The organism is Nocardiopsis eucommiae (genome assembly GCF_965344335.1).
GTDB lineage: Bacteria > Actinomycetota > Actinomycetes > Streptosporangiales > Streptosporangiaceae > Nocardiopsis > Nocardiopsis eucommiae.
In genome coordinates, this window is record NZ_CBDRIY010000011.1 from 57,672 (window position 1) to 162,203 (window position 104,532).

General features: G+C 71.9%; 88 protein-coding genes and 2 pseudogenes. 42 read left to right on the plus strand and 48 right to left on the minus strand.

Features of this window, described 5'->3' with window-relative positions; genetic code table 11:
• Position 1 precedes the first annotated feature (1 nt).
• Entirely contained in the window at positions 2-538 is a 537-nt protein-coding gene (locus tag ACRWK8_RS09070; RefSeq protein WP_378736464.1) for an NUDIX hydrolase family protein, read from the minus strand.
• Between the two features lie 461 nt (positions 539-999).
• On the opposite strand from ACRWK8_RS09070, the gene ACRWK8_RS09075 reads away from it, so the two are divergent.
• Positions 1,000-1,353, plus strand: a complete 354-nt coding sequence (locus ACRWK8_RS09075) for an STAS domain-containing protein (RefSeq protein ID WP_378736935.1) — start codon at positions 1,000-1,002, stop codon at positions 1,351-1,353.
• Between the two features lie 133 nt (positions 1,354-1,486).
• Here ACRWK8_RS09075 and ACRWK8_RS09080 read toward each other — a convergent pair whose 3' ends face one another.
• Entirely contained in the window at positions 1,487-3,301 is a 1,815-nt protein-coding gene (locus tag ACRWK8_RS09080) for a PH domain-containing protein (RefSeq protein WP_431869559.1), read from the minus strand.
• Entirely contained in the window at positions 3,298-3,795 is a 498-nt protein-coding gene (locus tag ACRWK8_RS09085) for a PH domain-containing protein (RefSeq protein ID WP_378736459.1), read from the minus strand. The genes ACRWK8_RS09080 and ACRWK8_RS09085 overlap by 4 nt, the downstream gene beginning before the upstream one ends.
• A gap of 121 nt (positions 3,796-3,916) precedes the next feature.
• On the opposite strand from ACRWK8_RS09085, the gene ACRWK8_RS09090 reads away from it, so the two are divergent.
• Both ACRWK8_RS09090 and ACRWK8_RS09095 read left to right on the plus strand, forming a co-directional pair.
• The gene (locus ACRWK8_RS09090; RefSeq protein ID WP_378736457.1) at positions 3,917-4,825 is read left to right on the plus strand and encodes an SPFH domain-containing protein; all 909 of its coding nucleotides are present in this window, start codon (positions 3,917-3,919) and stop codon (positions 4,823-4,825) included.
• A 16-nt stretch (positions 4,826-4,841) separates the two neighbouring features.
• On the plus strand, positions 4,842-5,096 hold the full coding sequence (locus tag ACRWK8_RS09095; RefSeq protein WP_378736455.1) for a type II toxin-antitoxin system antitoxin: 255 nt from the start codon (positions 4,842-4,844) through the stop codon (positions 5,094-5,096).
• A gap of 54 nt (positions 5,097-5,150) precedes the next feature.
• On the opposite strand, the gene ACRWK8_RS09100 is transcribed toward ACRWK8_RS09095, so the two are convergent.
• Positions 5,151-5,810, minus strand: coding sequence for a Uma2 family endonuclease (locus ACRWK8_RS09100; protein WP_378736453.1), 660 nt, complete (start codon positions 5,808-5,810; stop codon positions 5,151-5,153).
• Positions 5,811-5,978: 168 nt separating this feature from the next.
• Complete coding sequence (locus ACRWK8_RS09105) at positions 5,979-7,643, minus strand: FAD-binding dehydrogenase (RefSeq protein WP_431869562.1); 1,665 nt, start codon at positions 7,641-7,643, stop codon at positions 5,979-5,981.
• A 247-nt stretch (positions 7,644-7,890) separates the two neighbouring features.
• Here ACRWK8_RS09105 and ACRWK8_RS09110 point away from each other — a divergent pair, with 247 nt between their 5' ends.
• Positions 7,891-8,757 carry a hypothetical protein gene (locus ACRWK8_RS09110; protein ID WP_431869564.1) on the plus strand — a complete coding sequence of 289 codons (867 nt, stop codon included), beginning with the start codon at positions 7,891-7,893 and terminating at the stop codon, positions 8,755-8,757.
• A 42-nt stretch (positions 8,758-8,799) separates the two neighbouring features.
• On the opposite strand, the gene ACRWK8_RS09115 is transcribed toward ACRWK8_RS09110, so the two are convergent.
• Positions 8,800-9,894 (minus strand): zinc-binding dehydrogenase, encoded by a 1,095-nt coding sequence (locus tag ACRWK8_RS09115; protein ID WP_378736447.1) that lies wholly within the window; start codon positions 9,892-9,894, stop codon positions 8,800-8,802.
• 247 nt (positions 9,895-10,141) lie between these two features.
• Between ACRWK8_RS09115 and ddaH the strand changes: the two genes are divergently transcribed.
• A complete protein-coding gene (gene ddaH, locus ACRWK8_RS09120) occupies positions 10,142-10,981 on the plus strand; it encodes a dimethylargininase (RefSeq protein ID WP_378736445.1) in 840 nt (279 codons plus the stop codon).
• Between the two features lie 224 nt (positions 10,982-11,205).
• Positions 11,206-11,829, plus strand: a complete 624-nt coding sequence (locus ACRWK8_RS09125; protein WP_378736443.1) for a TetR/AcrR family transcriptional regulator — start codon at positions 11,206-11,208, stop codon at positions 11,827-11,829.
• A 43-nt stretch (positions 11,830-11,872) separates the two neighbouring features.
• On the opposite strand, the gene speB is transcribed toward ACRWK8_RS09125, so the two are convergent.
• Positions 11,873-12,832 carry an agmatinase gene (speB, locus tag ACRWK8_RS09130; RefSeq protein WP_431869567.1) on the minus strand — a complete coding sequence of 320 codons (960 nt, stop codon included), beginning with the start codon at positions 12,830-12,832 and terminating at the stop codon, positions 11,873-11,875.
• A gap of 139 nt (positions 12,833-12,971) precedes the next feature.
• Between speB and ACRWK8_RS09135 the strand changes: the two genes are divergently transcribed.
• Together ACRWK8_RS09135 and ACRWK8_RS09140 are read left to right on the plus strand one after the other, a co-directional pair.
• Complete coding sequence (locus ACRWK8_RS09135; RefSeq protein WP_431869569.1) at positions 12,972-14,555, plus strand: PucR family transcriptional regulator; 1,584 nt, start codon at positions 12,972-12,974, stop codon at positions 14,553-14,555.
• Positions 14,556-15,021: 466 nt separating this feature from the next.
• A complete protein-coding gene (locus ACRWK8_RS09140; protein ID WP_378736437.1) occupies positions 15,022-16,317 on the plus strand; it encodes a GAF domain-containing protein in 1,296 nt (431 codons plus the stop codon).
• A gap of 304 nt (positions 16,318-16,621) precedes the next feature.
• On the opposite strand, the gene ACRWK8_RS09145 is transcribed toward ACRWK8_RS09140, so the two are convergent.
• Positions 16,622-17,227, minus strand: coding sequence for a hypothetical protein (locus ACRWK8_RS09145; RefSeq protein WP_431869572.1), 606 nt, complete (start codon positions 17,225-17,227; stop codon positions 16,622-16,624).
• A gap of 558 nt (positions 17,228-17,785) precedes the next feature.
• On the opposite strand from ACRWK8_RS09145, the gene ACRWK8_RS09150 reads away from it, so the two are divergent.
• Both ACRWK8_RS09150 and ACRWK8_RS09155 read left to right on the plus strand, forming a co-directional pair.
• On the plus strand, positions 17,786-19,018 hold the full coding sequence (locus ACRWK8_RS09150) for an aminotransferase-like domain-containing protein (RefSeq protein WP_378736933.1): 1,233 nt from the start codon (positions 17,786-17,788) through the stop codon (positions 19,016-19,018).
• A 25-nt stretch (positions 19,019-19,043) separates the two neighbouring features.
• Positions 19,044-20,024 (plus strand): D-alanine--D-alanine ligase family protein, encoded by a 981-nt coding sequence (locus ACRWK8_RS09155; protein WP_378736433.1) that lies wholly within the window; start codon positions 19,044-19,046, stop codon positions 20,022-20,024.
• Positions 20,025-20,137: 113 nt separating this feature from the next.
• Here the strand turns inward: ACRWK8_RS09155 and ACRWK8_RS09160 are convergent, their stop codons facing one another.
• Positions 20,138-20,881, minus strand: a complete 744-nt coding sequence (locus ACRWK8_RS09160; RefSeq protein ID WP_431869574.1) for an SDR family oxidoreductase — start codon at positions 20,879-20,881, stop codon at positions 20,138-20,140.
• Positions 20,882-20,937: 56 nt separating this feature from the next.
• On the opposite strand from ACRWK8_RS09160, the gene ACRWK8_RS09165 reads away from it, so the two are divergent.
• The gene (locus tag ACRWK8_RS09165; RefSeq protein WP_378736429.1) at positions 20,938-21,285 is read left to right on the plus strand and encodes a MerR family transcriptional regulator; all 348 of its coding nucleotides are present in this window, start codon (positions 20,938-20,940) and stop codon (positions 21,283-21,285) included.
• Positions 21,286-21,360: 75 nt separating this feature from the next.
• On the opposite strand, the gene ACRWK8_RS09170 is transcribed toward ACRWK8_RS09165, so the two are convergent.
• Complete coding sequence (locus ACRWK8_RS09170; protein ID WP_431869576.1) at positions 21,361-22,377, minus strand: FAD binding domain-containing protein; 1,017 nt, start codon at positions 22,375-22,377, stop codon at positions 21,361-21,363.
• The gene (locus ACRWK8_RS09175; RefSeq protein WP_431869578.1) at positions 22,374-24,983 is read right to left on the minus strand and encodes a molybdopterin-dependent oxidoreductase; all 2,610 of its coding nucleotides are present in this window, start codon (positions 24,981-24,983) and stop codon (positions 22,374-22,376) included. The genes ACRWK8_RS09170 and ACRWK8_RS09175 overlap by 4 nt, the downstream gene beginning before the upstream one ends.
• A 218-nt stretch (positions 24,984-25,201) precedes the next feature.
• Between ACRWK8_RS09175 and dctA the strand changes: the two genes are divergently transcribed.
• Positions 25,202-26,620, plus strand: a complete 1,419-nt coding sequence (gene dctA / locus ACRWK8_RS09180) for a C4-dicarboxylate transporter DctA (protein WP_378736423.1) — start codon at positions 25,202-25,204, stop codon at positions 26,618-26,620.
• 91 nt (positions 26,621-26,711) lie between these two features.
• Here the strand turns inward: dctA and ACRWK8_RS09185 are convergent, their stop codons facing one another.
• From ACRWK8_RS09185 to ACRWK8_RS09205, 5 genes are all read right to left on the minus strand, one after another.
• Entirely contained in the window at positions 26,712-28,154 is a 1,443-nt protein-coding gene (locus ACRWK8_RS09185) for an NCS2 family permease (protein ID WP_378736421.1), read from the minus strand.
• Positions 28,155-28,371: 217 nt separating this feature from the next.
• Positions 28,372-30,807, minus strand: a complete 2,436-nt coding sequence (gene pucD, locus ACRWK8_RS09190) for a xanthine dehydrogenase subunit D (protein ID WP_431869580.1) — start codon at positions 30,805-30,807, stop codon at positions 28,372-28,374.
• Positions 30,807-32,165: an 8-oxoguanine deaminase gene (locus tag ACRWK8_RS09195; RefSeq protein WP_431869582.1), complete on the minus strand. Its 1,359-nt coding sequence runs from the start codon at positions 32,163-32,165 to the stop codon at positions 30,807-30,809. The genes pucD and ACRWK8_RS09195 overlap by 1 nt, the downstream gene beginning before the upstream one ends.
• Complete coding sequence (locus ACRWK8_RS09200; protein WP_378736414.1) at positions 32,162-32,680, minus strand: (2Fe-2S)-binding protein; 519 nt, start codon at positions 32,678-32,680, stop codon at positions 32,162-32,164. Before ACRWK8_RS09200 ends, ACRWK8_RS09195 begins: the two co-directional genes overlap by 4 nt.
• Positions 32,671-33,540: an FAD binding domain-containing protein gene (locus tag ACRWK8_RS09205; protein ID WP_378736413.1), complete on the minus strand. Its 870-nt coding sequence runs from the start codon at positions 33,538-33,540 to the stop codon at positions 32,671-32,673. Before ACRWK8_RS09205 ends, ACRWK8_RS09200 begins: the two co-directional genes overlap by 10 nt.
• A 293-nt stretch (positions 33,541-33,833) precedes the next feature.
• Between ACRWK8_RS09205 and ACRWK8_RS09210 the strand changes: the two genes are divergently transcribed.
• Together ACRWK8_RS09210 and ACRWK8_RS09215 are read left to right on the plus strand one after the other, a co-directional pair.
• Complete coding sequence (locus tag ACRWK8_RS09210; protein WP_378736411.1) at positions 33,834-35,417, plus strand: PucR family transcriptional regulator; 1,584 nt, start codon at positions 33,834-33,836, stop codon at positions 35,415-35,417.
• Positions 35,418-35,454: 37 nt separating this feature from the next.
• Positions 35,455-36,159 carry a pentapeptide repeat-containing protein gene (locus ACRWK8_RS09215; protein WP_378736409.1) on the plus strand — a complete coding sequence of 235 codons (705 nt, stop codon included), beginning with the start codon at positions 35,455-35,457 and terminating at the stop codon, positions 36,157-36,159.
• Positions 36,160-36,356: 197 nt separating this feature from the next.
• Here the strand turns inward: ACRWK8_RS09215 and ACRWK8_RS09220 are convergent, their stop codons facing one another.
• Positions 36,357-37,238 (minus strand): helix-turn-helix domain-containing protein, encoded by an 882-nt coding sequence (locus tag ACRWK8_RS09220; protein WP_431869585.1) that lies wholly within the window; start codon positions 37,236-37,238, stop codon positions 36,357-36,359.
• 186 nt (positions 37,239-37,424) lie between these two features.
• Here ACRWK8_RS09220 and ACRWK8_RS09225 point away from each other — a divergent pair, with 186 nt between their 5' ends.
• From ACRWK8_RS09225 to ACRWK8_RS09235, 3 genes are all read left to right on the plus strand, one after another.
• Complete coding sequence (locus tag ACRWK8_RS09225; RefSeq protein ID WP_378736405.1) at positions 37,425-38,339, plus strand: alpha/beta hydrolase; 915 nt, start codon at positions 37,425-37,427, stop codon at positions 38,337-38,339.
• A gap of 76 nt (positions 38,340-38,415) precedes the next feature.
• Entirely contained in the window at positions 38,416-38,796 is a 381-nt protein-coding gene (locus ACRWK8_RS09230) for a DUF2255 family protein (RefSeq protein ID WP_378736403.1), read from the plus strand.
• Positions 38,796-39,791: an alpha/beta hydrolase gene (locus ACRWK8_RS09235; protein ID WP_488186452.1), complete on the plus strand. Its 996-nt coding sequence runs from the start codon at positions 38,796-38,798 to the stop codon at positions 39,789-39,791. Before ACRWK8_RS09230 ends, ACRWK8_RS09235 begins: the two co-directional genes overlap by 1 nt.
• A gap of 459 nt (positions 39,792-40,250) precedes the next feature.
• Here the strand turns inward: ACRWK8_RS09235 and ACRWK8_RS09240 are convergent, their stop codons facing one another.
• Positions 40,251-41,114, minus strand: coding sequence for an NAD(P)H-binding protein (locus ACRWK8_RS09240; protein ID WP_431869588.1), 864 nt, complete (start codon positions 41,112-41,114; stop codon positions 40,251-40,253).
• 81 nt (positions 41,115-41,195) lie between these two features.
• On the opposite strand from ACRWK8_RS09240, the gene ACRWK8_RS09245 reads away from it, so the two are divergent.
• Positions 41,196-42,203: an AraC family transcriptional regulator gene (locus ACRWK8_RS09245; RefSeq protein WP_431869590.1), complete on the plus strand. Its 1,008-nt coding sequence runs from the start codon at positions 41,196-41,198 to the stop codon at positions 42,201-42,203.
• A 69-nt stretch (positions 42,204-42,272) separates the two neighbouring features.
• Here the strand turns inward: ACRWK8_RS09245 and ACRWK8_RS09250 are convergent, their stop codons facing one another.
• From ACRWK8_RS09250 to ACRWK8_RS09260, 3 genes are all read right to left on the minus strand, one after another.
• Entirely contained in the window at positions 42,273-43,199 is a 927-nt protein-coding gene (locus ACRWK8_RS09250) for an aminoglycoside phosphotransferase family protein (protein ID WP_431869592.1), read from the minus strand.
• Positions 43,200-43,257: 58 nt separating this feature from the next.
• Positions 43,258-44,349, minus strand: coding sequence for an endo-1,4-beta-xylanase (locus tag ACRWK8_RS09255; protein WP_431869656.1), 1,092 nt, complete (start codon positions 44,347-44,349; stop codon positions 43,258-43,260).
• Between the two features lie 72 nt (positions 44,350-44,421).
• Positions 44,422-45,675, minus strand: a complete 1,254-nt coding sequence (locus tag ACRWK8_RS09260) for a cytochrome P450 (RefSeq protein ID WP_378736393.1) — start codon at positions 45,673-45,675, stop codon at positions 44,422-44,424.
• A 307-nt stretch (positions 45,676-45,982) separates the two neighbouring features.
• Here ACRWK8_RS09260 and ACRWK8_RS09265 point away from each other — a divergent pair, with 307 nt between their 5' ends.
• The gene (locus ACRWK8_RS09265) at positions 45,983-47,785 is read left to right on the plus strand and encodes a serine/threonine protein kinase (RefSeq protein ID WP_431869594.1); all 1,803 of its coding nucleotides are present in this window, start codon (positions 45,983-45,985) and stop codon (positions 47,783-47,785) included.
• Positions 47,786-47,862: 77 nt separating this feature from the next.
• Here the strand turns inward: ACRWK8_RS09265 and ACRWK8_RS09270 are convergent, their stop codons facing one another.
• The 5 genes from ACRWK8_RS09270 to ACRWK8_RS09290 all read right to left on the minus strand — a co-directional run bounded on the left by ACRWK8_RS09270 (position 47,863) and on the right by ACRWK8_RS09290 (position 54,868).
• Positions 47,863-49,194 (minus strand): transporter, encoded by a 1,332-nt coding sequence (locus ACRWK8_RS09270; protein ID WP_431869596.1) that lies wholly within the window; start codon positions 49,192-49,194, stop codon positions 47,863-47,865.
• On the minus strand, positions 49,191-49,874 hold the full coding sequence (locus ACRWK8_RS09275) for a hypothetical protein (protein ID WP_431869598.1): 684 nt from the start codon (positions 49,872-49,874) through the stop codon (positions 49,191-49,193). The genes ACRWK8_RS09270 and ACRWK8_RS09275 overlap by 4 nt, the downstream gene beginning before the upstream one ends.
• Positions 49,871-52,051, minus strand: coding sequence for a hydantoinase/oxoprolinase family protein (locus ACRWK8_RS09280; protein WP_431869600.1), 2,181 nt, complete (start codon positions 52,049-52,051; stop codon positions 49,871-49,873). The genes ACRWK8_RS09275 and ACRWK8_RS09280 overlap by 4 nt, the downstream gene beginning before the upstream one ends.
• Positions 52,052-52,155: 104 nt before the next feature.
• Positions 52,156-53,778, minus strand: coding sequence for an FAD-dependent oxidoreductase (locus ACRWK8_RS09285; protein ID WP_431869602.1), 1,623 nt, complete (start codon positions 53,776-53,778; stop codon positions 52,156-52,158).
• A 1-nt stretch (position 53,779) separates the two neighbouring features.
• Positions 53,780-54,868, minus strand: coding sequence for a LacI family DNA-binding transcriptional regulator (locus ACRWK8_RS09290; protein ID WP_378736381.1), 1,089 nt, complete (start codon positions 54,866-54,868; stop codon positions 53,780-53,782).
• Between the two features lie 210 nt (positions 54,869-55,078).
• On the opposite strand from ACRWK8_RS09290, the gene ACRWK8_RS09295 reads away from it, so the two are divergent.
• Positions 55,079-56,125, plus strand: a complete 1,047-nt coding sequence (locus ACRWK8_RS09295; RefSeq protein ID WP_378736379.1) for a glycoside hydrolase family protein — start codon at positions 55,079-55,081, stop codon at positions 56,123-56,125.
• 76 nt (positions 56,126-56,201) lie between these two features.
• On the opposite strand, the gene ACRWK8_RS09300 is transcribed toward ACRWK8_RS09295, so the two are convergent.
• Complete coding sequence (locus ACRWK8_RS09300; protein ID WP_431869605.1) at positions 56,202-57,143, minus strand: ferredoxin family protein; 942 nt, start codon at positions 57,141-57,143, stop codon at positions 56,202-56,204.
• Between the two features lie 697 nt (positions 57,144-57,840).
• Between ACRWK8_RS09300 and ACRWK8_RS09305 the strand changes: the two genes are divergently transcribed.
• A complete protein-coding gene (locus ACRWK8_RS09305; RefSeq protein ID WP_431869607.1) occupies positions 57,841-59,301 on the plus strand; it encodes an aldehyde dehydrogenase family protein in 1,461 nt (486 codons plus the stop codon).
• On the opposite strand, the gene ACRWK8_RS09310 is transcribed toward ACRWK8_RS09305, so the two are convergent.
• Positions 59,298-60,083, minus strand: a complete 786-nt coding sequence (locus tag ACRWK8_RS09310) for an SDR family oxidoreductase (protein WP_431869609.1) — start codon at positions 60,081-60,083, stop codon at positions 59,298-59,300. The genes ACRWK8_RS09305 and ACRWK8_RS09310 overlap by 4 nt on opposite strands.
• Before the next feature lie 200 nt (positions 60,084-60,283).
• Between ACRWK8_RS09310 and ACRWK8_RS09315 the strand changes: the two genes are divergently transcribed.
• Positions 60,284-61,426, plus strand: coding sequence for a hypothetical protein (locus tag ACRWK8_RS09315; RefSeq protein WP_431869611.1), 1,143 nt, complete (start codon positions 60,284-60,286; stop codon positions 61,424-61,426).
• 15 nt (positions 61,427-61,441) lie between these two features.
• Here ACRWK8_RS09315 and ACRWK8_RS09320 read toward each other — a convergent pair whose 3' ends face one another.
• Entirely contained in the window at positions 61,442-62,374 is a 933-nt protein-coding gene (locus tag ACRWK8_RS09320) for a LysR family transcriptional regulator (RefSeq protein WP_431869613.1), read from the minus strand.
• Positions 62,375-62,443: 69 nt separating this feature from the next.
• Between ACRWK8_RS09320 and ACRWK8_RS09325 the strand changes: the two genes are divergently transcribed.
• Entirely contained in the window at positions 62,444-63,676 is a 1,233-nt protein-coding gene (locus ACRWK8_RS09325; RefSeq protein ID WP_431869615.1) for an MFS transporter, read from the plus strand.
• 8 nt (positions 63,677-63,684) lie between these two features.
• Here the strand turns inward: ACRWK8_RS09325 and ACRWK8_RS09330 are convergent, their stop codons facing one another.
• Positions 63,685-64,461, minus strand: a complete 777-nt coding sequence (locus tag ACRWK8_RS09330) for a thioesterase family protein (protein WP_431869617.1) — start codon at positions 64,459-64,461, stop codon at positions 63,685-63,687.
• 203 nt (positions 64,462-64,664) lie between these two features.
• Here ACRWK8_RS09330 and ACRWK8_RS09335 point away from each other — a divergent pair, with 203 nt between their 5' ends.
• The 4 genes from ACRWK8_RS09335 (at position 64,665) to ACRWK8_RS09350 (ending at position 68,404) form a co-directional block, all read left to right on the plus strand.
• Positions 64,665-65,162, plus strand: a complete 498-nt coding sequence (locus ACRWK8_RS09335; protein WP_431869619.1) for a hypothetical protein — start codon at positions 64,665-64,667, stop codon at positions 65,160-65,162.
• A 642-nt stretch (positions 65,163-65,804) separates the two neighbouring features.
• A complete protein-coding gene (locus ACRWK8_RS09340) occupies positions 65,805-66,755 on the plus strand; it encodes a ring-cleaving dioxygenase (RefSeq protein ID WP_378736359.1) in 951 nt (316 codons plus the stop codon).
• Positions 66,752-67,396, plus strand: coding sequence for an alpha/beta hydrolase (locus ACRWK8_RS09345; RefSeq protein WP_378736357.1), 645 nt, complete (start codon positions 66,752-66,754; stop codon positions 67,394-67,396). Before ACRWK8_RS09340 ends, ACRWK8_RS09345 begins: the two co-directional genes overlap by 4 nt.
• Positions 67,397-67,636: 240 nt before the next feature.
• Entirely contained in the window at positions 67,637-68,404 is a 768-nt protein-coding gene (locus ACRWK8_RS09350; RefSeq protein WP_378736355.1) for a sulfite exporter TauE/SafE family protein, read from the plus strand.
• A gap of 24 nt (positions 68,405-68,428) precedes the next feature.
• On the opposite strand, the pseudogene ACRWK8_RS09355 reads toward ACRWK8_RS09350, so the two are convergent.
• Positions 68,429-69,655, minus strand: a pseudogene (locus ACRWK8_RS09355) (tetratricopeptide repeat protein); the annotation flags it as partial.
• Between ACRWK8_RS09355 and ACRWK8_RS09360 the strand changes: the two are divergent.
• Complete coding sequence (locus ACRWK8_RS09360; protein ID WP_431869660.1) at positions 69,593-69,754, plus strand: hypothetical protein; 162 nt, start codon at positions 69,593-69,595, stop codon at positions 69,752-69,754. The pseudogene ACRWK8_RS09355 and the gene ACRWK8_RS09360 sit on opposite strands and share 63 nt — an antisense overlap.
• Before the next feature lie 282 nt (positions 69,755-70,036).
• Positions 70,037-70,306: a hypothetical protein gene (locus ACRWK8_RS26580; RefSeq protein WP_488186454.1), complete on the plus strand. Its 270-nt coding sequence runs from the start codon at positions 70,037-70,039 to the stop codon at positions 70,304-70,306.
• A gap of 418 nt (positions 70,307-70,724) precedes the next feature.
• Here the strand turns inward: ACRWK8_RS26580 and ACRWK8_RS09370 are convergent, their stop codons facing one another.
• Positions 70,725-71,726: an ABC transporter substrate-binding protein gene (locus ACRWK8_RS09370; protein ID WP_431869622.1), complete on the minus strand. Its 1,002-nt coding sequence runs from the start codon at positions 71,724-71,726 to the stop codon at positions 70,725-70,727.
• Positions 71,727-71,886: 160 nt separating this feature from the next.
• Here ACRWK8_RS09370 and ACRWK8_RS09375 point away from each other — a divergent pair, with 160 nt between their 5' ends.
• The 3 genes from ACRWK8_RS09375 to ACRWK8_RS09385 all read left to right on the plus strand — a co-directional run bounded on the left by ACRWK8_RS09375 (position 71,887) and on the right by ACRWK8_RS09385 (position 74,892).
• On the plus strand, positions 71,887-72,921 hold the full coding sequence (locus ACRWK8_RS09375; protein ID WP_431869624.1) for a FecCD family ABC transporter permease: 1,035 nt from the start codon (positions 71,887-71,889) through the stop codon (positions 72,919-72,921).
• Positions 72,918-74,012, plus strand: coding sequence for a FecCD family ABC transporter permease (locus tag ACRWK8_RS09380; protein WP_378736349.1), 1,095 nt, complete (start codon positions 72,918-72,920; stop codon positions 74,010-74,012). The genes ACRWK8_RS09375 and ACRWK8_RS09380 overlap by 4 nt, the downstream gene beginning before the upstream one ends.
• Before the next feature lie 61 nt (positions 74,013-74,073).
• The gene (locus ACRWK8_RS09385; protein ID WP_431869627.1) at positions 74,074-74,892 is read left to right on the plus strand and encodes an ABC transporter ATP-binding protein; all 819 of its coding nucleotides are present in this window, start codon (positions 74,074-74,076) and stop codon (positions 74,890-74,892) included.
• 81 nt (positions 74,893-74,973) lie between these two features.
• On the opposite strand, the gene ACRWK8_RS09390 is transcribed toward ACRWK8_RS09385, so the two are convergent.
• Positions 74,974-75,852, minus strand: a complete 879-nt coding sequence (locus ACRWK8_RS09390; RefSeq protein ID WP_378736345.1) for an alpha/beta fold hydrolase — start codon at positions 75,850-75,852, stop codon at positions 74,974-74,976.
• A gap of 236 nt (positions 75,853-76,088) precedes the next feature.
• Between ACRWK8_RS09390 and ACRWK8_RS09395 the strand changes: the two genes are divergently transcribed.
• The gene (locus ACRWK8_RS09395) at positions 76,089-78,077 is read left to right on the plus strand and encodes an AfsR/SARP family transcriptional regulator (protein WP_431869658.1); all 1,989 of its coding nucleotides are present in this window, start codon (positions 76,089-76,091) and stop codon (positions 78,075-78,077) included.
• A gap of 153 nt (positions 78,078-78,230) precedes the next feature.
• On the opposite strand, the gene ACRWK8_RS09400 is transcribed toward ACRWK8_RS09395, so the two are convergent.
• Genes ACRWK8_RS09400 through ACRWK8_RS09415 form a run of 4 tightly spaced genes read right to left on the minus strand, consistent with a single transcriptional unit; the run spans position 78,231 to position 82,048 of the window.
• Positions 78,231-78,812, minus strand: a complete 582-nt coding sequence (locus ACRWK8_RS09400) for a GTP-binding protein (protein WP_378736926.1) — start codon at positions 78,810-78,812, stop codon at positions 78,231-78,233.
• Positions 78,813-78,819: 7 nt separating this feature from the next.
• Positions 78,820-79,185, minus strand: coding sequence for a DUF742 domain-containing protein (locus ACRWK8_RS09405; RefSeq protein WP_378736343.1), 366 nt, complete (start codon positions 79,183-79,185; stop codon positions 78,820-78,822).
• Positions 79,182-79,634, minus strand: coding sequence for a roadblock/LC7 domain-containing protein (locus ACRWK8_RS09410; RefSeq protein ID WP_431869630.1), 453 nt, complete (start codon positions 79,632-79,634; stop codon positions 79,182-79,184). Before ACRWK8_RS09410 ends, ACRWK8_RS09405 begins: the two co-directional genes overlap by 4 nt.
• Positions 79,634-82,048 (minus strand): sensor histidine kinase, encoded by a 2,415-nt coding sequence (locus ACRWK8_RS09415; RefSeq protein WP_431869632.1) that lies wholly within the window; start codon positions 82,046-82,048, stop codon positions 79,634-79,636. Before ACRWK8_RS09415 ends, ACRWK8_RS09410 begins: the two co-directional genes overlap by 1 nt.
• 611 nt (positions 82,049-82,659) lie before the next feature.
• Between ACRWK8_RS09415 and ACRWK8_RS09420 the strand changes: the two genes are divergently transcribed.
• Positions 82,660-82,968, plus strand: a complete 309-nt coding sequence (locus ACRWK8_RS09420; RefSeq protein ID WP_431869634.1) for a 4a-hydroxytetrahydrobiopterin dehydratase — start codon at positions 82,660-82,662, stop codon at positions 82,966-82,968.
• A 229-nt stretch (positions 82,969-83,197) separates the two neighbouring features.
• Here ACRWK8_RS09420 and ACRWK8_RS09425 read toward each other — a convergent pair whose 3' ends face one another.
• Complete coding sequence (locus ACRWK8_RS09425) at positions 83,198-84,814, minus strand: AMP-binding protein (protein ID WP_378736336.1); 1,617 nt, start codon at positions 84,812-84,814, stop codon at positions 83,198-83,200.
• Between the two features lie 191 nt (positions 84,815-85,005).
• Between ACRWK8_RS09425 and ACRWK8_RS09430 the strand changes: the two genes are divergently transcribed.
• Positions 85,006-86,031 carry an acyltransferase domain-containing protein gene (locus tag ACRWK8_RS09430; protein WP_431869636.1) on the plus strand — a complete coding sequence of 342 codons (1,026 nt, stop codon included), beginning with the start codon at positions 85,006-85,008 and terminating at the stop codon, positions 86,029-86,031.
• 264 nt (positions 86,032-86,295) lie between these two features.
• Here the strand turns inward: ACRWK8_RS09430 and ACRWK8_RS09435 are convergent, their stop codons facing one another.
• From ACRWK8_RS09435 to ACRWK8_RS09460, 6 genes are all read right to left on the minus strand, one after another.
• Positions 86,296-87,006, minus strand: coding sequence for an ATP-binding cassette domain-containing protein (locus ACRWK8_RS09435; protein WP_378736330.1), 711 nt, complete (start codon positions 87,004-87,006; stop codon positions 86,296-86,298).
• Positions 87,003-87,749, minus strand: a complete 747-nt coding sequence (gene urtD, locus ACRWK8_RS09440; RefSeq protein WP_378736328.1) for an urea ABC transporter ATP-binding protein UrtD — start codon at positions 87,747-87,749, stop codon at positions 87,003-87,005. The genes ACRWK8_RS09435 and urtD overlap by 4 nt, the downstream gene beginning before the upstream one ends.
• On the minus strand, positions 87,746-88,915 hold the full coding sequence (gene urtC, locus ACRWK8_RS09445) for an urea ABC transporter permease subunit UrtC (RefSeq protein WP_378736326.1): 1,170 nt from the start codon (positions 88,913-88,915) through the stop codon (positions 87,746-87,748). Before urtC ends, urtD begins: the two co-directional genes overlap by 4 nt.
• Positions 88,912-89,802 (minus strand): urea ABC transporter permease subunit UrtB, encoded by an 891-nt coding sequence (urtB, locus tag ACRWK8_RS09450; RefSeq protein ID WP_378736324.1) that lies wholly within the window; start codon positions 89,800-89,802, stop codon positions 88,912-88,914. Before urtB ends, urtC begins: the two co-directional genes overlap by 4 nt.
• Positions 89,803-89,861: 59 nt before the next feature.
• The gene (gene urtA / locus ACRWK8_RS09455) at positions 89,862-91,082 is read right to left on the minus strand and encodes an urea ABC transporter substrate-binding protein (RefSeq protein ID WP_378736322.1); all 1,221 of its coding nucleotides are present in this window, start codon (positions 91,080-91,082) and stop codon (positions 89,862-89,864) included.
• A gap of 313 nt (positions 91,083-91,395) precedes the next feature.
• Positions 91,396-91,923 (minus strand): hypothetical protein, encoded by a 528-nt coding sequence (locus ACRWK8_RS09460; RefSeq protein WP_431869640.1) that lies wholly within the window; start codon positions 91,921-91,923, stop codon positions 91,396-91,398.
• A 300-nt stretch (positions 91,924-92,223) separates the two neighbouring features.
• Between ACRWK8_RS09460 and ACRWK8_RS09465 the strand changes: the two genes are divergently transcribed.
• Both ACRWK8_RS09465 and ACRWK8_RS09470 read left to right on the plus strand, forming a co-directional pair.
• The gene (locus tag ACRWK8_RS09465; RefSeq protein WP_431869642.1) at positions 92,224-93,135 is read left to right on the plus strand and encodes a hypothetical protein; all 912 of its coding nucleotides are present in this window, start codon (positions 92,224-92,226) and stop codon (positions 93,133-93,135) included.
• Positions 93,136-94,743: 1,608 nt separating this feature from the next.
• Entirely contained in the window at positions 94,744-95,223 is a 480-nt protein-coding gene (locus ACRWK8_RS09470; protein ID WP_431869644.1) for a hypothetical protein, read from the plus strand.
• Positions 95,224-95,570: 347 nt separating this feature from the next.
• Here ACRWK8_RS09470 and ACRWK8_RS09475 read toward each other — a convergent pair whose 3' ends face one another.
• Positions 95,571-96,386, minus strand: a complete 816-nt coding sequence (locus ACRWK8_RS09475) for an SDR family oxidoreductase (protein WP_431869646.1) — start codon at positions 96,384-96,386, stop codon at positions 95,571-95,573.
• 104 nt (positions 96,387-96,490) lie between these two features.
• Between ACRWK8_RS09475 and ACRWK8_RS09480 the strand changes: the two genes are divergently transcribed.
• The 3 genes from ACRWK8_RS09480 to ACRWK8_RS09490 are packed head-to-tail and all read left to right on the plus strand — an operon-like array spanning position 96,491 to position 99,150.
• Positions 96,491-97,489: a tyrosine-type recombinase/integrase gene (locus tag ACRWK8_RS09480; protein ID WP_378736924.1), complete on the plus strand. Its 999-nt coding sequence runs from the start codon at positions 96,491-96,493 to the stop codon at positions 97,487-97,489.
• 9 nt (positions 97,490-97,498) lie between these two features.
• Positions 97,499-98,350 carry an exodeoxyribonuclease III gene (locus ACRWK8_RS09485; protein WP_431869648.1) on the plus strand — a complete coding sequence of 284 codons (852 nt, stop codon included), beginning with the start codon at positions 97,499-97,501 and terminating at the stop codon, positions 98,348-98,350.
• Between the two features lie 8 nt (positions 98,351-98,358).
• Positions 98,359-99,150: an alpha/beta fold hydrolase gene (locus ACRWK8_RS09490; RefSeq protein WP_378736309.1), complete on the plus strand. Its 792-nt coding sequence runs from the start codon at positions 98,359-98,361 to the stop codon at positions 99,148-99,150.
• A gap of 75 nt (positions 99,151-99,225) precedes the next feature.
• Here ACRWK8_RS09490 and ACRWK8_RS09495 read toward each other — a convergent pair whose 3' ends face one another.
• From ACRWK8_RS09495 to ACRWK8_RS09505, 3 genes and pseudogenes are all read right to left on the minus strand, one after another.
• Positions 99,226-100,020 (minus strand): class I SAM-dependent methyltransferase, encoded by a 795-nt coding sequence (locus tag ACRWK8_RS09495; RefSeq protein ID WP_378736307.1) that lies wholly within the window; start codon positions 100,018-100,020, stop codon positions 99,226-99,228.
• 113 nt (positions 100,021-100,133) lie between these two features.
• Positions 100,134-100,778: pseudogene (locus ACRWK8_RS09500) on the minus strand (response regulator); the annotation flags it as partial.
• The gene (locus ACRWK8_RS09505; protein WP_431869651.1) at positions 100,775-102,028 is read right to left on the minus strand and encodes a sensor histidine kinase; all 1,254 of its coding nucleotides are present in this window, start codon (positions 102,026-102,028) and stop codon (positions 100,775-100,777) included. The pseudogene ACRWK8_RS09500 and the gene ACRWK8_RS09505, both read right to left, overlap by 4 nt.
• 246 nt (positions 102,029-102,274) lie before the next feature.
• Between ACRWK8_RS09505 and ACRWK8_RS09510 the strand changes: the two genes are divergently transcribed.
• Together ACRWK8_RS09510 and ACRWK8_RS09515 are read left to right on the plus strand one after the other, a co-directional pair.
• Positions 102,275-103,750 carry an amino acid permease gene (locus ACRWK8_RS09510; RefSeq protein WP_378736301.1) on the plus strand — a complete coding sequence of 492 codons (1,476 nt, stop codon included), beginning with the start codon at positions 102,275-102,277 and terminating at the stop codon, positions 103,748-103,750.
• A gap of 209 nt (positions 103,751-103,959) precedes the next feature.
• On the plus strand, positions 103,960-104,502 hold the full coding sequence (locus tag ACRWK8_RS09515) for a hypothetical protein (protein WP_378736299.1): 543 nt from the start codon (positions 103,960-103,962) through the stop codon (positions 104,500-104,502).
• Positions 104,503-104,532: the final 30 nt, after the last annotated feature.

Here is a 104,532-nt window from a genome sequence, read left to right on the forward strand (position 1 = left end):
GTCACGGCGCGTGCCCGACGTGGGCGAGTGCCTGGCGTACCAGGACGCCCTGGCCGCCCGGCATCTCCTCCCGCACCTGCGGGCTGGTGGCCTCCTCGGGGGTGAACCACACCAGGTCGAGGGCGTCCTGGCGGGGCTGGCAGTCACCGCTCACCGGTACCACGTAGGCCATGGCCACCGCGTGCTGGCGGGGGTCGTGGAACGGAGTGACACCGGGCGTGGGGAAGTACTCCGCGACGGTGAACGGCTGCGGTGAACTGGGGATGCGCGGCAGGGCGACCGGCCCCAGATCCTTCTCCAGATGGCGCAGGAGCGCGTCCCGCACCCGCTCGTGGTAGAGAACCCGCCCGGAGACCACCGAACGGTTGAAGCTGCCGTCGGGGTCGGCGCGCATCAGTAGTCCCACGTGGGTCACCGACCCGGACTCGTCCACCCGAACGGGCACCGCCTGGACGTAGAGCACGGGCATGCTGGCGCGGACGCTCTCCAGCTCCTCGGAGGAGAACCATCCGGGCTGGGTGTCAGCGGTTTCGGTCATCGGGGTCGCGGTCGCCGCACTGCCCGGGGGCAGCCGCGTGCCGCTCCCTCCCTTCGCTCTCTTCGTGTCCATGAGGGCGGTCGGGGGCCCGTTCCCCAGGGGGAACGGAGCCACCGGCCGACACACGGGTGTCCAAGTACCGCTTTTACCGCACGAAGGCGAGGAAAGCACGGTGCGGGGGTCGGATCGGGAGTGTCCGAGAGAAAGGAATGGGGGTCCTGTGGAACCGGGGCCCGCGCGACGACGCGGTCAAACCCGGGAGTCGGTGACACCGGGGTGACGGTGGGGTCATATCAGCGAGATTCCGGTGGATTTTCTCATGGAAACCCTCCCAGAAGATCCCTGAAGAGGTTACGATCTCGTACGCGGTTGCGTAGTGGAAAGGTTACGTCCGGTGAGAGGTGGCCCGAGTGGCGAAGGATGGCCCGTTCTCGGCCCAGGAACGTTTTCCCTGCACGGGAGTGACGGTGGTGCGCGTCCACGGTGAGGTGGACCTGGCCACCGCCGAACACCTTCGGGAGCGGCTGCTCCAGGCCGCGGAGGCCTCACGGTGCGACTGTCTGGTCGTGGACATGTCCGGCCTCGGCTTCTTCGACGCCAGTGGAGTGCGCGCCCTGGTCGCCGTCTACCAGGTCCTGACCGGGCAGGGCAGACACGTGGTCCTGGCCGAACCCGCGCCCATCGCCGAACGGGTGCTGGCGGCCCTCGGGATGCGGCGGCTCTTCGAGGTCTACCCCATGGTGGAGATGGCGCTCACCCACACCAGCGGCCTGCGCGTCGACGGCGAACCCATCTTCGACAACCCCGTGCCCTGAACCGCCGAGCACCGGGCGCGACCGTGCCCGGAATCCGGCACGTGAGCGGAGACGACCGTGTCCCGGCGCCCCGGGGAAGTGGGGCACCGGGCCACGGTCCCGTACGGTGGCGGCGGATCCGCGCCGCGTGCCGCTAGGGCAGCACGGAGGTCGCGGCCCCGTGCTCCCCGCCGTCGCCCTCCGTGCGCACCAGGAAGGGCGCCAGAAGATCGGGAACGGCCTCGTCGGCCCAGCCCAGGCCCTGGCCCAGACCCACGTCCAGGGCCGCGTACATCCCCTCGCCGGAGGCAGTGGTCGCCGCCACGTCGGCCAGACCGAGACGACGCTGGAACGGCGACCGCGTGACCCGCCAGCCGATCACCGCGTCCCGCTCCAACGTGACGGTGTCACGGGAGGCCATCCCCTTGCGCACCACCAGGTACTCCGGGTGCAGGCCGTGGCCGAGGCCCCGGTACGAACCGACCGCGTACCAGAACGCCACCGCCGCGAACAGTAGCGCCACCGCGAACCAGCCCCAGCCGGGGGTGGCCTCCACGGCCGGGGTCGCCAGCGAGAACGGCAGGAACTGTTCCTCCGCCGTCCGCAGGACGTCCCACCACGCCTCGGTGGCCACCTGGTGGAGCCAGGCGAGTCCGCCGGCCAGGGCCAGCGCCACCAGTGAACACACCGTCGCCCGAGTGAACCGGCGGCGCAGGGCAGCCCTCGGGTGGCGGGCCAGCGGCACGTCCAACGCCGAGGAAGGCCCCTTCATCAGGGCGGCGCCCAGCTCACGCGCCCGTTTCCTTGGCATGGCCGGGGACAGGCGGCTCTTGGCCTCCGACTTCTCCGCGTCACCGGCGGCCAGCCCCGTGGCCACCGCGCGCACGGAGGCACCCCCCACGGTCCTCAGGACGAACGGCTCGTGCAGCACCACGCCGTTGAGGCGTCGGCCCTCCACTGACAGCGAGACACTGGTCAGCAGGCCCCTCCGCAGCCGCACCGTACCGTCGGACTCGCGGACGAGCCGGTAGTCCCACCAGGTCTCCACGGCGATCAGGAGCAGGACCGCCACCCCCGACACCAGCAGCGCCAGCAGCACGCCGGGGACGACCAGCAGCAGTCGCGCCATCACGAAGCTGGACATCGCCTCCGCGCTGGGCAGGTCGGCCCGTTCCGAGATCCACCTCCACCCGTGGCCTCCGCTCTGGGCGTTGATGCCGACCAGCGCGGCGATCACACCGAGACCGATGCCGAAGGTGGCCGAGGTGGCGGGGGCGTAGGCGAACCAGCGCGGGTTCAGCCGGGCCAGTTCCGTCTCCTCCCCGTCCGGAGCCTCCTCCGAGCCGCTCCCGGAGCCCTCGGGGACGCCCGCCGAGCCCGCGCCGGGCGCGGTGCGGCGCAGCAGTTCCCGGCGGAGCCGTTCCCCCTGGTCCGCGGTCACGTACTCCAGCTTGAGCTGGTCGCCGCCGCCGGAACCGGCGGACTCGCCCGTGCCGACGGTCACCGAGCACAGGCCGAAGATCCGGGTGTAGAGGGGAGCGGCCACGTCCACGGTGCGCACGCGCTCACGCGGGATGGAACGGTAGGCCTTGGCGATGACGCCCGAACGCATCTCCATACGCTCGGCGGTGACCCGGTAGCGCACGGCGCGCAGCCGCAGCATCTCCAGGTAGGTCAACAGGGCCACGAAGGCCAGGGTGGCCGGGACCGGTACCAGCGCCCACCACGGCAGTCCCACGACGAGCAGGACGACGGTGCCCACGACGGCCGCGGGGACCAGGAACACGGAGACGATGACCGCCGAGGCCCACACGCTGAGCGGGCTCAGGCCCTCCCAGCCGTCCTCGGCGCCCTCCGTGACGGGTGTGGCGCCCTCCACGGGCGGTTGGGCGGGCGCCGGTCCCGGTCCGTCGTGGGCGTGCTCCACGGGAGGGGTCTCCTCGGGGCGGTGGTCGTCATGGGAGGTCATGTCGCGTCCCCCGGAATCGCCTGGGTGCTGTCGGTGAGCTGGTCGGCCACCCGGGTCGCCAGTTCGTGGTCCAGGCCGCTGATCTCGATCGGCCCGGCGGCCGAGGCGGTCGTGACGGTCACGCTCGACAGCCCGAAGGCCCTCTGGAGCGGGCCGCGTGCGGTGTCCACGGTCTGGACGCGGGACATCGGGGCCACCCGCCACTCCTGCCAGATCCACCCGCTGGAGGTGTAGACGGCGGTGTCGGTGACCTCCCAGCGGTGCACCCGGAACCGCCACTGCGGCATGACGATCGTGACCAGCAGCCCGATCCCGCCGACGACCCCGGCGGCGACCAGGAACCAGAAGCGCACCGGCTCCCAGATCAGCGCCGGAACGACCGCGATGACGGTGAGCGTCACCGTCACCGCGAGGGAGCGGGTCGTCCACCACCAGACGGCGCGCCGGTCCACGCGGTGGTGCGGCGGTCGCAGGCGCAGAGCGTCGGTGCTCATCGCGTCCACGTCTCCTCTCAGTCAGGGCCCCGGGGGAGGCCGTCCATTAAAAGTGATATCACAATGCTATGCTCGAGTCATCACACGAGGAACGCACCACGAAGGAAGGGAAGGTCGACGGATGAGCGAGACGTCCAGTGTCGTCAGGCCAGCACCGCAGTACCGGGAACGTGAGGCCTTCGGGTCCGGCGGCATCCCCATGTTCGTCGTCTCGGTCGTGCTGTTCCTCGGCGGAGCCGGGATCGCCGCCCTGCCCCTCCTCGGCCTGCACGGGTCACTGATCGCCGTCGGCGTCGTGATCGCCGCCGTGGGCGTCGTCCTGGCCATCGGCCTGACGATGGTCGCGCCCAACGAGGCCCAGGTCGTCCAGTTCTTCGGCCGTTACGTCGGGACCATCCGCACCGACGGCCTGCGCTGGGTCAACCCGCTGACGGTGCGCAACGCGATCTCCACGCGCATCCGCAACCACGAGACCTCCGTCATGAAGGTCAACGACGCCTCGGGCAGCCCCATCGAGATCGCCGCCGTCGTCGTCTGGCAGGTGGAGGACACCGCGCGCGCCTCCTTCGAGGTGGACGACTTCATCCAGTTCGTCTCCACCCAGACCGAGGCCGCGGTCCGGCACATCGCGGGCAAGTACCCCTACGACTCCTACGGCGAGGACGCCGTCCCCTCACTGCGTGACAGCGCCGACGCCATCACCGAGCAGCTGTCCAAGGAGGTCGCCGAACGGGTCGACGCGGCGGGCGTGAAGATCGTGGAGTCCCGGTTCACCCACCTGGCCTACGCCCCGGAGATCGCCCAGGCCATGCTCCAGCGCCAGCAGGCCAGCGCCATGATCGCCGCCCGCGCCGAGATCGTGGAGGGCGCCGTCACCCTGGTCGACCGCGCTCTGGAACGCCTGTCGGACGAGGACGTCGTGGACCTGGACGAGGAGCGCAAGGCGGCCATGGTCAGCAACCTGCTCGTGGTCCTCTGCTCGGACCGCCCCGCCAGCCCCGTCGTGAACACCGGGACCCTCTACCAGTAGATCCGGGTGAGGTGCCGTGCCCGAGCGCAAGAAGGTGCTGCTGCGGCTCGACCCCGCCGTCCACGACGCGCTCGCGCGCTGGGCCGGGAACGAGCTCCGCAGCACCAACGCCCAGATCGAGTTCCTCCTGCGCCGCGCCCTGGACGAGGCGGGCCGGATGCCCAGGGAGGCCAAGGACATCCCCCGCAGGGGGCGCCCGCGCAAGGGTGCCTCCGACCCCGAGGTCCCCGAGGGTCCGAAGGATCCGGAAACGGGGACGGAGCGGACATGACGGAGCCGGGTGCCCGACGGGCACCCGGCTCCTCTGTTGTCGTGGGGCGGGCGTCTAGGCGTCGTTCTCCGGCTTCTCCGTCTCCTGCTCCGCGCGCGTCTCATCCGCCTCCTTCGGTCCTCCCACGTGTTCCCGCCAGTCTCCGTCCAGGCGCAGCAGCCACTGCGGTGCGATGCGCACGGGGAACGGCAGGTCGGTGTCGAGCACGTCCTTCCCGAAGGCCGCCGCCACCTCCGTGTACTCACCGTCCTTGAGCTGCAACTCGATGATGCTCGGGTCGTCCGGGTCGGGGGTGATCAGCCAGTACGAGGGGATCCCGAAGGCGGCGTACTCGTGCTTCTTGGTGTGGTGGTCCCGCAGGACGCTCTCCGGGGACACCACCTCCACCGCGAGGAGCGGAGGCCGGGTCGTGTACGGCATCTGGAAATCCTCGTTGCGGATCACGGCGACGTCGGGGATGCGGTGCCGTGTCCGCTGTGCGTTGAGGGTGATGCCGGGGCCGTCCATGATCATGAGACCCGTGGGAGCGCAGTTGCTGAGGTGCGCCGTCAGGCGGCCGGTGACCAGTGTGTGAAAGCTGGCGGGGGCGGGGGACACGTCAAGCCTCCCGTCGACCAGCTCGTACCGCCGTCCATCGTCCGGCGTGCGTTGCAGGTCGTCCACAGTGAGCCGTGTCGGTTCCAGGTCCGTGTCGCCGGTAGTCATGACACTCATGATGCCTCCTTGGTCGCATGGAGACCAGCGTGTCGGAACCCTCGGTCACTCAGGGCGGGAATCGCCAGATTCGCGAGTAAGTGACCACATCATTCGCTTCTCCGGTGTGCCCGGAAAGGAACGGAGGGGGTGGGTACGGCTCGCCGCGCCCACCCCCTCCGTTCCGACCTAGCCCAGGGCGGCTGCGGCGGCTCTGCCCGCCGTGCGGCCGGAGAAGAGGCAGCCCCCCAGGAAGGTGCCCTCCAGGGACCGGTAGCCGTGCACGCCGCCGCCGCCGAACCCCGCCACCTCACCGGCCGCGTACACCCCCGGCAGCGGCGTGCCGTCTCCCCGGAGCACGCGGGCGTCCAGGTCGGTGTGCAGGCCGCCGAGGGTCTTGCGGGTGAGGACGTGCAGGCGCACCGCGATCAGCGGTCCGGCCTTGGGATCGAGGATCTGGTGCGGTCTGGCCACGCGGGCGAGCCGGTCCCCGCGGTAGTTGCGGGCGCCGTGGATCGCCATGACCTGGAGGTCCTTGGTGAAGGTGTTGACCATCTCCCGGTCGCGGGCCACCACCTCGCGGGTCACCGTCGCAGCGTCGAGGACGTCGTCGCCCGCGACCTCCCGCATCTTCCGGATCAGCTCGGGCAGCCGGTCCGCGACCACGAAGTCGGCCCCGTTCTGCTTGAAGGCCTCCACCGGGCCCGGGGCTCCGGGGAGCACCCGCTGGAGGACCAGCTTGACGTCCCTGCCGGTCAGGTCGGGGTTCTGCTCGGAGCCCGAGAGCCCGAACTCCTTCTCGATGATCTTCTGCGACAGCACGAACCACGTGTACTCGTGGCCGCTCCGCATGATGTGGTCCAGCGTGCCCAGCGTGTCGAACCCGGGGAAGTACGGGGCGGGCAGCCGTCGGCCGGTCGCGTCCAGCCACAGCGACGACGGTCCGGGCAGGATGCGGATGCCGTGACCCGCCCAGACCGGGTCCCAGTTCTGGATGCCCTCCGTGTAGTGCCACATCCGGTCCCGGTTGATGATCTCGCCGCCCGCCTCCTCGGTGATGCCGAGCATGCGCCCGTCCACGTGGGCGGGCACCCCCGACAGCATGTGCCGGGGCGCGGTGCCCAGCCGCTCCGGCCAGTTCCGGCGCACGAGGTCGTGGTTGGCGCCGATCCCCCCGGCGGTCACGATGACGGCCTGTGCGCCGATCTCGAACTCGCCGACGGAGTCGCGGCTGCTGGCCCGTCCCCGCGCGACGTCGCTGGGGGCCAGCACCGCGCCGCGCACTCCGGTGACGGTTCCGTCGGTCACGACCAGTTCGTCCACCCGGTGACGGAAGCGCAGGGAGACCAGGCCGCGCTCGGCGGCGGCGCGGACCCGGCGCTCGAAGGGCTCGACCACGCCCGGTCCGGTGCCCCAGGTGATGTGGAAACGCGGTACCGAGTTGCCGTGCCCGTCCGCGAGGTAGCCGCCGCGCTCAGCCCAGCCCACCAGCGGGAACACCTTGAGACCCTGCTGGCGCAGCCACGAGTACTTCTCCCCGGCGGCGAAGTCCACGTAGGCCTCGGCCCATCTGCGGGGCCACGCGTCCTCGGGGCGGTCGAAGGCGGCGGTCCCCATCCAGTCCTGGAGGGCCAGCTCCTTGGAGTCCCGGATGCCCATGCGCCGCTGTTCGGGGGAGTCGACGAAGAACAGTCCGCCGAACGACCAGTGGGCCTGTCCGCCGAGCGACTGCTCGGGCTCCTGGTCGAGCAGGATCACCCGCTTCCCGGCGTCGGCCAGTTCCGCCGTGGCGGCCAGTCCGGCCAGTCCCGCCCCCACGACGACGACGTCGGCCTGGTCGACTCCGGTACTCATACGGTTCTCCTTGGGGGGTCGTCCGTGCCCCCGGGGGGCACGGAGTGCGTGATGGTGTCGACTGTGCACCGGCGGGGGTCGTGCGACAAGATGGGTGTGTGTCCGCCGCCACATCCTTTGTCAGGCGGTGACAAACCCAGGTGTGACAAAAGGGGATTGTTCGGACAGAATCTCGCTGTCGCGCACCCGTGGTTCGCTCCCTCGGACCGTCGCGGTTCACCGCGCGACCTCCCGAGAAGGTGCCCCCGTGTACTTCCAGCCCCCGACCCTCGACCCCGGCCCGGTGGCCACCGTCGTGGCCCTCGTGCTGCTCGCCCACTGCGTGGTCTCGCCCCCGCTGGCCCGTTCCCGGGCCGCCGCGCGGTGTCGACGCGGCACGGGGCCGCACACCACCCATCACGCCGAGAGCCTCCGTACCGGGGCCTGGTTCCTCCTCTTCGAACTCCTCCTGGTGATGGCCTTCGTGGGCACCGCCGACGGGGTGTCCGTCGCGGACCTCGGCTGGTCGGCTCCGGCCCCCGGGGACCTCCCCGAACCGGTCCTCGCCCTGGCGGGAACGGTGCTCGTGGGCGGTTTCCTGGCCCACCTCCTGACCCTGGCCCGGTCGAACGGCGCGCTGCTGCGCCGCGTCCGCTCCGGGAGGCCCCTGCCCGAGGAGGACTGGTACCGCGTCCTCCGACTCCCCGGCGACCGGCGCGGGTTCAGGGCCCTGGCGGTCGGCCGCGCCCTGGTGGTGCTGTCCGACGTCCTCGTGGTCTACACGGTGCTCCTGCCGATGATGACGCTGGCCTTCGACTCCGTGCCGTTCGTCGTGACGGTCCTGACCCTGCTCCTCGGCTGGCGGCACGTGGGCGGCGGCGGTGAGACGCTCTGGACGCAGACACTGCTGGCCCTGCTCGGCCTGCTCCTCTACACACTGGTCCTGCCCGGGTCCGTGTGGGGGCCCGTGCTGGTCGGGGCGGCCCACTGGGCGGTCGTTCTGGCCACCCAGCGGGCCCTGGTCGGGCTACCGGTGCCCGGCCGGGCCCGCCCCCTGCCCGAGGTCCGGGTGACCATGCTGGACGCCGACGGGAAGCCGGTCGAGCGCCCCGGAGGACGAGCGCCCGGCCGCTGACCCCGAGGGCACCCGCCCCCTCCGGGGCCGGAGTCCCCCCGGTCAGGAGCCGAAGCGGATCAGGGACCGCCCGCCCCGCCCCCGGCGCATGCGCTCGAAGGCCTCGGGGACGCCCTCCAGCGGGATCTCGTCGGTGACCATGGCGGCCAGACGCAGGTCACCGGAGCGCACCGGCTCCGCGAGCAGCGGGATGTCCCGGGCCGGGTCGGAGGACCCGTACACGCAGCCCTGGAGCGTGCGCGCCTGGTGGAACAGCTCCAGGGCGCTGAAGGCCACCTCGTCCTGGTGGGAACCCACACCCACCACCGTCACGGTCCCGCCCCGGCGGGTCGAGTTCCACGCGGTGCGCACCACCTCGGACCGGCCCACCACCTCGAAGGCGTGGTCGACCCCGCGCCCGGAGGTGAGCGCCCGGACGGCGCGGTGGGTGTCCGAGCCGGAGACCAGGTAGTCGGTGGCGCCCAGCGAGCGGGCCAACTCCTCCTTCTCCGGGGAGACGTCCACCGCGATCAGGGGGTCCGCCCCGGCGATCCGGGCCGCCTGGAGGAGTGACAGGCCCACGCCGCCCATGCCCAGGACCAGCGCGGACTGGCCCGGCCGCACCTTCGCGGCGTTGTTCACCGCGCCCCAGCCGGTGAGCACGGCGCAGCCCAGCACCGCGGCGACCGCCGGGTCCACGCCCTCCGGCAGCGGCACCAGGGCGCTGACCGGCACCACCGTGGCCTCGGCGAAGGCCCCCGTGTTGAGTCCGGGGTAGACGGGTGTGCCGTCGGTGAGCGCGGCGTAGGGGGAGAGCGTCCCGTCCAGGGCGCGCTCGCACAGGTGGGGTTCGCCCTGCTCGCAGAACCAGCAGACCCGGCAGGCCGGTGCCCAGTTCAGGATCACCTGCTGGCCCGGCACGACCCCGGTCACCCCGGGGCCGACCGCCTCGACGGTGCCCGCGCCCTCGTGGCCGAGCACGGCGGGCCAGGTCTGCGGCAGCGTTCCGTCGGACAGCGAGAGGTCGGAGTGGCACACGCCCGCCGCGACCATCCGGACCCGCGCCTGGCCGGGGCCCGGGTCGGGCAGGACGACGTCGCGGATCTCGGGGGAGGCGTCGGTGGCGAGGAAGACGGCGGCCCTGACGGTCGTACTCATGGTGAGCTCTCCAATCGCGGAAGTCCCGTGACCCTAGCAATACCGGCCGGTCGGTCTCCTGCGCGGGTGTGCTCACCGAGGGCCGTGTCGCCCCTCGGGAGAAGGGCCCGCCCGCTTTGTGGAAAGCCTGTGTTGGCGGGGCTTCGGGGCGGGTATCTCCCTTCTGTCAGCCGGAGAGCACGGTGTGGTCGGGGCTCGGAGCAGCGCGCGCCACCCCACCTCCGGTACGCCTCGACGGGGAGGTTCCATGGCTCGACCCGACGGCCCCGTGGCCGCGCTCCCACGACGGCACTACCTGATGTGCCGCCCCACCTACTTCGCGGTGGAGTACGCGATCAACCCCTGGATGGATCCGGCCGCCGGGGTGGACCGCCCCCGCGCCATCCGCCAGTGGGAGGGCCTGCGGGACCTCTACCGCTCCCTCGGCCACCGGGTCAGCGAGATCGCGCCGATCGAGGGTCTGCCCGACATGGTCTTCGCCGCCAACGGCGCCCTGGTCGTGAACGGACGCGTCTACGGCGCCCGGTTCGCCAGCGCCGAGCGCACCCCCGAGGGACCGGCCTACCTGGACTGGTTCCGCCAGGAGGGTTACACCGAGACCCTGGAGCCCAAGCACGTGAACGAGGGCGAGGGCGACTTCATCACCCTCGACGACGTCATCCTCGCCGCCACCGGGTTCCGCACCGAGGCCGCCGCGCACCAGGAGGCCGAGCGCCTGCTGGGCCGCCCGGTCGTCACGCTGCAGCTGGTCGACCCGCGCTTCTACCACCTGGACACCGCGCTGTTCGCCCTGTCGGGCGACCGGATCGCCTACTACCCCGGCGCCTTCTCCGAGGGCAGTCTCCGAGTGCTGCGCTCGCTCTTCCCGAACGCCCTCATCGCCACGGAGGAGGACGCCTCGGTCCTCGGGCTCAACGCCGTCTGCGACGGCCGTGACGTCGTCATCGCCGCCGAGGCCGTCGGGCTCGCGGACCGCCTGCGGGCGGAGGGCCTCACGGTCCACCCGGTGGAGCTCGACGAGCTGCGCAAGGCCGGGGGAGGGGCCAAGTGCTGCACCCTCGAACTGAGGGACGCGCCCACGCCCTGACCTCGCCCGGGGACAGGCACCGGGCGGGCGCACCGCTCCCGCGCGGCGCCCGCCCCCGGCCGCACCGCTGTGGGATGCGCCACGTGCCCGCCCCGGCGGGCCCGGGGCCGTGCGGGTGCCGCACAGGTCACGACCACGTCGTACCTCCCTGCCGAGGGCGGGCCGGGCGACCCCGGACCAACGACCCACGGTCGTGACCACCGACCCCCTTAGGCTCGGTTCACGTGACGACCAAACAACGCAGACTTCCGCGCGGTGTCCGGGAACAGCAGCTGATCGACGCCGCCGTCTCCGTGTTCTCACGCGGTGACTACCGCACGGTCAGCGTGGACGAGATCGCGGCGGCCGCCGGGACCTCCAAACCGACGGTGTACCACCACCTGGGCTCCAAGGAACGCATCTTCGTCGCCTGCGTACGCCGGGAGATGGAGCGGTTGGTCGAGGCGGTCCGGTCCGCCGTCCACGACCCCCACGCGCCCAGGGACGAGGATCCGCTGCGCCGGGGGATCCAGGCCTTCTTCACCTTCGTCGTGGACCACCGTGAGAGCTGGACGGTCCTCTACCGACGCGCGGCCGTCCAGGGAGAGCCCTTCGCGGGTGAGACCGCCCGGATGCGCGACCGCGTCACCGCCGAGGTGGCCGAGCTCATCACCTCCTGCACCCAGAGCGACTACGGCACGCTCGAACCCCGCGACGCCCAGCTGCTCGCCCGCGTCGCGGTGAGCACGGCCGACGCCTTCGCCGACTGGCTGCTGGACCACCCCGACGAGACGCCCGACACCATGGCCGGGCACGTCACCGCGCTCACCTGGTCGCACCTGAGCGCACGCCGCCCCGCCAGCTCCTGAACGGGGAGGCCACCGCCGCCGGGCGGCGACGGCCGGGCCCGTCCTAGCTCTCGGACCTGCGCTGGTGGTTCAGGGCCAGCAGGCCGACCAGGTCGTAGGCCACGTGCGAGGCGGCCGTCGAGGTGATCTGGGCGTGGTCGTAGGCCGGGGCCACCTCGACCACGTCGGCGCCGACCAGGTTCAGGTCGGCCAGCCCGCGCAGGATCTCCAGGAGCTCACGGCTGGTCAGACCGCCGGCCTCGGGGGTCCCGGTGCCGGGGGCGTGCGCGGGGTCCAGGACGTCGATGTCCACGGACACGTACAGCGGGCGGTTCCCGATCCGCTGGCGCAGGGCGTCGGAGACCTCGTCCACGCCCTTGCGCATGACGTCGGCCGCGGTGACGATCCCGAACCCGAACCGGCGGTCCTCCTCCAGGTCGCGCTTGCCGTACAGCGGCCCCCGCGTGCCCACGTGCGCGATCGCCTCCGTGTCGAGGACGCCCTCCTCCACGGCACGGCGGAACGGGGTGCCGTGGGTGTAGGGCTCACCGAAGTAGGTGTCCCAGGTGTCCAGGTGGGCGTCGAAGTGCAGCAGGGCGATCGGACCGTGCTTCCGGTACAGCGAACGCAGCAGCGGCAGCGCGATGGTGTGGTCGCCGCCCAGCGTGACCAGCCGGGTCCCGGCGTCGACGAACGCGGAGGCGCCCTGGTCCAGGGTCTCCACCGCGTCTCCGATGGAGAACGGGTTCACGGCGATGTCCCCGCCGTCCACCACCTGGAGGCGCTCGAAGGGGGCCACGTCCAGGCCCGGGTTGTACGGACGCAGCAGGCGGCTGGCCTCGCGGATCGCGGACGGCCCGAAGCGAGCGCCGGGCCGGTACGACACACCGGTGTCGAAGGGGACCCCCACGACGGCCACGTCGGCGTGGTCGACCTGGTCGAGACGGGGCAGCCGGGCGAAGGTCGCCGGGCCCGCGAAGCGGGGGACGAGGCTGGAGTCGGTGGGTCCGATCGGGCTGTTCATCTGGTCCGTTCCTGTCGTGGGCTCGGTCACGGCCAGCGTAGGGAGCGACTAGGCTCCGCTCCAGTAGCCGAACCGTACGAGTCGGATCCGTTCCTTGGATGGATCATCCAAGGAACCCGGTGCGGCGGGAGGGGAACAGATGAGCGGAGTGACGGACGCCGTGGACAGCCACCACGTGCCCCTGAGCGTGGTCACGGGCCGCCGCGACCTCGCCCTGGAGACCGTGGTCGCGGCGGGTGACCCGGCCATCACCTGGGCGGTGGCCAGCGAGATGGTCGAACCCGCGGCCTACCTGCGCGGCGGGGAGCTCCTGCTCACCGCCGGGGTCAACCTGCCCGGCACCCCGGAGGGGGCGCACGCGTACGTGGGCTCCCTGGTGCGCGCCGGGGTCGGGGCCGTCGGCTTCGGAGTCGCCCCGATCCACACGACCGTGCCCGAGCTCCTGGTCGAGGAGTGCCGTGCCCAGGGACTGCCGCTGTTGGAGGTCCCCGGATCCACCCCCTTCGCGGCGGTCAGCCGCGCGGTCGGGGAGGAACTGGCCGAACGCCACCTGCGCGACGTACGCCGACTCGGTGAGGCCCACCAGGCGCTGGCCCGCGCGGTCACCGCGGCCTCTCCCGTGGAGCGCGTCCTCGCAGTGCTGGCCGACGCCCTCGGCGGCTGGGCGGCCCTGGAACCCTCCGATCCGGCCGCGCCCGCCCACCGCACTCCCGGCGCGCCCCGCGCCGTCGACCCCGCCCTGCGCCCGCTGCTGGCCCGGCTCACCGCGCCGTCGGGACCGCGCGGGGCCAAGGCCCCCAGCGGCGACGACGAGGTGTTCCTCCACACCGTCGGTTCCCCGCCGGAGGAGTACGGCGTGGTCCTGGTGGGCCGTCCCGAGCCCCTGGGCATCACCGACCGCGCCGTCCTGCGCACCGCCACCGCACTGATCGACCTGCTCTCCCGCACGGTCGACGACTCCGCCACGCTCCTTGGCGGGCTGCTCACCGGCCTCCTCCTGGACGGCGAGCTGGACGAGGCGGCACGGCCCCTGCTCACCGAGCTCACCGCGCTCGGCGGACGGCCGGACACGACCGGACTCCACCGCGTGCTGCGCGCCCGGCCTCCGGGCGCGCGAGGCCGTGCCGGGGAACCCGACCCGCCGCTGGGCACGCACCTGGTCGACCGGGTACGAAGGTCGTCCGACGACGGCCCGGCCTCCGAGGACACCGTGCGCGCGGTGCTCGCGGACCGGGGGAACGAGGCCCACAGGGCGCACCTGCACCTGCTCGGGTCCCACGGGTGGACCGTGGCCCTCAGCCCGCCCGTACCCCCGAGCGAGCTGCCCCGAGCCGACCGCCAGGCGGCCGCACTGCTCGTGCGCGCACGAGCGTCGGGGGCCGCGCTGCTCTGGGCGGACGGCACCGACCCCTTCGACACCCTCCTCGACCCCGCCGGGGCCGACGACCTCAGCCGCGCGCTCCTGGGACCGCTGGCCCGGGACACCGGGGCCGCCCGCAGCCTGAGGGAGACCCTGCGCGCCTGGTTGGCCCGCCACGGCAACTGGGACCGCGCCGCCGCCGACCTGGGCGTGCACCGCAACACCGTCCGCTACCGGATCGGCCGGATCGAACGCGACCTGGGCGTGGACCTGGCCGACGCCGAACAGCGCATGCGCCTGTGGTTCGCGCTCACCCGCCACACCGGTTCCGAGTCCGCCGAGCCCGACGGGGCGCGCCGATAGCAGACGAACCCCGCCCCGTGGCCTGGGTGGCCGCTTCCGGCCACGGCCGCGCCCGGGCCGAGGGTCCCCAGGACCCTGGTGGTGCGGCGTCCTCCCGCGGGGGAACCAGGGTGAACAGCGAGACTCGGGCACAGCCGATCGCCGCAGGAATCGGAAGGTGCTGACCGAAAGGCCCTCCGAATAGAACGCTTCTCCCGGTTCCGTTGGCCCCGCCCGACCGGAACCAGGAAACTGGGGATCTCCTTGACGAACCTGAGGACCTGGGGGCCCACATGATCGCTCGTGACCAGCTGAGTGGGTTCCGGTTGGTGGGCGGGCGCGGGGTGGTCGGACACGAGGCCCCACCCGACTGGTGGCACCGTGTCGCCGGGGACCGCCTCCGTGGCGCCACCGCGCTCCGCCGGAGTCCGCTGTGAGTGGGCGGGGCCAGCCCCCGGGCCGTGAACGGGGAGTACGCTTCCCCCCGTTGGACACCGCGCTGCCCTCGGGGGCCAACGCCCGCGAGCACGCCGTCCTGCTCCGCCGTGTCCACGACGCGCTGCTCACCGGAAGGCCGCAACCCGCGCCCCTGCGCCCGGTGATCGAGGACTCCTGGGGGCGTATGCGCCAGTTCGGCATCGACCCGGACAGCGCGCCGCCGCCCAGGATGGCCCGGTTGGACGAACTCCAGCGCTACCGGGACGCCTCACCGATCTCCGAGGTGCTCCCGTTGATCCGCCGCTCCCTGGTGTCGGTGGCCGACGAGGCCGAACACATCATGCTGGTGACGGACGCCTCCGGGCAGGTGCTGTGGCGGGAGGGGTCGCGCCGGATGCGCGCGGTCGGGGACCGGGTCGGGCTGGTGGAGGGCGCCTACTGGAACGAGGGCAGCGTCGGCACCAACGCCATCGGCACGGCTCTCGTGGTGGGGCGTCCGCTCCAGGTCTACTCCGCCGAGCACTACGTGCGCAGTCTGCACGCCCTCACCTGCGCCTGCGCCCCCGTGCACGATCCCCGGGACGGGCGCCTGCTCGGCGCCATCGACGTCACCGGCCCCGTCTCCACCGTCCACCCCACCACCCTCGCCCTGGTGAACGCGGTCGCCCAGCTGGCCGAGGCCCACCTCCAGGGCCTGCACCACGCCCACCTGGAGCGGTTGCGTTCCGTGGCCGCGCCGCTGCTGGCCGGGCTCTCCCGGCCCGCGCTGGTCGTGGACGACGCCGGATGGACCGCGGCCGCCGTCCACATGGAGCCGGTCCGGAGGGTACTCCTGCCCAAGAACTGCGAGAGCGGGAACGTCTGGCTCCCCGCGCTGGGGGAGTGCGCCCTGGAACCGCTGCCCGGCGGGTGGCTGATCCGCCCGGGGCCGGAGGACCGGGCCGTGCCCTCCACCGTCACCCTGGACCTCACCAGACCGGGCTCCGCCACCGTGTCGGTGGCCGGGGACAGCGGCGCGTGGTCGCAGCGCCTGTCGCCGCGCCACACCGAACTCCTCCTGCTGTTGGCGGTGCACCGCGACGGCCGCTCCGGGACCCAGCTCTCCCACGACGTGTTCGGCTCCGACCAGCACGTGGTGACCGTGCGGGCCGAGCTCTCCCGGGTGCGCCGCAACCTGGGCGGGGTGATCGAGAGCCGCCCCTACCGCTTCTCCGACGACGTGCGGGTCCGGGTGCTCTCCCCGGAGTCGCCGCTGGACCTGCTGCCCGGCTCGTCGGCGCCGGGCGTGCGCGAACTACGGCGGCGCGTGAGCTCGGAGGACCTGTTCGATCGCTCTGGGCGATGACGTCGCAACCTGTTGCAACCGTTGCTGACGGCGCGTGAATGGGATCAACTGTTCCTGCGCGGCCCGCCACCGGTGGGCGGCCTCCGGGCAAGAGAGGGCACGGCGGGCCGTTCACCGGTGCGGGACGCGTCCGCGTCCTTCGCACCTTGAGGGGGGTGACGGGGGCTCACAGCGGACGCGCCGACGGGCTGGTGCCCCGGAAGTGTCGGGGGAGACTCCGGGGCCACCGCGCACACGACGGTACGGCCCGGGGATGTGTGCATCCCCGGGCCGTACCATCACGCGTCGGAGCCGGTCGTGGCGGCTACTCGGCGTCCGCGCGCGGTTCGGGGGCCTCGGGTGACTCGGACGCCGCCGCGTCCTTCCCGGGCGGCTCCGCGTTCGAGGGCGAGCACTGGAAGCAGTCCATCGTGAAGACCTCCTCCTCACCCACCAGACCGGTGAAGTCGCCGCGCAGGCTGTCGTCACCGGCCTCGCGTTCGGCCAGCGCCTCGCGCAGCAGGCGGCCCTCGAACCGGACCTGCTCACCGTCCCGGCTCTGTCCGGTGCACAGGACCTCCAGTCGTCCCCCGCGCGTCTGCTCGCCCCCCGCTCCCTCCTGCTCCCGGGCTCCGGCCTCCTCCTGGTCGCCACCCGCGGTGACGGCGTCCTCGGCCGGGTCCTCGCCGGGTCCGCCCTCGGGCACGGCGGCGCAGGCGAGCGGTGCGGCCACGGGGTGGCCCTTGCGGGCGAAGGCGCGCTCGGCCCCGGGGCGCAGGACCGACACGGTCAGGGCGTCCGCGGCTCGTTCCAGCTCCAGCAGCGCGGCGTCGGCGTTCTGCTCCGGTGCCTCGTCGGCGGTGCACGAGGTGAGCGGCGCGCACAGCAGCAGCGCCAGTGACGCGGTGACGGTGGTCGAGCGGACTCCCATGACTTCCCCCCGGGGTCGGTGGCGCCGCGTGTGCGGCGCGCTGGCCCACGGAACCAATGTCTCTGATGTGGAGTTCGTGCCCTATGTCCGACTCAGGTGAAAAGGGTGAAAAGTGCGTCATGTTCGAGCCATGCCGGTGTGAGTCGGGACACGCGTGTGGGTACCGTGCCCGGTGAGACGACGCGACCGCCCGGCGGGACCGACGGAGGGAAAGGGGAGGCCACACGGGGCGCGAACCCGCAGACACCGCCGCTGGGCTAGACTCGGGACATTTCCCGAACCGTGTTCCACCACGGTGCACTCCAGCCGAACTCCGCACCGCCGGGTTCCCCGTGGCTTCGACGCCACAGGAGGCCCACGGTGAACCAACGGGCCGTGACCGGCGTCGAACCAGGGGATCAACGACGATCCCCGGATCGTCCCGCGCCGACGGCCGCCCACAGACCGTCCTTCCTTCGGAGGTGGATCGTGTCCGCTGACCACCGAGAGCAGCAGCCCAGCCAACAGGGTTCCCGTATCGACCCGCACGTCGGCCGTTACGCACTCCGAGCACAGGGCATGGTCGCATCGGAGGTCCGGGCACTCTTCGCGGTCGCCTCGCGGCCGGAGATCGTCTCCCTGGCGGGCGGCATGCCCAACGTGGCCGCCCTGCCCCTCGAACAGCTCGGTGACCTCGTCAAGGACGTCGTCTCCGAGGAGGGCGCCACTGCGCTCCAGTACGGCTCCGCCCAGGGCGACCCCGTCCTGCGCGAGCAGATCTGCGAGTACATGACCCTGGAGGGCGTACGGGCCAGCCCCGACGACCTCATCGTCACCGTCGGCTCCCAGCAGGCCCTCGACCTGGTCACCCGGGTCTTCGTCGACCCCGGCGACGTCGTCCTCACCGAGGCCCCCACCTACGTCACCGCGATCAACACCTTCGCCGCCTTCCAGGCCGACATCCGCCACGTGGGCATGGACGACGAGGGCGTGGTGCCCGAGGAGCTGGAGGAGGCCCTGGTCCGTGCCGAGCTCGACGGGCGGCCGGTCAAGTTCTTCTACACGATCCCCAACTTCCAGAACCCCGCCGGGATCACCATGAGCGCCGAGCGCCGCGCCCGGGTCATGGAGGCCTGCGAGCGCCACGACGTGCTCGTGGTCGAGGACAACCCCTACGGCCTGCTCCGCTACGACGGCGAACCCGAACCCACCCTGTACTCCCAGGGCAGCGGCAACGTCATCTACCTCGGTTCCCTCTCCAAGACCCTCTCCCCGGGCCTGCGCATCGGCTGGGCCCTGGCACCGGCCGCCGTGCGCGCCAAACTGGTCCTGGCCGCCGAGTCCGCGATGCTCAGCCACTCCACGTTCAACCAGCTCGTGGTGCGGCGCTACCTGAACACCTTCCCCTGGAAGGAACAGATCAAGGCGTTCAACTCCATGTACGGCGAGCGTCGCGACGCGATGCTCGGCTCCCTGGACGCGATGATGCCGGCCGGATGCACGTGGACCCGCCCCGAGGGCGGGTTCTTCGTGTGGGCCACCCTGCCCGAGGGCATCGACGCCAAGGCCATGCTGCCGCGCGCGCTCAACGAGCGCGTGGCCTACGTGCCGGGCACCGGCTTCTACGCCGACGAGCGCGGCCGGGACAGCATGCGGCTGAGCTTCTGCTACCCCACCCCCGAACAGATCCGCGAGGGCGTCCGCCGCCTCGTGGCCGCGATCGAGGGTGAGATCGACCTGCGCGACACCTTCGGACCCGCGATCCCCACGCCCACCGAAGGCAGCCAGGCACCCACCCCTGACCTGCCCTGACATCCTCCCGTAAGGGCACAGCACCATGACCGCAGCACAGAAGGAGGTCCGCGCCGTGGCCGACCTTGACCGGGTCCTCGTCCTCGCCGGAGGGCTGTCCCCCGAACACGAGGTGAGCGTCCACTCCGGCCGCAGCGTCGCGGAGGCGCTGCGCCGACTCGACGTCGAGGTCCAGGTCGCCGACGTCGACGCCGGGCTGCTGGACCGGCTCGCCGCCGATCCGCCCCAGGTGGTCTTCCCCGTCCTGCACGGGGCGGCGGGTGAGGACGGCGCGATCCGCGAGGTCCTGGAACTGGTCGGCGTGCCCTACGTGGGCGCCCGGCCCGACGCCTGCCGCCTGGCCTACACCAAGCCCGCCGCCAAGGCCCTGCTCGCCGAGAAGGGCGTGCGGGTGCCGCGCGGCGCCACCCTGCCCAAGTCGGCCTTCCACGACCTGGGCGCCCCGGCCCTGCTCCGCCGTCTGGCCGACCGCCTGGGCCTGCCGCTGTTCGTCAAGCCCGACCGCGGCGGCTCGGCGTTCGGCGCCACCCCCGTCACCTCGGTCACCGACCTGTCGACCGCACTGGTGTCGTGCTTCGCCTACAGCGACTCCGCGCTCGTGGAGGAGCAGGTCCAGGGCACCGAGCTGGCCATCGGCGTCCTCGACACCGGCGACGGCCCCGTGGCGCTGCCCCCGGTGGAGATCGTCCCCGACGGCGGGGTCTACGACTACGCCGCGCGCTACACCGCCGGGCGCACCGAGTTCTTCTGCCCGGCCCGACTGGACGAGGACGTGGTCGCCGCCGCCACGGAGGTGGCCCTGACCGCTCACCGCACCCTGGGGCTGCGCGACTTCTCCCGGACCGACCTCATCGTCGACGCCGACGGCGAGGCCATCTTCCTGGAGACCAACGTCGCCCCCGGCCTGACCGAGACCTCGACGTTCCCGATGGCGGCTGCCGCCGCCGGACTGGACTTCGCGGTGGTGTGCCGCGAGCTCGCCCACCAGGCGCTCCTGCGCGGCTGACACGGACCGGTACGGACCCAACAGCGGCCGGGGGCCCGCCGTCACGGCGGGCCCCCGGTGTGTGTCGGGTCGCTCCGCGTGGTGGGACCCGGTGTCCGGAGCGCGGGTGGGGCTCACACGGCTCCACCGCTGATCTCCGCGGCCAGGCGCGTCGGGTCGTCGGCCAGGGACCGCTTCACGTGGGCGCTCCACGCGTCGGCGAGCACCTCGGCGGCACCCTGCGTCAGGCCGTCCAGCGCGACGCGGACGGAGTCGGCGGGATCACCCTTGGGGCCGTCGTAGGCGGCACTGAAACCGGTGTCGACCGCGCCGAGGTGCAGCCCCGTCACCAGGGTGCCCTGGTCCGCGAGCTCCAACCGGACGCCGTTGGTCAGGGCCCACTGCGCGGCCTTGGCCGCGTGGTAGCCGTTGGTCCCGGGGTAGGCGAACCAGGACTGCGCCGAGAGCACGTTCAGGATCGCCCCGCCACCGTTCGCGGCGAGCACCGGGGCGAAGGCGCGGACCATGGCGAGCGTGCCCCAGAAGTTGGTGTCCATCTCCTGCCGGAGCGCGGCGAGCTCGCTCGTCACCAGGTCGGTCCAGTTGCTGATACCCGCGTTGTTGACCAGCAGGGTGACGTCCCCGGCCCTGGCGCGGGCCCTCGCCACCGACGCGTCGTCCGTGATGTCGAGCTCCAGGGGGACGACTCCGGGGAGATCGATCTCCCCGGGTCGTCGGGCGGCGGCGTACACGCGCTCCGCACCGCGTTCCAGGAGCTGCTGGGCGAAGAGCCGGCCGAGACCGCGGTTGGCCCCGGTGACGAGGGCGACGGAACCCTCGACGGCGAAGTGCTGGGTGTGGGTTGACGAAGTGTCCATGTCGGGGACACTAGGACCTGACGTCAACGTGAGGTTCAAGTGCCGAGGAGGAATCCGTGCGCATCGGTGAGGTGGCCCGGCGTTCCGGTGTGAGCGTGCGGGCGCTCCGCTACTACGAGGAGCAGGGCATTCTCAGCTCCGAGCGCGGTCCGGGCGGCCAGCGCGATTTCGACGAGGGGGCCGTCGACCGGGTCCGCCTGTTCCAGCAGTTCTACGCGGCGGGTCTGTCCAGCCGCCGGATCGCCGAGCTCCTTCCGTGCGTCGAGACCGGGGCCACCAACGCCGAGCAGCGGGCCATGCTCGTGCGCGAACGCGGCCGCATCGTCGAACGGATCGGCGCGCTGGACACCGCCCTCGCGCGCATGGACGACCTGATCCTCGCAGCCGGGGACCACTCCGACTGACCCGGAGCCCGGGTGGGCACCACGCCACGGCGTCCACCCGGACCCACACACGCGGTCACGCGCTCCGCGCCCGTGTCACCCGGCCGGTGCGTCCAGGGCGCGCTCGACGACGTCCCGCACGGTCGCCTGGAGCAGGTCGACCTTGTAGCCGGTGGCGGGCAACGGGGAACAGAGCTCCACGATCGCCTCCAAGGCCCGGTCCACCTCCTCACCCGGGGCCCGGCCGGGTACCGAACCGACCAGGGCGCGCTCCACCCCTGGCAGCCGCAGCGGGGTGCGGGCCACCCCGCCCACCGCCACCGAGGCGCGGGTCACGGGACCCCGCCCCTCCTCGGCGCACTCCAGCCGGACCACCGCCTCGACCAGCGGCCACTCCGCCCGCGAGCGTCCCGCCACGCGCAGGTGGGCCGCGCGCCCGCCTGACACCGGGGCTGGCAGGGCCACCGCGACCAGGAGGTCGCCGGGGGCGAGCACGTGGTCCCGGGTCGGATCGGTGCCGTCGTACAGCTCGGCCAGGTCCCGCTCGACCTCCGCCCCCGACCCCCGCTCCACCACGACCACGGACGCGTCGTACGCCAGCAGTGCCACCGCCAGCGACGACGGGTGCGGGGCCACGCACGGGCCGAGGTCCACCACCACGGCGCGCAGGTGGTCGCCGTCGCGGGCCGGGCACGAGTCCCCGCCGGTCTGGAAGCACTCGAAGGCCGGGTTGCGGAGGTAGGGGCAGCGGTTGCGCTGGAGCAGGTTGCCGCCCACCGTCGCCGTCCCCCGGATCTGCGGGGTGGCCAGCGCCCGCGCGGCGGCCGCCAGCCCCGGGTAGGCCTCGGCCAGGAGCGGGTCGGCGCCCAGCTCCGCGACGCTGGTCATGGCGCCGATCCGCACCGCTCCGTCGCCGTCCCACCGGGGACCGCGCAGCTCGGGCACGTCGACCAGGTCCACCAGGGGGCCGGGGGCGATCACCCCGGCCTCCACACAGGTGACGAGGCCAGTGCCTCCGGCGCGGGGAAGCGCGCCCTCGACGAGCTCCCTGGCTGCTCCGGCCACGCTCGTGGAGCGGGTGACGGTCGGGACGGTTCCTCGCTGGGTGGTCAACGCAGTCCTCCGATCAGTCGGTCCGGGCGCAGCGGCAGGTCGTGCGGGCGCCAGCCGGTGGCGTCGTACACGGCGTTGCCCAGGGCCGCCGCCACCCCCACCACCGAGACCTCGCCCAGGCCGACTCCGCCACCCGCCACGTGCTCGAACCCCTCCTCGTGGAAGTACACCTCGGTCTCGGGCACGTCGCCCATCCCGGGAATGCGGTAGTCCTCCAGGTCGTCGGAGAGCACCACCCCCGTGCCGAGGTCGTCGCGCCGTTCCTCGTGGAGTGCGTAGCCCACGCCCTGGACCACCGCCCCCTCACACTGGTTGCGCGCCAGCCGCTCGTCGTAGACGCGACCGGCGGCGATCCCCGCCCAGCAGCGGGTGGGGCGCACGCGCCCGAACCGGGTGTCCACCTCCACCTCCATCACGTGCACAGCGCCGCTCATGCCGCGCCCGACCGCCAGGTCGCCCATGTTCGGGGTCAGCTGACCCCAGCGGTCCCGGCGGCGCTCTCCGATCACGCTCACGCCCTCGGCGGCGGCCAACGCCTCCTTGAACACGTGCTCGGGGACGGGGCCGGTGGCGGGTACGTCGGGGGAGCGCTCACGCAGGGCCGCGCGCAACCGGTCGGCGGCGTCGGCGGCGGCCGGACCCATGGAGGTCGTCGTACGGCTGCCGAAGGAGCCGGTGCCGTGCACCGACGAGCTCCGACCGATCTCCACCCGCAGGCCCGCCGCGTCCACTCCGAGCCGGTCCGCGACCACGCCTCCGAGCACGGCGCGGATGCCGGTACCGATGTCCTGTGTGGCCGAGCGCACCACCAGGGCGCCGCCCTCCACCGCCAGCTCCACCCGGGCGTCGGGGGCCAGCAGGTACGGCCACCCGGCGGCGGCCAGACCCACCCCGCGACGGAACCTCCCGGTGCGTGACCCGCGCGGTCGGTCCCGCCACAGGGGGAGCTCGGCGACGCGTTCGTACAGGGCCCCGCGCTTGGGGTTGCCGTCCCAGCGGCGCCGCAGGGTCAGCGGGTCCACACCCAGCCGCGGTGCCATGGTGTCCACGGCCTGTTCCAGGGCCCACGCCATCGGAGGCCCGCCGGGGCCCCGCATGGGTGCCGCCGGCGGCCGGTTGGTCACCACGTCGTAGTCGCGGACCCGGCGGGGGGAACGACCGTACATCAGCGCGGCCAGGACGGCGGTGTTGGAGCCCACCGACACTCCGCCGTCGCCGTGCGAGTCCACGCTCAGCGCACGCAGGGAACCGTCCTCTCCGGCGAGCAGGGCCACCCGGGTCCGGGTGGCGGGCCGGTGTCCGGCGTCGGTCAGCTCCTCGGAGCGGTCCAGGCACACCCGCACCGGATGGCCGGTCAGCCGGGCCAGTTCCACGGCGGCCACCACGTCCGGGGAGAGCGAGTTCTTGGCTCCGAACCCGCCGCCGACGTACTCGGCCACCAGGTGCACACGCTCCCGGGGCAGGCCCCAGTACCGGGCCGCCCGGTCCGCGGTCTTGCTGACCGCCTGCGTGGACACGTGCAGGAACAGGTCGCCGTCCACCCACGAGGCCACGCTCACGTGCGGCTCCAGCGGGCTGTGCACCTGGGTGGCGGTGGTGTACTCCTCGGCCACGAGCAGCGGGTCCCGACGGCGCGCGGCGGTGCGGAGCCGGGCCACGGCGGTGGAACCGCGCCAGCTCAGCACCCCCGGGCCGCGCACGTTCCCGTTCCAGGGGGCCGGAGGAGTCGGTGCCTCGCCGTAGGCGGGCGCCGCCTCGCGCTCCTCCCTGGTGCGGTAGAGCACGGGGGCGTCGGGGGCGGACGCGGCACGGGGGTCGGTCACCGAGGGCAGGGGGTCGAGGTCCACCCGCACGGTCGCCGCGCGTTCCCGGGCGAGCGACCGGGAGGGGGCGGCCACCGCCGCGATCGGCTGCCCGACGTAGCGCACCACGCGGTCCTCACCGAGCAGGTCCACCAGGGGCGTCGGTGCCCCGTCGGGGCCGGGGGCCGCGCTCACCTTCCGCACCCGCGCGTGCGGCACCGCCGAGCGCACGATCACGCCCTCCCAGGTGCCCGGCGGGGCGTGGTCGGCGCTGAACCGCGCGCGCCCGGTGACCTTGTCGGGGGCGTCGGAGCGCGGCGGGGCCTGGTCGGGTTCGGTGTCGAACTCTCCGGCGCAGGCCGCGGCCACGGCGGCGAAGATCCCCTCGTAGGCACCGCACCGGCACAGGTGTCCGGCGAGCGCGTCCGCGACGGCGGCGCGGTCGGGGCGGGAGTTCCCGTGCTCGGCGCGCCAGGCGTCCACGAACACGGAGGCCTCCACGGCGAACCCCGGCGTGCAGTAGCCGCACTGGAGCCCGTCGTGGGCGGCGAGGGCGCGCTGGACGGGGTGGACGCCGTCCAGGCCCTCCACGGTGGTGACCGATCGTCCGGAGAGGTGGTCGGCGGGCAGCAGGCAGGAGGCGGTGGGTGCGCCGTCCACCAGGATCGTGCAGGCCCCGCACACGCCGGAGCCGCAGGCGATCTTGGTGCCGGTCAGGCCGAGCCGGTCGCGCAGGTGGTCGGCGGCGCTCAGGCCGGGGTCGTCGGGGGCGGGGGAGGATGCGCCGTTGACGCTGGTGTCCATGGGCGGCTTCCCGGGGAAGGGGTGGAAGTTGGCATTGACAACTTAAGGCGGTGAAAAGTCCGGTGTCAAAGACCCTGGGCGGCGCCACCGTTGTTACCAGCCGGTTTGTGCTGATGTGCCTTGCGTGGTCAATGTGACCCCCGTTACTCTGTCGGAATCTCTATTCCGCCATGAGGAATAGGGATTCCGAATTCAAGAACCCCCTGTGGAGGGCCCGCATGGCAGCAGCCACGGAAACCGAAGCACCCGACCGGCCCCGCCCCCGCTTCTACCGGTCCCTGTTCTTCCAGGTGATCGTCGCCGTCGTGGTGGGCGTGCTGATCGGACACCTGTGGCCCTCGTTCGGAGAGAGCCTGCGCCCCCTGGGCGACGGCTTCATCCGACTGATCAAGATGCTCATCGCCCCGCTGATCTTCTGCGTCATCGTCACCGGCATCGCCAAGGTCGGAGACCTGGGCGCCGTGGGCCGGATCGGGATCAAGGCGCTGGTGTACTTCCAGGTCGTCACCGCCTTCGCCCTGCTCTACGGCATGGTCGTGGCCAACCTCCTCAAGCCCGGCGTGGGCTTCGAGGTCAACCCCGCCGACCTCGACACCGGCGCGCTGGAGGAGGTGACCCAGGGCGGCGAGATCCCCGGTTTCGCCCAGTTCCTCCTGGACGTGATCCCCGAGAGCGTCGTGGGCGCCTTCGCCGAGAACTCGCTGCTCCAGGTCCTGTTCTTCGCCGTCTTCGTCGCCCTGGCGCTGTCCAAGATGGGGGAGCGGGGCAAACCGATCCTCGACCTCATCGACCGCTTCACCGACGTCATCTTCACCTGCATCGGCTGGATCATGCGCGTCGCGCCGCTGGGCGCCCTGGGTGCCATGGCCTTCGTCATCGGCGCCTACGGCCTGTCCTCGCTCAGCAGCTTCGGCATGCTCATCATCGCCTGCTACTCCGCCGCCGCCGTCTTCCTCCTGGCCCTCGCGGTGATCGCCCGCGTCCTGGCCGGGGTCAACCTCTGGAAGTTCCTGCGCTACACCAAGGAGGAGTTCGCCCTGGCCATCGGCGCCGCCTCCTCCGAGGCGGTCATGCCGCGCATCATGCAGAAGCTCACCAACGCGGGCTGTTCCAAGGCGACCACCGGCCTGGTGGTGCCCACGGGGTACTCCTTCAACCTCGACGGCGCGGCGATCTACCTGCCCATCGCCGCGCTCTTCCTCGCCCAGGCCTTCGGCGCGGACCTGAGCATCGCGGACCAGCTGATGATGGTGCTCATCCTCCTGCTGACCTCCAAGGGCATGGCCGGTGTCCCCGGATCGGCCTTCCTCGCCCTGTCGGCCACCGCCACCGCGCTCGGCGCCTTCCCGGCCGCGGGCGTGGCCCTGCTCCTGGGCGCGGACCGCCTGATGGACACCATGCGGGTGTCCATCAACCTGCTCGGCAACTGCGTCGCCACCTTCGTCATCGCCAGGTGGGAGGGGCAGCTCGACATGGAACGCATGCGCGCGGTCCTCGACGGCAGGGAACCGCCCGCCCGCGAGGAGGACGCCGAGACCGAGGACGCTCCGGACCGTTCGGAGGCTCCGGGGGGTTCGGAGGAGACGGAGTCCGTCTCCGTGTCCGCCCCCGCTCCCGAGCCGCACCAGGACCGGTAGCCGCGACGGGAACGGCCGGGCCGCCGTCAACCGACGGCGGCCCGGCCGTTCCGGGAGGGTGGCGTGGGCCGTGTGCGGACGGCCCGCCCGCTCAGAGCCCCAGGGCGTGCATCGCGAAGTGGAAGGCGAACACCGCGCTCATGATCCACATGAGCCAGCCGACCTCACGGAACCGTCCCTGCGCCGACCTGATCACGGTGTGCGCGATGATGCCGATGCCGATCCCGCTGGCGATGTCGTAGGCGAACGGCATGATCGCGATGGTCAGGAACGCCGGGATGGCCACCGCGATGTCCGTCCACGCGATCTGCCCCACGTGCATCATCATCATGGCGCCGACCAGCACCATCGCCACGGACGCCGCCTCGGCGGGCACCATGCCGAACACGGGGGCGAAGAAGACCGCGCTCAGGAACAGCAGCCCCGTGACCACGCTGGCCAACCCGGTCCGGGCGCCCTCGCTCACGCCCGCCGTGGACTCCACGAACACCAGGGTCGCCGACGAGCTGGTCAGGCCACCGGTCACCGCACCAGCGCCGTCGGTCACCAGGATCTGGTTGACCCGGGGCATCTGCCCGTCGGCGTCCGCGATGTTGGCCTTGGTGCCGATCGCCAGAATCGTGCCCAGGGCGTCGAAGAACCCGGCCAGGACCAGCGTGAACAGGATGACCCCCGCGGTGGTGGGTCCGGCCGTGGTCCACGCGCCGAACATGTCCACCTGGAACAGCAGGCCGAAGTCGGGCGGGGACACCGGGCTGGAGGGCAGCGCGGGCACGCCGCCGCCCCAGGAGCCGGGATCCAGCCGCAGCACGGAGTGCAGCACGACGGCGAGCACGGTCGCGCCGATGATCCCGTAGAAGATCGCCCCGGGCACCTGCCGGGCCAGCAGCACGCTGGCCAGGACGAGACCGACCACGAACACCACGATGGGCCAGCCGTCGAGGTGCCCGCCGCCGCCCGCGGCGCCGATCTGGAGCAGGCTGCCGCCGTCGCTCGCGCTGACGAAGCCCGCGTTGGTCAGGCCGATCAGGGAGACGAAGAGGCCGATGCCGACCCCGATGGCGAGCTTGAGGTCGTGCGGCAGGGCGTTCATCACCGCCGTGCGTACGCCGGTGACGACCATCAGGATGATGGCGACACCCTGCCAGACGACCAGGCCCATCACCTCGGGCCAGGCCATCACCGGGGCCGCCTGGTAGGCGACCACCGCCATCACGCCCAGGGCCGCCGCGCAGGCGATCGGGGCGCGGCCGACGACGCCCATCATGATGGTGACCAGCCCGGCGGCCAGGGCGGTCATCGTGGTGAGCTGTCCGGCGGAGAGGTGGTCCCCGTTCACGTCGGCCACACCGCTGAGGATGATCGGGTTCAGGACGATGATGTACGCCATCGCCATGAACGTGGTCAGTCCGCCGCGGACCTCCTGCCCGAAGGTGGAGTTCCGCTCGGAGACGAAGAAGAACCGGTCGAGCCAGGATCGATCCGTACCGGAGCGCGGGCCTGGCCGCGAGCCGGTGTCGTTGGATTCGGTCACGTCCCCTCCTGGAGGGATATGAGCACGGTGGTAATCACCATGGGTGGGGGGTTTGCTACTTGGAGTAGTCAAACATGGGTGAGTCAGGGCGCTTCCGTCCTGACGACCCGCCCCGGGGCCGAGGGCGTCGGAGATCCGGGGCGGGCGACTGAGGGGAGGGGCGACGGGCGACGTCACCCCTCCGGGTGTGGCCGCCGCACCCGGCGGCGGCCACGGGTCACAGCTCGATGCCCACGATGTCCTCCGGACGCACCGGCGCGTGCGTCAGCGGACGCCCGGTGGCGGCGCGCACGGCGGCCACGATCGCCGGGGTCGACGACAGCGTCGGCGGCTCACCCGCGCCCCGCAGCCCGTACGGGGCGTGCGGGTCCGGGTGCTCCAGCACGTCGATGCGCATCGGGGGCATGTCCAGGATGGTCGGGATCAGGTAGTCGGTGAAGGACGGGTTGCGGATCTCGCTGTCCTTGACCTGGATCTCCTCCATCAGCGCCAGCCCCAGCCCCTGGGCGGAACCGCCCTGGATCTGACCGGCCAGCTGCTGCGGGTGCAGCACCCTGCCCACGTCCTGGACCGCGTCCAGGGCCACCACCTTCACCAGGCCCAGCTCCACGTCCACGTCCACCACGGCACGGTGCACGCACATCCCGAACTGGGTGTGCGAGGCCCCCTGCCCCAGGGTCGGGTCGAGCATCTCGGTGGGCCGGTGGTGGTGCTCGCGGGTCTCCTCCACGACCGTGCCGCCGCTCGCGGACTCACCCAGCAGATCGGCCAGGGACACCAAAGCCCCCGCGCTCTCCGCCACGACCTTGCCTCCGGACAGCGACAGCTCGGAGTCGGCGACCTCCGCCGGGATGATCCCCCGCTCCCGCGCCAGCGCGAACACGGAGGCGCGCACCGCCTCGCAGGCCATCTTGACCGCACCGCCGGTCATGTACGACTGCCGGGACGCCGACGAGGAACCGGCCGAACCCACCTGGGTGTCGGAGGGGGCGATCGCCACCTTCTCCACCCCCAGCTCGGTCCGCGCGATCTGCCCCTTGACCGTCACCAGCCCCTGGCCGACCTCGGCGGCGGCCGTGTGCACCAGCACCACCGGCTCACCGCCCACGATCTCCATGCGCACCCGTGCGGTGGAGTAGTCGTCGAAGCCCTCCGAGAAGCAGAGGTTCTTCAGGCCCACGCCGTACCCCACACCGCGCACGACACCCTCGCCGCGCGTGGTCCCGGCGACTCCGCCGGGCAGGGTGCGCTGGTCGGCGGGGTCCTCCAGCGCCTCCCGCTCCACCGGCATCGGCAGGTCGCGGGCGCGCTCCAGCATCTCCGCCATGGGCAGCGGCATGTCGATCTCCTGGCCCGTGATGATCCGGGACCCCTGCGCCATCGCGTTCCGCACCCGCAGCGCCACCGGGTGCATGCCCAGCTCCGCCGCGAGCTTGTCCATCTGCGACTCGTACCCGAAGCAGGCCTGCACCGCGCCGAAGCCGCGCATGGCACCACACGGCGGGTTGGTGGTGTACACGCCGTAGGCGTCCACCATCACGTGCGGCACCTCGTAGGGGCCGATGCCCAAAGAGGAGGCCACACCCACCACCGCGGGGGTGGCCGACGCGTACGCGCCACCGTCCACCACGATCTCCAGGGTGGCGAACACCAGAGTGCCGTCGGCCCTCGCGCCGTGCTCGAAGCGCATCCGGGCCGGGTGCCGGTGCACGTGGCCGTAGAAGGACTCCTCGCGGTTGTACACGAACTTCACCGGCCGACCGGTGCGCAGCGCCAGCATTGCCGCGTGGATCTGCATCGACAGGTCCTCGCGGGCGCCGAACGCGCCGCCCACCCCGGCCAGCGTGAGCCGCACCTTGTCCTGGGGCAGGCCCAGGGCCGGGGCGATCTGCTTCTGGTCCACGTGCAGCCACTGCGTGGCCACGTACAGGTCCACGCCGCCGTCCTCGGCGGGCACCGCCATCCCCGACTCCGGCCCGAGGAAGGCCTGGTCCTGCATGCCGACCTCGTACTCGGTCTCCACGACCACGTCGGCCTCGGCGCGCAGGCGCTCCAGGACCCGGCGCCGCTCCTCCTCCGACTCCGCCGCCGCCACGAAGTCACCGGTGCGGATGGGCTGGTGACGCACCCGGTTGCCGCTCTGCCGGTACTCCTCGTGGACCGGGAGGGAGCCCTCCTCGTGCACGAGCGGGTAGTCGGGGTCGTGGGCGGCCCGCAACGGGTCGCTCACCGGGGGCAGCACCTCGTAGTCCACCCGGACGCGTTCCATCGCGCGGCGGGCGGTCTCGGGGTGGTCGGCGGCCACCACGGCCACCGCCTCGCCCTTGTAGCGCACCTTGTCGAAGGCGAGCACCGGCTGGTCCTGGTACTCCAGGCCGTAGCGCTTGGCGCCGGGCACGTCCTCGTGGGTGAGCACCGCCTCCACGCCCGGAAGCTTCAGCGCCTCGGTGACGTCGATGCCCAGGATGCGGGCGTGCGGGTGCGGGCTGCGCAGGGTCGCGCCCCACAGCATTCCCTCCATCCACAGGTCCGAGGAGTAGGCGAACTCCCCGGTGACCTTCAGCGTGCCGTCGGGGCGGCGCGGGCTGGCGCCCAGGCCGTCCTTGGTGGTGCTGGACAGGTCCGTGGTCACGGTCTTGGTCGTCGCCGTCATCAGCGGTTCGCCTCCTGCATGAGGGATCGGTGCGCCGCACGACCCCGCGCGGCGGCGGTCTCGGCGGACAGGGTGCGCAGCTCGCCGCGGTCGACGACGGTGTTCCCGCCGACCAGGAGCCGCTCCAGGGGCGGGACGGGACCGAAGGTCAGCGCCACCACCGGGTCGGCGATCACGTCGAAGCCGAACCCGTCCACCCGCCACAGCGCGACGTCGGCCTGCTTGCCGACCGTCAGCGAGCCCAGTTCCGCGTCGCGGCCCAGCACCCGGGCGCCGCCCAGGGTGGCCAGCTCCAGGGACTGACGCGCGGTCAGCGCCTGCGGACCCTTCCGGGCCCGTGCCATCAACAGGGCCTGGTGCATCTCACCGGCCAGGCCCGTCAGCTCGCTGGACGCCGGACCGTCCACGCCCAGACCCACCTTCGCCCCGGCCTCCAGCAGCTCCGGCACCCGGCAGATGCCCGCGCCGAGGCGGGCGTTGGACGTCGGGCAGTGCGCGACACCGGTACCGGTGGCCGCGATCCGGCCGATCGCCGCGTCCGACAGGTGCACGGCGTGCGCGAACCAGACGTCCTCACCCAGCCAGCCGAGCTTCTCGGCGTACTCCACCGGGGTGCACCCGAACTCGGCCCGGCACTGCTCCTCCTCGTCGAGGGTCTCCGCGAGGTGGGTGTGCAGGCGCACACCCCGGTCCCGGGCCAGCTCGGCGGCACCGGTCATCAGCTCGCGGGAGACCGAGAACGGCGAGCACGGCGCCACCGCGACCCGGGTCATGGACGCGGCGGAGGGGTCGTGGTGGGCGTCGATCGCCGCGGCCGTGCCGGTCAGCGCGCCCTCCAGGGTCTCCACCACGCTGTCCGGCGGCAGACCGCCCTGGCTGTGCCCCCGGTCCATCGAACCGCGCGCCAGGTCCAGGCGGATCCCCACCTCGCGGGCGGCCTCGACCTCGGCGGTGACGATGTCCCCGCGCCCCGACGGGTAGATGTAGTGGTGGTCGGAGGCGGTGGTGCACCCCGAGAGCGCCAGGTGGGCCAGCCCGGCCGAGGTGGTTCCCGAGACCACGTCGGCGTCCAGGCGGTGCCAGATCTCGTAGGACCCCACCAGCCACTCGAAGAGCGTGCCGTCCGCGAACAGGCCCTGGGTGGCCCACTGATAGAGGTGGTTGTGGGTGTTGACCAGACCCGGCGTGGCCACACAGCCCCGCCCGTCGATCCGCTCGACCCCGCTCTCCGCACGCGGGGCGGGCCCCGCGCCCACGGCGGTGATCACACCGTCCCGGGACACCACGTGCCCGTCGGCGTACTCGGCGCCGTCCACGGTGACGACGTGGGCGCCCTCGATGACCACGGTCCGGCTCATGAGCCGCTCCCCGCTTCCTCGGCACGACGCCCGGCCGCGAGGTGCACGGCGTCGATGATCTTCTCGTACCCGGTGCAGCGGCACAGGTTGCCCGCCAGCGCCTCGCGGATCTCGGCGTCCCCGGGAGCGCCCAGGCCCGCGCCCACCGTGCGCTCCAGCAGGTCGTCGGTCTGCACCAGCAGACCCGGCGTGCAGAAACCGCACTGGACGGCGCCCGCCTCCACGAACGCCTCCTGGACCACGCCCAGGGTCCGGTCGCCGCCCTTGCCCGTCCCCTCGGCCAGACCCTCGACGGTGCGCACCTCGCGCCCCTCGGCCTGCCCGGCGGCGATCATGCACGAACACGCGGTCACACCGTCGAAGTAGACGGTGCACGAGCCACACTCGCCCTGTTCGCAGGCGTTCTTGCTGCCCGGCAGACCCAGGCGCTCACGCAGCACGTACAGCAGGCTCTCGCCCGGCCACACGTTGTCGGCGGTGACGTCCTCACCGTTGACGTTCAGATTCACGCGCATCGCGCGGACCCCTTCCGGTAGTCGGTGACGGACCAGCTCAGCGCGCGGCGCGCCATGACGGAGAGGGCGTGCCTGCGGTACTCGGCGGTGCCCCGCTGGTCGTCGATGGGACGGGAGGCGGAGGCCACGAGCTCACCGAAGCGGCGCACCACGGCCTCCGAGAGGGGACGGCCGTCCTCCCAGTCGAACTCACCCTCCAGGAACTCCTCGGCCGCCTCCGAGCGCAGCGGCGTCGGTCCGGCCGAGCCGATCCCCGTGCCCACGGCCCGCCGCTCGGAGTCCAGCGCCAGGCTGAAGGAGGTCACCGCGATCACCATGGCGTTGCGGGTGCCGATCTTGGCGAACTGCTGCGGTCCGGCGGCCTCGGGCAGCAGGACCGCGGTGATCAGCTCGTCCGGACGCAGTGCGGTCGTGCGGAACGACAGGTAGAAGTCGCGGGCCCGGACCCGGCGCGTGCCCCGCACCGAGGCGAGCTCGATCTCGGCGTCGGTGGCCAGCAGAGGCGGGTGCGCCTCCCCGGCGGGGGAGGCCCCGCCCAGGTTGCCGCCGACCGTGCCCCGGTTGCGGATCTGGGGGGAGGCCACCGACCGCGAGGCCTTGGCCAGCGCGGGCGCCCGGCCCGACAGGTGCTCGATGATCCGGGTGTAGGGGACACCGGCGCCCAGACGCGTGCGGTCGCCGTCCACCCCCCACTCGGTCAGCTCGGGGACCCGGGTCAGGTCGATCAGCGCCGAGGGGCGGTGCTTGTCGAAGTTCAGCTCCACCATCACGTCGGTGCCGCCCATGATGGGGACGCCGTCGGGGTGGGCGCTCCTGGCCTCTAGGGCCTCCACCAGCGTGGATGGCCTCAGGAATTCCATGCTCGTCCTCGTCCTGCGCAGTGCGGTCCGGTCGCGTCGATTCTTCCGCGACCCCTCGTTAGTGGGCGATGGTGTGAAGTAGAGCACTCCGTTCCGCCGCCCGACCAGGCGTCGATGACATGAAGAGTCCGCGGAACGAACGGTCGCCGTTGGGCGTTTCCTACAAGCGGTGCCGGAACCACGCCCCGGAACCGCCGGGGATGTCGTCGAACGCCCCGGTTCGGGGGCACACTGTCCTGATACGAAGCCCCCACCCGGGGACGCCGCCCCACCCGACCGACAGAGGGAAGTCCATGCAGATCAGTGAGCTGCTCGCCGTCAAGCGACTGCACCTGCGGTTCCTGGCGGGCGCCGAGCACGCCCACCGCGACATCCGGTGGGCCTACACCACTGACCTGCTCGAACCCGCCCGATACCTGCGTGGCGGTGAGTTCGTCCTCACCGGGATGATGTGGCGGACCCGGCCCGAGGACTCCGAGACCTTCGTGTCCTCCGTGGTGGGTGCCGGGGCCCTGGCCGTGGGGGCGGGCACCGCCCTGGGCGAGGTCCCCGACGACCTGGTCGCCGCCTGCACGGCCCATGACATCCCCCTCGTCGAGATCCCCCCGGAGACCTCCTTCGGCGTGGTCACCGAGGAGGTGCTGCGCTCCCTCACCCAGCGCCGGTTCACGACGATCGCGGAGACCCGGGACCGCCAGCGCCGCCTGATGGCCGAGGTCGCCTCGGGCGCGGACTTCCCCGACGCCTTCGCGTCCGCCGCCCGACAGGCCGGGATCACCGCCTGGGTGGTCTCCGCCAGCGGCCGCCACGTCGCCTCCTCCGGTGAACCGCTGACATCCGAGGAACGCGAGGACCTCGCGGCCCGGGCTCTGACCTGGTCGGCCTTCCCGTACACCACCCGGGGCTCCGCCGGAGGGCAGGGGCGCGCCCTGACGGTCGTCCCCATCCGGACCAAGGAGTCGCACCCGCTCTCCAACTGGCTGCTCGTGTGTACCGGCGACCACGAGTCCTGGACCGAGGAGGAGCACGAGGCGGTGGCCGAACTCGTCTCCGTCAGCGTCCTGGCGCGGAGTCGCGACGAGGAACGGTCGCTGACCACCGCGCGCCATCTGGAGGGGCTGCCCCGGCTCCTCGCGGCCCAGCGCTTCGACGAGGTCACCGCGCTGACGCGCGGTACCGGCGACGAGCGGGCCCCCGAGCCCGACGACCGGGTGAACGTCGTGGTCAGTGCCATGATGCTCCCTGAGCCGCGGGTGCCGGACCTGGCGCGCCGGGTGGTCGCGGAACTCGTGGCCGACCATCCGGGGGCCGTCGTCACCGGCGACAACGACGCCCTCGCCGTGATCCCCGTGGACGGTCCCGAGGACCAGGCCCGGTCCAGGGCCGAGGCCATCCGCGCCGAACTGGTCCACCGCGCCCGCGTCCTGGACGGCGGGCTGCTGGACTACCGGCTGGCGGTGGGGCTCAGCTCGGCCTCGCGGGGCGTGGCCGAGCTGCGCGGCGCCGCCGTGGAGGCCCGGCACGCCCGTCGCCTCGCGGAGCTGCGGGGCGGCCGCTCCCGGGTGATCGCGGGGGCCGAGATCGACTCGCACGAACTCCTGCTGGCCTCGGTGCCCGAGGAGGTGCAGACCTCCTACCGCGAGCGCCTGCTGGGGCCGCTCCTGGAGTACGACCGCGACCACCGCTCCGAGCTGGTGGACACCCTGGAGCAGTTCCTGTCCCACTCGGGTTCCTGGCAGCGCTGCGCGGCCGCCATGCACGTGCACGTCAACACCCTGCGCTACCGGATCGGCCGGGTCGAGGAGCTCACCGGCCGTGACCTGAGCAGCCTGGAGCACCGGGTCGACCTGTTCCTGGCGCTCAAACTGCGCGACTGATCCCCGACCGTCGGTGGTGGGGTTTAGGGTCCGGAGCGTGAGCATTGACCTTCTCGCCAAGCCCGAGACCACCGACGCCGACCTGTCCGAGCACGACCTGCGTGAGGCCCTGTCCCAGGACCCGGGCGCGCCGCGCGTCCTGACCCGCTGTGACCTGAGCGGGGCGGACCTGCGCGACGCCCACCTGGTGGACGCGCGGTTCGTCGACTGCCGCCTGGACGGCGCCCGCCTGGACCGCGCGGTCCTGGACGGGGCGGTCCTCACCGGGGGAGGGGCGCCGGGCGCTTCGTTCGGGCACGCCGAGTGCACGGACACCCGGTTCGAACGCACGGATCTGGCCAATACCCGCTGGCAGGGCGCTCTGCTCACCGACACCGTCTTCACCGGGTGCAGGATGACCGGCGCCGGGCTCAACGGGCTGCGGGGGATCGGCTACTCGTTCTCCCAGTGCAACCTGATGCTGGCCCGGTGCAAGGGGCTGGTCCTGCGCGGCCGGACCCTGGAGGGGCTGCGCCTGGACGAGGCGGACCTGGCCTCGGCCGACCTGCGGGAGACGGTCTGGGTGGAGTCGCGGCTGCGCGGCGCCAACCTGGTCAACGCCAAGTTCGGCGGGGCGGACCTGCGCGGGGTGGACCTGGGGGAGCTGGAGCTCCAGCAGGCCGGTTACCTGCGGGGCGCCACCATCAGCCCCACGCAGGCCGGGATGATCCTGGGATCGCTGGGCATCACCGTCGCCGAATAGGGGTGGTTCTCCCGAACACCCGGTGACAGGACGGGCGGGCGAGGGAGGCCACGCGGTCGTCGGGGCGGGTGAGCGGGTCGCGGGGGAGCGCCGTACCTGTTCGGGGGCATCGCGGGGGCCGTCCCAGGGCACCCCCACACACCAGAGCCGAGACACCACCGCTCGGCACCTCCCGGAGAAGCGTGCGGTCCCCGTGCTCAGCGTTGTGCCGCCGCTCCGGTCGCCGCCCAGGCGGCCAGGATCTGCAGGCGTTCGGCAGTGGGCGAGGCGGGCTCGGCGACGTAGGCGGACAGGGTGACCGACGGCGCCGAGTCGAGCGTGAGCTGCTCGAACCCCAGGTCGAGCTCCCCCACCTCGTGGTGGCGGAGGGTCTTCGCCCCCGTACGGTGAACGCCGACGTCGTGGGCGGCCCAACGGACACGGAAGTCCGCGCTCCGGGTCGACAGCTCTCCGATCAGCTGGACCAGCTGTCCGTCGTGCGGCATCGCTCCGGCGTGGGCACGGAGCATGCGCACGCTGGTGGCGGCCGCCTCGTCGAGATCGGCGTAGAACTCGTCGGCGGCCGGGTCGAGGAAGACGAAGGCCGCGAGGTTGGGCGGGGACGCCGCCGACCTCCGCGTGGGGCTGTCGTAGACGACGTCGAACAGGGCCCGCCCCAGGGCGTTCGAGGCCAGAACGTCCAGACGACCGCCCAACGCGATCACCGGCAACGCACCCATGGAGTCCATGAGCAGCCTGACCTGCCGCGGCACGGACGTCGCGGGCCTGGACCGGCTGCGGGCGCGCACGGGCCGCCGCGCCGTGCGGGCGAGGTCGTACAGGTACGCCGTCTCGTCCTCGGTCATCTGCAGAGCCCGGGCGAGGGTGTCGAGGATGTCGTCGGAGACACCCGTCAGGTCACCCTTCTCGATCCGGGTGTAGTAGTCGACCGAAACACCGGAGAGTATCGCGACCTCCTCCCGGCGCAACCCCGGGACACGGCGGGCGCCACCACCCCTGGGAAGACCCGCCATGTCGGGGGTGATCTTCGCGCGGCGGGTGGCCAGGAAGTCCCGCACCCTCTCGTCCTTCGCAGTCATGCCCTCCACGCTAGACGGCTTCCGTGCCCGAAACCAGGTTCGGCCAGAACCCCCGAAGCATGCCGTGACCTGCACGGAGGGGGTTCCACTGGAACCTTCCACGCTCACCGGATCCGATCCACGATGGAGGCGTCGGACACAGACGGGCTCGCCGGACTCGAGCCCGCACGGAACCGGAGGGCCATCATGAGCGAGAGCACGACCATCGAGACGAGGAACGGCTACGGCACCGCGCTGGCGGCGGTCATCAACTTCCCGGAGGACTTCGATGCGTCAAGGACCCACCCGGCGGTCATCGTGTCCCACCCGGGCGGCGGTGTGAAGGAACAGGCCTCGGGCCTGTACGCGGCCAAGCTCGCCGAGCAGGGCTTCGTCACGGTCGCCTACGACGCGTCCTTCCAGGGCGAGAGCACGGGAGAGCCCCGTCAGCTGGAGAACCCGCACATCCGCACCGAGGACGTCAGCGCGGTGGTGGACCACTTGACCACGCTGGACTACGTCGACAACGCGCGGATCGGCGCGATGGGTATCTGCGCCGGTGCCGGATACAGCGCGAACGCCGCGATCAACGACCCGCGGATCAAGGCGGTCGGCACGGTGAGCCTGGTCAACATCGGCCAGATGTTCCGCAACGGCTGGGACGGATCCGTCAAGGACGCCGACGCCGCGCCCGTGCTCGGGACGGGCGCCGACGCCCGCACCACGGACGCCCAGGGCAAGGACAACCCGTTCCCGCTTGCTCCGATGCGTGAGGAGGACGCCCCGAACGAGGAGCTGCGCCAGGCGTGGGAGTACTACCACACGCCCCGCTGTGAGCACCCGAACGCTCCGGGCTTCATGACCGCGCGCAGCCTTTCGCAGATCATCACCTACGACGCCTTCCACAAGGCCGAGGCGTTCCTCACCCAGCCGCTGTTCGTGATCGCCGGCTCCCGGGCCGGTTCGAAGTGGATGAGCGACGACCTGTTCGCTCGGGCCGCCAGCGAGGACAAGTCGTTCCACGTCGTGGAGGGCGCGAACCACATGGAGCTCTACGACGGTGAGAAGGAGGTCGCCGAGGCGTTGGGCAAACTCGGTCCGTTCTTCGCCGACAAGCTCTGACCGATCCGGGCCCCGCCGCGTCGATCGTACGGGACGGCCCGAACATCACCCTGATCTCCACAAGGAGGAGAGAACCATGAGCGCCTGGACCCAGGACGAGCTGAACCGCATCAACGCCCAGACCTACTTCACCATCGGTGCGACCCTGCCCGACGGCACGACTCCCAAGACCGTGGACATCTGGTCCGTGCCGGTGGGCGATCGGATCTACATCCGCTCCTACAACGGCACACGGGGCAAGTGGTACGGCCCCGCGCTGGAGACGGGCCGCGGGCGTATGTCGGCGGGCGGCGTGGAGAAGGCCGTGCGCCTCGTAGCCGTCGATCCCGCCGACGAGGAGACCAACCGGGCCGTGGACGCCTCGTTCCTGGAGAAGTACGCCGACAGCGAGTACTCGGTGACGATGTCGACCGAGCCGGTGCGGCGCAACACCCTCCAGGTCGTCCCCGAGGACTGATCCGGTCGACCGACCCGACCACCGCCCGAACAGAGGAGGGATTCACCACCATGCGTACCGAATCCACCACGGTCCGCAACGCGGACATGTTCTGGGACATCGCCGCCGATCTCCTGCTGCCGGACGACTTCGACAGCACGGGGAAGTACCCCGCCGTGATCGCCGTGCACCCGATCGGCAGCTGCAAGGAGCAGACCGCGGGCAACGTCTACGGCAGGGCCCTGGCCGACGCCGGTTTCGTGGTCATCGCCTTCGACGCCAGCTTCCAGGGCAAGAGCGGAGGGACACCTCGGTACATCGAGGACCCGACCCAGCGAGTGGAGGACGTCCGCCGTGTCATCGACCACCTGGTGACGCTGCACTACGTGGACGCCGAGCGCATCGGCGTGCTCGGCGTCTGCGGTGGTGGCGCCTACTCGATCAACGCCGCCATGACCGAGAAGCGCATCAAGGCGGTGGTCAGCATCACCGGGGTGAACTTCGGCAGACTCAGCCGCGAGGGGTTCGCCGGGTACCGGCCACTCGACGCTCTGGAGGCCATGGCGGAGCAGCGGACGCTCGAAGCCCGCGGTGGAGCCACACGCACGGACGACCTCCTTCCGAACTCCGTCGAGGAGGCCGAGCGGAGCGGCGTCACCGACCGCGACGTGCTGGAGGCGACCGACTACTACAAGACTCCTCGGGGGCGGACCAGGGGAGGGGCCACGAGCGCGCTGTTCTCCCACCGGGCCGCGGCCATCGGATGGGACGCCTTTCTCAACGCGGAGACCTTCATGACCCAGCCGTTGCTGGTCGTCACCGGCGACAGGCCCGGTGGGTTCGGCGCCTACCGGGACGGCCTGGAGATCCACGGGCGCGCCGCCTCGGCGGACAAGGAACTCCTGGTGTTGCCGGGGGTCACGCACTACGAGTTGTACGACCAGCCAGAGCCGGTACGCCAGGCCTTGGAGAGCGCCGTCCCGTTCTTCGAGAAGTACCTCTCGCGGGACACCTGACGAATCCACCCGCAGGCCGACGTAGTGAGCCGGGTGGGCACAGTGGCAGCAGTACAGGTACGCGCTGTCGGCCAGGTCGAGGCGCAGCTTCGGGTGGGACCGGTGCATCGCGTCCTCGGTGGACTCGCACACCCGCACGCGCCGACCCGCCGGGGCCCGGCTCCCGGCGGGTCGGGAAGACCGTGCACTGGGTGTGGCGGTGCCCCGGGCCGTGGTCGGCGGATCGGTGCACCCGGTGGGGCAGGGCCCACACTGTACTGCGGAGGGGGTGCACACGCGGGGCGGGAAGTCCCTGCTCGGGAGAGCCACCCCGAGTGGGAGTGGTGCGGAAGCCCCGTACGGCGGGGGCCGTACGGGGCACGGCCGTATGAATCTACGACGTAAAGGTGCTCGCCCTCCTCCCGCAGGCGCCGCGCCACCCGGGAACCGGTCATCCGCTCGCGTCGAGCACCGGCGCGGTCACGACCGTCCCCACCCCGCGTGGAAGGTCCTGGCGACGTAGTCGGAGAAGTCGCGGGGTTCCCGTCCCAGCGCCTCCTGGACGCCGGTGGACACCTTGGCCTCCAGGTCGCGCCGGATGGCCGAGAGCGCCACGACCATCTCTCCGGCGGCCGCCTCGGACCAGCCCTCCGCCACGAGGCCCTTCGCGTACTCCTCCTCCGAGATCGGCTCGTAACGGAGGGTGCGGCCCAGGGCTCGGGAGATCTCGGCGGCGGCCTCCGCCATGGTCAGTGCCCGGGGGCCGCCCAACTCGTAGGTGCGCCCCTGGTGACCCGGTTCCGTCAGGGCCGCCGCCGCGACCGCGGCGATGTCCTCGGCGTCGATCCACGTGGTCGCCCCGTCGGCCGTGGGGAGCCGCAGTACGCCCGCCCGCACCCCGTCCACCAGCAGTCCCTCGCCGAAGTTCTGGGAGAACCACCCCGGTCGCAGGATCGTCCACTCCAGCCCGCTGGCCTTCACCGCCCGCTCTCCCAGCAGGTGCGCGGGGGGCTCTCCTCCACCCTCGAAGTAGGCGGGTCCGTCCACGCCCCTGGCCGACAGTTGGACGATCCGGTCCACCCCGAGAGCCACCGCCCGTTGCACGAACTCCGGGGTGCGGGGGTCCAGGTCGTTCTGTACCAGGTAGACCGCGCCCGCGCTCCGAAGCACCCGGTCCCAGGTGGTCGGGTCGCTCCAGTCGAAGGCCCACGCGGAGGACCGGGAGGCGGCCCGCGTCTCCACACCCCTCTCCCGTAGCTGGGACAGGACGCGCCTGCCGGTCATTCCCGTGGCGCCGGTCACCAGGACCGGTCGTGTCGTCGTGGTGTTCGTGTTCTCTGTCATGCCCCGAGTCAACCCCACCAGGCTGAGACGATCCATGGTCCAGAAGCTCAATCAGATATCCCATCGTCTACGCTTGTCGGCATGGACGCACTTTCGGACCTCCTGGACGGGGTCCGCGCCCGAGGGGCGCTCTTCAGCAGGTCGGTCATGAACCCGCCGTGGGCGGTGCGGTTCGCCCACGACTCACCGCTGACCCTGGTCACCATGGTGCGTGGGTCGGCCTGGATCGTCCCCGAGCACGGTGAACCGCTCGCCCTGGGGGCCGGGGACACCGCCATCCTGCGCGCCCCCGGACCGCACACCGTGGCCCATCCCGCCGACGCCCCCGTCACCTGCACGGTCCTGGACCGGTACACGTGCCTGGGTCCGGACGGCGACGTGCTGACCGAGGAGGCCAGCCAGGGTCTGCGCACCTACGGGGAGTCCACGGACTCCCCGGACCTCCTGCTCAGCGGCTACTACGAGGTCTCCGGAGACCTCAGCCAGCGCCTGGTCTCGGCTCTGCCGCCGGTCCTGGTCGTCCCGGGCGACGAGTGCCAGGACTGGCTCCGCGACCTGATCACCGCCGAGATCGACTGCCCCTCCCCGGGGCAGCAACTGGTCCTGGACCGTCTCCTGGACCTGGCCCTGATCACCGTGCTGCGCGCCTGGTTCGACCGTCCCGGGGCCCGACCGCCCGCCTGGTACACCGCGCTGGACGACCCGGTGGTCGGTCAGGCGCTCCGCCTGATGCACAACCGTCCAGCCGACCCCTGGACCGTGGCCCTGCTGGCCGAACGCTGCGGGGTCTCCCGCGCCACCCTGGCCCGCGACTTCCGCGCGCTGGTGGGAGCCCCGCCCATGACCTACCTGGCCGACTGGCGGGTGGGCCGGGCCGCCGACCTGCTGCGGGAGTCCGACACCACCGTGGACGCGATCGCGCGCAGGGTCGGCTACTCCAACGCCTTCGCCCTGAGCGCCGCCTTCAAGCGGCTGCGCGGCACCACACCCACCGAGCACCGCCGGGGTGGTGCGGGCGTGCCCGAGCGACGCACCGCCCCGAGGGGTGAGGAGGACCTGGTGGGCGTCGCCCCCGGCCCGGCCAGCTGAGGAGACACTGAGGAACCGACGAGGGGCGGCCGGGGCGGTCGACGTGTCCTCGCGTGGGCCCCGGCACGGTCAGGTCTCCAGGGCCAGCGCGACGGCGCCGGTGGCCCCGGCGGCCGGGACCTCTCTGTCCCCGATCTCCCAGAGGGTGTTCTCCAGGACCCGCACCAGGGTCCAGGCGCGGGCGCGGTCCCGGTCCAGTCCCGCCGTCTCGGTGAGCAGGTCGAAGCGGCGCCGGACCTCCCGGAGCGGGTCTCCGGTGGCCTGGGCCTCCTCCCACCGGTTGCGCAGCGCGGGGAGGAGTTCGAAGCCCTGGGCGCCCACCAGCGGCTTGGGGTCGATCGCCAGCCACGGTCCCCGGTCCGTTCCGGGTGCTGGTGCCAGCACGTTCTCGTAGTGCAGGTCCCAGTGGAGCAGCCGGTCGCCGGGTTCGGCCGCCAGTTCGCGGGCCAGGCCCGCCCACCGGTGCAGGTGCTCTCGGGTCCGGTCGGGCACCCGTTCCGCGGCGAGCAGTGCCGTCGCGTTCGCGGCCATGTCGAGGGCCATGCTTCCGAGGTCGCGCATTCCGGGCGGTCCGGGGTGGGTGCCCCACCGGGCCAGGAGTGAGCCGATCACCTCCAACGCCTCGTCGAGGGGGACGGTGTCCAGTCGCCGGGTGGGGTCGAGTCTCTCCAGCAGCATCGCCCCGGTGTCGGGGTCGTGTTCCAGCAGGAGTACGGCGCCGTCGCCGTCCCAGGTGCGCAGGGCGAGGGGTTCGCCCTTGGTCTCCTCGTCCACGGGCTGCACCTTGAGTACGGCGGGGGTGCCGTCCGGGCGGCGCACCGGCACCACGAGTGCCACGAATCCGTGCAGGGGGGTTCCGGTGGGGCGTAGTTCCCAGCGGTCGCACTGGCGGGCGGCCAGGCCGGGCAGGGATCGGGGCCATGCGGGGCCGAGGAGCCTGGTCAGGTGTTCGGTGAACGCGGGCGGTACGGGGATCGGGGGAGTGGGTGCGGTCATGGCTCCAGTCTCCCGTCGTCGCTGGCGGGCGTGGTGAGGGAGCGGGGAGGGTGTGTGCCTATCGCCTGCCGGACATCGTCCTCGTGGTGGCGCGCGGCTGGGCTCGGCGGCCTCTGCTGAGCGCCTGGATCATGCCGCCGAGCGCGGGTTTGGGTGCGTAGTCGTCGTCGAAGGGCAGTGCGGCGGTGTACCCGGGGAACCACTCGGGGATCCAGGAGTGCGCGTCGGCCACGCCCCACACGGTCACGCCCACGCAGCGGGACACCGCGAGGCAGGACTCCAGGACGTGCCGGTACTCGTCGGCCTGGGCTTCCAGGTCCTCGGTGGTGGCTGGTTCGGGGACGCGCACGTCGAGTTCGCTGATCTCGACGTCCAGGCCCAGTTCCGCGAAGCGCCGCATGTTCTCGGCCAGGTCCTCGGGTACGGCGCCGTGCACGAAGTGCCCCTGGAAGCCGATGCCGTGCAGGGGTACCCCTTGGTCGAGCAGGTCCGAGGCGAGTTCGTACAGGGCGTCGGCCTTCTCTCCGCTTCCCTCCACTCCGAACTCGTTGATGTACAGCCTCGCCTCGGGGTCGGTCTCGTGTGCCGTCCGCAGGGCCTCGGCGACGTAGTCCTCGCCCAGGGTCCGGTGCCAGAGGTTCTCGCGCAGGCGGGGGGAGTCGTCCTCGAAGGGTTCGTTGATCACGTCCCAGGAGGCGACCCGTCCCTCGTAGCGGCCCATCAGCGCGCCGAAGTGCTCCCGCATGACCGCCCGCAGCTCCTCGGCGTCGAAGGACCCCTGTGCGAGCCAGTCCGGCAGCTGGTTGTGCCAGAGCAGTGTGTGGCCCCGGACCGACAGCCCGTGGTCCCCGGCGTGGTTCACCACCGCGTCCGGGCCGCTCCAGTCGAACGTGCCGCGCTCGGGCTGGACGTACTGCCACTTCATGGTGTTCTCCGCCGTCACCGACGTGTAGTGGTCGGTGACCAGGTCGCGGTAACGGGAGTCGTGGGTGAGCGGGTTGACCGCCACGGCCACGCCCAGGTCGATCCCGTGCGAGCGGGCCAGGGCCGGGAGTTCGCTCGCCGGTTCCCGGTCCGGGTCGGGGAGGATGAGGGCCAGCGCCGCCACGACCAGGAACACGATCACGCACACCGCCCCGGCGGTCAGCAGGACGCCCTTCCCGCGCGTGGCCGAGCGCCAACCGTGCCGGACGGTTCCGCGTACCCCGTCGGCTCCCACCTCCTACCGGCTCCGGGTGGAGACGGGGAACGCGGAGAGGGACCGTACCGTGAGTGTGCCCCGTCGTGTGGGGGTCCCGGTGGGTCGCAGCGCGGGTGCCCGTTCGGCGAGCGCGCGCAGGGCGATCTCGCCCTCCAGTCGGGCCAGTGGTGCGCCCAGGCAGTAGTGGGCGCCTCCGGAGAAGGACAGGTGCTCGGCGGCGTCGGGCCGGGTGATGTCGAACCGGTCGGGGTCGGTGAAGTGGGCGGGGTCCCGGTTGGCGGAGCCGATGAGGCACATGAGCTGCTGGCCGGCTCGGATCGGGACTCCCTGGACGCGTGTGTCGGCCTGGGCCCAGCGCCCGGTGAGCTGTACCGGGGAGTCGAAGCGCAGGACCTCCTCGACGGCGCCGGTGGTCAGTGCGGGGTCGGCGGTGAGCCGTTCCCACTGTTCGCGGTGGCGCAGCAGGGCCATCACTCCGTTCCCGATCAGGTTCACCGTGGTCTCGAACCCGGCGACGAGCAGCAGGCGGCACATCGCGGTGAGTTCGTTGGCGGTCAGTTCCCCGTCGTCGGACTGTCTGACCAGGGTGGAGACCACGTCCTCACGTGGTTCGGCGCGGCGTTCGGCCATCAGGCGCCCGAACAACCGGTCCAATTCTGCCGTGGCGTCGCGGATCTCCCGCAGGTGACGCGCCGAGTTGGCGCCGTCGAGGGCGGCGCCGATCACGAAGCCGATCCGCACGAAGTCGGCGTCGTCGCGCTCGGGGACGCCCAGCAGGCGGCTGATCACGGCGATGGGCAGGGGCTGGGCGAAGTCGCGCATGAGGTCGACGTCGTCCCGGGCCAGGGCGGCGTCCAGGAGTTCGCCGGTGATCTTCTCGATCTCGGTGCGGTACTCGGTCATGCGGCGCGGGCTGAACGCGGGTCGGGCGAGTCGGCGGAGCCGGGTGTGGTCGGGTGGGTCGAGTTGGAGGAAGGACAGGTCCACGACGCGGTACTGGTCGGGGACCGTGGTCCCCTCGGGTGGTTCGACGCCGAAGTCGCGTGAGCGCAGGACCTCGTCGACGGCGGCGCGGGTGGTGGCGGCCTGGAAGCCGAGTCTGCTGGAGACCACCGGTCCCTGTTCGCGCATGCGGCGGTAGGTCGGGTAGGGGTTCTGTCGCCAGGGCCAGTGCAGGAGGCGGCTGGGGTGGTCTCCGCGCTGGGCGGTGAGCCACGACACGCCGTGGGCCAGGCGGAGGTGGGCGTCGGTGCGGAGGGTGTCGCGTGTCCGCATGCTGGGTGACTCCTCTCAGTGGGGCTTCGAGCCTAGGCGTCCGGGGCCTCGTGCCTGGGTGGAACGGGGGAGTTGGCCGTCAGTGGCCAGGGGGGGAACCGTGTCGGGTGGGTGCGCGTTCGTGTCGGTTGCGCTTCGTCGCGGCGGCTCGCGCGGGGGGTGCGTCGGCCTCCTCCTGCGGGTTCGTGTGAACCCCGGGGCGCGGGTGCGGATCACACGTCGTGAGGGTGGTCCGGGGGGCGCGGCCAACGCCTAGACTGGGGCCCCGTTCGGTAGGAAGACGCCGCAGAGCCGGAGGTTGAGGACGTTGGGGCCGCTAGAGAACTCTGATCCGGAGCGGGTCGGTCGGTACCGGCTGATCGGGCGCCTGGGCGCCGGTGGCATGGGTCAGGTGTTCTTCGGGCGCTCGGCCGGTGGCCGCGCGGTCGCGATCAAGCGCATCCACCCGCATCTGGCCACGGATCCCTCGTTCAGGCAGAGGTTCGCGCGGGAGGTGACCGCGGCGCGTCAGGTGAGTGGGGCGTTCACGGCTCCGGTGATCGACGCCGGGCCGGATGACGAGGTGCCGTGGTTGGTCACCTCCTACGTGCCGTCGTTGCCGTTGGACGAGGCGGTGCAGGCGCATGGTCCGTTGCCGGAGGCGAGTGTGCGGGTCCTGGCGGCGGGTCTGGCCGAGGCGTTGGCCGAGATCCACCGGGTGGGGTTGATCCATCGTGACCTCAAGCCGGGCAACGTGCTCCTGGCGGAGGACGGGCCCCGGGTGATCGACTTCGGTATCGCGCGGGCGACCGACGGTACCGCGGCGACGCAGTCGGTGATCGGCACACCGGGGTTCATGAGTCCGGAGCAGGTGCAGGGTTCGGAGCTGACTCCCGCCAGTGACCTGTTCGCCTATGGCGCGGTGTTGGCCTTCGCTGCGGCGGGGACGGGGCCGTTCGGTGAGGGCAACATGCCCACGATGGTGATGCGCATCATCAGTCGGGAACCGGACCTGTCGGCGGTTCCGGAGTCGTTGCGGCACCTCATCGCGGCGTGTCTGTCCAAGGACGTGCGGGGGCGGCCCGCTCCGGGCGAGATCCTGGACTACCTGGGGGACGTGCACGCGGGGTCCTCGTGGTTGCCTCCGGCCGTGATGATGGGTGTGCAGGAGCAGGTGGCCAAGGTCAACAAGGCGTTGGCGACGTCGGCGGGGGACCCCGGTGCGACCGGTGGTCACCAGCGGACGGAGTTCCTGGGCGCGGGTGGCGCGGCGGCGCTCGGGGGTGCCGCCGGCGCGGTGGCCGGTGCGGCGGCCGCGGGTGCCTTCGGTGATGACCAGTCGACGCGGGTGGCGCCTTCGGGCGGGTACGGGACGCAGGATCCCTCCGCGGGGGCGACTTCGGTGTGGGGTGGCCAGCAGGGGGCGCCGCATCAGCCGACGGCGGCCTTCCCGGGCACGCAGGCTCCGGGCCAGTCCGGTCAGGTTCCGCCCACGGCGCAGTACCAGCCGACGCGGGACCAGTCCGGTCAGGGCGGGCCCGGTGCGGAGGACCCCTACGCGGACCTGTACGGCGGTCGTCGGGACCAGCGCGCCGACCCCCGCCAGGAGCAGGAGGGTCAGTACCGTCGTGCCGAGGAGCAGCGTCAGCGGCAGATGGAGCAGCAGCGTCAGCAGCGTCGGGCCCAGGAGCAGCAGGAGGAGCAGCGGCGCCGTCAGGAGGCCGAGCGGGCGCACCGGGACCGGTTGCGCGCCGAGCAGGACGCGGCCCGTCGGGCGCAGGCGGAGGCGCGCCGGGCGGACCAGCCGGGGCTGTGGGGTTTCGTCAAGCTGCTGCCGCTGATGATCATCCCGCTGATCCAGATCCCGTTGGGGTACGGTGCGGCGTTGGCGTGGGCGTGGTTCACGGCTGAGGCGGACATGTGGACCGGGTCGGTCTTCTTCTTCGAGCCGTGGAGTGTGGACGGGTTCCTGCACGCGATGATGCTGGGCTACTTCCTGCTCAACAACATGGTGTCGTTGGAGTACCTGGTGCGTTCGCTGCGGACGTCGTTCGTGGTGGGTGTGGTGTTGGCGTTGGCGGCCATGGCGGCCACCAACTTCCTGTTGTTCAGTTTCGGTTTCTGGGGCTGACGGGAGGCGGACGTCGGCGTCCTGAGCGTGACGAGGGGGTGGGCCCGGCCGGCCCCACCCCCTCGTCGTTCGCGTGGTCACAGCAGGTGGAGGAACACGGTCAGGATGAGGCCTCCGATGGCGATCACCCAGGTGTAGGGCAGGGTGGAGAGCATGGAGCGTTCGGGGCGGATCCCGGCGTACTGGGAGGCCCACACGGTCTGGGTGCTCGTGGGGTCGGAGACGCCCAGTACCTGCCCGTAGGAGGCCATGAGGCCGAGGACCGCGGCGGCGGGGTAGATGTTGCCGGAGATGAGGACGCCCGCCACGCCCGCGCCGAGTCCGAAGATGTTCATCGGTCCGCGGTAGAGGCTGAGCGGCACCATCAGCGCGAAGACCAGGACGAACAGCCAGGGGTTGCTCGGGCTGATCGCGGTGACGACGGGGCTGAGCGCGGTGACGGCGCCGGGCAGGCCGACCGCCGCCAGGAGCATGCCGATCGCGATGAACAGCACGATGGGTGGGGCCGCGACGTCGAAGGCCTGGTAGAGGGTGCGCAGGGCCGTTGTGGTCATCTCCCGCCAGGCGACGGCGGTGATCAGGGCGAAGACCACGCCGGCCAGCAGGGACGGGATGATGGGGATCTCGAATCCCAGTGCGAGCACGATCGGTACGAGCGGGGTGACCAGCGCGTACCAGGGGGCGTCTCCGCGTCGGCGTCGGCGCTCGGCGGCCTTCTCCCGTCGGCTGGGGGGCTGGTTCGTGCCGCCGCCTCCGGCGGTGGCGGGGACGCGTACGGCCCAGGTGTGCCGGGCGCCCTTGCGGCGCGTCTCGATCAGGATGTAGGCGAGGCCTCCGGCCAGGGCGATCGGGAACAGGCGCAGTTGGAAGTACTGGACGGTGGAGACGGGGACGCCGATGGCGTCGGACAGGAACTGCCAGTTGATCAGTTCCAGGGGCACGCCCGCGGTGATGCCCACGAGTACGGTTCCGGCGGCGACGGTGGGGGTGACCCCGACGGCGATCATCGCCGGGATGCCGACCACTCCGGCGAGCATCGCTGCGGGGGCGGAGCCGGTGATGCTGCCGCAGAGGATGGCGATGAGGAACACCCCGACGGCCACGATCGAGGGGCGTTCGCCGCCGAACTCCACGATCTTGCGCACGAGGGTGGAGGCGATGCCGGTCTCGGACATCAGGGTGCCGAGCCAGCTGCCCAGGAGGATGGCGATCATGGTCGCCGACAGTCGTGGGGCGCCTTCCTGGAGGACGGTCCCGACGACGCTGTCCTGCTCGCCGGTGAGTGGGGCTCCGGCGATGAGTGCGATGGTCACGGACAGCAGGACGAGGGCGAAGGCGGTGGGCAGGCGGCGGGTCAGCATCAGGCCGACGCCCACCGCCATGGCGAGCAGGATTCCGAAGGCGGTCACGGGCGGTCTCCGGGGGTGGTGCGGGGGCCCGGCCCTGGTGGGTGCGGGTTCCGGTGGGTGAGGGCGGCGGCGATGGCGGCGGTGAGCGCCAGCGGGCTGCGGCGTAGTGAGCAGCGGTGGTGGGCGTAGGCGTGCGCGGCGATCTCGTCGGCGCCGACCACGTGGCCGCGCAGGCGTAGTGGGCCGAGGCGCAGGGCGGTGTGGTCGATTCGGCGGCGCAGTTCCCGGCCGGGTTCGCCGTGCATGATGCGGTGGGCCTCCTCGTGGGCGAGTGCGGCCTGTCGTAGGGCGTCGGGGGTGTAGTCCTGGCTCCATCCGGCGGCGCGGGCGACGCGTTGGGCGAAGGTGAGGGCGTCGCCGTAGACGACCACCTGGGAGCGGGCTCCGCGGTGGAGGTACTCGGCGAGGAGGATCTCGTGGGGGCTGACCCCGCCCCGTTCCCTCTCGGTGATCGGTGGTTCCGGCGGGGTGGGGGTGTCCGTGCGGGAGTCGGCCATCGCGCGGCCGAACTCCAGGGCGGTGGCGGCCCAGTGGCGGAGCTGTGCGCGGTCTCGTCCGCCGTGGGTGGGGGTGAGGGCGAGCAGGTCGGTGGCCAGCTCCTCCTCGCTCTGGTCGGCGATGCGGGCGTAGCGTTCGCGCAGACTGACCGTGGGCGCTGGTGTGGGCGGTGTCGGGTTCATCGGCGGCGCTCCATGAGGACGACGACCTTCTCCTGGGGGCCGCGTCGGGCGATCTCCGTCCCGGCCAGGGCCAGCAGGTGTCCGGAGTCCATGACTCCGGACAGGTCGGCCAGCTTGGGGCCGAGCAGCAGCCACACCGCGGGTGGTACGGCGCCGCCGTCGCCGTAGACGGTGCGTTCGGCCACCAGGTCCTTGAGTGCGCCCTCGGCCTCACCGGCGACGAGGGTGTCCACTTCGGCGTCGGAGCTGTGCAGGCGCACCACCCCTTCGGAGTCGACGACGCGCACGTGGGTGCGTTCCCGGGTGAAGCGCCCGAGGGGGCCGCCGGGGCGGCGGACCAGGCCCAGGACCCGGTACTGGTCGGTGGCGGCGTATTCGGTGAGTTCCTCGGGGCGCGCGTCCAGGCTGGTGGCGACGGCGGCGCGGGTGGCGGCCTCGTCCGCCACCGAGGAGCGGTCCTTGGTGCGTAGTTCGGTGGCTCCGGTGGCCACGGCGGTGACCAGGTTGCGTTGGGGGTCGACGGTGACGTCCACCTCGACGGCGCTCGGGTCGGCGCCCTGGTCGAGGACGGCCTGCTCCGCCTCGGCCCGTACGGCCAGGACGTCGGCGTGGGTGGCGGCGGGGATGATGCGTTCCACCGATTCGCGGACCAGTGCCAGGGCGACCCCCAGCGGGCTGATGACCTCGCTGTGTGCGGCGATGCGTGCGTCCAGTCCCATGCGTTGGCCCAGGTAGGGGGTGACGGTGGCGGCGCCTCCGCCGCCGCCGACCAGGGAGCACACGTCGCGGTCCAGGCCGTAGTCGTCCACGAGGGTGTCCACGACCTGGGAGACACGGTCGGTCGCCCGGTGCAGGACCTGGCGGGCCGCGTCCTCGACGTCGGTGCCCAGGGCCTCGGCGAGCGGTTCCAGGGCGGTGCGGGCGGTGGCGGGGTCGGCGCGCGCGTAGTCGCCCTCGGGGACCAGACCGGCGGCGTTGGCGGCGCAGGTGACGGTGAGCGCGAACCGGCCGGCGTCGCTCTCCAGGACCGCGTAGTCGGCGGGGTCGCCCTCCAGGGGCCTGAGCGTGACGAGGCGCGCGCCCTCCAGTCTGGCGGGGTCGGTGAAGCACGCGTAGGGCAGGCCGGCGATGTGGGCGCTGCGCGGACCGACGTCGGTCAGGGAGGAGCGGCGGGGCGCGGTGCCGGTGACCCGGATCAGGGAGCCGCCGCCGATGCCGATGGTGCGCACGTCCAGGGCGGAGAGGTAGGTCTCCTTGCCACCCAGTTCGGTGTGGCGGATCTGGACGCGGCCGCGCCGGATGACGCTGACGTCGGTGGAGGTGCCGCCGGTCTCCAGGAAGACGCCCTCGCTGACCTTCTCGCCCATGAGTGCTCCGGCGACCCCGGCGGCGGGGCCGGACAGGACCGTGAGGAGGGGGCGGTGGCGCATCTCCGGGAGCGACATCACGCCGCCGTCGCACCGCATCACCATGAGGGGGGCGCGCACCCCTGCTTTGAGGATGCTGCTCTCGACGAGGTCGGCGGTCTGGAGCATGCGGGGCATCACTCCGGCGTTGAGCGCCGCGGTGCGGGCGCGTTTGCCGAGGCCGTAGAGCTGGGTGATCTCGTGGGTGGCGGTGGCGGGGACGTCTCGTGTGGCGGCGGCGTCCAGGACGGTGCGTTCGCCCCGGGGGTCGTCGACGCTGAAGGGTTCGACCGCGACGACCACCTCGGCGCCCTCGGCGATGACCGCGTCGACGCTGGCCAGGGCGGCCTCGGGGCTCTCCGGTTCGCGCAGGGCGGCGTAGCGGACCGGGAGGGCGTGGCCGGAGTCGAGTCGTAGTTTGCCGAGGGAGCGCAGACGCCTTGTGGCCAGGGCGTCGAAGCCGGTGCCCACTCCCACGATCCCGATGGTGGCGACGTCGCCCTCCAGCAGGGCGTTGGTGGCCTGGGTGGTGCCGTGCGCGAGGAAGCCGACGTCGTCGGCGCCCACGCCGATGCTGTCGAGCAGTCGTCGCAGGGCGGTCATGATGCCGTGGGCGACGCCGTCGGCGTGGTCGTGGCTGGTGGGGACCTTGACCTGGCCCAGGAGGGCGTAGGTGGTGGCGCTGACGGCGACGGCGTCGGTGAAGGTTCCGCCGACGTCGATGCCGACGCGTACGGGGTCGCGGGCCGGGGGTGGGGTCGGGTCGCTCATGGGGGGCCTGTCTGTGCGGTGGTGCCGGGGGGTGTGCCGGGGCGGGGCCGGTGCCCGGTGGGCTCCGCCCCGGCGGTGGTCGCGCTGGTCGGTGGTCCTCGGGGTCAGTAGCCGCGGACGTCGGGCCAGTGGCGCTCGACGCCGGTGCGCTCCAGGAGCGCGGTGAAGTCCTGGAGGAGCTCGTCCTTCTCGTGTACGGCGTGCGGGGTGGTGTCGCGGTCCAGGGCGAAGGCGGCCAGTCGTCCGGCGGCCTCGCCGATGTTCCACTCCACGGGGTGCAGTCGGAAGCAGCCGTTGGTGATGTGGGTGGTGCCGATGTTCTTGGCGGCGGGCAGGAGGTTGGTCGCGCGTGCGGGGAGGAGCGCTCCCAGGGGGATCTCGAAGGGCACGCTGGCGATGTCGACGTAGTTGTCGCCGCCGGTGGAGGGGTGCAGGTCGATGCGGTAGTTGCCGACACCGACCGAGTCGTGGCGGCGCACGATGCCGTAGGGGCCGACGATGTCCATGGACACGTCGTGCTCGGTGACGGTGGTGACCGCCCTGATCCGGCGGGACTCGCGCACGTAGGCGGCCTTGGCCAGGCCGTGGGCGCCTCCGGTGACGTCGGGGCGCGGTTTGAGGCCCGGGAAGCCCCGGCCGCCGTCGGCGCGGGGGGCTTCGGTCTGTAGCCAGTACATGACCGAGAGGGACAGTTGGCGCGCCTCCTCGTGTGCCCGCTCGACCGTTTCGGCGTCCACGTGGCCCTCGATCTCCAGGGCCGGGGTGAGCCAGTAGTCGTTCAGTGGCCAGTTGGCGAGGGTGATGTCGGAGTCGAAGGCACCTTCGGTGTGCAGTTTGCGGGCCAGGATACGGCGGAACCCCCACAGTTCCTTGTCGCCGGCGTCGGCGCTCTGGTCGGCGTCGACGTCCAGCGGGTCCACGTCCGGGTTGGGCACGAAGGTGCGGGGGACCGGCTCCAGTGAGCGGGGGTCGGGCGCGGAGAAGCCGAGCAGGGGGCCGGGCCAGAAGTCGGGCTGGTAGGAGCGCCAGAAGTCGTACATGTACGGGCGCTCGATGGTGTGGTCCTCACCCTCGTGGTGGGACATCGCGAAACAGTAGGTGATTCCTTGGAGGTTGGTGGGGTCGGCGGTCTCGGGGGCGTGGGGTTCGTCGTGTTCGGAGCGGGCCTCGGCACCGGTGACGTGCGCGATCCCGGCCATGGGCAGCAGGTCGCCGTCCTCGGTGGCGTCCAGGACGTAGGCAGCGGTGACCGTGTGGCGGTCGCCCTCGTGGTCCTCGAAGACCACCGCGGTGACCTGGTCGCCGTCGGTGTGGGCCTGGACGGGCCGGTGGCGCGGCAGGAGGGTGACGCGCTGCGCCGATCGGTGCGGGGCGAGCATCTCCTCCAGCACGGCCAGGGCCACCCGGGGCTCGTGGCAGAGTTTGCTGACCCGGCCCGCGCCGGGGTTGAGCTCGCGTACGCGGGCGGCTTCGGCGCGCAGCGGGTAGACGCGCCGGTAGTGGTCGCGGATGCCCTCGCGCAGCCTGCGGTAGGAGGCGGTGGCGCCGAACTGCTCGATCCACGGGTTCTCGTCGGGTGGGACGGCCTGGGAGGTGAGCTGGCCCCCGATCCAGTCGGTCGGCTCGGTGATGACGACGCGGCGGCCGGAGTCGGCGGCGGCCAGGGCGGCGGCGACCCCGCCCAGTCCGGCGCCGACGACGAGGATCTCGGTACTGATCTGGGTCATGTCAGTCCTTTCGGGGGTGGTGTGTCGGGGACGGCGCGGGGGCGAGGGTGCCGCCCTCGACCGGTTCGCAGGGCAGGAGCCTGCGGGTGGGTTCGGATCGGTCGCCGCCGATCAGGCGCAGGAGCAGGCGGACCGCGTCGCGGCCCATCGCGCGCATCGGTACGACGAATCCGCCGAAGTCCGCCCCGCCGCCCGGGGCGGTTCCGCGGGTGCCGGTGGGGGCGCCGAGCAGGGCCAGGGAGAGGTCCTCGGGGCAGCGCAGGCCCGCTGCGTCGACGGCGGCGCCCAGCCCGTCCAGGGCGGCGCCGGTGTCGGTCTGTTCGACCACGACCGCGGTGACGCCCGCCGCGCGCCAGTCCCGCAACCGGGTGTCCAGGTCGCGGCCGTCGGTGCGCACCACCAGGTCGGCGGTGTCGAGTCCGGCCTCCCGGGCGCCCCGCAGGACTCCTTCCTCGCGGTCCGACGACGCCGGGGCCTGGTCGTGTTCGCGCAGGTAGCGCAGGGTGCGGTGGCCCAGGGCGGCGAGGCGGGCCACCACCTCGGCCGAGGCGGAGACGTAGTCGGCGCCCACGTAGGGCACGCCGGGTTCGTCCCGGCGGCCGATGTAGACGAAGGGGAAGCCGTCCTCGGCCAGCCGCCGGACGGGTTCCTCGGGCACGTGCCGTCCGAAGAACAGGCATCCGTCGGCCACGCGGACGCGGCGGACGGCGGCCGGGTCGTCGGCGCGCCCGGCGGTGCGGGCCGAGCCGGTGAACAGGATCAGGTCCTGTCCCTGGGCGGCGGCCTCCTCCTCCACTCCGACCAGGATCGGGTAGTAGGAGTGCGCCACGTCCGTGGGGAAGGTGGCGCTGAAGGTGTACAGGCCGAGCATGGCGTTGGTGGCCGAGGCCAGTCGGGTGGCGACCGGGTCGGGGACGTACCCGAGCTCCTCGGCGGCGTCCAGGACGCTCTGCCGGGTCCGTTTGGCCAGCGCCATCCCGGCCGGTGTGCCGCGCAGAACCAGGGAGACGGTGGCCTGGGAGACCCCCGCGAGCCGGGCGATGTCGGACTGGCGGGGTCTGCGCCGTCCGGTCGGCCTGGGTTGGTTCACCTGTCACTCCTCCGAGGGGGCGTGCTAATGCGCATTAGTCCATGACTGTGAGCTGGCTCATGCGCGGTGTCAAGGGGAGGAACGGGGATTTCCCCGTGGAGAACGGAGTGTTTCGCTAATACGTATTAGACCCTTGACCAGCGCATCGGCGCCGGTGAGACTCGGTGCCCTGGAGTGCGTCCCCCGACCCCGCTCCGGAAGGGATCCGCCATGCCCGACCACCGCGCGAACCCGGAGAACCAGCCCCCACCGTCCCCGTCACCCGTCGGCGGTGTCGATCGCCGTACCGCGCTGCTCGGCACCGGCGCCGCCGCCCTGCTCGCCACGGGCGCGGTCCCGGCCGCCGCCCACGCCGGGACCGCCACCACCACGGCCGACGTGCTTCCCGCGTTCACCTACCTGCGCGAGGCGCTGGACACCTCGTCGCTGGCCTACAACCCGACCGGGGAGCTGATCTTCCCCTGTATCCGGGGGACCGGTGGACGTCTGCCCGACGCCCCCGGCCGCTTCCTGCTCTACTACGCTCCGCACGAGGACCCCGGGGGTCTCTGCCTGGCCTACGGCGACAGCCTGGAGGGCCCCTTCACCGAGCACCCCGGCAACCCCGTCGTCGCCAACGTGTGGGAGCCCCACTACCGGGTCAGCCACGTGTCCTCACCGCACGCGCTGTGGAACGCCGAGCACCGGGAGATGTGGCTGTACTTCCACGGGGAGAACCACACGACGCGGCTGGCGCGTTCGCGCGACGGCGTGAACTTCACCTACGCGGGCGAGGTGCTGACCACGGCCATGGTGCCGGGCACCACCGAGACCTCCTACGCGCGCGTGTTCGAGCACCCCCTGCCCGACCGGGGAGCGCGGTACGTCATGGTGTTCATGCGCAACGGCCCGGGGAACAACCGCTCCATCGGGTGGGGGTGGTCCGCCGACGGCATCACCTTCGACTTCGACCCGGACCCGCTGGTCGGCCACGCCGACGTGGGGGTGTCCGACCTGTCCGGGCCGCACCTGGTGATCCGGGGCGGCAGCACCTACGTCGTCTACCACACCGACCGGGGCGACATCCGGATGACCGAGGTGGGTCGGGACTTCGGGACGCGCCGCCACATGGGGGTGGTGCACACCCCGATGGGCGGGCCGCCGGACGGGGGCCGTTCGGCCGCGCCGTCCTACGCGGTGGACGGTGGCCGGGAGTACATGTTCTACGAGGCGGGGCACCGGCTCGGGGCGACCATCGCCATCGCGCGCTCCGGGTGAGTCGGCGCACGTGAGGGGGACCGGCCCCGCGCCACGGGGCCGGTCCCCTGTTCGTGGCCCGGCTCGTGTCCCGGGCTCAGGCGGAGGCGCCGCTGCGCTCCGCGCTGATGGTGCGTACCCGGTGGAAGACCGGGCGTGTGGGGGAGAGCGCCGAGCACGTGCTGGGGCACTCCGTGCCCTCCTCGGTCTCGACCTCCACCGAGTAGAGTCCGCCGTCGTGGCCGAGCGTGACGCGGGCGCCCTTCGCGGTCTCCTCCTCGGCCAGGTGGGTGAGGGCGTCGACGCCCACCGGTACGCCGAGCCGGGCGCGCAGTGCGGCCTCGGCGGCCTGCGCGGGGGAGGAGTCGGTGCAGCGGCCCCGGTAGTTCTCGGGCAGGACGAGGCCGCGCTCGAAGGCGGCGACGGTGTCCTGGGCCGACTCCGGGGTCAGCCGACCGAAGTACACGCCCTGGGGCAGGGCCACGAGGTTGGCGGCGAAGCGGTCTCCGCCCACGTGGGTGGTCTCCCAGACCTCGGCCTGCCCGCCGGACAGGGCCGCGGCGACCGGGCGGCCCAGCATCGCGCAGCAGGGGTCCTTCTTGGCGTGGGTGCAGACCAGGTAGAGGGTGTGGTCCACGGGGTGGCCGAACTCGGGCGGTTCGGGGTGTTCGGCGGCGGTGACGTCGATGTCCAGGAGTTCCGCGAGGTCGTGGAAGTCCACGCGGCGGGCCCAGGGGTGGGTGCGGCTGGTGTGGACGAGGTAGGCGCGCGATGGGCGGCCGGTGCGGGTGCGGTCCCTGGCGCCGGGGCGTTTGATGAGCTGGGGGCGGACGTCGTGACCGGCGATGCGTCGGGTCAGCTCGGAGACGACGGCCCGGTCCAGGCCCTCGCTGGCGAGGGCCGGGTGGCGCCAGGGGCCGTCGTGCTCGATCAGCAGCCATCCGCCGGTGCGGCCGGCGGTTCCCGCGATCTGCTCGTCGGTGTAGCGGGCCAGGGCCGAACAGCCTCGTCGGCCGTCCGGGGCGGTGGGTAGCCGCACGGGTCCACGTCCAATCGGATGGTGCTCACTGCTGTCGCGCACACGGGGGCGTCGGCGGGGGAGGACGCCCCACCCGTGTGTCTGTTTGGTTAGGCTACCCTATCCTGCCCTGTCCTCGCGGGTGGGAGCGGGTGTCGGGGGCTCGTGTGGGGGCGCTTTCCTTCGGGTTCCCGGTCTCTCCGCTTCGTCCGTGGTCGCCGAGTCCCTCGGTGTGGGCCCCTGGGTCCGTGCGGCCGCGGGGTCGAGACCCCGAGGCGGCCCCGACCAGGCCCGGTCGTCCGGGTACGTGGGGTTCGCGTGCCCCGCGTGCCCCGGTGCGCCTTGACCCCGGTGTCGTGGATCACCTAGGTTCACTCGCAGAACACGTGTTCGGCAGGCGTACGACCCTGGTCGGTCCGCGCCCCACCCCTCACCGCCGGAGCCGCGATTGCCCCACCCCGTCCTCGCCGGACACGGGCCGGGACGGTACCGCTCGGCGTCCGCCGACTCCCCGCCCCGGTCCCCGAGCGCACCCGGCGCCCGCCCGCGTCGCCGCCCGGCTCCGTCGTCGCCCTCCGGCCGCGAGGCCGCGGCCCGTGAGAGAGCGTGCCCGCCGACCTCACCCCCCTGGAGAGGGCGCCACTCGGGGCCGGATCCGGCGTCACCGAGCATCCACCCCACCACCGCCCGCACCCCCTCATCCGCAAGGAGTTCCACCGTGAGCCTGCTCGACGCCGAGGAGTACACGTCCGCCCTCTTCACCGGAGCGTGGACCCCGGCCCGGGGCGGGGACGCCGAGGTTGTCTCCCCCTCCTCCGGCACGGTCCTGGGCCGCGTCGGCCTCGCCGGGGCCCAGGACGTCCACGACGCCGCCGCCCGCGCGGCCAGGGCTCAGACCGCCTGGGCCGCCGCCTCCTACGAACGGCGCGCCGCCGTGCTGCGCCGCGCCGGGGACCTCCTGGAGGAGCACGAGGAGGAGATCATCGGCTGGCTGCGCAGGGAGGGCGGGGCCGCCGCCGGGATGGCCGGGTTCCAGGTGCACGTCGCCTCCGGAGAGTGCTTCGAGGCCGCCGCCCTGGCCTCCCAGCCGCACGGCGAGGTCCTGCGCACCGCCCAACCCCGCCTCAGCCTCTCCCGCCAGGTCCCGGCGGGCGTGGTCGGCGTCATCGCGCCCTTCAACGTCCCGCTCATCCTGGGCATCCGCTCGGTCGCGCCCGCGCTCGCCCTGGGCAACGCCGTCATCCTCAAGCCCGACCCGCGCACCGCCGTGTGCGGGGGCGCGGTCCTCGCGGAGGTGTTCCGCCGCGCGGGCGTCCCCGAGGGCGTTCTCCAGGTCCTGCCCGGCGGGGTCGAGGCCGGGGAGGCGCTGGTCGCCGCGCCCCAGGTGCGGGTCATCTCCTTCACCGGCTCCACCCCGGCCGGACGCAGGGTGGGCGAGGCCGCCGCCCGCCATCTCAAGCGCGCCCACCTGGAGTTGGGCGGCAACTCGCCGCTGGTCGTCCTGGAGGACGCGGCCGTGGAGCAGGCCGCGTCCATCGGCGCGTGGGGGTCCTTCCTGCACCAGGGGCAGATCTGTATGACCACCGGCCGCCACCTGGTGCACGAGTCGATCGCGGACGCCTACGTGGAACGCCTCGCCGCCAAGGCCGACGCCCTGGTGGTGGGCAGTACCGAGGAGGACGGCGCGGAGCTCGGCCCGATCATCGACGCCGCCCAGCGCGACCGGATCCACCACCTGGTCACCAGCAGCGTCGAGGCCGGGGCCCGGCTGCGCGCGGGCGGCACCTACCAGGACCTGTTCTACCGGCCCACCGTCCTTGACCGGGTGCGTCCGAACACCCCCGCCCTCGCGGAGGAGGTGTTCGGCCCGGTCGCGCCGGTGGTGCGCTTCTCCACGGTGGACGAACTGGTGGAGCTGGCCAACTCCACCGAGTACGGCCTCTCGTTGGGGGTGGTCACCACCAACCCGATGCGCGGGATGGAGATCGCGGACCGGGTCCCCAGCGGGATCGTGCACATCAACGACCAGACCGTCGACGACGAGGCCGTGGCCCCTTTCGGCGGGGTCGGGTTCTCCGGCACGGGCGCGCGCTTCGGCGGAACCCGCGCCAACCTGGAGGCCTTCACCGAGACCCAGTGGATCACCATGCGGACCGAGCCCGCCCGCCACCCGTTCTAGGCGGAGATCCCGCCGTCGCTGTTCAGGAGTTGGCCGTTGATCCAGCCGCCCTGCGGTGAGCACAGGAAGTCGACCAGGTGCGCGGTGTCGCGCGGGGTGCCCAGGCGGCCCAGCGGGGTGTGCGCGGTGCACGCGTCGCGCACCTGGTCGGGCATCCACCCGGTGTCCACCGGGCCCGGGTTGATCACGTTCGCGGTCACGCCCAGGTGCGCGAGTTCGCGCGCCGAGGCCAGCACGATCCGGTCCAGGGCGCCCTTGCTCGCCCCGTAGGGGAGGTTGTGTACCACGTGGTCGCTGGTCAGGGCGATGATCCGGCCGCTGCCGTGCTCGCCGTGGAAACGCCGGGCGAACTCACGCACCAGCAGCCAGGAGGCGCGGGCGTTCACCGCGAAGTGGCGGTCGAAGCTCTCCACCGTGGTGTCCAGCAGCCCCGAGTCCACCGACTCGCAGTGGCACATCACCAGGGCACGGACCGGCCCCAGGCGCTGTTCGACCTCGTCGAGGACGCGCGTCGGTGTCCCGGGGTCGGCCAGGTCGGCCTCGACCGCGACCGTGGCCGCGCCGAGCCCGGTGAGTTCGGCGCCCACGGTGTCGGTGGCGCCGTGTTCCACGCCCCAGGGCATGCGGTCGTCGTAGGGGGTCCACTGGGTGCGGGCCACGTCCCAGCCGGAGGCGGCCAACCGGCGGGCGATCGCCGCGCCGATGCCGACGGTGCGGCCCACCCCGGTGACCAGGGCGACGGGGCGGGCGGAGGTCTCGGAGGGGCGTGGGTGAGCGTTCATGGTGCCCATCCTGCTCACCGGAGGCGGCCCCCACAAAGGGTTTTGGTCTCCGAGGTGTCCTCCGCGCAGGCCATGGTGCGGGCCTTCCGCCGTCCGTCACCTCCGGAGTCCGGTACCGGCCAACGACCGCCGTGTCCCCGGCTCCGGAACTACCTTGGCCTCACGTGTTCGCCGGAACGCGACGGCGTGAGGAGACCCCCGTGAGTCAGCGTGAGGAAGGGCAGCACCCCGAGGACGACCGGGCCGTGCCCGGCCCCTCCGCCCGGCCGTCCCCCAGACGGCTGTTACCCGGGGTCCTCCGGTGGGCGAGGACCCTGCGGACACGACTGGGGAGGCGGGCCCGCGCTCGGTCGCGGACCGACGGGCCCTCGGTCTCCGGAGTCCTCCGGGAGCGCTACTTCCCCGAGGGGCGGGGCGCTCCGTGGCACGTGCGCGCGCGGGCCTGGGCGGTCTACGTCGTGCTGACCCTGCTCGCGGGCCTGGCCGGGTTCGCGGGGACCTACGTCTACGACCTGTGGTCCACGGAGGCGCGGCTCCGTGAGCAGAGGGAGGCGGAGCGGGCCCTGGACGGGGAGGGCGAGCCCTTCACCAGCGACGTCACCTACGACACCACGTCCTTCGACTCCTTCAGCGTCGTCCTGGACCGCCCGCTGACGGCGGAGGAGGGCCGCACGCTCCAGGCCACCCCCGCCTCGGAGGTGTGGGAGTTCCTCCGTCCCCTGGGCGGGCGGATGATCCCCCTCCCCGCCGGGCCCGGGTCCGCCCCGACCAGGGAGGGGTGGACGGGTGGAACGGGAGGGCACGGCACGGCCGTGTTCACCCTGAACCTCATGTCCGCGCGCGCCTCCCAGCTCAGCATCGTGGACATGAACCCGGTGAACGTGTCCTGCGCGGACCCCACCGCCGTCACCGTCGTCCACCAGCCACCGTCCGGCGCCGCCTCCTACCCGGGCGTGGTCGTGGACCTGAACCACCACGACCCGATGCTGTACATCTCCGACGAGGGCCCCGACCAGGGGGAGCCCTTCTTCAACCGCAGGCGGATCGACCTCGGGGGCGGACTGGAACCCGGTGGTCTCCGGGTGGAGGCACAGGTGACGGGCCGGTCCTGCGAGTGGGAGATCGAGGCGCGCTACCTCGACGCCCGGCAGAACACGGGGGAGGTCATCCTGCGCGACGACGACCGGCCCTTCGTCGTCGACGTCCCGCCGCGCCGGCCGGCGCAGTACTGGCTGGCGGGCTACGCCTTCCCCGACGCGGGGGGCCGGACCTTCGTCCCGTGCCACGAGACACCGGAGGAGTTCAGCTGCGCGCCCGGGCTGGGGATCGGGGAGGCGGACTGACCCGCAGGGGAGCGTTCACCCCGTGAGGTCGGGGATGACCCTGGGCCCCACCCGGCGCACGTAGTCGCGGAACGACGCCACCGCGGGGGGTTCGTAACCGCCGCCCGACCCCTGCTCGGGCCAGACCACCCCCACGGGCCGCTCCGCCCGCCCGTCCCGGATCGTCAGTTCCACCGTCCCCACCAGCGCTCCCTTCGGGCGCGCGGGCAGCACCGACACCCCCAGGCCCGCCGCCACCAGCCCCCTGGCCGTCGCGATGTCGTCGGCCTCGAACGCCACCCTGGGCGTGAACCCCGCCTGGTCGCTGAGCCGGTCCGTCAGGTGCCGGACCCCTCGACCGGGCTTGAGCAGGATGAACTCGTCGTGGACGGCGGCCAGTGACACGGCGCCCCCACCCGCCAACGGATGGTGTTCGGGCACCACCAGCCGCAGGTACTGCGTGTGCAGGACCGCCGATACCAGCCCCGACCCGGACGGCAGCGGGGAGGTCAGCGCCAGGTCCGCGCCGCCCGAGGCCACCCGGCGCAACGACTCCGCCCACGCCTCCTGGGTCAGGGTGAACCGCACCTTCGGATGTTCGGCGCGGAACCCCCGCAGCAGCACCGGCACCACCTCCACCCCCAGCGTGGGCAGGAACGTCAGTGCCACCCGCCCCTCCTCCGCGCCCGTGAGTTCGGCCACTCCCTGCCGCAGGTCGTCCAGGGCGCGCTCCACGTGCGGCAGGAGCAGCCGCCCGGCGCGCGTCAGCCGCACACCCCGCCCCGTGCGCTCCACCAGCGCCATCCCCAGTTCCTCCTGCAAGCGGGCCAAGGCCCTGCTCAGCGTGGGCTGGGGCATGTCCAGCGCCTCGGCCGCGTGGGTGACGTGCTCGGTGCGGGCGACCGCCGAGATCATCCGCAACCGGGGTGCCAGCGTGCGGGTCAACGCCTCCACATCAGGATCATTCATACGGATCAGTATGCAACAACGTGAATCCATGCATTGGACGTATGAAAGCGGTCTTCCTAGCGTTGGGGCATGACCGTGACCAGCAGTTCCCCCACGCACCTCGACCCGCGCCCCCGCGCGGGCACGGCCGACTACCGGCGCACGGTCATCGCCCTGGTGGCGGCCGCCGTGGCCACCTTCGCCCAGCTGTGGTCCGTCCAGCCGATCCTGCCCGCCATCGCGGACGGCTTCGACACCTCCGCCGGGCAGGCCGCCCTCGCCGTCTCCCTGGCCACCGGCGGGCTGGCCGGGTTCACCCTGATCTGGAGCGGCGCCGCCGACCGTGTCGGCCGCGCCCGCGTCATCGCGCTCTCCCTGCTGCTGGCCACCCTCCTGGGCGCCGCCGTGCCCTTCTCCACCGACCTGTGGACGCTCCTGCTCCTGCGCACCCTCCAGGGCGCCGCCCTCGGCGGTGTCTCCGCCGCGGCCGTGGCCTACCTGGCGGAGGAGATCCATCCCCGCGACGCACCCAAGGCCACCGGCCTGTACATCGCCGGGAACCCGCTCGGCGGTATGGGCGGGCGCCTCCTCGCCGGGTTCGCCGCCGACCTCGGGGGATGGCAGTGGGGGGTCGCCGCCAACACCCTCCTCGGCCTGGTCGCCCTCCTGGTGTTCGTCCTGGTGCTGCCGCGCCGGAAGTCCGGGGCGCCCACCCGGGCCAGCGCGACCGGCGACCGGTTGGGGGCCCGGCTCAGGGCGGCCCTGACCACGCGGGGGCTCCTCCCCATGTACGCCCAGGCCCTGCTGCTCATGGGCGCGTTCATGGCCGTGTACAACGTGCTCGGCTTCCGCCTCACCGACCAGCCCTTCGGCCTGTCGCAGGCGGTCGCGTCCCTGCTCTTCCTGTCCTACACGGCGGGGATGCTCGGCTCGGGCCTGGCGGGCTCGGCCACCCAGCGCTGGGGCAGGTACGGGGTCCTCACCACCGCCACCCTGCTCCTGCTCCTGGGCCTGGGCGGGCTGTTCACCACCTCGGTGCTCCTGCTCCTGCTGGCCCTGCTCCTGCTGACCTTCGCCTTCTTCTGCGCCCACGCCACCGCCTCGGCCTGGGTGGGTTCCCACGCGCACCGGGGTCGCGCGCAGGCGACGGCCGTCTACACGCTCGCCTACTACCTGGGCGCCAGCCTCTTCGGCTGGCTCGGCGGTGTGGTCTACGACGCGGTGGGCTGGAACGGCACCGTGGTCCTCGCGCTGTCCCTCACCGCGCTGGCGGGCCTCATCGCGCTGCGCCTGCGCCGCCTCCCGGCCCCCGACCTCGTCTGAGGCCCGCCTCAGGTCAGGGGGCGCACCGTGAGGCACTGTTCGGCGGTCCCGACCTCACCGAGCCGGTCGTGCAGGACCGTGCTGGTCAGACCCAGACCGGTGGGCCCGAACACCACCCGGGTGTCCAGCCCCACCCAGGGGCCCTCGGGCTGGCGGTGCAGGTGCACGGTGAGGTCCACGTTGGGGAACATCCACTCCGTGGGCGCCTGCCGTACGGCGACGCCGTTCGCGGTGTCCACCAGGGTCACGTAGGAGGCGACCGGACCGGCCTTCTCACCCTCGACCAGCTCCACGTCGGTGGTGAGCCAGGCGGTCCCGCGGCCACGCTCGGGTTCCCCGACCGGCCGGACGTCCAACGAGGCGATGTAGCCGCCCGGCCAGAGCGAGCTCATCCGCCTCTGCTGGAGGCCCTCCGGGGCGGGCAGCGGCGCGGCGGCCCCGCCCGCGACCTCCCGGGTGTCCCCGGGGGCGAGGAGCCAGGCCCGGGCCCGCACCAGCACGCGGTCCTCGGCGTACACGCGGGCCTCCACCAGTTCGATGGTGCGCCCCGGCCGGAGCGTCTCGACCTCCGTACGGCACTCGACCATCGGGAGTCTGCCCAGGATGTCGAAGGAGATCCGGGAGAGCAGCAGCCCCCTCCCGGCCGAGTGGGACTCGATCACGTGGGTGACCAGCCCTCCCAGGGGGCTGAAGTGCTGTTCGGAGGTGTTCCAGGCGCCACTGACGTGCGCGGTGGGCAGGTAGCGGTCCGTGCCCACCCGGACGAAGTACGCGTTCCGGCCCAAGGTGCTCTCCTGTACGACGGGTTCGTGCCTCCAGCATCATCCACCACCGCCCCCACCCGCCCCGTCACGGGAGGCGCCTTGCGGGCGTCCCCGGGGTGCGGGCCGACGGTCTCCGCGAAGGTGAGAACTTGGGCAAGCGCCTGCGAGCGGGGATCTGAGTGGTTACTGTGGCCCCACTCGTCCCTGCGATCGTGAGGTAGCCGATGGTTCACGAGTCGTTGTTCGGTCTCCCCGAGCTCTCCCCGGTGCCGGTGGTGATGAGCCTCGACGCCCAGTGGTACGAGCGGATGTGGAGCGGTGGGAAGACCCACGAGTTCCGGCGCCGGTTCCCCACCGGCGCGCCGGCCCAGTGGTTCGTCTACCTCACCGGGCCCGAGCCCCGGCTGTGCGCGGTGATCGACCTGGGGACGCCGATCGAGGGATCGCCCCGGGAACTCGCGCGGATCGCCGAGCGTGCGAGTCCGGGCGAGGGAACCCTGGTGGAGGAGTACCTGGCCAGGGGCGGGCGCGAGGTGGGGTACGCGATGCCCATCCTGCGGGTGCGGGAGTTCGCGGGCTTCACCGACACGGACCTGGATCGGATGCTCGACGGCTTCCGGCCACCCGAGGGGCACGTGCTGGTCAAGGGCCACGTCGGCTGGCGGGCCGTCTGCGACAGGCTGCTGTCCGGCGCGGTGGTGCGGGAGACCACCGCGTACTGACGCCCCCCGGTCGGGGTAGGTCCTCCCGGGAGACGAGGAGGATCCATGCCGAGGTGCGATCACGACTGGACTTCGGGGCCCAACGGTGGGACCGAGCAGTGCTCGAACTGCGGAGCCATCCGGACCCGGAACTACTGAGCTCCCACCGCCGGGACCGCGACGCGCTCGCAGTCCGTGCAGTCGGCCCGGCACGGGGCACCGAAGTTGTTCATGCTCATGGACTTGCAGCGGGCGCACACCAGACGCCTGCCCCCCGGTGGGTCGTGACGCCATTCGTGATGTCCGCGGCGGCAGATCCCCGAGGGGAGGATACGGGTGGGGTCGCTCGTGCTCATGAGGACACCGTAACCGTGGAGCACACGGACGGGAAGGGCCGCTCCGGAACGTCACGGAATGCGCCGCATTCGAGGGTTGGGGAGGTCTGCCCGACCGTCGGACCCGTTCCCGGGGGGAATTCCCGAACCCGTTCCGCCTGGTCGCGGCCCCGGGCCCGAGGGGACCGCTCCCCGGCCCCGAACGTTCCTTTGCCCGGCGATGGAGGGGCGGGCCGCCCTTCCGGGGAACGGATAGGGGAGACAGCCGCGCGGAGATAGTTTAAGATTCAACTTGTTGTGGCCAGCCGGACGAGAAAGGGTGAGGGACATGGACGTGCGCCCCTCGGGGATCCACCACGTGACCGCGATCGCGAGCGACCCCCAGGCCAACGCCGACTTCTACCTGAACGCGCTGGGCATGCGCATGGTCAAGAGGACGGTCAACTTCGACGCTCCCGAGACCTACCACTTCTACTACGGTGACCGCGCGGGCAACCCGGGCACCATCATGACCTTCTTCCCCTGGCCCGACGCGCCCAAGGGAAGGATCGGGGCCGGTCAGGCCACCACCACGACCTTCTCCGTGCCCGAGGGCTCACTGGGCTGGTGGGCCGACCACCTGGCCGCGCTGAACGTCCCCACCTCCCGCCCGAGTGAACGCGACGAGGAGGACGTCCTCACCCTGCGTGACCCGGACGGCCTCCTCATCGAACTGGCGGCCAGTGCCGACCACCACGACACCGACCCCTGGGACGGGGGAGCGGTCCCCGTCGACCACGCCATCCGGGGCATCCGCGCCGTCACCCTGACCGAACACGACGCGGACGCCACCGCCCTGATGCTCGGTGACCAGCTCGGTTTCCACCTGCACAGCGAGAACGGCGACCGGATGCGGTTCCGGACCAACGACACCGGCGAGGGCGTCGGCACCATCGTGGACGTCCTGGCCGACCCCAGGGCCGAACGCGGCATGGTCGCCGCCGGAACCGTCCACCATGTGGCCTACCGCGCCCCGGACACCCCCGTCCAGGAGTCCTGGCGCCAACGTCTGGAGGACGACGGCGTCGGGGTCACCGAGATTCGCGACCGCACGTACTTCACCTCGATCTACTTCCGTGAGCCCGGCGGCGTGCTCCTGGAGATCGCCACCGACGGACCCGGATTCGACTACGACGAACCGCTCCTGGAACTGGGCCGCTCGCTGAAGCTGCCGCCGTGGCTGGAACCCAACCACGAGCAGATCGCCGCCCGCCTGCCGCGCGTGGAGGTCGACCAGTGACCACCCCCGCGACCTCGGTCGAGGACTTCGTCCACGTCTTCGAGCCCGCGACCGCGCCGGACCGGCCGACCCTGCTGCTCCTGCACGGGACCGGCGCCGACGAACACGACCTGCTGCCCCTGGGCCGCGCCCTGGCGCCCGGCGCCGCGCTGCTCTCCCCGCGCGGCAAGGTCGACGAGAACGGCATGAACCGCTGGTTTCGGCGGTTGCGGGAGGGCGTCTTCGACGTCGAGGACCTCATCGAGCGCACCGCCGAGCTGGCCGGCTTCGTCAGGGCCGCCACCGCCGCCTACGACCTGGATCCCGGGCGGATCGTGGTGAGCGGTTTCTCGAACGGGGCCAACACAGGTGCGGGTCTGCTGCTGCTCCACCCCGGGCTGTTCGCGGGCGCGGCGCTGTTCGCGGGCGGCGCCCCCCTTCAGGGACGTGAGCCCGGTCCGGTGGACCTGTCGGGCACGCGCGTGTTCCTCGGCAACGGAGTGGCCGACCCCATCACCACCGTCGACCAGTCCCGGCTGCTCGCCTCCCAGCTGGAGGAGCGGGGCGCGCGGGTCCTGGTCCGGGAGCACCCCGGGGGACACCAGCTCCCCGCCCAGGTGCTGGCCGACGCCGGGGACTGGTTCGCCCGCGCGGGGTTCTGAACCCGGGGACCCGCCCCTCGGGTCCCCGCCGCGCGGCGGTGGCGCTCCCTGAACCCGGGCGTCACCGCTTCCCTCCACACCACGGTGGATCCACGCCCAGCAGTCGTTTCTCCATGTAAGGGGATCAACGCTCCGGGTGCGTGACGAAGCGGTACACATCGGTGGCTAGATTGGCTCGCGCCCCGTTCCTCGTCACGGAAGACCACCGATGATCCTCTCTCACACCGCGCAGATCCGGTGATGGACCCCGAGATCCTCGGGCTGCTGTTGCTCGCCGCCGTCGCCGCGGGGTGGATCGACGCCGTCGTCGGGGGCGGCGGTCTGCTCCTGCTCCCCGCCCTCATGGTCGCCGCCCCCAACACGCCCCTGGCCACGCTGCTGGGCACCAACAAGCTCGGCGCGGTCTTCGGCACGACCTCCGCCGCCATCGCCTACGCCCGCAAGGTGCGCATCGACCGCCGGGTCGTGGTCCCCACCGCGGGGCTCGCCCTGCTGGGTTCGGGGCTGGGCGCCGCCCTGGCCACCGCGCTCACCGCCGACGTGCTCAAACCGATCATCATGGTCGTGCTGGCCGGGGTGGCCCTGATGGTGGTCTTCCGACCCGCCATGGGCACCTCACCCGACCCGGCGCTGCGCACCCGCAACCGGATCCTGGCCGTCCTGGCGCTGGCCGGGCTCGGCGTGAGCTTCTACGACGGCATCATCGGTCCCGGTACGGGCGTGTTCCTGATCATCGCCTTCACCGCGGTACTCGGCCTGGACTTCCTCCAGGCCTCCGCCTCGGCCAAGATCGTCAACGTGTGCACGAACCTCGGCGCCCTGGTGGTCTTCGGGCTCGGCGGCCACGTGGACTGGCTGCTCGGCCTGGGGCTGGCGGTCTGCACGATCCTGGGCGCCCAGGTCGGCGCCCGCATGGCCCTCCAGCGGGGGTCGGGGTTCGTCCGCGCGGTGCTGCTCGTCGTGGTGCTCGCCCTGCTCGCCCGGATGGCCTGGGACGTCTTCGCCTGACCCCCGCCCGGACCTGCTTCGGCCCTGTTCGGCCAGGGCCGCTGCGAGATTGTTCCGGGCGTCCTCCTCCGCTTGGGAGTCCCCCACGCGCCGGAAGAGCGTGACCGACCGTCGCAGGTGTGGCTCGGCCTCCGGGAAGCGCCCCAGTTTCATGAGTGCGAAAGCCAGGTTGTTCCGCGCGGAAGCCTCCATGTGAGGGTCCCCGACCTCAGACATCAGGGGAAGGACCTCAGTGAGCAGGGCACGGCCCCGTTCGTATTCACCGGACTCCAGCAGGTTGTCACCCAACCGGGTACGCGTGGTGGCCTCACCTGGGGGGTGCCCCATCTCCAGCCAGATCCCGAGGGCCTCGTGCAGCACGTCCGCTGCCTCGCGCGTCCGACCGTGCTGGCTCATGGCCGTGCCGAGGTTGACAAGCCTCTGGGCCGCCGCAGTGGGGGTCCGCGCGGCGTCGGGGTGTGAGTGTGCCTGCTGAAAGCGGCTGATCGCCCGGACGAAGTCCTTCTGCGCCAGGGCCAGGACTCCGATCTCGTGCAGGACATGGGCCTCGAAGGTACCGAGCCCGTGGAGCCGGGAGAGGGAGATCGCCTGCTCGAGCCGCTCCCGGGCCTGATCCACGAGCAGGAGGCCCTGCAACGAGCGCGCGAGCGAGACCAGGCAGGCGACGGTTCGTCGGGGATCCCCGGCTTCCCGGAGGTACTCCAGGGCGTCTTCCAGGGGAGGTCTTGCCTCCGCGAAGCGACGGTGGGTGACCAGAGCCGTTCCGACACGGACCTCGGCGGACACGATGGTGCCAGGGACCCCCGCGTCCCTGGCAGCCTGGAGGCCCAGTGTCTGAAGTTCCAGGTTCTCCGTGAGGAAGCGCTCCGATATCAGATGGTGCTCAAGGGAGGAGGCCAGCGCTAGTGTGAAGTGCCCCCATCCGTGGGACAGTGCCACCCGGGCTGCAGCGATGAGGTTGGACTGCTCGTCGTTCAACCATCCCCGGGAGTCCCCCCAGCCCGAGAACGAGCCCGGTCGCTGATCGGAGGCCTCGTACCCGGTCTGGTACGCCTCCTCGGCGGTCGACGCATAGAACGTCAGGAGCCTGCCCAGGGCCTCCGACCGTAGATTCGGATACGCCGAAGCGCCCGCTGTACCGTGTTCCGCGAGCAGGTCGTGCATGGTCCAGCGGTCGGTTCCTGGGTCGTGCGTGATCAGGTGGGCCTCGGCGAGGACCTCCAAGACGTCGAGCAGTTCCTCCTCTCCCATGGTGGTGAGGACCCGAGCCGCCTCGGTGGACAGGTCCGGGCCGGGCGCCTGGGCAATGAGGGTGAAGACCCGCGCCTGCTCGGTCGTCAACTCTCGTAGGGACAGGTCGAACAGGATCCCCAGGTTGTCCCGGTCGTCCCTGAGCCGCGCGACCCGGGTACCGGGCGCCAGGCGGTCCGCCAGAGCAGCCGGGGTCAGCCGTTGGGAGCGGACCAGCATGGAGCCAGCGATCCGCAGCGCCAGAGGCAGCTCGGCACATGCTTCGGACAATCGGTCGAGGTCCTCCGTAAGGAGGGCTCGGGGGTCCTCGGGCTCAGCTGCACGCAGGGTGTTCGCCAGGAGCTCAGCACCTTCGCCCCGGCCCAGAGGAGCCAGGCTCAAGTGGCGAACACCGGTCAGGCTGTGCAGCCTGCGGCGGGATGTCACCAACAGGCGGGAGCCGCCCTCTCCGGGAAGGAGCGGGAGCACCTGTGCGGTAGTGGCGGCGTTGTCGACCACCACCAGCAAGGGGCGGCCCGCCCGTTCCTCGGTCTGGGCCAGCGCGGACCGGTACCGGACGCCCTTCTCCTCGACGGTGTCTGGCAGGTCTTCCGGGGAGAGGCCGAGCGCGCGCAGGAGTTGGTCCAGCGCCTGGCCGGGGGAGAGCGGTGAGACACCGGGAGAGTAGCTGAGCAGGTCGAGGTAGAGCGAGCCCACGAAGGGCTTCCCCTCACCCACCACGCGATGGCCGAAGGCGACCGACAGGGTGGTCTTGCCGACCCCGCCCATGCCGGAGACGGCGAACGTTCGCGGCCGGTCGTCCTCCCCGGCCACCGGGGTGAGCGTACTCTCCAGTTCGGATAGTTCCCGTTCGCGGCCGGTGAACCCGAACGGACGGGAGGGCAGCGCGCGCGGTGCCCGGGGCACACTCGCGCTCGTCTCGTAGACGTTCTGCACGGCGATGACGTCGCGCCCGGCGTGATTATCGCTCACCTCGACGGGGGGACGGTCAGGGATCAAGGGGGCTCCGGGGGTGGGGCGGCTCCGACCGTTCCAGAATGCCACGAACCATCGCCTCGGCCTCGCGGAACTACACGGCGGGGGAGACCTCTCCGGTCAGGGCGGCGGTGACGTCCTCGATGATCCGGTGGGCGCCGTGGTAGTTGGCCGAGCCCCAGAAGTCGTGGTCCACCCGGTACACCCGCTCCTCCTGGACCGCGCCCAGGCTGGCCCACAGTCCGTCGGAGAAGGTACTGGGGGCGTCCGGGTAGCCGGAACCGGCCAGGACGAACACCGCGTCGCCGTCGGCCCGGTCCAGGTTCTCGTAGCTGTGCGGGACGAAGTCGGTGTCACCCTCGCCCTCCAGCTGGGAGTCGGGGCGGGCGAAGCCCAGATCCGCCACGACCTGCCCCGGGAACGACTCCGGGGTCTCCAGGCGGATCTCGGTGTCGCTCTGCAACCGCACCAGGGACAGCTCGGTCCCGGCCGGGTCCACCCCGGCCCCGGCCAGGTCGGCGCGGGCCCGCTCGACCGCGGTGTCGTAGGCGCCCACCACCTCCTCGGCCTCCTCCTCGGAGTCCAGGATCCGGGCGACCTCCTCCAGGTGGCCGCGCCAGGAACCGGTGCCCTCCCACTCCAGCAGCACCGTGGGCGCGATCGCCTCCAGAGTGTCCAGCATCCCCGCCTGGGTGCCGTTGGGCGTGCTCACCCCGATGATGAGGTCGGGCGCCGCCGTGGCCAGCTCCTCGACGTTGACGTCGTCCTCGACTGGCGAACTGGTGACCAGGGTCAGTTCGGCGCCGTCCACGTCATCGGGTAGGAAGGGAGCGAGCCCCTGGTCGGGCTCGCCGGGGGTGCCCATGGTGCCGACCGCGTCGTGGCCCAAAAGGGTGAGGGCCGCGAGGGTGGGGCGCCACAGCACGGCGATCCGCTCGGGGGAGTCGGGGATCTCCACGGTGCCGTTGGCCGCCTGGACCGTCCGGGTGTCTCCTTCGGCGGGGCTCCCGCCCCCGGTGCCGCAGGCGGTCAACGCCAGGGTTCCGGCCAGGGCGAACACGCTCAGGGGGCGGAGCGGGCGGGTGGGTTCGGGCATCTGAGGGGACCCTTCCGTGCGAACGTGATGTAGGTAAGGCTAACCTGTCTGGGTGGGTTCTGGTCGATTCCGACCAGGACCTCCGCGACGCTCCGCCGGTTCCACCACGGGCGAGCCTCACCACGAACCACCAGCACCCAGTAAGACGAACGGGGAACCCGTGGCCCTGCGCGCGACCGCGCCAACGCGCCCCACCCTCACCAGACGCGTCATCCGCCCCATCGGCCTCCTGGCCGCCCTGGGCGTCCTCGCCCTGTGCGCGCTCCTGAGCATCACCGTCGGGGCCAAACCCATCCCCGCCGCCGACGTGTGGGCCGCCCTGACCGCCTACGACGGATCCTACGACCACGACGTGATCCGCACCCTGCGCGTCCCCCGCACCATCATCGGGATCTTCGTCGGCGCCGCCCTCGGCCTCGCCGGGGCCCTCATGCAGGCCCTGACCCGCAACCCCCTGGCCGAACCCGGCATCCTCGGCGTCAACTCCGGCGCCGCCGCGGCCGTGGTCGTGGCCGTCTTCGTGTTCGGCGCCAGCGGCTCCGCCCTGGTCTGGCCCGCCTTCCTCGGCGCGGCCCTGGCGGCGATTGCCGTCTACGCCCTGGGCTCACGCGGTCGCGCCAGCGCCACCCCCGTGCGCCTGGCCCTGGCCGGGACGGCGCTGGCCGCCGTCCTCCAGGGGATCATCTACGGCGTCATCGTGCTCAACGACTTCGTGTTCGACCGCATCCGGTTCTGGCAGGTCGGGTCCCTGACCGGGCGCGACCTCGACCTCTTCCTCCAGGTCGCTCCCTTCCTGGTCGTCGGTATCCTGGTCACCCTGGCCCTGGGCCCCTCGCTGAACGCGATGGCCCTGGGCGACGACCTGGCCGCCACCCTGGGCGCCAGGATCCCCCTGATCCGCGCCGGAACGGCCGTGGGCGTCATCCTGCTGTGCGGCGCCGCCACCGCCGCCGCCGGTCCCATCTGGTTCGTGGGCCTGATCATCCCCCACGCCGCCCGCGTGATCACCGGCCCCGACCAGCGCTGGCTGCTGCCCTACGCGGCGGTCCTGGGCGCGGTCCTGCTCACCGCCGCCGACACCGTCGGTCGCGTCATCCTGCCCAGCTCCGAACTGGAGGTCGGCATCATCACCGCACTCGTCGGCGCGCCCCTGTTCATCGCCCTGGTCCGTAGCAGAAGGATGGCCCAGCTGTGAGTGACACCCTGACATCGCGCCCGCGCACCGACGCGTCCGCGCGCCTCACCCCGCGCGGAACCCACGCCTGGCGCTCGCGTGGCGGCCGGATCTCCTTCCTGGTGCGCCCGCGCACCCTCGTGATCAGCCTGGCGCTGATCGCCGTCACCCTGGCGACCCTGGTGGTGTCGGTCGCGGTCGGCGACTACGAGATCCCGCTCTCGGCGGTGCCCTCCGCCCTGCTGGGGTACGGCGAACGCCTGGACGTGTTCTTCGTGCAGGGCGTGCGCCTGCCCCGGGCCCTGACCGCGATCGGTGTGGGCGCCGCCCTGGGTATCGCCGGAGCCGTCTTCCAGAGCCTGTCCCGCAACGCCCTGGGCAGCCCCGACATCATCGGGTTCACCTCCGGCGCGGCCACCGGCGCCGTGGCCGCCATCCTCGTCCTGGGCGCCGGTCGGCTCGTGGTCTCCCTGGGGGCGATCGCTGGCGGACTGATCACCGCCGGGGTGGTCTACCTGCTGGCGATGAAGAACGGGGTCCAGGGGTACCGGCTGGTCCTGGTCGGCATCGGCATCAGCGCCATGCTCGCCTCGGTACGCGACTACCTCATGACCCGCGCCGACCTCACCGACGCGCTGGGCGCGCAGATCTGGATGATCGGCAGCCTCAACGGCCGTGGGTGGAGCGAGACGGCGGCGGTGTGGATCGGCCTGGCCGTGCTGGCCCCGATCATTTTCGCCGTCGGACAGCGCCTGCGCTTCCTGGAACTGGGCGAGGACACCGCCCGGGGCCTGGGCGTGAACGCGCAGTCCACCCAGATCATCGCCCTGGCCGCCGCCAGCGCCCTGACCGGCGCGGCCATCGCCGTGGCGGGCCCGATCGGGTTCGTGGCCCTGGCCGCGCCCCAGCTGGCCCGGCGCCTGACCCGCACCGGAGGCACCACCCTGGTCGGGGCCGCGCTCATGGGCGCCACGCTGCTCGTCCTGGCCGACCTCGTCGCCCTGCGCCTGATGGCCCCCACCCAGCTGCCCGTGGGAGTCGTCACCGCCGTCATCGGCGGCAGCTACCTCATCTGGCTGCTCTACACCGAATGGCGCGGAGGCCGGGCCTGACCGCCCGCGCGCCCCGCCCGTTCCGAGCAGCCCACCGCACAGCCCCACCCGAAAGAGAACGATGACCGACGACGCCAGCAACCGCCTCTCGGGCCAGGACCTCACCCTGTCCTACGACCAGCGCGTCATCTCCCGCGACCTGGCCGTGCGTATCCCCGACAACTCCTTCACGGTCATCGTGGGACCCAACGCGTGCGGCAAGTCCACCCTGCTGCGGGCCCTGTCGCGCACGCTCAGGCCGGCGCGGGGCAACGTGCTCCTGGACGGCCAGGTGATCAGCTCCTACCCGGCCAAGGAGGTCGCGCGCCGTCTGGGCCTGCTGCCGCAGTCGTCGATCGCCCCGGACGGCATCGGTGTGGCCGACCTCGTGGCCCGGGGACGCTTCCCGCACCAGAGCTTCCTGCGCCAGTGGTCGGCGCAGGACGAGGCCGTGGTCACCGAGGCGATGACCGCCACCGGCGTCGAAGCGCTGGCCGACCGGTCCGTGGACGAACTCTCCGGCGGCCAGCGCCAGCGGGTGTGGCTGGCCATGGTCCTGGCCCAGCAGACCCCCTTGCTGCTGCTGGACGAGCCCACCACGTACCTGGACATCGCCCACCAGATGGACATGCTCGACCTGTGCGCCGACCTGCACGCCGAGCAGGGGCACACGCTGGTCGCGGTCCTGCACGACCTCAACCACGCCTGCCGCTACGCCACCCACCTGATCGTGATGAAGGACGGTGAGATCGTGGCCGAGGGCGACCCCGCGACGGTGGTCACCGCCGACCTGGTGGAGAAGGTCTTCGGGCTGCCGGTGCGCATCATCCCCGACCCCGAGACCCACACCCCGATGATCGTCCCGGTCGACCGCCGGGGCAGGGGCCGCGACCACCGCTGAGCGGCCTGCGGCCCGCCCCGCCGGGCGAGGGGCCGCAGATCCCCCTCACCCGGGACGTACCGGGGGCCGGGCCGACTCCGCTCAGCGTCCCAGCAGGCTCCTCAGCTCGGCCACCACCCCGGCCGGATCCTGTTCGGCCATGAAGTGCCCGCTGTCCACCGTGGCGTGCCGCAGGTCGCCGGCCCACGCGCCCCACAGGGCGGCGGCGTCGTAGCCCAGGGCCGCGCCCCAGTCCTGCTGGAGCACCGTCACCGGCATCTCCAGGCGCCGCCCTGCGGCACGGTCGGCCTCGTCGTGTTCGACGTCGATCCCGGCCGAGGCGCGGTAGTCGGCCACGATCGAGTCCACCGCCCCGGCGCTGGCGTCCAGGTAGGCCCGGCGCACCTCCTCGGGGAGGGCCCCCGGCTCGGTGGCCCACGCGTCCAGGAAGTACCCGAAGAACTCCTCCGCGCTGGCGGAGATCATCCGCTCGGGCAGCCCCGGAGGCTGGGCCATCAGGTAGAGGTGGAAGCCGACCGCGCCCCGCACCCCGTGCAACGCCTCCCACATGTCCAGGGTCGGCAGCACGTCCAGGCTGGCCAGGTGCGTGACCGCTCCGGGGTGGTCGAGGCCGGTGCGCACCGCCACCAGCGCTCCGCGGTCGTGCCCGGCCAGTGCGAACCGCTCGTGTCCCAGGGCCCGGGCCAGCTCGACCACGTCCGCGCCCATGGTCCGCTTGGAGTAGACCTCGGGCCCGGTCGCCAGGGGCTTGTCGCTGTCGCCGTAGCCGCGCAGGTCGGGGCAGATCACGGTGTGGTCGGCCGCCAGGTCGGCGGCCACGTGCCGCCACATCAGGTGGGTCTGCGGGAACCCGTGGAGCAGCACCAGGGGCGGCCCCGACCCCCCGACCGCCACGTGCAGCGACACCTCGGGGGCCACCCGCACCCGCTCGTACTCGAATCCTTCGATGACCGGAGCCATGCGTCCGCCTCTCACTCGTTCCTTCGGACACCACCAGCCTGTCGCCCCCCGATGAGCAACGGATGAGTGAACGCCCGGCCCGGGGCCTCGCTACGGACCGCTCACGCGCGACGTCGGCCGACCACGGCGCCACCGTCACGACCGCCACCCCGGCCACGGTCCCCGGGCGCCGGACCACCGCACCGCTGACCAGCCGGTACGTTGACCACGACGCACACGATGAACGGGGGGTGCCGGTGCGGGTCAGCTTCGGGGTGCTCGGCCCCGTCACCGCCTGGGACGGGGCCGGAGACGAGCTCGCCCTGCGCGGGCCACGTCACCGCGCCGTCCTGGCCCGGCTGGTCATCGCCCGACGCCGCGTCGTGCCCGTGGAGCTCCTCGTCGACGACCTGTGGGAGGGCGCTCCGCCCGCCGGGGCAACCAGCGCCGTGCGCACCTTCGTCGCCGCGCTGCGCCGCGCCCTGGAACCCGACCGCCCGCCGCGCACCGCCGCCGCCCTGCTGACCACGCGCGGCCCCGGCTACGCCCTCGACGCCGCCCCGAACTCCGTCGACGCCTGGGTGTTCGAGGACCGCCTCCAACGCGCCGCCGCCCTCCCTCCGGAGGGGGCCCTGCCCCTCCTCCAGCGGGCCCTGGACCCCTGGCGCGGATCCGCCTACGCCGACTTCCCCGAAGCCCCCTGGGCCCGAGCCGAACGCGCCCGTCTGACCGAACTACGGCTGGGCGCCCTCGAACACCTCGCCCGGGTCCGGCTGGACCTGGGGCAGGCCGCCCGGGCCGTTCCCGACCTGGACGCCCACGTGGCCGAACACCCCTGGCGGGAGGACGCCTGGCGCCTGCTCGCCCTGGCCCTGTACCGCACCGGTCGCCAGGGGGACGCGCTGGCCGTCCTGCGTCGGGCCCGGTCCCTGCTCGTGGAGCGGCTGGGCGTGGATCCGGGCCCCGCCCTGCGCCGTCTGGAACGGGACATCCTGCGCCAGGACTCCCTCCTCGACCTCGACCCCGCCGGGCCGCGCCCCGGCGAGGGCACCACCCCCGGGGACCAGCTGTGGAACCAGGCGGCCGACGCCTACCAGCGCGTCACCCCCGGGGCGCGGGTCCGGCTCGAATCCACCGTCAACCTGCTGCGGGACCTCGCCGTCACCGGCCCCGAAGGGCTCCGGACCGCCCGGGCGCAACGCCTGGCCGCCGTCACCGCCGCCGAGGAGCTCGGAGACCCCCTCCTCACGGCACGGGTGATCGGCGCCTACGACGTTCCCGCGAACTGGACGCGGGTGGACGACCCCGAACGGTCCGCCCGGGTGGTCGCGGCGGCCGAGCGCACCCTGGCGGCGCTCCCCGACACCGGTCACGAGGGCGCCCGCGCACGGCTGTCGGCCACCGTCGCGCTGGAGTCGCGCGGCACCCGTGGCGCACGAGGTCCGCAGGCCGCGGCCGAGGCCGAACGGATCGCCCGTGACTTGGGCGACCCCACCCTGCTGGCCTTCGCCCTGAACGCCCGCTACATGCAGACCTTCCACCGGACCGGTCTGGCACCCGAGCGGGACGCCCTGGGTGCCGAGCTCGTCACCCTGGCCACACGGCACGACCTGGTCACCTTCCGGATCCTGGGCCACCTGATCCGGCTCCAGTCCCTCGCCGCGCTGTCCGACTGGGCGGGAGCCGACCAGCACGCGCGGGCCGCGCGGGAACTGGGGGAGCGGCACGAACGCCCGCTGACCGGGGTCTTCGTGGGGTGGTACCGGGCGCTGCGCGCCGCCGCCGACCCCGAGACCCTTTTCGAGGACGCGTACACCGCCCTGCGCGAGGCCGCGTCCTCGCTGCGGGGAGCGGGCATGCCCGGACTCGAACACGGGTGGCAACCCCTGGCACTGCTGTGCCTGCGTCTACGACACGGCATGCCCGCCCCCACGGACGACGGTGTCGACTACGGCCCCCACGAGCCCTGGACGCGCCCCCACGTGCTGCTCGCCCGGCACCGGTACGACGAGGCCGCCGCCGCACTGGCGCGCCTGCCGGAGCCGCCGCGCGACCTCCTGCTGGAGGCCCGGTGGGCGCTGGTGGCCCGTGCCGCCGTGGCGCTGGGGGACCGGACCGCGATGCGCCGGGCGCTCACGGCGCTCACCCCGGCCGTCGCGGAGGGGGCTGGAGCCCAGACCGGCATGCTCACCCTGGGCCCGGTCGCCGATCACCTGGACTCCCTCCACCGCGCCCTGGACACCTGATCCCGACATAAAAGGCATTTGGGTCTTCTTGGCGGCATCCCCGGGGCTGGACACCACAACCCTCAACCCTGGACTTGAAGGTCGAAGTCGAAGCACACGGCGCGGGAGCCCCCGAACCCCTGACCGGGACGGAGCCAGATCCCCGCCACCCGGCTAGGTCCCCGACAACTCCAGACGCAACACCAACGACACCAGCTCCACCACGACCTCCTTGACCGACTCCCGCTCACGCGCGTCACACAACAACACCGGAACACCGTCCGCCACGTCCAACGCCACCCGCACGTCCTCCGCCCGGTGCGTGCGCTGACCGTCGAAACAGTTCACCGCCACCACGAACGGCACCCCCCGCGACTCGAAGAAGTCGATCGCGTCGAAGGAATCGGCCAACCGGCGCGTGTCCGCCAGCACCACCGCCCCCAACGCCCCCTGCGCCAACTCCTCCCACATGAACGAGAACCGCCGCTGACCCGGAGTCCCGAACAGGTACACGACCGTCGACCCGTCCAACGTGATCCGACCGAAGTCCAACGCCACCGTCGTGGTGGTCTTGCCCTCCACGCCGTCCAGATCGTCCACACCCACGCTCTCGGAGGTCATCACCTCCTCGGTGTGCAACGACTCCACCTCACTCAACGCCGAGACCAGCGTCGTCTTGCCCGCCCCGAAACCACCCGCGACCACGATCTTCAACGTGTCCGGAACGGGACCACCCTGGGCCACCGAGCCCTCCATCAACACCTCACAACTCCCGGATGCGTTCCAGGACGGAACGCAACGTCCGCGCGTCCGGCCGCTGCCTCTCCCAGTCCGAGGTGTGCACCACCACCAGACCCTGATCCAACAGATCCGCCAACAGGACCCGCAACACCCCCAACGCGAACCCCGAGCGCGAAGCCACCTCCGCCACCGACACCGGCCGCACACACAGCGACAGGATCAGCTCCAACTCCGGGTCCACCTCCCGCCGCTCCACCGACGAGACCACCACCTGCGAAGTCATCGAGAAGTCCGACCGCGAGGGACGCGTGCGACCCCCCGTCAACGAGTACGGGCGAATCAGACTCGACTCAGCCGACCACCCCTCCTCCGCAGGAGCCGGACTCATCCCTCACCTCCCCGCCTCCGGGGCAGCGCCGACAGGTACGGACCCACCTGCCGCACCAGACGGTTCACCTCGAACGCCGCCTGCCCCATGTCGCACGAGACGTCGGCCACCAACGCCAGCTGAGCCCCCTGCCCGGCGGGCAGCACGAAGAAGAACACGTTGTCCATCTCCACCACGCACTGGCGCACCTCGGCCGCGCCCACCTGGGAACGCGCACCCCGAGCCAGGCTCGCGAACCCCGACGCGATCGCCGCCAGCCGCTCACCCTCCTCCCGCCCCACCCCCGCCGAACACGACAACGGCAACCCGTCCGCCGACAACAACAGCGCCTGACGCGCCCCCGCCACCCGCTCCACCAGGTCACCCATCAACCAGTCCAGCCTCTGCCCCGCGGACGCCCCGTCCACGCCGTTCCGACCCTCAGCCGTGGTCCCAGCCGACACCGACATCACCCTTCCGCACTCTCACCGTGGCGCGACCCCTGCTTGGGCGCACCCTCCGCCAAACCGGCACCGGAGGACTCCGCGCGTCCGCGTTCCGTGCCAGCCTGGAAGGAGCTCATCATGGACCTGATCTCCGACAGCGAACGCTGCCCCCCGGTGGCCCCGGCACCGCGGGAGACGGCCCCACCGTCGTCCCCGACCTCCGCCACTCCCGGCGCCGGGGGAGGGGACTCCCTACGGCGCCGACGCACGGGCAGCCCCATGTAGGTCCCACCCGTCGCGGGGGAGGGGACCGGCGGCACGTCCCCGCCTGCCTGGTCGCCGCCGTCCCGGGCGCCGGGGCGCACCCGCCGGTCCAGCGCCGGAGCACCGGCGTTCGGCGTCACGGAGACGGGGGAGACCGGCCCCGCGCCCGCCAGCGCGTCACCGCTCCCGGGACCCGCCACGGCGTCCCCGCCGCTCCCGCGGCCCACCACCCCCACACCGCGCATCGGTCCGGTAGAACCGTCGCGCGCCACCAGCACCCGCTCCGGAAGGCGTACCAGCGCCCGCGTGCCCTGGTACGGCGAGGCCCGCAGCTCGACCACGAACCCGTGCCGCGACGCGATGGTGGCGACCACGAACAACCCCAGCTGCGAGTCCTCCCGCATCCGCGCCAGGTCGAACCGGGGCGGCTCGGCCAGCAACGCGTTGGCCGACTCCAGCTGACCCACGGTCATGCCCAACCCCTCGTCCTCGACCTCCACCAGGCAGTCGCCGTCCTCCAACGTCCGACCGCTCACGGACACCTCCGTCCCCGGGGGCGAGAACGACGCCGCGTTCTCCAGCAGCTCCGCGACCAAGCGCACCAGATCCGATCCCGCCTCGCCGGACAGCGACACCCGGGGCAGCGCCAGGACCCGGACCCGGGCGTAGTCCTCGATCTCGCTGGCGGCGGCACGCACGGCCTCGTGCAACCCCACCGACCCGCCCCCACGACGGGAGGGGCGATCACCGCTGAGCAGCATCAGGTTCTCCGCGTTGCGGCGCATCTGCGTACTGAAGTGGTCGATCCGAAACAGCGACTCCAGGACCTGGGGGTCGGTCTCGGTCCGCTCCAACCGGTCCAACAGCGAGAGCTGACGGTGCACCAACGACTGCGTGCGCCGCGTGATGTTGCGGAACACGTTGCGCACCCCCGCACGCACCTGGGCCTCCTCCACCGCCGCCACCACCGCGGCCCGCTGCGCGTCGTCGAACGCCTCGGCCACCTGCCCGAGCTCGTCACGGGGCCCGCCCCTCAGTCGGGGCGCCTCCGCGTCCACGTCCACACTCTCGCCCGCGCGCAGCCGCGCGCTCACCTGAGGCAGCCGGAACCGGGCGTGGTGCAGGGTGTGCGTGCGCAGGTCCTGGAGGCGACGCCCCAGACGCTGCGAACCGGTCACCGCCACCACGACCGAGGCCAGGGCCACGGCCAGGGCGAGGACGCTCACGAGCAGCACGCCCAGGAGCAGCTCCCGCGCGTGGGCGTGCCCCGTCTCGACGATCTGCGCCATGCGTGCGCGCTCGACCGCGCGCAGGCGCTCGTCCAGGTCCCCGGTGGCCTCGCTCCAGCTGCGGGGCTCGACCGGGACGCGGGTGTCGGGGCCTCCGGGGTTGCCGATGACGATGTCCTGGAGGCTGTACACGGCACGTTTCTGCGAGGAGCCGTTGAGCTCGGTGTAGTCCTGGCTGCGCTGGCTTCCGGTGGCGGACTCCACCTGGGTCCAGGTGTGGCGCTGGGCGCCCGCGGCGGACGCGAACCGGGTGTGGGCCTCGGAGGTGAAGGAGCCAGTGGCGACGGAGTGGGTGAGGACGGCGTCCTGCTGGCTGAGGTACTCGCGTGAGCGCAGCAGGGACGCGAGCGAACGCAGGTGGGGGGAGAGCGCGACGTCGGTCCGGTCGACCTGGGCGTCCCAGATCTCCAGCCCCGACTCGATCATGCGGTGGTAGGGCTGGGCGGCCACCTCCAGGGGGTCGACCTCGGGACCCAGGTCGTCGACCACCTCGGTGCGGTGGCGATCGAGGAGGTTGAGCTGTCCCTGGAGAGCGAGGACCTCCCGGGGCAGGTCACCGCGGCCGTACCGGCTCAGGGCCTGGTCGAGGTCGTGGGCGCTCTGGTCGGTGGCGTCACGGGCGGCGTCGAGCTGGTCCAGGGTGCCGCGTGCGGCCCCGGGGGTGGCGGCCGCCATGGTGGCGCGCCGCTCCCACTGGAGATGGGTGATCACGTCCACGACGGGCTGGCCGACCTCGTCGATGAAGGCGGTGGTGGCGTTCAGGTCGCGGATGTCGGTTGCCAGGACGGTGCTGAGCACCGCCCACAGGGCCAGCAGGGCGGTGCTGGGGATGAGCACCAGGCTGACCATGCGGGCGCGGAGCGAGGAGCGCTTCTCGACGGGCATGGGCTCGCTTCCGGGGGGAGGGGCGCGCGCGGCCGGTGGGGTCAACCGGGTGGGGGAGAGGGGCTGTGGTGTCCCAGAGCTAACCGCTCCGAGGGGGGATTTGCAAGGTTTCCGGGGTGGCCGGATCCGGTTGTGACGCTGAGGACGCGGGTCATCTCGTGGGGCTACCAGAGGGGCGGCGAACCGCTTCTTGTAAATCTACGACGTAAAGGTGCGGCGCCTTTGCAGGGAAAGACAAAGCCAAGAACACAATGGAGCGGCTCACGCCGCACCGAGAAACCCGGGCTTGCGCCGTGTCCCGCGTCCCGGCGCGTATCCCGCTCGACATGGCGGAGTTCTCCGGCCCTCGGACAGGGCCGGTTCCGGCCAAACACGGATTGGCCCCGAAACCGGCACCTTCCGTCAGGGGTCGCCTACGGAGGGGGAGTGGCCGTCGCCCTCGACGTCCCCGTGCTCACGCCCTCAACGGAGACGGGGGCAGCCGGATCCGTGAGTTCGGGGCGGGCGCTCACCGGTCCCTCCTCCGCTCCCGGCGGGGCCGCCGTGTTGTGGGTGCGGCAGGTGTGGGTAGGGGGCGAGGAGAGTTGTGTGCTGAGCGCGTTGGGGGAGCGATGGCTGTTCTGAGCGAGGAAGGGATCCGTGACGGGCTGGGCCGGTTGACGGACTGGGAGTGGGACTCCGAGGCCGCGACCATCCGGCGTTCGGTCCGGTTGGTGGGATTCCTGGAGGCCGTGGCACTGGTGAACGAGGTGGCGCAGGCGGCGGAGCAGGCCGGGCACCACCCGGACATCGACGTCCGATACGACACGGTGCTGTTGGTACTGAGCACGCATGACGAGGGCGGCGTCACCGAGAAGGACATGGCGTTGGCGGCCCGGGTGGACGAGTTGGTGGAGGGCACCGCGCGGCTGAAGGAGTGAGCGGGCGGGTGCGCGACGACGGGCGGGTGCGCCCTCGGGTCGGGCGGACTTCCCCTCGGCCGATGTCTTGCCCGCACGGCACGGCGGAACCGCGCGGCCCTGCCTGCCCTTGGCCGCGGGGACGCGTGTGAGCCCGCGTGGCCGCTGCCCTGGCCCACGGGGCTCCTGTGGTGCCTCACCCGTCGCGCGGGCCGCGCCGTGCGGCGAGGGGCCCGGAGCGCCGGGCCGTTCAGCGTAGGCGGGCTCTGCGCATCTTGCCGGAGGCGGTGCGGGGCAGCTCGTCGATGAAGTCCACGCTGTGGGGCGCGGCGTGGGGAGCGAAACGGGCGCGGACCCAGGCGCGGAGTTCCTCGGCGAGTTCGGGGGTGCCGGTGTGTCCCGGGGCGAGGACGATGCGGGCGCCGACGAGGTGTCCGGCGAGGTCGTCGGGGATGGCGTAGACGCCGCTCTCCTCGACGGCCGGGTGGGTGTTGAGGACGGCTTCGACCTCGGTGGGGCCGATGCGGTAGCTGCGGGTGATGATGGCGCCGTCGTCGCGGGTGGAGAAGTGCAGGTTGCCCTGGCGGTCCATGATGCCGGTGTCGCCGGTGAGGTGGTAGGTGCGTCCGGGCGTGAAGCGGATGTCGGCGGTGTTCTCGTAGCCGAGGTAGCCGTCGAACCAGTCGAGGGGGCTGTGGTCGCGGTCGATGGCGATGCGGCCGTAGGCGCCCAGGGGCGCGGGTTCGTCGGTGATGGCTTCGAGGACCTGGATGTCCCAGCCGGGGAGGGCGGGGCCGATGGCTCCGGGGGGCGCGGTGGTGGCGGGGTCGGGGAGGTCGCCGTTGGGGAGTCCGGCGCACCAGCCGAGTTCGGTCTGGCCGTAGTGGTCGCGGACGGGGACGCCGAAGAGGTCGGTGGCCCAGTCGATGACCTCGGGTGCGAGGGGTTCTCCGGCGCTGGCGAGGCGTTGGACGACGATCTCGGGCGGGAGGGTCTTGGTGGCGGCCCTCAGGGTGCGGAAGGTGGTGGGGTCGGAGGCGAAGTTGGTGACCTGGTGGAGGCCGAGGACGTCGAGGGTGAGTTCGGGGTCGAAGAATCCGGCGCGCAGGGCGAGGGAGTTGTGTCCGGCCAGGAGGGGGGAGATGAGGCCGTGATAGAGGCCGTAGGCGGAGCCGGGGTCGGCGGTGTTCCAGTAGACGTCGTCGTCGTGTACGCCGAGGCCGAAGTGGTGGTAGGCGTGCATGGCGGAGAGGGCGCGGGCGGGGACGCGGACGCCTCGGGGTGGGCCGATGAGGTTGGAGACGTAGACGGTGGCGATGTCGCCGTCGCCGGTGGTGGTGTGGGGGGTGGTGTGTGGGGGGTGTTGGCTGAGGGTGGTGAGGGTGTGGTCGCCGTCGCGGAGTGGTTGTGGTCCGGTGGTGGCGATGTTCCAGGTGGGGTCGGTGGGTGTGTGGGGGGTGGGGTCGAGTTTGGTGCGGTATTCGTCGGCGCAGATGACGAGGCGGGTGTGGGAGTCGGTGAGGCGTTGGGTGATGGCTGAGGGGGCGAAGGAGGAGAGGAGGGGGACGAGGACCGCTCCGAGGCGCCAGGTGGCGAGGGCGGTGATGGTGAGGTCGATGCCTTTGGGGATGAGGGTGGCGATGCGGTCGCCGGGCTGGATGCCGTGGTGGGCGAGTCCGGTGGCGAGGGTCTGTGAGCGTTCGCGGAGTTGGCCGTAGGTGAGGGTGGTGGGTTCGAGGGTGGGGCCGATCTCGGTGGTGGCGATGGTGTGGGGGTCGTGGCGGTCGCAGAGGAGGTGGGCCACCGACGTGGTGGGGGTGTCGTAGGTGGCGATCCAGTCGCGCAGGAGTTGCGCTGGGTCGGACATCGGTGGTGTTCCTCGTTTTCGGTGGGTGTGGTGTTGCTTGGTGGGTTACCACAACACTATGCCCACGTGGTGATGTGTTGTGGGTCTGGTCTCATCGGGGGTGGGTGGGGCGGGGGCGGTTTGGTGGTTCTGGGGTGTTTTGGGGTGGGGTCTTCTTCCCTCGGGGTGGGTGGGGGCGACAGGATGTGCGCATGGACAGTGCGCGTGTGGTGGAACGGTTCGGGCTCGACGCTGGTGTGCGGGAGTGGTTGGAGGCCTGTGAGGCGTTGCCGGAGCCGGAGGTGGGGTTGAGGGTTCCTTCGGTGGCTGAGGCCGCTGAGGTGTTGGACGCGTTCGTCCTGGCCGATGACGACCGTGCGGAGGTGGAGGCGTTGTGGCCGGGGGCTCCGGGCGCGGACGGGCGGTGGCCGGAGGAGTTGTGGCACCTGGTCGGGTGTATGTACCGGCGGCTGTGGGCGGACGCGGACGTGCCGGTGGGGGTGTGGCGGCCGTGGCCGACGCTGGTGGAGGCCGAGGACGCGCGGGTGCGGGTGGCGTCGTTGTGGGCGTTCGTGGCGATGGTTCCGGAGCAGCTGCGGCGGCATGGTTCGCGGGGGGTGGACCGGTCGGTGACGGTGGCGTCTCTGGCTGATGTGGGTGTGCAGGTGCGGCGGTCGCGGTGGTTGTTCGGCCGGTTGAGTCTGGAGACGGCGGCGTGGGTGGCGGCGCAGTTCCGTGGGCGGTTGTTCTGGGTGGGGGGTCTGCAGCTGGAGCCGGCGTTGTTGGGGGACCAGGGGCCGGTGCGTTGGTACTCGGAGGAGGAGGCCGCGGCGTTGGGTGCGGGGTCGGCTCCGGGTGATCCGGTGCTGCGGTTGCACATTCCCTCGGGTGGGTTGGGTCCGGAGGCGGTGAGTGAGGCGTTGGCGTTGGCGGGGCCGTTCGCGCGGGAGCAGTTGGGGTTGGATCCGTTGGTGGCCACGTGCACGTCGTGGTTGTTGGATCCGTGGTGGGGGCGGGTGTTGGGGGAGGAGTCCAACATCGTGCGGTTCCAGCGCAGGTTCACGTTGGTGGATGAGGGGTCGCCCGGGGAGGGTGACGTGTTCCGGTTCGTGTTCGGGATGCCTCGGGTGGATGTGGAGCGGGCGCCGCGTCGGACGCGGTTGGAGCGGGCGGCGTTGGAGCGGTTGGAGTCGGGTGCGGGGTTGAGGGTGTGTACGGGGTGGTTGCGGTTGCCGTGATGGCGTGAGTGGTGGGGGCCTGCTTGGGAGCGGGCCCTTTTCCTGTGTGGTCGTTGGCGTGGGTGGGGAGCTCGCCGGTGCCCTCCGGCCGTTTCGGTGTTGGTCTGGTGGTGGATGGTTCGCGGGTGTGCGCCCCCTTCCTGGGCCGTGCGGGGTGGGGGCATGATCGGTCCATGGACGCGTGTGGTTGTGGTGGGGGTTGTGACCCGGGTGCGGTGGGTGCGGGGGCGGTCCTGGGGTGGTGCCCACCGTGTCCCCCTGCGCTCAGATGGCCATCAGGGCGTGGGCGCTCTCGTGGGTGAGTTCGGTGCGCGGGCCGGTGTGGATGATGCGTCCGGCGTCGATGACGGTGACGGTGTCGGCCAGGCGCAGGGCCACGTCCAGGTACTGCTCCACGAGCAGGATGGTGATGCCCTGGGCGGCGGTGTCGGTGATGGCGGCTTCGATCTCGGCGACGATGTTGGGTTGGATGCCTTCGGTGGGCTCGTCCAGGACGAGCAGGGTGGGGTTGGTGACCAGGGCGCGGGCGATGGCGAGTTGTTGGGCTTGGCCTCCGGAGAGGAGTGCGGCCTTGCGGTGGAGGAGGGGTTGTAGTCGGGGGAAGCGTGCCAGGGCGGCGTCGATGAGTTCGGGGCCGCCGCGGCGGGTGGCCTGGTGGGTGACGTGGAGGTTCTCGGCGACGGTCAGGGGTGCGAAGGTGTCGTGGCCCTGGGGTGCGTAGGCGATGCCGCGGCGGGTGCGGTGGTGGGGGGCGAGGTGGGTGATGTCGGTGCCGTTGTGGGTGATGGTGCCGGTGGTGGGGGTGATGAGTCCGGTGATGGTGTTGAGCAGGGTGGTTTTGCCGACGCCGTTGCGGCCCATGACGCAGGCGATGGTGCCGGGTTCGATGGTGAGGTCGATGTCGAAGAGGACGCGGGCGCGGCCGTAGCCGGCGGACAGGCCCCGCACGCTCAGGTGGGGTGTGGGGGTGTTCATGGGGTGGCCTCCTGGGGGGTACGGCCCAGGTAGACCTCTTGGACGCGGGGGTCGTTCTGCACGGTGTGGAGGTCGCCGTGGGTCAGGACCCGTCCTTCGTGCAGGACGGTGACTTCGCGGGCGTAGCGGCGTAGGAAGTCCATGTCGTGTTCGATGACGAGGATGGTGTGGTCGGTGGCGATCTCGGTGAGCAGGTCGCCGGTGCGGGTGCGTTCTTCGGCGTTCATTCCGGCCACGGGTTCGTCGAGCAGGAGCAGGCGGGGTTCCTGGGCCAGGAGCATGGCGATCTCCAGCCATTGGCGTTGGCCGTGGGAGAGGGTGGCGGCCTTGGTGTGGGTGTGTTCGTGCAGGCCGACGCGGTTCAGGATGTGGGTGAGGGGTTCGGTCAGGGTGGGGCGTCTGCGGAGGAGTTGCCAGGGCCGCAGGCGGTGGGAGGCGGCGAGGTCGATGTTGTCGGCGACGGTGAGTTCGCCGAAGACGACGCTGGTCTGGAAGGTGCGTCCGATGCCGGCGCGTACGATGCGGTGTTCGGGTGCGCCGTTGAGGCGTTGGCCGTTGAAGGTGAGGGTGCCTGAGGTGGGGCGGGTGCGGCCGGTGATGGAGTCGACCAGGGTGGTTTTTCCGGCTCCGTTGGGGCCGATGAGGAAGCGCAGTTCCCCTTCGGCCAGGGTGAGGTTGATGTGGTCCAGGGCGGTGAAGTCGCCGAAGGTGACGGTGAGGTCGTTGATCTGTAGCAGGCTCATGGGGTGCTCCCGGTGGTGTGCTCCTGGGTCGGGGTGGGGGCTGCGTGGTCGCGGGTGTGTTCGGGCGGGTGTTTGCGGCGGGTGTGCAGGGCGTCGCTGATCTGTTGGGTGAGTCCTGCCAGGCCTTGGGGGGCCAGGGCGATGACGATGACGAACAGGGCGCCTTGGAGGTAGGTCCAGCCTCCGGCGAAGTTCTCGGAGAAGGTGGTCTGGGCGGCGTTGATGAGGACGGCGCCCAGGGCGGCTCCGGCCAGGGAGTAGCGGCCGCCGATGGCTACGGCCAGGACCATCATGATCGAGGGGATGACGCCGATGAGGGAGGGGGAGATGATGCCCATGACGGGGACGAAGAGCGCCCCGCCGATGCCTGCGGCCATGGCGGAGAGGGCGTAGGCGAAGGTCTTGGCCCAGGTGGGGTCGTAGCCCAGGTAGCGGACGCGGTCCTCGCCGTCGCGGATGGCGATGAGGAGTTGTCCGTAGCGGCTGTGGGTGATGTGGCGGAAGAGCAGGTAGATGCCGGCCAGGGTCAGGACGACCACGGTGTAGAGGGTGGTCTGCGCGGTGGGGGTGTAGAGGCTGTGTCCGGCGAAGACGGGGAAGTCGGTGAGTCCGTTGGAGCCGCCGGTCAGGTGTTGTTGGCCGATGAGGAGGATGACGAAGGCGGCGGCCAGGGCCTGGTTGAGGATGGCGAAGTAGGCGCCGCGCACGCGTTGGCGGAAGACGGACCAGCCCAGGAGGGCGGCCAGGGCTCCGGGGACGGTGATGGCGGCGATGACGGCCACGGCGGGGTTGGTGAGGGGTTGCCAGAACCAGGGGAGTTCGGTGAGTCCGGACCAGACCATGAACTGGGGGAGGGCGCCGGGGTTGAGGGGGTCGGCTTCGGTGCGGGCCAGGGTCAGGTGCATGGCCATGGCGTAGGCGCCCAGCCCGAAGTAGACGCCGTGTCCCAGGGTGAGCATGCCGCCGCGGCCCCAGGCCAGGGCGATGCCCAGGGCGACGATGGCGTAGCACAGGTACTGGGCGAGCAGATTGAGGCGGAAGGGTTCCAGGATTTGGGGGAGGAGGAGCAGGGCGGCGGCGAGCAGGCCCAGGAAGAGGGCGAATCCGCGGATCCGGGTGAGTGCACCGGGTGTGGTCTTGGCCGCTGTGGTGGGGGTGTGGGTCATGTGAGTGCCCGGGTCTTGACGGTGAACAGTCCCTGGGGGCGGGCCTGGAGGAAGGCGATGATGGCGGCGAAGACGATGAGTTTGGCCAGGGAGGCGTCGGCCCAGGCTTCGACGGTGGCGTTGAGGATGCCCAGGGTGAAGGCGGCCAGGACGGTGCCGCGTAGTTGGCCCAGTCCGCCCACGACGACGACCAGGAAGGCGTCGACGATGTAGTTGGTGCCCAGGGTGGGTCCGGTGGGGCCGATCAGGGTCAGGGCCACCCCGGCGATACCGGCCAGGCCGGAGCCGATGAAGAAGGTGGTGGCGTCGACTTTTCGGGTGTTGATGCCGCTGATGGCGGCGAGGTCGCGGTTGTGGATGACGGCGCGCATCTGTCGTCCGTGGCGGGAGCGGTTGAGGTGGTAGGCGATGGCGATGACGCAGGCGATGGCCAGGGCGAGGATGAACAGGCGGGAGTAGTGGATGCGGATGCCGCCGGTCAGGGTGATGCCTCCGGTGAGCCAGGCTGGTGCGGGCACGTCGACGTTGGGTGCGCCGAAGGTGTCGCGGGCGCCTTGTTGGAGGATCATGCCGATGCCGAAGGTCAGGAGCAGGGTGTCCAGGGGGCGGCCGTAGAAGTGGCGGATGACGCTGAGTTCGAGGAGCCAGCCCAGGGTGCCGGTGATGGTGAAGGCGACGGGCAGGGCGATCAGGAGTGAGTAGGCGGGGTTGAGACCGATCCAGGCGTGCAGTACGTAGGCGGTGTAGGCGCCGATCATGATGAGTTCGCCGTGGGCCATGTTGATGACGCCCATCTGGCCGAAGGTGAAGTTGAGGCCGAGTGCGGCCAGGAGGAGGACGGCGCCGATGGCCAGGCCGGTGGGGAGTTGGTTGATGAGGGCGTCCATCGCTGCTCCTTTCTGTGCGGAAGGGGACCCGGTGGGTGGGGGCCGTGTCGCGGGGAGGGTCAGCCGGTGAGGTTCTCGGCCCAGTCGTAGCCCTCGAGGTAGGGGTCGGGGGTGATGGGCTCGGGTGAGGTCCAGATCTCGTCGATCAGGCCCTCGTCGTTGACCTGGCCGATCCGGGCGGTCTTGACCACGTGTTGGGTCTGGCCGTCCACGGTGATGGGGCCTTCGGGGGCGTCGATGCTGATCCCGTCCAGGGCGGCGCGCACCTGGTCGACCTCGAAGCTGTCGGCGGCCTCGACCGCGGCCTTCCACAGGTAGACGCCGTTGTAGGCCGACTGCATGGGGTCGGAGGTGACTCGGTCGGCGCCGTAGGTGTCGGTGAAGGCCTCGACGAAACCGGTGTTGGCGTCGTTGTCGACGGTCTGGTAGTAGTTCCAGGCTGTCAGGTGGCCGGCGATGTTGTCGGTGCCGACGCCCTCGACCTCTTCCTCGGCCACGCTGACGCTGAGTACGGGGACGTCCTGGGCTGTCACTCCGGCTGAGCGCAGTTGTTGGAAGAAGCTGACGTTGGAGTCGCCGTTGAGGGTGTTGAAGACGGCGTCGGGTGTGGTGCGGGCGATGTCGTTGGTGATGGTGGAGTACTCGGTGTGGCCCAGGGGTGTGTACTCCTCGGCGGTGATCTGCATGTCGTGGGCTTGGGCGTAGGCGGTGATGATCTGGTTGGCGGTGCGTGGGAAGACGTAGTCGGAGCCGACCAGGTAGAGGCTGGTGTGGCCCTGTTCGCGTAGGTAGTCCAGGGCGGGGATGATCTGTTGGTTGGTGGTGGCGCCGGTGTAGACGATGTTGTCGCTGGCCTCCAGCCCCTCGTACTGCACGGGGTAGAACAGCAGGCCGTTGTTGCGTTCGAAGACCGGCAGCATGGCCTTGCGTGAGGCCGAGGTCCAGCCGCCGAAGACCGCTACGGCGTCGTCGGACTGGAGGAGTTTCTGGGCGCGTTCGGTGAAGGTGGCCTCGTCGGAGGCGCCGTCCTCGAGGACGGGCTCGATCTGGCGTCCCAGGACGCCGCCCTCGGCGTTGATCTCGTCGATGGCGAGCTGGACGGAGTCGCGGACGGTCACTTCGCTGATGGCCATGGTGCCGGACAGGGAGTGGAGCATGCCGACGGTGACGGTGTCCTCGTCGACCCCGGCGGGTTGGTTGCCGCAGGCGGTGGCGGCCAGTGTCAGGGCCAGTGCGGCGGTGAGGGTCTTGGGCCAGTTGCTCGGGCGGGAGCGGGCCATGCCCACCTCCTAGGTTCGGGGGCTGTTCGAGGGGTGCACCTAGGAGGCTGGTGTCGGGGGGTTTCGCTGGGCTTGCCCGACCGTTACGTGTACAAGTCGGCGGCAGGGGGTGGGTTAAATCCCCTTCTGTTCGGTACGCGTCGGTGGGTGGGCGACGGGTGGTGGCGGCGGTCGGAGGCCGGGCGCGGACGCGCTGTGCTCATCGGGGTGGCCGTGCGTCCGGACGTCGTGTCGTCTCCGGGTGGGTTCGGGGAGGCCACCTGGGAGGCTCGCGGTGCCTGGGGGCGGGGTGGCGGGTGATCTGTGGGGGAGTTCAGTCCTGGGTGTCCCAGTCGGCGCGGGCGCGTTCGAGGTCGATGTCGCGGCCCAGGGCCGGGAGGGCCTGGTAGGTGCTCACGAGTGCGGCGGTGGTGAGCAGGGCCCACAGGGTGAGGGTGTTGCTCCACGGCGGCAGGGGCGACAGGAGTGGGATGACGCAGGCCAGGAAGGTGAGGGCGGTGGGGGGAGCCCAGTCGTGGCCGGTGGGGGTTCCCCGGGCCGCTCGGGTGGTGGAGATCAGGAAGGGGGTCATGGCGATGGTGCCGGCGAGGAAGGCCGGGGCGGCGGCCAGGGGCGCGGTGAGTATCAGGGCCCACCAGGGCAGCCAGGGGGCCAGGGGCCACAGGGTGGTGGTCGTGGCGGCCAGGGCGATGGCGATGCCCAGCACGAGCAGGGGGAGCGGCAGGCCTCGGGGGGCGTTGGTGGGGTCGTGGGTGAGGGAGCGCGCGGCCGTGAGGGTGCGGCGCAGCGACAGTGCGGCGAGGTACCGGTGACCGGGTGAGGGGTGGTGGCTGTCGTCCATGGCCTGCCGTAGTTCGTGGTGGTGCCCCCGGGGGCTGGTGGGGCACGGGGGTTCTCGGTGCGTCTTCGAGTGTAGGGCGGGTGCTCGGGGGCGGGTGAGTGGTCCGTGAACCTGGGGGCGGGGTGGGGCATCGGACCCAGTGACGTCCCCCAGCCGTGAGGAGAACCGCTGTTGAGTACCGACCCCGGGAACCAGGGCACCGCACCGGATCCGTCGCCCGTTGACCCCGGTGCGGTGGGTGGGGAGGCGGTGCCCGGTGGGGGCGCGCCTCGGTTGGTGGGTTTGGGGTGGGTGCTGTGGTTGACCCCGATGTTGTCGGTGGTGGTGCCGTTCACGGTGCTGCTGGGTGCGTTCGGTGACAGCGACGACGGTTTGACGGCGTTGGTGTTCCTGATCGGTCTCGTGTTGTCGATGGGGTCGGTGTACGGGTTCGGGGTGTGGATGTCACGTCAGGGGTCAGTGCGGCCGTGGGAGCTTCCGCTGGTGGTGTGTGCGGCGGTGCTCGGCGTGCTGTGGGTGGGGTACCTGCGGATCGAGTGGTTCTCCCTGGTGGGGTTGGTGTCGGGGTGTCTGGTGTTGGCGTTGGCGGGCGCGGCCGTGGTGTGGTCGTCGCGGCCCGGGCCTGCGCGGGCGGTGATCGCCGTGGGTGTGGTGCTGGGGTTGTGTTCCGTGGTGGTGGGGGTGTCCTGGGGGCAGGAGCGTGTCGAGGACGTACGGGAGAACCGGGAGCTCGGGCGGGAGGTGGCCGCGTTGAGCCATCCGATCGCGGCTTTGGAGGCGTCGGGGTGGAAGCCGGGTTCGGTGTCGGTGAGGTCCGCGGAGGATGACATTCGGGCGGAGGTCGTCTATGAGCCCTCACGGAGTGTGGTGTGGGAGCGGGGGTTCCGGTTGACGGTGTTCACGGTCGTGGTGGAGCAGGGGGAGCCAGGGGTTCCGGAATGGGTGGGCTGTGCGGACGGTGCGGAGTCGGATCGGTGTGAGCGGCGGGGCGCGGTGATGGTCGATGACGGTTCGGAGGCTCCGCTGCCTTCGATGAGCGCGTGGGTGGAGGTTGAGGAGGGGATTCTGGCGGTCCTGTCGACGGATGTGCCGACGGAGAAGGACGGGACTCCGACGATGGAGTTTCCGGAGTTGGACATGGTGGATCTGGGGGAGCGGGTGCGGGGCGTGGAGGGCGAGGACGCGCAGGCGTTGGTGAGGCAGGCGCTGTGAGGCGTCTCGTCGATGGGCGCGGTCGGTGTGTTGGCGCGGGGGAGTGCGGGTCCGGTGGTGCCGAGGGCTCAGGTGACGGTCGGCTGGGTGCGAACGCGGCGTGAGGTGCTGGGTGTGCTCGGTGATGGGCTCTGCGGGGTGGCTGTGCGTGGTCGAGGTGCGGTGTGGGTGGGGTCCTCGTGTACAGCTGGGGTGACGGTGCGTGAGCGTGGTGTTCGGATGGGAAGCGGGTGGCGTCGGGCCCGTGGAGGGGCATGGTGGCGTGGGCGGCAAGGGGTGTTGGACGGGGTGGGGCCGCCCGATGGGGTTTTTCCGTTTCTTGGGCCTCACCGGGGGTGTTGGTGGTCGCGGGGAGACCTCTCCACGCTCTACTTGACATAATGTGCATTATCGGCGGTGTGGGAATGCCTGTGGGGAAGGGGTTCTCGTGCTCTGGGCGGGTTGTGGGGCCCCGGATGTGCTGCCCGGGGCCTGGCCGGTCGCTGGGAATCCTCGCCGAGGGCGGCCCGACCCGGGCCGCGAGACGTTGTGGGCCCGGGCGCGGAGGCCGTGAGGGGCGTTCGGCGCTGGGGCCGCCGTGCGCGACCCGGGCGGGACGTGTTGTCCACAGGGAGCTGGGTGCGCACTGGTGGGCGTGGGCGTTCCCGGGTTAGCGTCGATTCGGGGGCGCTGTGGGCGTTCGCTGGCGGAGCCTGGAACCCCCGAAATCGAGCGTGCCCCTCAGGGGCCCTCTCTGGCAACCCCCGACCTGTGCCTGTGGACGACGTCGCCCTCCTCGGCGTCCTCGATGCTTCCTCCGGAGAGTTCGCTCCTGGCCTGGGATGACTGGCGAACTCCCCAGGTCAGCGGTCTTTTTCGTGCTCCGTCGAATCCGTCCGGATCCGCCTTCGTGGCCCTGGGGCCCGCATGTGTCACCCGGGGCGCTCTCCTGTCCATGTCCGGCCAGGGTTCCTCCGCGTGGCCAGAGGTGCTCACGGTTAACCCGTTGGCCTGCGGTTGTCCATGGCGGGTGGGTTCCGGCCCGGAACCCCTTCCGGGTGGCGACCTCTCCATGTTTCATGCATAAACGGTGTTATGCATCCTTTTGTGGTTGTTTGACGACACATGACCGAGATGGCTTGCGGAGCGCTCAGTGTCGTCTTCTCCGCTCGTCCCCTGGTGGGCATCGCCCTCCTCTGCGGGGCCGAGCCTGTCCATCGAACACCTGTTCCCCGGGCTGTGATGTCACTCTTTGAACACCCGTACACATTCGCCGCCACTCCCCTGGTTCGTGCCCCGGGCCTCCCGCCTTCCGGAGCCAGGAGTGCCAGTCGGAGTTTTCGCAGGTCAGATGTGGCTCATGGGGCCTCGCTCCCCCGGCGTCGCCGCTCGTACCCCGGCACGGACCGCGCATCGGGTTGTACGTACGTACACACCAGCTGGCGTGGTGGTTCTCCCACACCCCCAGGAGTCGGCCGTGTACAGGCAAGTAGTCCGTAGGTGGTGCAACAACGCCGCCATCTCGTGAACACCAGTACCCCCGATAGCCTGCCGTGCATGACCTCCCGTCACCCGCATGCCCGCACTCGAACGAGCGAGAGGCGGATACCGGGCGGGCCAGGCTGGTACATGGATGCCCTCACCCTGCTGCCGGTGATCGAGGATCCGCGAGAGTTCCGCAGTGCCCACGAGCACGACCGGGCGCTGGCGGTCCTGGAGAAGCTCTGGGGCGGCCAACCCGAGGAGGCCGAACCCCTAGCGGTGGAGCTGACCGCGTGCGAGCCGACCATCCGACACCGTGCCCTGCTCGCCGACGTCCGTCGTGACCTGGGCCGGATCGCCTGGGCCTCCTCCGAGTACCGCGAGCTGATCGACCTGGCCCGAGGCACCGCGCGCGAAGCCGTCCTGTGGCAGCACCTGGGAAAGGTCCACTTCGTCGGTCGGGACTACCCCCGGGCCGTCGAGGCCTTCGTGGTCGCGCTCGACCTCCGAGTTCGCGACGACTCGTCAGAGGACCTGGTCACCTCCTCCCGACTAGCCCTGGAACGCGCGGAGCTTCTGCTCCCAGCTCACCTCCACGCACCGACCTCTCGGGACCACGTTCAGTGACCGGCGATGCGCGGTGCGGGCCGTGTGAGGCCCCCTGAGTTCGCGCTCGATCCCGGAGAGCTGGGGGGAGCTGACGGCGACGGAGGACAGTCGTGGAACTGACCCACTGACGACTCCGTAACCGTCAACAGTGGTCGTCCTCCCCCGTCTCCCTGGGGGCGTCCGCAGACACCCCCTGCGTGGCTGGAGCGTCCCGGTGCGACGACGTCCGTCCGCCGGTCCTCCCCCGCTCTCCCCCCCACCCACCGGCCCCGCACGGCGCCGTCGGTCGGACACGCGTGCGGCTCGTACGTGGCGCCGGTGCCCGTACGTGGCGCCGGTGCTGGTCCTGGAGGTTCCGGCGCCGGTCAGGTGAGGAAGTCGCGGGCGCCGCGCAGTGTGGTGGTGAGTCGTCGTTGGGTGCGGGTGGAGTCCAGGCGGATCTCGAGCGGCCCGGGCGGTCCCACCTCGGCGCGGCGTGTGCGCGGCAGGGTGGTGGGCAGTCCCCGGTGGCGGGCGATGAGGACTCCCAGTTCGTGGCGGCTCAGGGCGTGGGGTCCGGCCAGGTGGTGGATGCCGGTGTGGGCGGGGTCGGTCAGTTCCAGCAGGGCGGCGGCGAGGTCGTGGACGTGGACGGGGCAGCGGAGGTCGTCGGTGAACAGGGCGCCCGTGGTGGTGCCGTTGGCGAGGTCGCGGACGCGGTGTTCGTGGGGTGAGTCGTCGCCGAGGATCAGGGAGGTGCGGGCGATGGCGGTGGTCGGGTGCAGGGCGGTGACGACGGTTTCGGCCGCGGCCTTGGCCGCTCCGTAGGGGGTGAGGGGGTCGGGGTGGGCGGTCTCGTCGTAGCTGGGGGCGTGGCCGGAGAAGACGGCGTCGCTGGAGACGTGGACGAGGTGGGCGCCGGTGGTGGCGGCGGCTCGTGCGAGGTGGCCGGGGCCCTGGGCGGTGGTGGGCCAGTCGTGGGGTCGGGAGGCGGCGTTGATGATGGCGGTGGGTCGGAGGGTGGTGATGAGGGTGTGGACCTGGTGTGGGGAGCGCAGGTCCAGGGGTGTCCAGTGGATGTGGGGGTGGTGGGTGGGTGTGCGTCGGTGGTGGGTGGCGGTGACGGTGCGGCCGGTGCGGGTGGCCTGGGTGAGGAGTTGGGAGCCCAGGTGGCCGGTGGCGCCGACGATGAGGAGGGTCATGGGCGTACGGTACTGCGGCCTCCGCTCCCCCGGTGGGTGGTGGGCTTCGGTTCCGGGGCGGGTCTGGGGGCGCGGTGGGGGTCGGGATCGGGAATGCTGGGGGCATGAGTGGTGACGCGGTGTCGGTGGAGCGGGCGATCGAGCGGTATCTGGTGGCGCGGCGGGCCGCGAAGCCCTCGCCGCACACGGTGGCGGCCTACCGGCGTGACCTGGTGGGGGTGCTGGGGTGTGTGGGGCGGGCGTTGGGGCGTGATCCGGGTGGGGTCGGGTTGGGTGAGTTGGAGGCGGGGGTGCTGCGGGAGGCGTTCGCGGACTTCGCTGAGGAGCGGGCGGCCTCCAGTGTGTTGCGGGCGTGGTCGACGTGGAACGGGTTCTTCGCGTTCTGGGTGTCGGAGCGGGTGGTGGCGGGGAATCCGATGTCGGCGGTCCCCCGGCCTCGGGTGCGGCCTTCGGGGCCCAAGCCGTTGATGGGTGAGGACACCCCGGAGCGGTTGTTGGAGGCGCTGGCGCGGGGGGCGCGGCGTGCGCGTGATCCGTGGCCGGAGCGGGATCTGGCCGTGTTGGCGTTGGCGTTGCTGACGGGGATGCGGTCGGCGGAGATGTTGTCGTTGCGGGTGGAGTCGTTGGGTGGGCGGCCGGGTGAGCGGCGGATCCGGGTGGTGGGCAAGGGTGGTGGTGAGCGTGTGTTGCCCATCGAGGTTCCGTTGGAGGCGTTGTTGGAGGCGTATCTGGAGTCGCGTCGGGTGCGGTTCGGTGCCGCGGTGCGGGGGGCTGATCCGTTGTTGGTGGACAACCGGGGTGAGGGGTTGCGTCGGGGTGGGTTGCAGTATCTGGTGCGGCAGTGTTATCGGCACGCGGGGGTGAATGATCGGGTGGCGCGGGGGACGTTGGTGCACGCGTTGCGGCACACGTTCGCGACGCGGTTGGCGGAGGATGGCGCGTCGGTCACGGAGATCATGCATTTGTTGGGGCATTCGTCGGTGACGTCGTCGCAGGCCTACATCGAGGTGACGGCGCGGGCGCAGCGTGAGGCGGCGGGGTCGAACCGGACGTATGGGGTGTTGCGGCGGTTGGCGCGGGAGGAGGTGGGTGACGCGGGTTGAGGGGCCGGTGTGGGGGTGGGGGTGGCTACGCTGTGGGGCGTGAACCAGTCGAGTTTTGTTGTGTCCAGCGTCAACGTCAACGGGTTGCGGGCGGCCGCGAAGAAGGATCCGGGGTTCGGGTCGTGGTTGTCGGCCACGGAGGCGGACGTGGTGTGTTTGCAGGAGACCCGGGCGGAGGCTGATCAGCTTCCGGAGGGGGTGGTGGCGCCGCAGGGGTGGCATGTGGTGTTGTGTCCGGCCCTGGCGAAGGGGCGTGCGGGGGTGGCGATCTACTCGCGTGTGGAGCCGGACGCGGTGCGGGTCGGTTTCGGGGTGGAGGAGTTCGCGGAGTCGGGTCGTTATGTGGAGGCGGACTTCGGTGCGGTGAGTGTGGCCAGCCTGTATCTGCCCTCGGGTGAGGTGGACACGCCGCGTCAGGAGGAGAAGGAGCGTTTCATGGCGGCGTTCCTGCCGTTTCTGGTGGAGCGGCGTGCGCGGGTGGAGGAGCAGGGGCGTGGGTTGGTGGTGTGTGGTGACTGGAACATCGCGCACACTGAGGCGGACCTGAAGAACTGGCGGGGGAACCGGAGGAACTCGGGTTTCCTGCCGGAGGAGCGCGCGTGGATGTCGCGGGTGTTCGATGAGGCGGGGTACGTGGACGTGGTGCGTGGGCTGTATCCGGATCAGGAGGGCCCGTACTCGTGGTGGTCCTACCGTGGTCGTGCCTTCGACAACGACACGGGGTGGCGGATCGACTATCAGGTGGCGACGCCGGGGTTGGCCGCTCGGGCACTGTCGGGGCGGGTGGAGCGTTATCCCAGCCGTGAGGAGCGGTGGTCGGACCATGCTCCGGTGACGGTGTCCTACGGGGCCGGGAAGTAGGTGCGGTGATGGGTGTTCCGATCGTGTTGGCGCACGGTTTGCGTTCGTCGTCGAGTATGTGGCGGCCGCAGGTGGAGTTCCTGCAGGCGCAGGGGCGCACGGTGGTGGCGCCGGATCTTCCGGCTCACGGGTCTCGTCGGGGTGAGGACTTCTCGGTGGGGCGTGCGGTGGACACGTTGTTGGAGGCCATCGACTCGGTGGGTGGTCGGGCCCTGTTGGTGGGGTTGAGCATGGGTGGGATGGTGTCGATCGCGGCGGCGGGGGCGGCGCCGGGGCGGATCGCGGGGTTGGTGGCGGCGAGTTGTACGGCGCAGCCGGATCAGTCGTTGGCTCAGGTGTACCGGATTCCGGCGGTGTTGATGGAGCGGTTGCCGGACAAGGGTGCGGCGGTCAACGAGCGGTTCCATCGGTTGACGTTGCGTGATGGTGCGGCTGACGCGGTGGTGGACGGTGGTCTGGCGGTGGAGTCGGCTACGGCGGTGATCGACGAGTTGGCGAAGATCGACGCGTTGTCGGCGTTGTCGGCGTATCAGGGTCCGGTGTGGTTGGTGAACGGGGCGCGGGACCATTTCCGGATTCATGAGAAGGCGTTCTTCGACGCGTGCGCGGAGGGGCGGTTGGTGAACGTTCCGCGTGCGGGGCACATGGTGAGTCTGGATCAGCCGGTGATCTTCTCGCGGATGGTGTCGGATGCCGCTGACGTGGTGGGGGTGCGTGAGGCGCGGGCCGGGGTGGACTCGGGTGCGCGTGAGGGTGTGGTGGACGCGCCGCCGTCGGAGTTGGAGGCGGACGGGGCCTGAGGGCTGGTGGTGTGTGAGGGGGCGGTGGGCCGTGGTGGCCCGCCGCCCCCTCGCGTGTGGTGGGTGGGGTGGTGTTCAGCTGTGGGTGGGGTCATGGGTGGGGTCGTCGTTGTGGGCGCGGGGGCGGGGTGGGCTGGGGATGGCCTGGCCGGGGCGGGGGCGTTCGGGCAGGCGGAAGAAGATCATGGGGTTGTGGGGTGAGTCGCGGACGGGGGTGTCGAGGCCGAGTTCGGTCTTGAGGTCGTTGAGGGCCTGGTGGTGGTGGGGTGCGCGGGCGGCGGAGGCGGTGAAGTAGTCGGTGGTGTTGTTGGCGAGCCATTTGAGGACGACGGCGCCTTCGGTGAAGGGCAGTGCGTAGCGCTGGTGGAAGACGTCGTGGACGCTGACGGGGATGTGTGGGGGCAGGGTGGGCAGGAGGTGGTGGATGTACCAGCGGGCGAACCATCCGTTGTGGGCGGCGTCGATGAAGAGGTAGTCGGTGCTGGAGGGGATGTGGGTGATCTTGGCGCGGACGTCGCCTTTGGTGAAGGTCCAGCGGTCGTCGGCGAGTGTGGTGGGGACGTGGGCGGTGGCGTGGTCGACGATGTCGAAGGAGTGGAGGTGGCCGGTGCCGTTGTCGCGGAGGGCGGAGAGGATCCAGGAGGTGGACCAGCCGTAGTAGGTGCCGATCTCGACGACGTTGGCGGGGCGGTGGTGGCGCAGGAGGAGGTAGGTGATCTCGGCTTCGAGGTCGTCGAGTTGGGGGGTCATGGCGGGTTCGGCTGAGGCGTAGTGCTGGCGTTGTTGGTCGCGGACGCGGGCAAGGTCGTCGCGGTGGGTGGTGTAGAGGGTGGTGATGAGGTCGAGGTCGATGGCTGGCGCGGTGGACATGGGTGTGCTCCCCCGGGGTGTGGGTCGTGTTGGGCCGCCTTTGATTGCCGAAAGTAACAGTGTTGTTGCTGAGTGTTAGTGGTTTCGTGGGTGTGTCGTGGGTTTCGGGGGCGGGTGCCGGGTCGGATGAGGCCGGAGTCGTAGGCGGCGATGACGGCCTGGGTGCGGTCGCGGACGCCGAGTTTGGTCAGGGTGTTGGATACGTGGGTTTTCACGGTCTGGATTCCCAGGTGGAGGTGGGTGGCGATCTCCGCGTTGGTGAGTCCCTGGGCGATGAGGGTGAGGGTCTGGGCTTCGCGTTGGGTGAGGGTGGCCACGGCGCGGGCGGCGGGTGTGGGGTGGGCGGGTTGGGTGGCGGCCAGGGCGCGTAGGGCGGTGGGGAAGAGCAGGGTGTCGCCTCGGTGGGCGAGGCGGACGGCGGCGAGGATCTCCTCGGGTGGGGTGCGTTTGAGGAGGAAGCCGTGGGCTCCGGCGCGCAGGGCTCCCCACACGTGGTCGTCGTTGTCGAAGGTGGTGACGACGATGACGCGGGGCGGGTGGGGGGTGCGTTGGAGGGTGTGGGTGGCCTGGATGCCGTCGAGGCCGGGCATGCGCACGTCCATGAGGACGAGGTCGGGGCGGGTGCGGCGGACGAGGTCGGGGACGTCGGCGCCGTCTGCGGCCTGGCCGGTGACCTCCATGTCGGGTTCGGCGTTGATGAGGGCGGCCAGGCCGGCGCGGATGAGGGGTTCGTCGTCGACGAGGTTGATGGTGATCACGGGTGCTGTTTCCAGTTCAGGTGGAGGGTGAGGTGGAAGTGGGTGGTGGTGGGTGCGGCGGTGAGGGTGCCGCCGATGAGGTGGGCGCGTTCGCGCATGCCCTGGAGGCCGTGGCCGGAGTTGCGGCGGCGGGGCAGGCGTGGGGTGGTGGGTGGCAGGGGGTTGGTGATGGTGAGGGTGAGTGCGCCGGGGGTGGTGTCCAGGGTGAGGGTGAGGGGTTGGTGGGGTGCGTGGCGTAGGGCGTTGGTGAGGGCTTCCTGGGCGATGCGGTAGGTCTCGCGGGAGAGCAGGGCGGGGACGTGGGTGGTGTCGCCGCTGATGTGGCAGGTCAGGTCGGTGCCGGTGTGGTGGGTGGCCTGGGTGAGGTGGGTGAGGTCGCCCAGGTCGGGTGGGGGTGTGCGGGGGGTGGTGGTGTTCTCGCGCAGGAGGCCGAGGGCGTGGTCGAGGTCGGCGGTGGCGGTGCGGGCGGTGTCCGCGATGTGGGTGAGGGCCTGGCGGGCGAAGTCGGGGTTGGTGTCCAGGAGACGGGCGGCGGTGGCGGCTTGGAGGGTGACCACGGACAGGGCGTGGCCGAGGGAGTCGTGGAGTTCGCGGGCCAGGCGGTTGCGTTCGGCGAGGCGGTGGGCGTGGGCGTGGGCGGCGTGCAGGCGGTCGGTGGGGGTGGGGCCGAGCAGGTGGGGTGCGGCTCTGGCGAGGAGGTGGCCGGTGAGGGCGAGGGCGTAGATCAGGGCCAGGACCCAGGCCAGGGCGAGGAGGGGTCCCCAGGCGGGGTGGGTGAGGTGGCCTTGTCCGTAGAGGGTGAGGGGGCCTTGGGAGATGGGGTGGGGTGCGGGGTTCAGGGGTGCGGCGGCCAGGAGGGCGGCTTCGGTGAGCAGGGTCATGGTGGCCAGGCTGGCGGCCATGCCGACGATGAGGTGCAGGTGGAGCCAGAGGGTGGTGCGCCAGCGGCTGGTGGTGGGGGTGTGTGGCAGTGGGGTGAGCAGGGCGCGGGCGAGGTGGAGTTGGCCGGTGCGGGTGGCGGGCAGGAGTGCGGTGGCGGTGATGAGGGCGGTGCCGATGAGGAGGGTGAGGGGGAGGGTGGCGGGTGTGGGTGTGTTGGTGCGTGTGATGAGGGTGCTCAGGACGAGGGAGGCCATGAGGTAGGGCGTCAGGAGTGCGCCGCCGATGACGAGGTAGGCCCAGCGTTGGTGGGTGCGGGCGCTGACCAGGGGGTGCAGTGCCCGGGTCAGGGTGGTGGTGAGGTGGCGCATGGGTGGATGGTGGCACGTCGGGGTGGGCGGGCGCTTCCCTCTGGGGTGGGAGTGCGTTGGGGCGGGGGGTGTGGGGGTGGCCTGCCTCACTTTTGTTGGTTCATGGGTTGTTTGGCGGGGTCAGTGGGGAAGGTGCTCGAGCTTGCGTCCTAGGGTGGGGCCGTGACAGGCAGTGAGACGTCGCCCCCGGAGGCGACACATACGGACGACGGGTCGGGGCTGGCGCATTCGCTGCGCCGCCGACACATGACACTGATCGCGATCGGCGGGTCGGTGGGTGCGGGGCTGTTCATCGGCTCCGGTGCGGTGATCCAGACCGCGGGTCCGGCGGCGGTGGTGTCCTACGCGCTGGCCGGGGCCCTGGTGTTCCTGACCCTGCGGGCGTTGGGTGAGATGGTCGTGTCGGTGCCGGCCGGGGGGTCGTTCTCCGACTACGCCCGGTTGGCGTTCGGTCCCCGGGCGGGGTTCGCCATCGGGTGGCTGTACTGGTGGATGTACGCGGTCCTGGTGGCGGCGGAGTCGGTGGCGGGGGCGGCGATCCTGAGCCAGTGGGTCGAGGGCGTGGCTCCCTGGGCGCTGGCCTTGGTCGTGCTGTTGACGATGACGGTGGCGAACCTGATCTCGGTGCGGGTCTTCGCCGAGACCGAGTCCCTGTTCTCGCTGGTCAAGGTCGCGACGATCGTGGCGTTCCTACTGGTGGGAGGTTTGTACGCGCTGGGGCTGTGGAGTGGCGCGGAAGGGGCGACCTTCGCGCACCTGTGGGACCTGGGCGGGTTCGCGCCCAACGGTTGGGTGGCGGTGCTCGGTGCGACGGTGGTGGTGCTGTTCGCCTTCGGTGGCGTGGAGATCATCACGATCGCGGCGGGTGAGAGCGCGGAGCCGGAGCGGGGTGTGGCCTCGGCCATCACGAACGTGCTGTGGCGTATCGGCCTGTTCTACGTGGCCTCGATCCTGGTGGTGGTGATGGTCGTGCCGTGGAACTCCACGGATCTGGACCGTAGCCCCTTCGTGGTGGTCATGGAGACGGTGGGTATCCCCGGTGCGGCGCTGATCATGGAGATCGTGGTGCTGATCGCGGTGCTGAGCGTCCTCAACGCCGCCATGTACACGTCCTCGCGGATGTTGTTCATGCTGACCCGTCAGGGGGACGCACCCAGGGTGCTGCGGGGGACGAGCCGTCGTGGTGTGCCGGTGCGGGCGATCCTGTTGGGCACCGTGGTGGGGTACGCGGCGGTGGTCGCGGACTACCTGTTCCCCGGTCAGGTGTTCGCGTTCCTGGTGGCTTCCATCGGTGCGATCCTGTTGGTGCTGTTCCTGACCATCTGTGCTTCGCAGCTGGTGGTGGGGGCGCGGGTGCGGCGCAACGCGCCCGAGCGGATCACGTTGCGGATGTGGGGTTTCCCCTACCTGACGTGGGTGACGTTGCTGGGGTTGGTGGCGATCTTCGTGGCCATGGCGACCCTGCCCGAACACCGTCAGGCGTTGTGGGCGACGGTCGCGGCCGTGGTGGTGGCGGTGTTGGCCTACGAGGCGCGCCGCGTGTTCGGTGCCTCCCCGCCGAGCCGCCGGGTGCTGGGGGTGGACGGGCGTGCGACGCCCGAGGAGTTGGACCGGGTGGCCGGAACCGGCGCGGTGGCGGCCGCGGGCGGGTCCGAGGGCCGGGAGGGGTCCGGTGACGGGGACGCGGCGGCCGAGGATGAGGGTCACTCCCCCGGCCGGTGATCGGGACCGGTTTCCTGGCGGGTCGCCGTGGCGTCGTCCCCCGTGTGGGGGGCGGCGCCACGGCGCGTTCCGGGGGTGTGGGGGCGGGTCGAGGGGTGGGGAACGGGCAGGTGACGATCCGATGTCCGGGATGCCCCATTTTGTGGTTATGGTGCCGAACTCCGTTTTTGTCGCTATGGTGCTGCGCAACCCCTGAGAGGAGCACCCCCGTGCGACATTTCGTCGGCTTCCTGTCGGGCCTGTTGTTGGGCCCGGTCCTACTTCTGGTGACTGGATGGGCGTTCGCTCACCTGCGGGGCCTGAACGCGGTGCAGGCCAGCGCGCTGCAGGGCACCGGCCCCGTGGCGCTGGCCGGACTGGTGGGCGTGGGCCTGCTGGTGGCCCTGGTCGCGGTTCCACCGCGCCTGACCCCGATGCTGCCCTTCTCCGCCGCCCTGGTCCTGGGCGGCGCGACCGCCGCCGCCCTGGTGCGCATGCACCTGCTGGAGCGGCTGCCGGTCCTTCCCGGTGTGGAGGGCGCCCTGACGCTGCTGCCCCTGGGTGTGTTCGTGCCCCTGGCGCTGGTGTTGGCGGCTCCGGTGTTCGTCGGCGCCCGCTGGGTCCGCGACGACGAGGACGGTCCCACCAAGGAGGAGTACTTCGAGGGCCTCTACGACGAGGGCGAGGGAGACGGTCGGCCTCGCTCCAGCGCGACCCGCTCCGAGCCGGTCCCGGCCCACCACGAGCCCCGACACCGTCTGGAGGACGCCTGAGGGCCGCGGCCGCCCCTGAACACGGTGGGG

Excerpts from the sequence above, each read along its gene's own strand:
- ACRWK8_RS09070 (WP_378736464.1), bottom strand. The coding sequence starts at position 538 with ATGACCGAAACCGCTGACACCCAGCCCGGATGGTTCTCCTCCGAGGAG.
- ACRWK8_RS09080 (WP_431869559.1), bottom strand. The coding sequence starts at position 3,301 with ATGACCTCCCATGACGACCACCGCCCCGAGGAGACCCCTCCCGTGGAG.
- ACRWK8_RS09085 (WP_378736459.1), bottom strand. The coding sequence starts at position 3,795 with ATGAGCACCGACGCTCTGCGCCTGCGACCGCCGCACCACCGCGTGGAC.
- ACRWK8_RS09090 (WP_378736457.1), top strand. The coding sequence starts at position 3,917 with ATGAGCGAGACGTCCAGTGTCGTCAGGCCAGCACCGCAGTACCGGGAA.
- ACRWK8_RS09100 (WP_378736453.1), bottom strand. The coding sequence starts at position 5,810 with ATGAGTGTCATGACTACCGGCGACACGGACCTGGAACCGACACGGCTC.
- ACRWK8_RS09105 (WP_431869562.1), bottom strand. The coding sequence starts at position 7,643 with ATGAGTACCGGAGTCGACCAGGCCGACGTCGTCGTCGTGGGGGCGGGA.
- ACRWK8_RS09115 (WP_378736447.1), bottom strand. The coding sequence starts at position 9,894 with ATGAGTACGACCGTCAGGGCCGCCGTCTTCCTCGCCACCGACGCCTCC.
- ddaH (WP_378736445.1), top strand. The coding sequence starts at position 10,142 with ATGGCTCGACCCGACGGCCCCGTGGCCGCGCTCCCACGACGGCACTAC.
- speB (WP_431869567.1), bottom strand. The coding sequence starts at position 12,832 with ATGAACAGCCCGATCGGACCCACCGACTCCAGCCTCGTCCCCCGCTTC.
- ACRWK8_RS09135 (WP_431869569.1), top strand. The coding sequence starts at position 12,972 with ATGAGCGGAGTGACGGACGCCGTGGACAGCCACCACGTGCCCCTGAGC.
- ACRWK8_RS09145 (WP_431869572.1), bottom strand. The coding sequence starts at position 17,227 with ATGGGAGTCCGCTCGACCACCGTCACCGCGTCACTGGCGCTGCTGCTG.
- ACRWK8_RS09150 (WP_378736933.1), top strand. The coding sequence starts at position 17,786 with ATGGTCGCATCGGAGGTCCGGGCACTCTTCGCGGTCGCCTCGCGGCCG.
- ACRWK8_RS09155 (WP_378736433.1), top strand. The coding sequence starts at position 19,044 with ATGACCGCAGCACAGAAGGAGGTCCGCGCCGTGGCCGACCTTGACCGG.
- ACRWK8_RS09160 (WP_431869574.1), bottom strand. The coding sequence starts at position 20,881 with ATGGACACTTCGTCAACCCACACCCAGCACTTCGCCGTCGAGGGTTCC.
- ACRWK8_RS09175 (WP_431869578.1), bottom strand. The coding sequence starts at position 24,983 with ATGGACACCAGCGTCAACGGCGCATCCTCCCCCGCCCCCGACGACCCC.
- dctA (WP_378736423.1), top strand. The coding sequence starts at position 25,202 with ATGGCAGCAGCCACGGAAACCGAAGCACCCGACCGGCCCCGCCCCCGC.
- pucD (WP_431869580.1), bottom strand. The coding sequence starts at position 30,807 with ATGACGGCGACGACCAAGACCGTGACCACGGACCTGTCCAGCACCACC.
- ACRWK8_RS09195 (WP_431869582.1), bottom strand. The coding sequence starts at position 32,165 with ATGAGCCGGACCGTGGTCATCGAGGGCGCCCACGTCGTCACCGTGGAC.
- ACRWK8_RS09200 (WP_378736414.1), bottom strand. The coding sequence starts at position 32,680 with ATGCGCGTGAATCTGAACGTCAACGGTGAGGACGTCACCGCCGACAAC.
- ACRWK8_RS09205 (WP_378736413.1), bottom strand. The coding sequence starts at position 33,540 with ATGGAATTCCTGAGGCCATCCACGCTGGTGGAGGCCCTAGAGGCCAGG.
- ACRWK8_RS09210 (WP_378736411.1), top strand. The coding sequence starts at position 33,834 with ATGCAGATCAGTGAGCTGCTCGCCGTCAAGCGACTGCACCTGCGGTTC.
- ACRWK8_RS09220 (WP_431869585.1), bottom strand. The coding sequence starts at position 37,238 with ATGACTGCGAAGGACGAGAGGGTGCGGGACTTCCTGGCCACCCGCCGC.
- ACRWK8_RS09225 (WP_378736405.1), top strand. The coding sequence starts at position 37,425 with ATGAGCGAGAGCACGACCATCGAGACGAGGAACGGCTACGGCACCGCG.
- ACRWK8_RS09230 (WP_378736403.1), top strand. The coding sequence starts at position 38,416 with ATGAGCGCCTGGACCCAGGACGAGCTGAACCGCATCAACGCCCAGACC.
- ACRWK8_RS09240 (WP_431869588.1), bottom strand. The coding sequence starts at position 41,114 with ATGACAGAGAACACGAACACCACGACGACACGACCGGTCCTGGTGACC.
- ACRWK8_RS09245 (WP_431869590.1), top strand. The coding sequence starts at position 41,196 with ATGGACGCACTTTCGGACCTCCTGGACGGGGTCCGCGCCCGAGGGGCG.
- ACRWK8_RS09250 (WP_431869592.1), bottom strand. The coding sequence starts at position 43,199 with ATGACCGCACCCACTCCCCCGATCCCCGTACCGCCCGCGTTCACCGAA.
- ACRWK8_RS09260 (WP_378736393.1), bottom strand. The coding sequence starts at position 45,675 with ATGCGGACACGCGACACCCTCCGCACCGACGCCCACCTCCGCCTGGCC.
- ACRWK8_RS09275 (WP_431869598.1), bottom strand. The coding sequence starts at position 49,874 with ATGAACCCGACACCGCCCACACCAGCGCCCACGGTCAGTCTGCGCGAA.
- ACRWK8_RS09280 (WP_431869600.1), bottom strand. The coding sequence starts at position 52,051 with ATGAGCGACCCGACCCCACCCCCGGCCCGCGACCCCGTACGCGTCGGC.
- ACRWK8_RS09285 (WP_431869602.1), bottom strand. The coding sequence starts at position 53,778 with ATGACCCAGATCAGTACCGAGATCCTCGTCGTCGGCGCCGGACTGGGC.
- ACRWK8_RS09295 (WP_378736379.1), top strand. The coding sequence starts at position 55,079 with ATGCCCGACCACCGCGCGAACCCGGAGAACCAGCCCCCACCGTCCCCG.
- ACRWK8_RS09310 (WP_431869609.1), bottom strand. The coding sequence starts at position 60,083 with ATGAACGCTCACCCACGCCCCTCCGAGACCTCCGCCCGCCCCGTCGCC.
- ACRWK8_RS09320 (WP_431869613.1), bottom strand. The coding sequence starts at position 62,374 with ATGAATGATCCTGATGTGGAGGCGTTGACCCGCACGCTGGCACCCCGG.
- ACRWK8_RS09325 (WP_431869615.1), top strand. The coding sequence starts at position 62,444 with ATGACCGTGACCAGCAGTTCCCCCACGCACCTCGACCCGCGCCCCCGC.
- ACRWK8_RS09335 (WP_431869619.1), top strand. The coding sequence starts at position 64,665 with ATGGTTCACGAGTCGTTGTTCGGTCTCCCCGAGCTCTCCCCGGTGCCG.
- ACRWK8_RS09340 (WP_378736359.1), top strand. The coding sequence starts at position 65,805 with ATGGACGTGCGCCCCTCGGGGATCCACCACGTGACCGCGATCGCGAGC.
- ACRWK8_RS09350 (WP_378736355.1), top strand. The coding sequence starts at position 67,637 with ATGGACCCCGAGATCCTCGGGCTGCTGTTGCTCGCCGCCGTCGCCGCG.
- ACRWK8_RS09370 (WP_431869622.1), bottom strand. The coding sequence starts at position 71,726 with ATGCCCGAACCCACCCGCCCGCTCCGCCCCCTGAGCGTGTTCGCCCTG.
- ACRWK8_RS09385 (WP_431869627.1), top strand. The coding sequence starts at position 74,074 with ATGACCGACGACGCCAGCAACCGCCTCTCGGGCCAGGACCTCACCCTG.
- ACRWK8_RS09390 (WP_378736345.1), bottom strand. The coding sequence starts at position 75,852 with ATGGCTCCGGTCATCGAAGGATTCGAGTACGAGCGGGTGCGGGTGGCC.
- ACRWK8_RS09400 (WP_378736926.1), bottom strand. The coding sequence starts at position 78,812 with ATGGAGGGCTCGGTGGCCCAGGGTGGTCCCGTTCCGGACACGTTGAAG.
- ACRWK8_RS09405 (WP_378736343.1), bottom strand. The coding sequence starts at position 79,185 with ATGAGTCCGGCTCCTGCGGAGGAGGGGTGGTCGGCTGAGTCGAGTCTG.
- ACRWK8_RS09410 (WP_431869630.1), bottom strand. The coding sequence starts at position 79,634 with ATGTCGGTGTCGGCTGGGACCACGGCTGAGGGTCGGAACGGCGTGGAC.
- ACRWK8_RS09415 (WP_431869632.1), bottom strand. The coding sequence starts at position 82,048 with ATGCCCGTCGAGAAGCGCTCCTCGCTCCGCGCCCGCATGGTCAGCCTG.
- ACRWK8_RS09420 (WP_431869634.1), top strand. The coding sequence starts at position 82,660 with ATGGCTGTTCTGAGCGAGGAAGGGATCCGTGACGGGCTGGGCCGGTTG.
- ACRWK8_RS09425 (WP_378736336.1), bottom strand. The coding sequence starts at position 84,814 with ATGTCCGACCCAGCGCAACTCCTGCGCGACTGGATCGCCACCTACGAC.
- ACRWK8_RS09430 (WP_431869636.1), top strand. The coding sequence starts at position 85,006 with ATGGACAGTGCGCGTGTGGTGGAACGGTTCGGGCTCGACGCTGGTGTG.
- ACRWK8_RS09435 (WP_378736330.1), bottom strand. The coding sequence starts at position 87,006 with ATGAACACCCCCACACCCCACCTGAGCGTGCGGGGCCTGTCCGCCGGC.
- urtD (WP_378736328.1), bottom strand. The coding sequence starts at position 87,749 with ATGAGCCTGCTACAGATCAACGACCTCACCGTCACCTTCGGCGACTTC.
- urtC (WP_378736326.1), bottom strand. The coding sequence starts at position 88,915 with ATGACCCACACCCCCACCACAGCGGCCAAGACCACACCCGGTGCACTC.
- urtB (WP_378736324.1), bottom strand. The coding sequence starts at position 89,802 with ATGGACGCCCTCATCAACCAACTCCCCACCGGCCTGGCCATCGGCGCC.
- urtA (WP_378736322.1), bottom strand. The coding sequence starts at position 91,082 with ATGGCCCGCTCCCGCCCGAGCAACTGGCCCAAGACCCTCACCGCCGCA.
- ACRWK8_RS09460 (WP_431869640.1), bottom strand. The coding sequence starts at position 91,923 with ATGGACGACAGCCACCACCCCTCACCCGGTCACCGGTACCTCGCCGCA.
- ACRWK8_RS09470 (WP_431869644.1), top strand. The coding sequence starts at position 94,744 with ATGGATGCCCTCACCCTGCTGCCGGTGATCGAGGATCCGCGAGAGTTC.
- ACRWK8_RS09475 (WP_431869646.1), bottom strand. The coding sequence starts at position 96,386 with ATGACCCTCCTCATCGTCGGCGCCACCGGCCACCTGGGCTCCCAACTC.
- ACRWK8_RS09480 (WP_378736924.1), top strand. The coding sequence starts at position 96,491 with ATGAGTGGTGACGCGGTGTCGGTGGAGCGGGCGATCGAGCGGTATCTG.
- ACRWK8_RS09490 (WP_378736309.1), top strand. The coding sequence starts at position 98,359 with ATGGGTGTTCCGATCGTGTTGGCGCACGGTTTGCGTTCGTCGTCGAGT.
- ACRWK8_RS09495 (WP_378736307.1), bottom strand. The coding sequence starts at position 100,020 with ATGTCCACCGCGCCAGCCATCGACCTCGACCTCATCACCACCCTCTAC.
- ACRWK8_RS09505 (WP_431869651.1), bottom strand. The coding sequence starts at position 102,028 with ATGCGCCACCTCACCACCACCCTGACCCGGGCACTGCACCCCCTGGTC.
- ACRWK8_RS09510 (WP_378736301.1), top strand. The coding sequence starts at position 102,275 with ATGACACTGATCGCGATCGGCGGGTCGGTGGGTGCGGGGCTGTTCATC.